At 67.2% G+C, this 98,173-nt stretch carries 101 protein-coding genes and 4 tRNA genes (1 of these 105 cut by a window edge); 21 read left to right on the top strand and 84 right to left on the bottom strand.

Annotation, left to right across the window (positions count from 1 at the left end):
* The 3 genes in view from ML342_RS08865 to ML342_RS08875 are tightly spaced (at most 14 nt apart) and all read left to right on the top strand, a layout consistent with a single transcriptional unit that may run on beyond the window.
* Positions 1–1,284, top strand: the 3' portion of a protein-coding gene (locus ML342_RS08865) for an ExeA family protein (protein ID WP_240126694.1). It extends 321 nt beyond the left edge of the window; only the last 1,284 of its 1,605 coding nucleotides appear in the window; its start codon lies beyond the left edge, outside the window; it ends in the stop codon at positions 1,282–1,284.
* Between the two features lie 4 nt (positions 1,285–1,288).
* A complete protein-coding gene (locus tag ML342_RS08870; protein ID WP_240126695.1) occupies positions 1,289–1,927 on the top strand; it encodes a general secretion pathway protein GspB in 639 nt (212 codons plus the stop codon).
* A gap of 14 nt (positions 1,928–1,941) precedes the next feature.
* Entirely contained in the window at positions 1,942–2,160 is a 219-nt protein-coding gene (locus ML342_RS08875; protein ID WP_240126897.1) for an RNA-binding S4 domain-containing protein, read from the top strand.
* A gap of 5 nt (positions 2,161–2,165) precedes the next feature.
* Here the strand turns inward: ML342_RS08875 and ML342_RS08880 are convergent, their stop codons facing one another.
* Both ML342_RS08880 and hutU read right to left on the bottom strand, forming a co-directional pair.
* A complete protein-coding gene (locus tag ML342_RS08880) occupies positions 2,166–3,272 on the bottom strand; it encodes a COG3904 family protein (RefSeq protein WP_240126696.1) in 1,107 nt (368 codons plus the stop codon).
* Positions 3,273–3,509: 237 nt separating this feature from the next.
* Positions 3,510–5,180 (bottom strand): urocanate hydratase, encoded by a 1,671-nt coding sequence (hutU, locus tag ML342_RS08885; protein ID WP_240126697.1) that lies wholly within the window; start codon positions 5,178–5,180, stop codon positions 3,510–3,512.
* A gap of 82 nt (positions 5,181–5,262) precedes the next feature.
* Here hutU and ML342_RS08890 point away from each other — a divergent pair, with 82 nt between their 5' ends.
* Entirely contained in the window at positions 5,263–6,519 is a 1,257-nt protein-coding gene (locus ML342_RS08890) for an alkaline phosphatase family protein (RefSeq protein ID WP_240126698.1), read from the top strand.
* Between the two features lie 3 nt (positions 6,520–6,522).
* On the opposite strand, the gene hutG is transcribed toward ML342_RS08890, so the two are convergent.
* Positions 6,523–7,497 carry a formimidoylglutamase gene (gene hutG / locus ML342_RS08895; RefSeq protein ID WP_240126699.1) on the bottom strand — a complete coding sequence of 325 codons (975 nt, stop codon included), beginning with the start codon at positions 7,495–7,497 and terminating at the stop codon, positions 6,523–6,525.
* A gap of 90 nt (positions 7,498–7,587) precedes the next feature.
* Here hutG and hutI point away from each other — a divergent pair, with 90 nt between their 5' ends.
* Both hutI and ML342_RS08905 read left to right on the top strand, forming a co-directional pair.
* A complete protein-coding gene (hutI, locus tag ML342_RS08900; protein WP_240126700.1) occupies positions 7,588–8,802 on the top strand; it encodes an imidazolonepropionase in 1,215 nt (404 codons plus the stop codon).
* A gap of 15 nt (positions 8,803–8,817) precedes the next feature.
* Positions 8,818–10,011, top strand: a complete 1,194-nt coding sequence (locus tag ML342_RS08905; protein ID WP_240126701.1) for a dipeptidase — start codon at positions 8,818–8,820, stop codon at positions 10,009–10,011.
* A gap of 76 nt (positions 10,012–10,087) precedes the next feature.
* On the opposite strand, the gene ML342_RS08910 is transcribed toward ML342_RS08905, so the two are convergent.
* Both ML342_RS08910 and ML342_RS08915 read right to left on the bottom strand, forming a co-directional pair.
* Positions 10,088–10,258 (bottom strand): 30S ribosomal protein THX, encoded by a 171-nt coding sequence (locus ML342_RS08910; protein WP_240126702.1) that lies wholly within the window; start codon positions 10,256–10,258, stop codon positions 10,088–10,090.
* A gap of 61 nt (positions 10,259–10,319) precedes the next feature.
* On the bottom strand, positions 10,320–10,736 hold the full coding sequence (locus tag ML342_RS08915) for a MerC domain-containing protein (protein ID WP_240126703.1): 417 nt from the start codon (positions 10,734–10,736) through the stop codon (positions 10,320–10,322).
* Between the two features lie 85 nt (positions 10,737–10,821).
* Between ML342_RS08915 and ML342_RS08920 the strand changes: the two genes are divergently transcribed.
* Positions 10,822–12,846 carry a TonB-dependent receptor gene (locus ML342_RS08920; RefSeq protein WP_240126704.1) on the top strand — a complete coding sequence of 675 codons (2,025 nt, stop codon included), beginning with the start codon at positions 10,822–10,824 and terminating at the stop codon, positions 12,844–12,846.
* Positions 12,847–12,902: 56 nt separating this feature from the next.
* On the opposite strand, the gene ML342_RS08925 is transcribed toward ML342_RS08920, so the two are convergent.
* Positions 12,903–13,415, bottom strand: coding sequence for a transcriptional repressor (locus tag ML342_RS08925; protein WP_240126705.1), 513 nt, complete (start codon positions 13,413–13,415; stop codon positions 12,903–12,905).
* Between the two features lie 10 nt (positions 13,416–13,425).
* Positions 13,426–14,832 carry a glutamate--tRNA ligase gene (gene gltX, locus ML342_RS08930; protein WP_240126706.1) on the bottom strand — a complete coding sequence of 469 codons (1,407 nt, stop codon included), beginning with the start codon at positions 14,830–14,832 and terminating at the stop codon, positions 13,426–13,428.
* A gap of 82 nt (positions 14,833–14,914) precedes the next feature.
* Between gltX and ML342_RS08935 the strand changes: the two genes are divergently transcribed.
* Positions 14,915–15,646, top strand: coding sequence for a UDP-2,3-diacylglucosamine diphosphatase (locus ML342_RS08935; protein WP_240126707.1), 732 nt, complete (start codon positions 14,915–14,917; stop codon positions 15,644–15,646).
* Between the two features lie 12 nt (positions 15,647–15,658).
* Here the strand turns inward: ML342_RS08935 and ML342_RS08940 are convergent, their stop codons facing one another.
* The 7 genes from ML342_RS08940 to ML342_RS08970 all read right to left on the bottom strand — a co-directional run bounded on the left by ML342_RS08940 (position 15,659) and on the right by ML342_RS08970 (position 25,657).
* Positions 15,659–16,462 carry a ferritin-like domain-containing protein gene (locus ML342_RS08940; RefSeq protein ID WP_240126708.1) on the bottom strand — a complete coding sequence of 268 codons (804 nt, stop codon included), beginning with the start codon at positions 16,460–16,462 and terminating at the stop codon, positions 15,659–15,661.
* Between the two features lie 124 nt (positions 16,463–16,586).
* On the bottom strand, positions 16,587–18,056 hold the full coding sequence (gene purF, locus ML342_RS08945; protein ID WP_240126709.1) for an amidophosphoribosyltransferase: 1,470 nt from the start codon (positions 18,054–18,056) through the stop codon (positions 16,587–16,589).
* Positions 18,057–18,101: 45 nt separating this feature from the next.
* Positions 18,102–19,139, bottom strand: coding sequence for an SPOR domain-containing protein (locus tag ML342_RS08950; protein WP_240126710.1), 1,038 nt, complete (start codon positions 19,137–19,139; stop codon positions 18,102–18,104).
* A 65-nt stretch (positions 19,140–19,204) separates the two neighbouring features.
* The gene (gene folC, locus ML342_RS08955; RefSeq protein WP_240126711.1) at positions 19,205–20,473 is read right to left on the bottom strand and encodes a bifunctional tetrahydrofolate synthase/dihydrofolate synthase; all 1,269 of its coding nucleotides are present in this window, start codon (positions 20,471–20,473) and stop codon (positions 19,205–19,207) included.
* 39 nt (positions 20,474–20,512) lie between these two features.
* Positions 20,513–21,163 (bottom strand): histidine phosphatase family protein, encoded by a 651-nt coding sequence (locus tag ML342_RS08960; RefSeq protein WP_240126712.1) that lies wholly within the window; start codon positions 21,161–21,163, stop codon positions 20,513–20,515.
* Between the two features lie 126 nt (positions 21,164–21,289).
* Positions 21,290–23,383: a S46 family peptidase gene (locus tag ML342_RS08965; protein WP_240126898.1), complete on the bottom strand. Its 2,094-nt coding sequence runs from the start codon at positions 23,381–23,383 to the stop codon at positions 21,290–21,292.
* 123 nt (positions 23,384–23,506) lie between these two features.
* A complete protein-coding gene (locus ML342_RS08970; RefSeq protein ID WP_240126713.1) occupies positions 23,507–25,657 on the bottom strand; it encodes a S46 family peptidase in 2,151 nt (716 codons plus the stop codon).
* Positions 25,658–25,806: 149 nt separating this feature from the next.
* On the opposite strand from ML342_RS08970, the gene tdh reads away from it, so the two are divergent.
* The gene (tdh, locus tag ML342_RS08975; RefSeq protein ID WP_240126899.1) at positions 25,807–26,829 is read left to right on the top strand and encodes an L-threonine 3-dehydrogenase; all 1,023 of its coding nucleotides are present in this window, start codon (positions 25,807–25,809) and stop codon (positions 26,827–26,829) included.
* A 143-nt stretch (positions 26,830–26,972) separates the two neighbouring features.
* Entirely contained in the window at positions 26,973–28,166 is a 1,194-nt protein-coding gene (kbl, locus tag ML342_RS08980) for a glycine C-acetyltransferase (RefSeq protein ID WP_240126714.1), read from the top strand.
* A gap of 3 nt (positions 28,167–28,169) precedes the next feature.
* On the opposite strand, the gene ML342_RS08985 is transcribed toward kbl, so the two are convergent.
* From ML342_RS08985 to ML342_RS08995, 3 genes are all read right to left on the bottom strand, one after another.
* On the bottom strand, positions 28,170–28,988 hold the full coding sequence (locus ML342_RS08985) for a pseudouridine synthase (protein WP_439655191.1): 819 nt from the start codon (positions 28,986–28,988) through the stop codon (positions 28,170–28,172).
* Positions 28,901–29,389, bottom strand: a complete 489-nt coding sequence (locus ML342_RS08990; RefSeq protein WP_240126716.1) for a hypothetical protein — start codon at positions 29,387–29,389, stop codon at positions 28,901–28,903. The genes ML342_RS08985 and ML342_RS08990 overlap by 88 nt, the downstream gene beginning before the upstream one ends.
* A gap of 171 nt (positions 29,390–29,560) precedes the next feature.
* Positions 29,561–30,643, bottom strand: a complete 1,083-nt coding sequence (locus ML342_RS08995) for an OmpA family protein (protein ID WP_240126717.1) — start codon at positions 30,641–30,643, stop codon at positions 29,561–29,563.
* Between the two features lie 197 nt (positions 30,644–30,840).
* Between ML342_RS08995 and ML342_RS09000 the strand changes: the two genes are divergently transcribed.
* Together ML342_RS09000 and ML342_RS09005 are read left to right on the top strand one after the other, a co-directional pair.
* A complete protein-coding gene (locus ML342_RS09000) occupies positions 30,841–32,859 on the top strand; it encodes an NADPH-dependent 2,4-dienoyl-CoA reductase (RefSeq protein ID WP_240126718.1) in 2,019 nt (672 codons plus the stop codon).
* Between the two features lie 296 nt (positions 32,860–33,155).
* Positions 33,156–33,614: a cell wall hydrolase gene (locus ML342_RS09005; RefSeq protein WP_240126719.1), complete on the top strand. Its 459-nt coding sequence runs from the start codon at positions 33,156–33,158 to the stop codon at positions 33,612–33,614.
* 178 nt (positions 33,615–33,792) lie between these two features.
* Here the strand turns inward: ML342_RS09005 and ML342_RS09010 are convergent, their stop codons facing one another.
* The 5 genes from ML342_RS09010 to ML342_RS09030 form a co-directional block, all read right to left on the bottom strand.
* A complete protein-coding gene (locus tag ML342_RS09010; RefSeq protein WP_240126720.1) occupies positions 33,793–34,227 on the bottom strand; it encodes a potassium channel family protein in 435 nt (144 codons plus the stop codon).
* A gap of 47 nt (positions 34,228–34,274) precedes the next feature.
* Positions 34,275–35,426: a bifunctional 2-methylcitrate synthase/citrate synthase gene (gene prpC / locus ML342_RS09015; RefSeq protein ID WP_240126721.1), complete on the bottom strand. Its 1,152-nt coding sequence runs from the start codon at positions 35,424–35,426 to the stop codon at positions 34,275–34,277.
* Positions 35,427–35,460: 34 nt separating this feature from the next.
* Positions 35,461–36,342, bottom strand: coding sequence for a methylisocitrate lyase (prpB, locus tag ML342_RS09020; protein ID WP_240126722.1), 882 nt, complete (start codon positions 36,340–36,342; stop codon positions 35,461–35,463).
* A 124-nt stretch (positions 36,343–36,466) separates the two neighbouring features.
* On the bottom strand, positions 36,467–37,450 hold the full coding sequence (locus ML342_RS09025) for a malate dehydrogenase (protein WP_240126723.1): 984 nt from the start codon (positions 37,448–37,450) through the stop codon (positions 36,467–36,469).
* A gap of 45 nt (positions 37,451–37,495) precedes the next feature.
* Positions 37,496–38,674 carry a pyridoxal phosphate-dependent aminotransferase gene (locus ML342_RS09030; RefSeq protein ID WP_240126724.1) on the bottom strand — a complete coding sequence of 393 codons (1,179 nt, stop codon included), beginning with the start codon at positions 38,672–38,674 and terminating at the stop codon, positions 37,496–37,498.
* A gap of 157 nt (positions 38,675–38,831) precedes the next feature.
* On the opposite strand from ML342_RS09030, the gene ML342_RS09035 reads away from it, so the two are divergent.
* The 3 genes from ML342_RS09035 to ML342_RS09045 all read left to right on the top strand — a co-directional run bounded on the left by ML342_RS09035 (position 38,832) and on the right by ML342_RS09045 (position 41,346).
* Entirely contained in the window at positions 38,832–39,593 is a 762-nt protein-coding gene (locus ML342_RS09035; RefSeq protein WP_240126725.1) for a hypothetical protein, read from the top strand.
* Positions 39,594–39,781: 188 nt separating this feature from the next.
* Entirely contained in the window at positions 39,782–40,771 is a 990-nt protein-coding gene (locus ML342_RS09040) for a M48 family metalloprotease (protein WP_240126726.1), read from the top strand.
* The gene (locus ML342_RS09045) at positions 40,768–41,346 is read left to right on the top strand and encodes a hypothetical protein (protein ID WP_240126727.1); all 579 of its coding nucleotides are present in this window, start codon (positions 40,768–40,770) and stop codon (positions 41,344–41,346) included. The genes ML342_RS09040 and ML342_RS09045 overlap by 4 nt, the downstream gene beginning before the upstream one ends.
* 18 nt (positions 41,347–41,364) lie before the next feature.
* On the opposite strand, the gene ML342_RS09050 is transcribed toward ML342_RS09045, so the two are convergent.
* Positions 41,365–41,859 carry a peptidylprolyl isomerase gene (locus tag ML342_RS09050; protein WP_240126728.1) on the bottom strand — a complete coding sequence of 165 codons (495 nt, stop codon included), beginning with the start codon at positions 41,857–41,859 and terminating at the stop codon, positions 41,365–41,367.
* Positions 41,860–41,979: 120 nt separating this feature from the next.
* Between ML342_RS09050 and typA the strand changes: the two genes are divergently transcribed.
* From typA to ML342_RS09065, 3 genes are all read left to right on the top strand, one after another.
* The gene (gene typA, locus ML342_RS09055; protein ID WP_240126729.1) at positions 41,980–43,827 is read left to right on the top strand and encodes a translational GTPase TypA; all 1,848 of its coding nucleotides are present in this window, start codon (positions 41,980–41,982) and stop codon (positions 43,825–43,827) included.
* 63 nt (positions 43,828–43,890) lie between these two features.
* Positions 43,891–44,364: a DUF2127 domain-containing protein gene (locus tag ML342_RS09060; RefSeq protein ID WP_240126730.1), complete on the top strand. Its 474-nt coding sequence runs from the start codon at positions 43,891–43,893 to the stop codon at positions 44,362–44,364.
* 70 nt (positions 44,365–44,434) lie between these two features.
* The gene (locus tag ML342_RS09065) at positions 44,435–46,060 is read left to right on the top strand and encodes an amidase (protein WP_240126731.1); all 1,626 of its coding nucleotides are present in this window, start codon (positions 44,435–44,437) and stop codon (positions 46,058–46,060) included.
* A 46-nt stretch (positions 46,061–46,106) separates the two neighbouring features.
* On the opposite strand, the gene ML342_RS09070 is transcribed toward ML342_RS09065, so the two are convergent.
* The 54 genes from ML342_RS09070 to ML342_RS09335 all read right to left on the bottom strand — a co-directional run bounded on the left by ML342_RS09070 (position 46,107) and on the right by ML342_RS09335 (position 88,861).
* Complete coding sequence (locus tag ML342_RS09070; protein ID WP_240126732.1) at positions 46,107–47,498, bottom strand: class II 3-deoxy-7-phosphoheptulonate synthase; 1,392 nt, start codon at positions 47,496–47,498, stop codon at positions 46,107–46,109.
* 63 nt (positions 47,499–47,561) lie between these two features.
* On the bottom strand, positions 47,562–48,080 hold the full coding sequence (locus ML342_RS09075; RefSeq protein WP_240126733.1) for a disulfide bond formation protein B: 519 nt from the start codon (positions 48,078–48,080) through the stop codon (positions 47,562–47,564).
* 116 nt (positions 48,081–48,196) lie between these two features.
* Positions 48,197–48,571 (bottom strand): 50S ribosomal protein L17, encoded by a 375-nt coding sequence (gene rplQ / locus ML342_RS09080; RefSeq protein WP_240126734.1) that lies wholly within the window; start codon positions 48,569–48,571, stop codon positions 48,197–48,199.
* A 233-nt stretch (positions 48,572–48,804) separates the two neighbouring features.
* The gene (locus tag ML342_RS09085; RefSeq protein ID WP_240126735.1) at positions 48,805–49,803 is read right to left on the bottom strand and encodes a DNA-directed RNA polymerase subunit alpha; all 999 of its coding nucleotides are present in this window, start codon (positions 49,801–49,803) and stop codon (positions 48,805–48,807) included.
* Between the two features lie 51 nt (positions 49,804–49,854).
* Positions 49,855–50,484: a 30S ribosomal protein S4 gene (gene rpsD, locus ML342_RS09090; protein WP_240126736.1), complete on the bottom strand. Its 630-nt coding sequence runs from the start codon at positions 50,482–50,484 to the stop codon at positions 49,855–49,857.
* A gap of 19 nt (positions 50,485–50,503) precedes the next feature.
* Positions 50,504–50,899: a 30S ribosomal protein S11 gene (gene rpsK / locus ML342_RS09095; protein ID WP_240126737.1), complete on the bottom strand. Its 396-nt coding sequence runs from the start codon at positions 50,897–50,899 to the stop codon at positions 50,504–50,506.
* Positions 50,900–50,911: 12 nt separating this feature from the next.
* On the bottom strand, positions 50,912–51,268 hold the full coding sequence (gene rpsM, locus ML342_RS09100; RefSeq protein ID WP_240126738.1) for a 30S ribosomal protein S13: 357 nt from the start codon (positions 51,266–51,268) through the stop codon (positions 50,912–50,914).
* Between the two features lie 341 nt (positions 51,269–51,609).
* Positions 51,610–52,959 carry a preprotein translocase subunit SecY gene (gene secY / locus ML342_RS09105; RefSeq protein WP_240126739.1) on the bottom strand — a complete coding sequence of 450 codons (1,350 nt, stop codon included), beginning with the start codon at positions 52,957–52,959 and terminating at the stop codon, positions 51,610–51,612.
* 7 nt (positions 52,960–52,966) lie between these two features.
* Positions 52,967–53,404 carry a 50S ribosomal protein L15 gene (rplO, locus tag ML342_RS09110; RefSeq protein ID WP_240126740.1) on the bottom strand — a complete coding sequence of 146 codons (438 nt, stop codon included), beginning with the start codon at positions 53,402–53,404 and terminating at the stop codon, positions 52,967–52,969.
* 4 nt (positions 53,405–53,408) lie between these two features.
* Positions 53,409–53,597, bottom strand: coding sequence for a 50S ribosomal protein L30 (gene rpmD / locus ML342_RS09115; RefSeq protein WP_240126741.1), 189 nt, complete (start codon positions 53,595–53,597; stop codon positions 53,409–53,411).
* Complete coding sequence (rpsE, locus tag ML342_RS09120; protein WP_240126742.1) at positions 53,590–54,129, bottom strand: 30S ribosomal protein S5; 540 nt, start codon at positions 54,127–54,129, stop codon at positions 53,590–53,592. The genes rpmD and rpsE overlap by 8 nt, the downstream gene beginning before the upstream one ends.
* A 151-nt stretch (positions 54,130–54,280) precedes the next feature.
* Positions 54,281–54,634, bottom strand: coding sequence for a 50S ribosomal protein L18 (gene rplR, locus ML342_RS09125; protein ID WP_240126743.1), 354 nt, complete (start codon positions 54,632–54,634; stop codon positions 54,281–54,283).
* A gap of 42 nt (positions 54,635–54,676) precedes the next feature.
* Entirely contained in the window at positions 54,677–55,204 is a 528-nt protein-coding gene (rplF, locus tag ML342_RS09130; RefSeq protein WP_240126744.1) for a 50S ribosomal protein L6, read from the bottom strand.
* Positions 55,205–55,217: 13 nt separating this feature from the next.
* Positions 55,218–55,613, bottom strand: coding sequence for a 30S ribosomal protein S8 (gene rpsH, locus ML342_RS09135; protein WP_240126745.1), 396 nt, complete (start codon positions 55,611–55,613; stop codon positions 55,218–55,220).
* A gap of 199 nt (positions 55,614–55,812) precedes the next feature.
* On the bottom strand, positions 55,813–56,118 hold the full coding sequence (rpsN, locus tag ML342_RS09140; protein ID WP_240126746.1) for a 30S ribosomal protein S14: 306 nt from the start codon (positions 56,116–56,118) through the stop codon (positions 55,813–55,815).
* A gap of 9 nt (positions 56,119–56,127) precedes the next feature.
* On the bottom strand, positions 56,128–56,670 hold the full coding sequence (gene rplE, locus ML342_RS09145) for a 50S ribosomal protein L5 (RefSeq protein ID WP_240126747.1): 543 nt from the start codon (positions 56,668–56,670) through the stop codon (positions 56,128–56,130).
* A gap of 1 nt (position 56,671) precedes the next feature.
* The gene (rplX, locus tag ML342_RS09150) at positions 56,672–56,986 is read right to left on the bottom strand and encodes a 50S ribosomal protein L24 (protein WP_240126748.1); all 315 of its coding nucleotides are present in this window, start codon (positions 56,984–56,986) and stop codon (positions 56,672–56,674) included.
* 17 nt (positions 56,987–57,003) lie between these two features.
* A complete protein-coding gene (rplN, locus tag ML342_RS09155) occupies positions 57,004–57,372 on the bottom strand; it encodes a 50S ribosomal protein L14 (protein ID WP_240126749.1) in 369 nt (122 codons plus the stop codon).
* 16 nt (positions 57,373–57,388) lie between these two features.
* Complete coding sequence (rpsQ, locus tag ML342_RS09160) at positions 57,389–57,652, bottom strand: 30S ribosomal protein S17 (protein ID WP_240126750.1); 264 nt, start codon at positions 57,650–57,652, stop codon at positions 57,389–57,391.
* A 12-nt stretch (positions 57,653–57,664) separates the two neighbouring features.
* On the bottom strand, positions 57,665–57,856 hold the full coding sequence (gene rpmC / locus ML342_RS09165) for a 50S ribosomal protein L29 (protein WP_240126751.1): 192 nt from the start codon (positions 57,854–57,856) through the stop codon (positions 57,665–57,667).
* Entirely contained in the window at positions 57,856–58,269 is a 414-nt protein-coding gene (gene rplP / locus ML342_RS09170; protein ID WP_240126752.1) for a 50S ribosomal protein L16, read from the bottom strand. The genes rpmC and rplP overlap by 1 nt, the downstream gene beginning before the upstream one ends.
* Positions 58,270–58,272: 3 nt before the next feature.
* On the bottom strand, positions 58,273–59,031 hold the full coding sequence (gene rpsC, locus ML342_RS09175; protein ID WP_240126753.1) for a 30S ribosomal protein S3: 759 nt from the start codon (positions 59,029–59,031) through the stop codon (positions 58,273–58,275).
* 2 nt (positions 59,032–59,033) lie between these two features.
* A complete protein-coding gene (rplV, locus tag ML342_RS09180) occupies positions 59,034–59,369 on the bottom strand; it encodes a 50S ribosomal protein L22 (protein WP_240126754.1) in 336 nt (111 codons plus the stop codon).
* A gap of 10 nt (positions 59,370–59,379) precedes the next feature.
* Positions 59,380–59,646 (bottom strand): 30S ribosomal protein S19, encoded by a 267-nt coding sequence (rpsS, locus tag ML342_RS09185; protein WP_240126755.1) that lies wholly within the window; start codon positions 59,644–59,646, stop codon positions 59,380–59,382.
* A gap of 6 nt (positions 59,647–59,652) precedes the next feature.
* A complete protein-coding gene (rplB, locus tag ML342_RS09190) occupies positions 59,653–60,480 on the bottom strand; it encodes a 50S ribosomal protein L2 (RefSeq protein WP_240126756.1) in 828 nt (275 codons plus the stop codon).
* A gap of 11 nt (positions 60,481–60,491) precedes the next feature.
* A complete protein-coding gene (rplW, locus tag ML342_RS09195; protein WP_240126757.1) occupies positions 60,492–60,788 on the bottom strand; it encodes a 50S ribosomal protein L23 in 297 nt (98 codons plus the stop codon).
* Positions 60,785–61,387 carry a 50S ribosomal protein L4 gene (gene rplD / locus ML342_RS09200; protein WP_240126758.1) on the bottom strand — a complete coding sequence of 201 codons (603 nt, stop codon included), beginning with the start codon at positions 61,385–61,387 and terminating at the stop codon, positions 60,785–60,787. Before rplD ends, rplW begins: the two co-directional genes overlap by 4 nt.
* Before the next feature lie 2 nt (positions 61,388–61,389).
* On the bottom strand, positions 61,390–62,046 hold the full coding sequence (gene rplC, locus ML342_RS09205) for a 50S ribosomal protein L3 (protein ID WP_240126759.1): 657 nt from the start codon (positions 62,044–62,046) through the stop codon (positions 61,390–61,392).
* Between the two features lie 11 nt (positions 62,047–62,057).
* Positions 62,058–62,369: a 30S ribosomal protein S10 gene (rpsJ, locus tag ML342_RS09210; protein ID WP_240126760.1), complete on the bottom strand. Its 312-nt coding sequence runs from the start codon at positions 62,367–62,369 to the stop codon at positions 62,058–62,060.
* Positions 62,370–62,824: 455 nt separating this feature from the next.
* On the bottom strand, positions 62,825–64,015 hold the full coding sequence (tuf, locus tag ML342_RS09215; RefSeq protein WP_240126761.1) for an elongation factor Tu: 1,191 nt from the start codon (positions 64,013–64,015) through the stop codon (positions 62,825–62,827).
* Positions 64,016–64,096: 81 nt separating this feature from the next.
* Positions 64,097–66,220, bottom strand: a complete 2,124-nt coding sequence (gene fusA, locus ML342_RS09220) for an elongation factor G (RefSeq protein ID WP_240126762.1) — start codon at positions 66,218–66,220, stop codon at positions 64,097–64,099.
* Positions 66,221–66,356: 136 nt separating this feature from the next.
* Positions 66,357–66,824, bottom strand: a complete 468-nt coding sequence (rpsG, locus tag ML342_RS09225; RefSeq protein ID WP_240126900.1) for a 30S ribosomal protein S7 — start codon at positions 66,822–66,824, stop codon at positions 66,357–66,359.
* 89 nt (positions 66,825–66,913) lie between these two features.
* Positions 66,914–67,288 (bottom strand): 30S ribosomal protein S12, encoded by a 375-nt coding sequence (rpsL, locus tag ML342_RS09230; protein WP_240126763.1) that lies wholly within the window; start codon positions 67,286–67,288, stop codon positions 66,914–66,916.
* Between the two features lie 328 nt (positions 67,289–67,616).
* The gene (gene rpoC, locus ML342_RS09235; protein WP_240126764.1) at positions 67,617–71,831 is read right to left on the bottom strand and encodes a DNA-directed RNA polymerase subunit beta'; all 4,215 of its coding nucleotides are present in this window, start codon (positions 71,829–71,831) and stop codon (positions 67,617–67,619) included.
* Positions 71,832–71,901: 70 nt separating this feature from the next.
* Positions 71,902–76,062 carry a DNA-directed RNA polymerase subunit beta gene (gene rpoB, locus ML342_RS09240; RefSeq protein WP_240126765.1) on the bottom strand — a complete coding sequence of 1,387 codons (4,161 nt, stop codon included), beginning with the start codon at positions 76,060–76,062 and terminating at the stop codon, positions 71,902–71,904.
* A 235-nt stretch (positions 76,063–76,297) separates the two neighbouring features.
* Positions 76,298–76,669 (bottom strand): 50S ribosomal protein L7/L12, encoded by a 372-nt coding sequence (gene rplL / locus ML342_RS09245; protein WP_240126766.1) that lies wholly within the window; start codon positions 76,667–76,669, stop codon positions 76,298–76,300.
* A 60-nt stretch (positions 76,670–76,729) separates the two neighbouring features.
* On the bottom strand, positions 76,730–77,266 hold the full coding sequence (gene rplJ, locus ML342_RS09250) for a 50S ribosomal protein L10 (RefSeq protein WP_240126767.1): 537 nt from the start codon (positions 77,264–77,266) through the stop codon (positions 76,730–76,732).
* Between the two features lie 355 nt (positions 77,267–77,621).
* Positions 77,622–78,320 carry a 50S ribosomal protein L1 gene (gene rplA / locus ML342_RS09255; RefSeq protein ID WP_240126768.1) on the bottom strand — a complete coding sequence of 233 codons (699 nt, stop codon included), beginning with the start codon at positions 78,318–78,320 and terminating at the stop codon, positions 77,622–77,624.
* Positions 78,321–78,324: 4 nt separating this feature from the next.
* On the bottom strand, positions 78,325–78,753 hold the full coding sequence (rplK, locus tag ML342_RS09260; protein WP_240126769.1) for a 50S ribosomal protein L11: 429 nt from the start codon (positions 78,751–78,753) through the stop codon (positions 78,325–78,327).
* Between the two features lie 219 nt (positions 78,754–78,972).
* Positions 78,973–79,548 (bottom strand): transcription termination/antitermination protein NusG, encoded by a 576-nt coding sequence (gene nusG, locus ML342_RS09265; RefSeq protein ID WP_240126770.1) that lies wholly within the window; start codon positions 79,546–79,548, stop codon positions 78,973–78,975.
* 11 nt (positions 79,549–79,559) lie between these two features.
* Positions 79,560–79,940 (bottom strand): preprotein translocase subunit SecE, encoded by a 381-nt coding sequence (secE, locus tag ML342_RS09270; RefSeq protein ID WP_240126771.1) that lies wholly within the window; start codon positions 79,938–79,940, stop codon positions 79,560–79,562.
* Between the two features lie 34 nt (positions 79,941–79,974).
* Positions 79,975–80,050, bottom strand: a tRNA-Trp gene (locus tag ML342_RS09275).
* Positions 80,051–80,149: 99 nt separating this feature from the next.
* Positions 80,150–81,340, bottom strand: a complete 1,191-nt coding sequence (gene tuf, locus ML342_RS09280) for an elongation factor Tu (RefSeq protein WP_240126761.1) — start codon at positions 81,338–81,340, stop codon at positions 80,150–80,152.
* A gap of 51 nt (positions 81,341–81,391) precedes the next feature.
* A tRNA-Thr gene (locus ML342_RS09285) sits at positions 81,392–81,467 on the bottom strand.
* Between the two features lie 27 nt (positions 81,468–81,494).
* A tRNA-Gly gene (locus tag ML342_RS09290) sits at positions 81,495–81,568 on the bottom strand.
* A 56-nt stretch (positions 81,569–81,624) separates the two neighbouring features.
* Positions 81,625–81,710, bottom strand: a tRNA-Tyr gene (locus tag ML342_RS09295).
* 131 nt (positions 81,711–81,841) lie between these two features.
* Entirely contained in the window at positions 81,842–82,342 is a 501-nt protein-coding gene (locus ML342_RS09300) for a dihydrofolate reductase (RefSeq protein ID WP_240126772.1), read from the bottom strand.
* 22 nt (positions 82,343–82,364) lie between these two features.
* Positions 82,365–83,159 (bottom strand): thymidylate synthase, encoded by a 795-nt coding sequence (locus ML342_RS09305; protein WP_240126773.1) that lies wholly within the window; start codon positions 83,157–83,159, stop codon positions 82,365–82,367.
* Complete coding sequence (lgt, locus tag ML342_RS09310) at positions 83,156–84,055, bottom strand: prolipoprotein diacylglyceryl transferase (RefSeq protein ID WP_240126774.1); 900 nt, start codon at positions 84,053–84,055, stop codon at positions 83,156–83,158. The genes ML342_RS09305 and lgt overlap by 4 nt, the downstream gene beginning before the upstream one ends.
* Positions 84,056–84,089: 34 nt before the next feature.
* The gene (locus ML342_RS09315; RefSeq protein ID WP_240126775.1) at positions 84,090–84,839 is read right to left on the bottom strand and encodes a TerC family protein; all 750 of its coding nucleotides are present in this window, start codon (positions 84,837–84,839) and stop codon (positions 84,090–84,092) included.
* A gap of 34 nt (positions 84,840–84,873) precedes the next feature.
* The gene (locus ML342_RS09320) at positions 84,874–85,254 is read right to left on the bottom strand and encodes a diacylglycerol kinase (RefSeq protein ID WP_240126776.1); all 381 of its coding nucleotides are present in this window, start codon (positions 85,252–85,254) and stop codon (positions 84,874–84,876) included.
* Between the two features lie 117 nt (positions 85,255–85,371).
* The gene (locus ML342_RS09325; protein ID WP_240126777.1) at positions 85,372–86,607 is read right to left on the bottom strand and encodes an ABC transporter permease; all 1,236 of its coding nucleotides are present in this window, start codon (positions 86,605–86,607) and stop codon (positions 85,372–85,374) included.
* Positions 86,604–87,314, bottom strand: a complete 711-nt coding sequence (locus ML342_RS09330) for an ABC transporter ATP-binding protein (RefSeq protein ID WP_240126778.1) — start codon at positions 87,312–87,314, stop codon at positions 86,604–86,606. Before ML342_RS09330 ends, ML342_RS09325 begins: the two co-directional genes overlap by 4 nt.
* On the bottom strand, positions 87,311–88,861 hold the full coding sequence (locus ML342_RS09335) for an efflux RND transporter periplasmic adaptor subunit (protein WP_240126779.1): 1,551 nt from the start codon (positions 88,859–88,861) through the stop codon (positions 87,311–87,313). Before ML342_RS09335 ends, ML342_RS09330 begins: the two co-directional genes overlap by 4 nt.
* Positions 88,862–89,035: 174 nt before the next feature.
* Between ML342_RS09335 and ML342_RS09340 the strand changes: the two genes are divergently transcribed.
* Positions 89,036–89,377, top strand: a complete 342-nt coding sequence (locus ML342_RS09340) for a DMT family protein (RefSeq protein WP_240126780.1) — start codon at positions 89,036–89,038, stop codon at positions 89,375–89,377.
* Positions 89,378–89,402: 25 nt separating this feature from the next.
* On the opposite strand, the gene ML342_RS09345 is transcribed toward ML342_RS09340, so the two are convergent.
* The 4 genes from ML342_RS09345 to nudE are packed head-to-tail and all read right to left on the bottom strand — an operon-like array spanning position 89,403 to position 91,876.
* The gene (locus ML342_RS09345; RefSeq protein ID WP_240126781.1) at positions 89,403–89,708 is read right to left on the bottom strand and encodes an Mpo1-like protein; all 306 of its coding nucleotides are present in this window, start codon (positions 89,706–89,708) and stop codon (positions 89,403–89,405) included.
* Positions 89,705–90,547, bottom strand: coding sequence for a nucleoside triphosphate pyrophosphohydrolase (gene mazG / locus ML342_RS09350; RefSeq protein WP_240126782.1), 843 nt, complete (start codon positions 90,545–90,547; stop codon positions 89,705–89,707). The genes ML342_RS09345 and mazG overlap by 4 nt, the downstream gene beginning before the upstream one ends.
* Positions 90,544–91,329 (bottom strand): 3'(2'),5'-bisphosphate nucleotidase CysQ, encoded by a 786-nt coding sequence (gene cysQ, locus ML342_RS09355; RefSeq protein ID WP_240126783.1) that lies wholly within the window; start codon positions 91,327–91,329, stop codon positions 90,544–90,546. Before cysQ ends, mazG begins: the two co-directional genes overlap by 4 nt.
* Positions 91,322–91,876, bottom strand: coding sequence for an ADP compounds hydrolase NudE (gene nudE / locus ML342_RS09360; protein WP_240126784.1), 555 nt, complete (start codon positions 91,874–91,876; stop codon positions 91,322–91,324). The genes cysQ and nudE overlap by 8 nt, the downstream gene beginning before the upstream one ends.
* Positions 91,877–91,905: 29 nt before the next feature.
* On the opposite strand from nudE, the gene ML342_RS09365 reads away from it, so the two are divergent.
* Together ML342_RS09365 and ML342_RS09370 are read left to right on the top strand one after the other, a co-directional pair.
* The gene (locus tag ML342_RS09365) at positions 91,906–93,315 is read left to right on the top strand and encodes an adenosylmethionine--8-amino-7-oxononanoate transaminase (RefSeq protein WP_240126785.1); all 1,410 of its coding nucleotides are present in this window, start codon (positions 91,906–91,908) and stop codon (positions 93,313–93,315) included.
* The gene (locus ML342_RS09370; RefSeq protein WP_240126786.1) at positions 93,306–94,037 is read left to right on the top strand and encodes a 16S rRNA (uracil(1498)-N(3))-methyltransferase; all 732 of its coding nucleotides are present in this window, start codon (positions 93,306–93,308) and stop codon (positions 94,035–94,037) included. Before ML342_RS09365 ends, ML342_RS09370 begins: the two co-directional genes overlap by 10 nt.
* A gap of 44 nt (positions 94,038–94,081) precedes the next feature.
* On the opposite strand, the gene ML342_RS09375 is transcribed toward ML342_RS09370, so the two are convergent.
* The 3 genes from ML342_RS09375 to ML342_RS09385 all read right to left on the bottom strand — a co-directional run.
* Positions 94,082–94,558, bottom strand: coding sequence for a chemotaxis protein CheW (locus ML342_RS09375; protein ID WP_240126787.1), 477 nt, complete (start codon positions 94,556–94,558; stop codon positions 94,082–94,084).
* Between the two features lie 8 nt (positions 94,559–94,566).
* Positions 94,567–95,541: a chemotaxis protein CheB gene (locus ML342_RS09380; RefSeq protein ID WP_240126788.1), complete on the bottom strand. Its 975-nt coding sequence runs from the start codon at positions 95,539–95,541 to the stop codon at positions 94,567–94,569.
* Positions 95,538–98,173: response regulator (locus ML342_RS09385; RefSeq protein WP_240126789.1), on the bottom strand; the 2,636-nt coding region annotated here is incomplete at its 5' end. The genes ML342_RS09380 and ML342_RS09385, both read right to left, overlap by 4 nt.

Below are 98,173 nucleotides of genomic sequence, written 5' to 3' on the forward strand. Positions count from 1 at the left end.
AAGGCTCTGGTGGATGCGCTCAATGCCTATCTGCTGGACGCCTACGCCCAGGGCCTGCGGGTAGTGGTGCTGATCGACGAGGCGCAGAACCTGCCGCCGGACACCCTGGAGCAGGTGCGGCTGCTGACCAACCTGGAAACCGACACCCAGAAGCTGCTGCAGATCGTGCTGCTGGGCCAGCCCGAGCTGCGCACCCTGCTGGCGCGCCCGGAGCTGCGCCAGCTGGCGCAGCGGATCACCGCGCGCTACCACCTGCTGCCGCTGGATTTGGCCGAAACCGAGGCCTATCTGCGCCACCGCTGGCGGGTGGCCGGTGGCACCCGCTTCCCGTTCGATGCCGGCGCGGTGCGCCGCCTGCATGCGCGCGCCGGCGGCGTGCCGCGGCTGTTGAACGTGATCGCCGAGCGCACGCTGCTGGCCGGCTATGCGCGCGATGCGCTCACGCTCGACCGCCGGCTGGTGGACGCCGCCGCCGACGAAGTGCTGCCACCGCCGATGCGCCCGCCGCGCCGGCGTGCCGGCGCGGCCGTCGCCGCCGTGGCGGTGATCGCGCTGGCCGCGCTGCTGCTGGGGCTGGCCTGGCGCCGCCCGGCGACGCGTCCTGCCGCGACTCCCGCGCCGGCTGCCGCGACCACCACCGCCAAGCCCGCCGAAGCGTCCATCCCGCGGCTGGATGCCGGTGCGCTGGCGACACACCTGCGCCGCGCCGACCCCAATCCCGCGCCGGCCTGGCAGGCGCTGCTGCAACTATGGGGACTGCCGGCGCAGGCGATCACCGTCGATCCCGACGGCCCGTGCACGCCTGTCGCGACGGCGCCCGACCTGCACTGCGTGCAGGGCCGCGCGCGGCTGGACACCCTGATGGCGGTGGATCGCCCGCTGCTGCTGCGCCTGCGCGACGGTGCCGCCGGCGCCTGGGCGGTGCTGCTGGGCGCGGATGCCCGCACCGTACGACTGCGCCTGGGCGCGCGCGTGTTCGACCTCGACCGCAGCCTGCTGCAGGCGCACTGGGACGGTGCGTACGCCGGGCTGTGGCGCGGCCCGGCCATGCTCGAAATCCCGCCCCGCCCGGGCACTCGGAGCGGCGCGGTAGACTGGCTGTGGCTGCGCCTGCTGCCGGAGGCCGCGCGCCCTGGCGCCGCCTACGACGCCCGCCTGCGCGCCGCCGTGCGCGATTTCCAAAGCGCGCACGGCCTGCCAGAGGACGGCGTGGCCGGCAGCCTGACCCTGATGGCCCTGGCCAACGGTCTGCCCGGCCCGCGCCTGCAGCGGGCGCTGGAGTGATGCGATGTCGCTGATCCTGGAAGCCCTGCGCAAATCCGAAGCCGAGCGCCGCCGCGACCGCGCGCCCGACCTGCGGCTGGAGTTGCCGCCGACGCCGCCCTCACGCACGCGCGCCGCCCGTCCGTGGCCATGGCTGGGCGCGATCGCGCTGGCCGTGCTGGCGCTGGCGCTCTGGCTGGCGCTGCGCGGGCGTGCGCCGGTGGTCGCCAGCGCGTCGCCGGCCAGCGCCCCGGTCGCCCGCCCCGCAGCCGAAACACCGCGTCTCGCCACGCCGCTGCCGCAGGTGGTGGCGCGCCCCGCGCCCATCCGCATCGTCGCTGCTACAGCCGCACCGCCAGCCGCGCCGATCGCGGCCGCCTCGCGCCCGTCGCCACCACCGCCGGCCGCTGTCGTCCCGCCGCCTCCCACGCCCGCGCCCACGCCCGCGCCGGATGCCATCCCCGATATCGCCAGCACCGGCCTGCCGCCGGTGAGGCTGAGCATGCACATGTGGGACGCCGACCCCGCCCGCCGCTTCGTCATCCTCGACGGTGTGCGCATGGGCGAAGGCGACCGCAGCGGCAGCCTCGCCGTGGTGGCGATCGACCGTAAGGGCGTGGTGATCGAACGCGATGGCATCCGCGCCCGCATCCCCCTGCCGTGACCGCCATGTCCACCATGCCCACCATCGACTTCACCCTCGACCGCGACTTCATCGAACTCAACCAGCTGCTCAAGCTGGCCGGCCTGTGCGACTCCGGCGGCGCCGGCAAGCAGCTGGTGGCCAGCGGCGTGGTGCAGGTGGACGGCGCGCTGGAACTGCGCAAGACCGCCAAGATCCGCGCCGGCCAGCGGGTGCGGGTGGGCGCCGTGGAGATCCGGGTGAAGGCAGGTTGACGCGCTTACCGCGCGTGCGCGGCAGCCGCCTGATCGCCCGCCTGCTCCGTCGCCGCGGCGGACGTATCCGGCACCGCCTGCGGCGGCGGCGCGACGGGAGGAATCGCCAGCACCGCCCCGTCGAGCTCGGACATCGGGCTATCCAGCGGACATTTGGCATCGGGAAAGCCGTAGTGCTGGCGCAAGGCCAACCCGCAGGCGTTGATCTCGGCCACGTCCTGGTGCGCGGCGTCGGCCGGCTGCAGGCACTGCTGCTCGAAGGCACGGCGGAAGGCATCGCGGCGGCGCAGGAACGCCGTGCCGCAGGTCTGCGCCAGGCGGATGCGGTCGAGATCGTCCTCCACCGCATTCGCCCCAGACAAGCCGAAGGACTCCAGCTCCTGATCGGTCAGGATGCGCAGCTTGCGGTTGGGCACCGTGGTCATCAGGTCGTACACCTCGATCGAAGCGCCATTGCGTTCGAGGTAGTTGCGCAGTTCGTCGCTGATCCGGCGCAGCGCCTCGCCCAGCTCGCGGCGTGAGCGCGCCGGCGACTGCAGCGCGATCATGCGGTGGATGCCCACCGGCCCGACGATCACGCGCATGTCGCCAGCCGCCAGGATCAGCACGCAGGCGCTGTAGCAAACCGAATCGCCGCGCACCCAGATCGTCCAGTCGTTCTCGCCGATGGCATCGCCGGCGCGCATCGCCGCCTCGACGCTGCCGCCGCCGGAGTCGATGTCGAGGATACGCTTGCCGATCCCGAGATCGGAGGCGATCTTGCCGGTGCGCTCCGCCAGCGCGGCGAAACTGGGCGTGATCTTGCCCTTGTAGCGCAGCCGGAGCAGGCCGGTTGCGCGGCAATCCAGCATGACCTTGCGGAGATCGAGATAGGCCAGCGACAGCACCGGACGACCATCGCCATGATGGTAATCAGGGCTGCAGTCGATCCACGCATCCCCGGCTTCCAGCCGCACCTCCGGCGACCAGTCGATCTCGGCCTGCGGCTTGCGCTGCACGCGCGGGGCCGGCGGCGAAGCCGGTGCGACGGCGGGCGGCGCCGGCGGGGGCGAGGAACGCTCGCAGGCACCCAGCAGCAGGACAAGCAGCAGACACACCAGGCGCAATCGCATCGACCGCAAGCTCTCGAAATCAGTACGGTCGCCCAGTCTAGAGACATGCCAGGGAAACTGCGCGCCGGCGCAAATCACCATAACGCTCACCATCGCAGATAAAGGGCACACGCACGCGCGTCCCGATCCGCTTCCACCCTGCGCTGCATGACTATCGATGACAACGTGCCAAACCGGCTGGCGCCGATGCACGCTGACATCGTCTCGCCGTGAGCGCGCGCCTGGCGAACGGGTCCGTCAGTCGTTCAGCATCGGCAGCTTGAGGCCCTGCTCGCGCGCGCACTGCCGCGCGATTTCATAGCCCGCGTCGGCATGCCGCATCACGCCGGTGCCGGGGTCGTTCCACAGCACGCGGGCGATGCGCCGGTCGGCGGCCTCGCTGCCGTCGCAGACGATCACCACGCCGGCATGCTGCGAGTAGCCCATGCCGACACCACCACCGTGGTGCAGCGACACCCAGGTCGCGCCACCGGCGACGTTGAGCATGGCATTCAGCAGCGGCCAGTCACTCACCGCATCGCTGCCGTCGCGCATGGCTTCGGTTTCGCGGTTCGGCGAGGCCACGCTGCCGGAATCCAGATGGTCGCGGCCGATCACGATCGGCGCCTTCAGCTCGCCGTTGCGCACCATCTCGTTGAAGGCCAGGCCCAGCTTGTGGCGCAGGCCCAGGCCCACCCAGCAGATGCGCGCCGGCAGGCCCTGGAAGCTGATCCGCTCGCGCGCCATGTCCAGCCAGCGGTGCAGGTGCGGATCGTCGGGGATCAGTTCCTTCACCTTGGCATCGGTCTTGTAGATGTCCTCCGGGTCACCGCTGAGCGCCACCCAGCGGAACGGGCCGATGCCGCGGCAGAACAGCGGGCGCACGTAGGCCGGCACGAAGCCGGGGAAATCGAAGGCGTTCGTGCAGCCTTCGTCGAACGCCATCTGGCGGATGTTGTTGCCATAGTCGAACACCGGCACGCCCATACGCTGGAATGCCAGCATGGCCTCGACATGCACGCGCATCGAGCGTTTGGCCGCATCGCGCACCTTGTCGGGGTTGGTCTGCTGCTCCGCCAGCCACTGCTCCACGCTCCAGCCGATCGGCAGATAGCCGTGCACCGGGTCGTGCGCGCTGGTCTGGTCGGTCACCGCATCCGGGCGCACGCCGCGGCGCACCAGCTCCGGCAGGATCTCCGCCGCGTTACCCAGCAGCGCGATGGACTTCGCTTCGCCCGCCTGCGTGTACTTCTCGATGCGGGCCAGGGCGTCGTCGAGGTCGGTGGCCTGCTCGTCCACGTAGCGGGTGCGCAGGCGGAAGTCGATGCTCGACTGCCGGCATTCGATGGTCAGGCTGCACGCGCCGGCCAGCGAGGCCGCCAGCGGCTGCGCGCCGCCCATGCCGCCGAGCCCCGCGGTGAGGATCCAACGCCCTTTCAGCGAGCCGCCGTAGTGCTGGCGGCCCATCTCCACGAAGGTCTCGTAGGTGCCCTGCACGATGCCCTGCGAGCCGATGTAGATCCAAGACCCGGCCGTCATCTGGCCGTACATCATCAGCCCCTTCCTGTCGAGCTCGTTGAAGTGCTCCCAGGTCGCCCAGTGCGGCACCAGGTTGGAGTTGGCGATCAAGACCCGCGGCGCGTCGGCGTGGGTGGGGAACACGCCCACCGGCTTGCCGGACTGCACCAGCAGGGTCTCGTCGTCGCCGAGGGTCTTCAGCGTCTCCAGGATCTTGTCGAAGCACTCCCAGTCGCGCGCGGCGCGGCCGATGCCGCCGTACACCACCAGGTCCTCCGGGCGCTCGGCCACGTCCGGGTCGAGATTGTTCTGCAACATCCGGAACGGCGCCTCGGTCAGCCACGAACGGCAGGTCAGCGTGCTGCCGCGTGGGGCGCGGATGCGGCGGGAGGGGTCGTGGCGGTGGGACATCGTCGATCTCCTGCAGAGAATGCCGCGATTATCGCATCGCGCCCGCCACCGGCCGGTCATGGCCGCCGGCTATCATCGGCGCATGCGCCCCTTCCTCCCCCCCCTGCTCGTCGCCGCGCTGCTGGCCGTGGCTGGCTGCGCCACCTCTCCCGCCCCCCGCGCGCCCACCGCCGCGCAGGCGCCCGCGCCGGCCATCGCGCCGGTGTTGCTGGTGTCGATCGACGGCCTGCATCCGGACGACCTGCCGCGCCTGCCCACCCTGCGCCAGTTGGCCGACACCGGCGTGCGCGCGCAGTGGATGAATCCCTCGTTCCCGTCACTGACCTTTCCCAACCACTACACCCTAGTGACCGGCCTGCGCCCGGACCACCACGGCATCGTCCACAACTCCATGCGCGATCCGCAGCTCGGGCGCTTTTCGCTGAACGACCGCCAGGCCGTGGGCGATGGCCGCTGGTGGGACGGCGGCGAGCCGATCTGGGTCACCGCGCACAAGGCCGGGCTGCGCACCGCCACCATGTTCTGGCCGGGCAGCGAAGCCGCGATCCGCGGCGTGCGCCCGGACGAATGGCATGCCTTCGACGCCAAGATGACGCCGACCGCGCGGGTGGACCGGGTGCTCGGCTGGTTCGACCTTCCGCCGGCGCAGCGGCCGGCGCTGATGACGCTGTATTTCGACCAGGTGGACCACGCCGAGCACGACGGCGGCCCCGACAGCCCGCCGGTGCGGGCGGCGCTGGCCGAGGTGGACGCGGCACTGGCGCGCCTGGTGGACGGCCTGCGCCGGCGCGGGATGCTGGACGCCACCAACATCGTGGTGGTCTCCGACCACGGCATGGCGCGGGTGCCGAACGGCCAGGTGGTGGCGGTGGACGCGATGGTGCCGGCGGACATCGCCGAGGTGGAGACCGCCGGCCAGGTGGTGGGCGTGCGCCCGCTGCCGGGCCACGAGGCCGAGGCCGAGGCGCGCCTGCTGGGCCGGCACCCGCACTACAGCTGCTGGCGCAAGGACGCCCTGCCGGAGCGCTGGCACTACGGCACGCACCCGCGCATCCCGCCGATCGTATGCCTGATGGACGAGGGCTGGGACGCGCTGTATCCCGGCTGGCAGGCCAAGCGCCGCCCCGGCGACCGCGGCTCGCACGGCTTCGACCCGGCGCTGCCGTCGATGCGCGCCACCTTCGTGGCGCACGGCCCGGCGTTCCGCGCCGGCACCGTGCTGCCGGCGTTCGACAACGTGGACGTGTATCCGCTGCTGGCGCACCTGCTGCGCCTGCCGCCGGCGGCAAACGACGGCGACCTGGCGCCGCTGCGTCCGGCGCTGCGCGAGGCGCCCTGAAGTTCAGCCGCCGCGCGCGCGCCAGGCCGCGTGGGTGACGCGGTGGATCAGGCGTGCGGCCACCCGCGCGGTGGCATCGTCGCGATCCAGGCGCGGGCACAGCTCGGCCACGTCCAGCAGGCGCAGCTTGCCGCTGGCCGCGATCACATCCAGCAGCGGCTCGGCCACCTCCAGCGATACTCCGCGCGCGGCCGGCGCGCTCACGCCCGGCGCCACCGCCTGCGGCAGCGCGTCGATGTCGAGGGTGAGATAGACCGCATCCACGCCGGCCAGCTTCGCCTGCAGTTCGGTCAACCGCTGCGGCAACGCCAGCAGGCCGAGTTCGTCGTCGCGCACATAGTGCACGCCCAGCGCGTCGGCGGTCTCGAACAGCGCGCGCGTGTTGGACGCCGCACTGATGCCGTATACCCAGTACTCGAGCGGCAGGCCATTGGCGCGCGCGTGTTCGATCGCCTGCAGGAACGGCGTGCCGGAACTGGCCTGCGCCTGCCGACGCAGGTCGAAATGGGCATCGAGGTTGACGATCGCCACCCGCGGCCGGCGCGTGCCCAGGAACTGCGCCAGGCCCAGGTAGCTGGCATAGGCGATCTCATGGCCGCCGCCGAGGCCGACCGGCAGATGGCCGGCCTCCAGCAGCCCGGCCAGCGCCTGCGCGTAGCGCGCCTGTGCCGCTTCCAGATCGCCGTCGGTGCAGGCGATGGTGCCGGCGTCGTACAGCGGCGCCTCGTCCAGCACCGGCAGGTTGGACAGCATCCGGCGCAGTGCAGCCGGCCCCTCCGCCGCCCCCACGCGGCCGTGGTTGCGGCGCACGCCCTCGTCGCAGGCGAACCCGAGCAGCGCCACGCCCGGCGCAGCGTCCACAGGCAGCGCACGCACCCACTGGTGCCAGCGCCGGGTGGAGGCGTCTTCGGGCAGATCGACCCGGCCGCCCCAGCCTTCCAGAGACACAGGATGCGCCGCGCTGACGGCGTCTTGCATGGCACTCCTCCGAGGCAAGCAAAGCCGTCATTCTAGGCCTGCCTTTGCCATAATCGGACGCACGCAACACGCGCCCAACGGAACCGACTGATGCCCGCCCAGCGCTGGGACCTGCTCCTGACCCACACCACCCTCGCGACCCTGGACGGCGATGCGCCATACGGTCTGATCGAAGATGGTGCGCTGGCAGTGGCCGATGGCCGCATCGCCTGGGTCGGGCCACGGCATGCGTTGCCGCCCGGCGATGCCCTGCGCGTCGAGAATCTGCAAGGCCGCCTGCTGACACCCGGCCTGATCGACTGCCATACCCATCTGGTCTTTGCCGGCCACCGCGCACACGAGTTCGACCTGCGCCTCAATGGCGCCAGCTATGCGGACATCGCCCGCGCCGGCGGCGGCATCCTGTCGAGCGTGCGCGCGGTGCGCGCCGCGAGCGAGGAAGCCCTGCTGGAGCAGTCGCTGCCACGCGCCTGCGCGCTGCTGCGGGACGGGGCAACCACGCTCGAGATCAAGTCCGGCTATGGCCTGGAGTTCGACAGCGAGCGCAAGCTGCTGCGCGTGGCGCGCCGGATCGGCGAGCGGCTGGGCATCACCGTGCGCACCACCTTCCTGGGCGCGCACGCGCTGCCGCCGGAGTTCGCCGGCGATCCCGATGGCTACATCGACGCCGTGATCACCTGGCTGCCGCGCCTGCACGCGGAAGGGCTGGTGGATGCGGTGGACGCCTTCTGCGAGGGCATCGGCTTCACCCCGGCGCAGACCCGGCGCGTGTTCGAAGCCGCGCGCGCGCTGGGGTTGCCGGTGAAGCTGCACGCCGACCAGCTCAGCGACCTTGGCGGCGCCGCGCTGGCCGCCAGCTTCCAGGCGCTCTCCGCGGACCATCTGGAGTACACCAACGCCGACGGCGTGCGCGCGATGGCGGCCCACGGCACGGTGGCCATCCTGCTGCCCGGGGCCTTCCATGTGCTGCGCGAGACCAAGCTGCCGCCCATCGCACTGCTGCGCGAACACGGCGTGGCGATGGCGGTGGCCACCGACTGCAACCCCGGCACCTCGCCGCTGCTGTCGCTGCGCCAGGCCATGCAGCTGGCCTGCACCCACTTCCGGCTCACGCCCGAGGAAGCGCTGCGCGGCGCCACCGTGCACGCCGCGCGCGCGCTCGGGCTCTCCGACCGCGGCCAGCTGCGCGCCGGGCTGCGCGCCGATTTCGTGCTGTGGAACATCTCCCACCCCGCCGAGCTGTGCTACTGGCTCGGCGGCCAGTTAGCCGAGCGCGTGTACGTCGCCGGCCGCCCGCTGTCCTGACCCAAGGAGCCCACCATGCGCCTGCCCCTGCTCGCCGCCTGCCTATCGCTCACCTTCACCTGCCACGCGCAGGCGCCGCAGGCCGCGCAACGCCTGGCGCAGCAGGCCGTGATCGTGGATACCCACATCGATGCGCCCACCCGCCTGCTGGAGCACTGGGCCGACCTCGACCGCGAGCAGCCCGACCGCGAGTTCGATTACGTCAAGGCCCGGCGCGGCGGGCTCGACGTGGCGTTCATGTCGATCTACACCTCGCCCGCGCAGGACGCCGACGGCAGCGCCTGGCAGGTGGCCAACGAGATGATCGACGCAGTGCAGGCACTGGTGCAGCGGCATCCCGACAAGTTCGCGCTGCTCACTTCGCCGCGCGACGTGGCGCGCCTGCGCGCGGGCGGGCGGGTGCTGCTGCCGCTGGGCATGGAGAACGGCGCGCCGCTCGGGGACGATCCCAGCAACGTCCAGTTCTTCTTCGACCGCGGCGTGCGCTACATCACCCTGGCGCACAGCGCGGCCAACCGCATCGCGGACTCTTCCTATGCGCAGGAGAAGCGCTGGAACGGGCTGAGCCCGTTCGGCCGCCAGGTGGTGGCGGAGATGAACCGCCTCGGCATGATGGTGGATGTCTCGCATCTGGGCGACGCCTCGGCGCTGGAGGCGATCCGGCTGAGCAAGGTGCCGGTGATCGCCAGCCATTCCGCGTTCCGCCACTTCACTCCCGGCTTCGAACGCAACATCAGCGACGAAATCGCCAAGGCGATAGCGGCGCGCGGCGGCGTGGTGCAGATCCCGTTCGGCACCGGCTTCATCAGCCCCGAGGCCGCACAGGACATGCAGGCCTTCTTCCGCGCGCGCCAGGCGTTCAACCAGCACAATGCCGAGCTGATCGCGCAGGGCAAGCCGCCGCTGGACCGCGCCGCGTTCGACCGCGACTGGGCGCCCAAGCACCCGCCGCGTACCAGCACGCTGGCGCAGGTGCTGGACCAGATCGATTACGGGGTGAAGCTGATCGGCATCGACCACGTCGGCATCGGCTCGGACTTCGACGGCGTGGACGGCGAGCTGGCCGAAGGCCTGGCATCGGTGGCCGACTATCCGAACCTGGTGGCCGGGCTGCAGGCGCGCGGGTACACCGATGCCGACATCCGCAAGCTGCTCGGCGGCAACCTGCTGCGGGTATGGGGCGAAATCGAGGCCGGCGCCCGCCGCTGAGCCGCATCCTGCTTCGCCCAGACGCACGAAACCCCGCTTGGGCGGGGTTTCGTCGCGATCTGCGGCAGGCGTCGGATCAGGCCGCCGACTTCTTCACCGCTTTCTTGACCACGGCCTTACCAGCGGTCTTCTTCACCACCGGGGCGGCGGCAGTGCCGGCCGACTTGATGATCTTCTTCGGCCGCGCATTGCCGTAGCTGGCATTGAAGCGCTTGCCCTTGGCGGTCTTGCGGTCGCCCTTGCCCATCGTGCTGCTCCTGGATCGAATATCGTGATTATGGTTCGCGCCGCGCGCGAGGGGCGCAAGTTTAGCACGCGCCGCGCGCGCATGCCCGGCAATCGGCCTGCGCGTGGTTCAGCCGTAGATTGGCCCAGTGCGCCAGCCCGACCAAGGTTCCGCCCGTCGTCATCACCAGCGCATGCGGCCAGGTCGAGGCATGCAGCGGCGGATACAGCACCGCCCACCACAGCAGCGCCAGCCCCGGCGCCAGCAGCGCCAGCGCACGCAGGGCACGGTGGCGGCGGTAGCTCCAGCCCAGGACCAACAGCGCGAACAGGCTGGCGAAGGCCACGAACCCTTGCTCGAAACCGTCGCCCGCCAGCACCGCCACGCCCAGCGACGGCAGCAGGGCGATCGCCAGCGGCAGCAGCGCGCAGTGGATCGCGCACAGCAGCGACCCGGCGGCGCCGAGGCGGTCCAGCCATTGCAGGCGTTGCGGCGACATGACTTCCGGCAGATATCGGCTGTTTCGATTGATACAGTATAACATATCAATCACATCCCCCACTTCCTCCTGCCATCCACCCCTCATGCCCCGCCAGACCCTGCTCGCTATCGCCCTGCTCGCCGCCCTGCCGCTGCACGCCCAGCAGGCATCACAGACCATCCCACCCGGCAGCGACACCCGCCATCAGAACGACGCCAAGGACAAGCACGTGAAGGACCTGGCCGGTGTGGTGGTGACCGCCAGCGCGCTGCAGGACACCGCGGACACCCTGAGCAAGCCGACCGAGGTGCTCGCGGGCGCGCGCCTGGACGAGAACCGCGCCGCCACCCTGGGCGAAACCGTGTCCAGCGTGCCCGGCGTGCAGAGCTCCAACTTCGGGCCCGGGGTCGGCCGCCCGATCATCCGCGGCCTGGACGGCCCGCGCGTGGCCATCCTGTCCGGCGGGCTGTCCAGCCAGGACGTGTCCACCGTCAGCCAGGACCACGCGCCGGCGATCGAGCCGTTCCTGGCCGACCAGATCGAGGTGCTGAAAGGCCCGTCCACCCTGCTGTACGGCAGCGGCGCGATCGGCGGCGCGGTGAACGTGGTCGATGGCCGCATCCCGAATGGCCCGGTCGACAACGGCTTCAGCGGCCGCGCCGAGACCCGCTTCTTCGGCGGCGACCAGGGCGGCAACACCACGATGGCGCGCATCGACGGCGGCAACGACCGCGTCGCCCTGCACGCCGACGCGGTGTACCGCCACGCCCCCGACTACACCACCCCCGATGGCCGCCAGTACAACTCGTTCATCGACACCCGCAGCGGCGCGCTGGGCGGCTCGCTGCTGGGCGATTGGGGCTACGTGGGCCTGTCCGCCTCGCGCTTCAACGACGAATACGGCAACCCGGGCGAACCCGGCAACCCCGTCCTCGGCGAGCGCGGGGTGTACCTGAAGATGCACCAGGACCGCTACGAGGCCAAGGGCGCGCTGAACGACCTGTGGGGCGCGGGCAACGGCCTGCGCTTCTCGCTGGCGCACACCGGCTACGAGCACACCGAGTTCGAGGGCGACACCCCCGGCACCCGCTTCCGCAAGAACGCCAACGAGGGCCGGGTCGAGGCCACTTTCGGCAGCCGCGGCGGCTGGCAGGGCGCGCTCGGCACCCAGCTGTCGGCCAGCACCTTCCTCGCGATCGGCGAAGAGGCCTTCGTGCCGCAGACCAGCACCCGCGCCTGGGGCGTATTCGGCGTCGCCCGCCGCAGCTGGGACGGCTTCCAGCTCGACCTCGGCGCGCGCGTGGACAACGTCAAGTCCAGCCCGGTGGACGCCGCGAGCCGCGATTTCCGCCCGCTCAGCCTGTCGCTGGCCGGCGGCTGGAAGCTGTCGGACGCATGGAAACTGACCCTCAACCTCGATCGCGCCGAGCGCGCGCCGGTGGAGGAAGAGCTGTTCTCCGACGGCCCGCACATCGCCACCCTCGCCTACGAGATCGGCAACGTCGGCCTGCGCAAGGAAGCCGCCAACCAGCTGGAGCTGGGCCTGCAGTACCAAGCCGACTGGGTGGAGGCCAAGGTGTCGGCCTACTACAACCGCTTCGACAACTTCATCTACCTGGCCGACACCGGCAATACCTGGTACTGGGCGGAAGGCGACCAGGACCTGCCGGTGCGCCAGTGGACGCAGGCGAATGCGCGCTTCCGCGGGCTGGAGGGCGAGGCCAGCTTCCACCTCGCCCGCAACGACAGCGGTGACTGGGACCTGCGGGTGTTCGGCGACAGCGTGCGCGCCACCCTCGCCAACGGCGGCGGCAACCTGCCGCGGATCGCGCCGGCCCGGCTCGGCGCGCAGCTGCGCTGGCAGCACGCAGGCTGGCGCGTCGCGCTGGGCGCCACCCGCACCAGCCGCCAGAGCGACGTGGCCGCCAACGAAACGCCCACCGCCGGCCACACCCTGGTGGACGCGCACCTGTCCCGCCATTTCGACAGCGGCAACCTCAGCTGGGAGCTGTTCGCGGACGGCAGCAACCTGACCAACCAGGTGGCACGCGTGCATACCTCGTTCCTCAAGGACCAGGTGATGCTGCCCGGCCGCAGCGTCGGCTTCGGCGTGCGCGTGTTCTTCTGAGGACCCAGCGCCACCCGCCGGCCGCGGCGGGTGCGGGGTTTCCTCGCGGGGGCGGCTCAACCCTCCGCGGCGGCGCGTTCTTCCGCCTTCGCGCAGCGCGCGCACAGTCCGTGCACTTCCAGCGTCTGCGCCTGCGGCGCGAAGCCCAGCGCGCGCGCGGCCGCGTCGAGTTGGGCGACGATGCTGGCGTCCTCCAGCTCAGTCGCGGAATGGCAGCGGTCGCAGATCAAAAACGGCACCGAATGCTGGGCCGCGTTCGGATGGTGGCAGGCGACGAACGCGTTGATCGACTCCAGCTTGTGAATGAAGCCGTTAGCAAGCAGGAAATCCAGCGCGCGATACACCGTGGGCGGCGCCACGCTGCCGCCTTCCTCCAGCGCGCGGAAGCGGTCCAGCAGGTCGTAGGCCTTGACCGGCTGTCCGGCCTCCGCGATCAGGCCGAGCACGCGCGCGCGCGGCGCGGTGAGGCGCAGCCCGCGTTCGCCACACGCGCGCTCGACCGCGGCCACGAACCCGCGCGCGTCGTGCACGTGGTGGCGGGGGTCGGTGCAGGCGTGCGGCTTGGCCATGGCGGGTTTCTCACGCACCGGCGGGAATCTTGGCGAGGGCCGCGTCGATCCGCGCCAGCGCCTCGTCACGCCCGCACAGATACACCGTCCAGCCGATGTCCGGACTGACCTGGGTGCCGGTGATGGCCACCCGCAGCGGCTGCGCGATCTTGCCCATGCCGATGCCCTGCGCCTCGGCGACCCTCTTGAGAGCCGCCGTGATCTCCTCCGGGGTCCAGTCCGTCAACGCGGCCAGGCGCGCGCGCGCGTCCATCAGCGGTGCGCGCGCCGCGGGCACCAGATGCTTGGCCACCGCGGCTGCGTCATAGACGGTGAGCGGCTGGAACCACACCGCGGACTTCTCCGCCATCTCCTTCAGGGTCTGCACGCGCTCGCGCAGGGCCAGCACAAGCTCCGCCGGCTTCGGACCGCGGGCGAGGTCATAGCCGGCCTGCTGCAGGTGCCACACCAGATGCCGGGCGACGGCCTCGGGATCGTCCGACTTCAGGTATTGCTGGTTGAGCCAGCCGAGCTTGGCCGGATCCATGCGTGACGCCTTGGCGTTGACATCGGCCAGATCGAACAGGGCCTGCATTTCGGCGATCGTGAACACTTCCTGGTCGCCATGCGACCAGCCCAGCCGCACCAGGTAGTTCAGCAGCGCGTGTGGCAGATAGCCCATGTCGCGGTACTGCATCACGTCGGCCGCGCCGGTGCGCTTGGACAGCTTGGCGCCGTGCTCGTCGAGGATCATCGGCAGATGCGCGAACACCGGTACCGGCGCGCCCAGCGCGCGGTAGATATTGATCTGGCGCGGGGTGTTGTTGACGTGGTCGTCGCCGCGCACCACGTGGGTGATGGCCATGTCGATGTCGTCCACCACCACCGCGAAGTTGTAGGTCGGGTATCCGTCGCTGCGGAAGATGACCAGATCATCCAGTTCGCTGTTGGCGATCTCGATCCGGCCCTTGACCGCATCGTCCCAGGCGACCGTCCCGTGCAGCGGATTCTTGAAGCGGATCACCCGGTTGGGATCGTCCCGCCAGGGCAGATTGGCCTCGCGCGCGGCACCGTTGTAGCGCGGCTTGCCGCCCGCGGCCATCGCCGCCTCGCGCATGGCCTCGAGTTCTTCCTTGGTCTCGTAGGCGTAGTAGGCGTGGCCGGCGGCGATGAGCTGCTCGGCCACCTCGCGATAGCGGTCGAGGCGCTGGGTTTGGTAGATGGGCCCCTCGTCGTAATCCAGCCCGAGCCAGTCCATCGCCTCCAGAATCGCGTCGATCGCCGCCTGCGTGCTGCGCTCGCGGTCGGTGTCCTCGATCCGCAGCACGAACTGCCCGCCATGCCGGCGCGCATACAGCCAGCAATACAGCGCGGTGCGCGCGCCGCCGATGTGCAGGTAGCCAGTGGGGGACGGGGCAAAGCGGGTGCGGACGGTCATGGAGTGCCACGGGGCGATCGACAAGCGGATGATTTTACCGCGCGGCCCGCGGCGGTTCCGGGCGCGGGTCTACAATCGCGCGATGACCACACTGTTCGTCTCCGATCTCCACCTCGATCCTGCGCGTCCTCAGATCACTGCGCTGTTCGGCGCGTTCCTCGACGGCGAGGCGCGCGGCGCCGACGCGCTCTACATCCTCGGCGACCTGTTCGAGGCCTGGGTGGGCGACGACGATCCATCCGAAGCCGGCGCCTTCGTGGCCGCGCGCCTGCACGCGCTGGTGGCATCGGGCGTGCCGGTCTACTTCATCCGCGGCAACCGCGATTTCCTGCTGGGCGATGTCTATGCCGCGCGCTGCGGCATGACCCTGCTGGACGACCCGACCGTGGTGGACCTGTACGGCACGCCCACGCTGCTGCTGCACGGGGACCTGCTATGCACGGATGACACGGCCTACCAGCAGTTCCGCGCGCAGACCCGCGACCCGCAGTGGCAAGCGCAGTTCCTCGCGCAGCCGCTGGCAGCGCGGCTGGCGTTCGCGGCGCAGGCGCGCGCGGCCAGCCAGGCGCGCTACGGCGAGCTGCTGGCCCAGGGCGCGGCCGAGACCATCGGCGACGTGGCGCCGGCCACGGTGCAGGCCTTCTTCGAGCGCCACGGCGTGCGCCGCATGGTCCACGGCCACACCCATCGCCCGGCGATCCACGATGCAGGCCACGGCCGCACCCGCATCGTGCTGGGCGACTGGTATGAGCAGGGCTCGGTGCTGCGGGTGACGCCCGACGGCTGCGCGCTGGCGGCCCTCACCCCGGCCTGACGGCGGCCGCGGTCAGTCCGCTTCGGCCAGCAGGCGCTCCAGCTCTTCGGGGTCGAATCCCGCCTGCAGCCGCGCCTCGGTATTGAAGGGCTTGTGCAGCACGCCGCTGGCGTATTCGCGCAGCAGCTCGCGGAAGCGCGCGCGCGGCTCCACCCCGGCGCGTTCGCAATGCCAGCGGTACCAGCGGCTGCCGGCCGCCACATGCGCCACTTCCTCGCGCAGGATGATCTCCAGGATGTCGGCGGTGACGTCGTCGCCCAACGCGCGCAGCTTCACGATCATCCCCGGGGTGACGTCAAGACCGCGCGCCTCCAGCACGCGCGGCACCAGCGCCATGCGCGCCAGGCCATCGTGCGCGGTCTTCTCGGCCATCTCCCACAGGCCGTTGTGGGCATCGAAGTCGCCGTAGTCGTGGCCGAAATCGCGCAGGCGGGCGCGCAGCATGGTGAAGTGACGCGCTTCATCGCGCGCCACCGCCACCCAGTCCGCATAGAACGCGCGCGGCATCCCGCGGAAGCGGTACACCGCATCCCAGGCGAGGTCCATCGCGTTGAACTCGATGTGCGCCACCGCGTGAATGAACGCAGCGCGCCCCTCCCGGCTCCCGAAGCCGCGCCGCGGCAGGTCGCGCGGATGCACCAGGCGCGGGCGCGCGGGACGGCCCGGCATCCGGATCGGCTCCGGTGGCGGCGCATCGTCATCCACCACCAGTTCACCGCGCGCGAATGCCTCCGCCATCGCCAGCGTCAGCGCGGGCTTTGCGTCCGGCGTGGCGGCGTCGAGGCAGGCGCGGGCGGCGGTGAAGAGGGTGGTCACGTGGCTTGAAGGGTTATCGCAGAGGGAGTGGCTGGATGCGTTTCGATTCGCTCCCCGATACTCGCTCGGTTGAAGCGCATCCGGCCACTCTCCGCCAGACACTGCCGCAAGGCGACGAAACGCATCATCCGGCACGCCGCTTCTTCTTCGCCTCGTCCGAGCGCAGCTGCTTGAGCCGCTCGAAATAGCCAGGCTCGACGCCGGTGACGTACTCGCCATTGAAACAGGAGCTGTCGAACTTGCGGCCGGGGAACTTGGGGCCGGCGACTGCCGCCTCGAGATCGGCCAGGTCCTGATAGATCAGCCAGTCGCACCCCAGCAGCTGCTCGATCTCCTGCTCGCTGCGGCCGTGCGCCACCAGCTCTTCGGCCAGCGGCATATCGATGCCGTAGATGTTCGGATAGCGCACCGGCGGCGCCGCCGACGCCAGGTACACCTTGCGTGCGCCGGCATCGCGCGCCATCTGCACGATCTGGCGGCTGGTGGTACCGCGCACGATGGAATCGTCCACCAGCAGCACCACCCGGTTGCGGAACTCCAGCGGGATCGGGTTGAGCTTGCGCTTCACCGACTTCGCGCGTTCGCCCTGCCCCGGCATGATGAAGGTGCGCCCGACGTAGCGGTTCTTGATGAAGCCCTCGCGGTACTTCACGCCCAGCACGTTGGCAAGCTCCAGCGCGGAGTCGCGGCTGGTGTCGGGGATCGGGATCACCACGTCGATGTCGTGGTCGGGGCGCTCGCGCAGGATCTTCTCGCCCAGGGTCACGCCCATGCGCATACGCGCCTTGTGCACCGAGATGTTCTCGATCATCGAATCCGGACGCGCGAAGTACACGTACTCGAAGATGCACGGCGCATGCGGCATCTCCGGCGCGCACGCTTGCGTATGCAGGGTGCCATCGGCGGTGATGACGATACCCTCGCCCGGCGCCACGTCGCGCACGCGTTCGAAGCCCAGCACGTCCAGCGCCACCGACTCGGAGGCGACGATGTACTCATCGCCACTCGCGCTGCCACGCCGCCCCAGCACCAGCGGCCGGATGCCGTGCGGATCGCGGAAGGCGACCAGCCCCAGCCCGAGCACGGTGCAGACCACCGCGTAGCCGCCGCGCGCGCGCCGGTTCACGCCCGCGATGGCGGCGAACACGGCCTCCGGGGTGAGCGCATTCTGGACATCCAACTCGTGCGCGAACACGTTGAGCAGCACTTCCGAATCGGATTCGGTGTTGACATTGCGGCGGTCCTGCTCGAACACCTCGCGCCGCAGCGATTCGGTATTGATCAGGTTGCCGTTGTGCGCCAGCGCGATGCCATAGGGCGAGTTGACATAGAAGGGCTGGGCCTCGTCGCTGCCCTCGCTGCCGGCGGTGGGATAACGGCAGTGGCCGATCCCGATCCGCCCGCGCAGCAGCGCCATCGCATGGTCATCGAACACGTCGCGCACCAGGCCGTTGCCTTTGTGCACGCGCAGCTTGCCGCCCTCGGCGGTGGCGATGCCGGCCGCATCCTGGCCGCGATGCTGGAGGACGGTCAGGCCGTCATACAACAGGCCGGCCACTTCGCTGTGGCCGACGATACCGACGATACCGCACATACGGGATTTCCTAGGGCTGCCGTGGATTGGAAGCGCCGAATCGAATCAAGGATGCGGACGCACCATGCCGTCCTTGCCCGCGGCCTTCAGCCTGGCCTTGAGCGCCTCGGCCTCGGCGCGGGTGAGCACCGGGCCCACCCGCACCCGGGTGAGGGTGCCGTTCGGGCCGGGCACGGTGTCGGTGAAGGCATTGAACCCGGCCTTGCGCAGGGCATCGCGCTGGGCCAGCGCGTCGGGGGCCGAGGCGAATGCGCCGATCTGGACCACGAAGCCGGTATTTGCCGGATTGGCCGGCGCGCTCGCCGGCGGCTCGGTCTTCGGCGTCGGCGCGGGGGCGCTCGCCGGCTTCTCCGCCACCTTCGGCGCGGGCTTGTCGGCCGGCTTGTCGATCACCTTCGCGACCGGCTTGGACGACTCGGCGGGGGCCGGCTTGTCGGCCGACTTCGGGGCTGGCGGCGCGGCCGGCGCTTGCGGCTGCGCAGGGGCGGCGGGTGCGGCCGCGGCAGCAGTGGCGGCTGGCGCATCCGTAGCGGCATTCAGCGTCACCACGCGGGTTTCGACATCGGTACGCACCTGGCTGGCGCGCAGGCGCGCGGATTCGGCGCTGGCGCGGTCGGCGAACGGACCGATGCGCACCCGCTGCGCCTGCCTCCCGCCCAGATTCACCGGCTCGCGGTAGCCGGGCAGTCCGGCCGCGCGCAGGGCGGCGATGACCTTGTCTGCATCCGCCTCGCTGGCGTAATTGCCGAAGCTGACCGCGTAATCACCGGCGGCCACCGCCGCCAGCGGCGTCGCCGCCGGGGCAGCGGCCGGCGCATTGTCGGCGGCCGGCTCGCCCGGCGTGGCCGCAAGCGTCTCCGGCATCCCGGATGCCCCGCCCGCGGGCGCCTGTCCAGGCGCCACCAGCGGCAGGTCCTGGATCACCGTGCCGCTCTCCGGCTTCGGCTCCGCCGGCACTTTCATCGACACCCCGGTGACGCCGCTATCGGGCGCCGGCCCCTTGACCAGCATCGGCAGGAAGATGACCGCCAGCGCGACCAGTACGGCCGCGCCAACCAGGCGCTGTTTCAGCGAAGCATCCATCGGCATTCCGCGGGGCCAGGCACGGTGGGAGCGCGATTATACCGCCGGCCTGCGCCCGCCATCGCTCAAACTTCGCCTTCCAGGAGGCGCAGCGCTTCCGCCGCGGCATGGAACGAGCCGAACACCAGCACCCGACCATCCGGCGCGGCCTGCGCCAGCGCCGCGCGCAGCGCGGCGGCCACCTCGGCATGGACAGCGGGATCCGCCACCACTCCACGCAGGCGCTGCTGCAGCGCCTCGCCGGTGATTCCACGCGCGCCCGCGGCCTGGGTCCCGGCCAGATGCCAGCCTTCGACCGCCGGCGCGAGCGCTGCCGCCACCCCGGCTGCGTCCTTGTCGCCCAGCGCGGCGTACACCGCCAGGGTGCGCCGCGCCGGCTGCGCGCGCAGCCAGCCGGCCAGCGCGCGCGCCGCCTGCGGGTTGTGGCCGACGTCCACCAGCACCTCCACGCCATCGCGCGCGAAACGCTGCAGCCGGCCCGCCACCGCCGCCTCGGCCACGCCACGCGCGATCGCGGCTTCCTCCAGCGGCAGGTCCAACGCGCGCAGCGCGGCGATCGCGCACGCGGCGTTGCGCAACTGCACCGGCGCGCCCTGCGCCTGCATCGGCAGCGGCAGCACGAGCTCGTAGCCGACCTCGCGCCAGCGCCAGTGCGCCGCGTCCACCGGCTCGGCGAAAAAATCATTGGCGATCCGCCAGGCCGGCGCGCCGATCGCATAGGCATGCCGCAGCACGCTGGACGGCGGATCATCGTCGCCCAGCACCAGCGGCCTGAACGGGCGCGCGATGCCGGCCTTCTCGAAGCCGATGGCCTCGGTATCCGGCCCCAACCAGTCCTGGTGGTCGAGGTCCACCGTGGTGATCACCGCGGCATCGGCATCCACCAGATTGACCGCATCCAGCCGCCCGCCGAGGCCCACCTCCAGCACTGCCAGGTCCAGACCGGCGCGCTGGAACAGCCACAGCGCGCACAAAGTGGCGTATTCGAAATAGGTCAGCGGCGTCTCCCCGCGCGCCGCCTCCACCGCCGCGAAGCCTTCGATGAGCGCGGCATCCTCGGCCTCGCACCCATCGATCCGGATGCGCTCGTTGAAGCGCAGCAGGTGCGGCGAGGTGTAGGCGCCGACCTTCCAGCCATGCGCGCGTGCAATCGCTTCGAGGAAGGCGACCGTCGAGCCCTTGCCATTGGTGCCGCCGACGGTGATGGTGTGCCGCGCAGGCTGGCCGAGCCCCAGCCGCGCGGCCACCGCGCGCACGCGCTCCAGGCCCATGGCGATCGATTTGGGGTGCTGGCGCTCGATGAAGGCCAGCCAGTCGGCAAGCGTGCGAGGCATCACGGGATCGCAGGATTGCAATAACCGGGAGGGCGCAGCTTACAGCGCGCGATGCTTGGCTTCGCCGAACAGCGCGGTGTGGTGGGTGGCGTCGTTCAGGCGCACCACCTCGAGCGCGTCCACCTGCGGCCCTTGCAGCAGATTCAGCGTGGCCGGGGCCTGCCGGAAGCCCCACAGCCTGGCCAGCGGAATGCCGAGGATGCGCGCCAGCAGCACCCGGTTGACCGCGTCGTGGGCGACCACCAGCAGCACGTCATCCTCCGCCAATCCCGCGCAGGCGCGCGCCAGCGCGGGCCAGGCGCGATCCAGCACCTGCTGCAGCGACTCGCCGCCGGGGCCCGGCATCTGCACGCGGTCGGGCGTCTGCCGCCAGGCGGCCAGGCGCTCGGGGTCGCGCGCGGCGATCTCGGAGGTCAGCAGGCCCTCCCAGCTGCCGTGGCCGATCTCCAGCAGCCCGTCGTCGAACAGCAGCATCCCGGCACGCGCCTCGCCCAATGCCAGCCGCGCGGTCTCCGCTGCGCGCGCCAGCGGCGAGGCCACCGCGCGCGCGATCGGCACATCACGCAGGCGCCGGCCGAGCGCCTGCGCCTGCGCGACCCCCACCTCGGAGAGCGGAATGTCGGTGCGGCCCTGGTAGCGGCCTTCGGCGTTCCACGGAGTTTCGCCGTGGCGGGCAAGCAGGATCTTCATGCGTGGGGAGAGAGAGGGCGCGATGGCGGCGCGACAGCCTAACAGGTCGCCTGGCCATGGGAAGGTCCTTCGCAACGCAAACGCCGGCACGCGGCCGGCGTTTCCGGGGCGCGGACGCGGCGGCGCTTACGGCTTGGGCGCCACGCCCAGTTCCTGCAGCAGCTGCGGCGATGGCATCACCTCCTGCATGATCCAGCGCATGTAGCGCTGGTCCACCGAGATCATGCGGGTGATCACCGGGTCGAACACCCAGTTGCTGGCTACCGACTCCAGGGTGCCGTCGAACGCCAACCCGACCAGCCGACCATGCGCGTCCAGCACCGGCGAGCCGGAGTTGCCGCCGGTGATGTCGAGATCGGCCAGAAAGTTGACCGGCACGGTGCCCAGCGCCGCATCCGCCAGCCCACCGTAGCGCTTGGCCGCCACCGCCTCCAGCAGTGCCTTGGGGTTGTCGAACGGCTCGACGCCGGTCTCCTTCGCCGCCACTTCCTCCAGCTTGGTGAACGGGGTGTACACCTTGCCGTCCAACCCGGTGTAGCCCTTCACGTGGCCGAAGGTGATGCGCAGGGTGGAGTTGGCATCCGGATACACGGCCTGGCCCAGGCTGCGCTTGTAATCCACCACCGCCTGCAGATACTGCGGCCGCGCCTGCAGCGCGGTGCCGTAGCGCACCTTGGCCTGCCGCTCCATCGCCAGCAGGGTGGGCATCACCGCCACCGCGTACTGGATGGCCGGGTCATCGCTGGCCTCGAACGCGGCCCTGTCGGCCTTGAACCACTTCAGACGCTCGTCGAGGCTGCCCAGCTTGCTGCCGTCCAGGCGTGCCAGCGCGCGCTCGGCGGCGGCCTGGTCGCTGCCGCCCAGCCAGGCGTCCACCGCCGCCACCCGCTGCTCGGCCGGCAGCGCCACGTAGCGACCCAGCCAGTACTGCCGCAGCTGGCGGTCCATGGCCGGGACGTAGCGGCGCTCCATCTGCTTCAGACCGCCTTCGATCACCGGCAGGTCGCGATCCTGATAGCCGCTCTCGCGCTCGGCGTCCGGCTTCTGGCGCTCGATCGCCAGACGATAGAGGTTCACCGCCACTCCGACCACTCCGGTGCGGTTGAAGCTGCCGAGCACCAGATCGCGCTCCTGCGTGCGCTTGCCGTCCTCGACCAGCTTCACCAGCGTGGCATGCGCCTCCAGCGCCGGCTTGCCGGCGGCGCCACGCTTACGCAACCAGGCCAGCACATCGGCCTCCTGGCGCTGCTTGATCGCCAGCACGCCGTTGCGCTTGAAGCCTTCCAGCTGGCCTTCGAAGTTCTTGCTGGTGTTGTTCCAGCCGGCCAGCGCACTGGCGTACTTCACCGCGATGTCGGGATTGTCCTTGGCGGCGGCCTCGACCAACGCGATCTGGTCGTTGTAGGCCTTGACGATCGCCGGATACGTCCAGCGCTGGGTATTTTCGAACTCCGCCGCCAGGGCATAGCGATCGGTACGGCCCGGGTAGCCGGCCACCATCACGAAGTCGCCTTCGCGCAGCGGCACGTCGGCGATCTTCAGCCAGTGCTTCGGGCGGTAGGGCACGTTGTCCTTGCTGAACGCGGCCGGCTTGCCGTCCTTGCCGACGTAGGCGCGGTAGAACGCGAAATCGCCGGTGTGGCGCGGCCACATCCAGTTGTCGATGTCGCCGCCGAACTTGCCGACGCTGGACGGCGGCGCGTACACCAGGCGCACGTCCCGGATTTCCAGGTTCTTGAACAGGCGGTAGGTCGTGCCTCCCATGAAGCTATAGACCCGGCAGCGGTAGCCCGGCTCGGCCTCGCAGTCGGCGGTGGCCTTCTTCTCGAACGCCTCCAGCGCATCCGCGCGCGCCACCGGGTCATTGCCCGCGGCCGCCATCGCGGCCTTGGCCTGCGCGGTGACGTCGGTGATCGCCTCCAGCACGTAGATGCGCGCGTTCGGGCCGGCGGACAGCTCATCCGTCGCGGTCGGCGCGTTGAAGCCGTCCTTGATCAGGTTCTTCTCCGGGGTGGAGTTGAGCTGGATCGCGCCATAGGCGCAGTGGTGGTTGGTGGCCACCAGCCCGTTCGGGGACACGAAACTGCCGGTGCAGCCGCCGAGCGAGACCACCGCGCCCATCGGATCCCCGGTGAGGTCGGCCAGCTGTTTCGGGTCCAGCTTCAGCCCGGCCTGCTTCAGCGGGCCGGCGATCTCCGGCAGCTGCTGCGGCACCCACATGCCTTCATCGGCGCTCGCCGTGCCCACTCCCGCCACTGCCAGCGCCAGCGCGGCGGCCATCATCGTCTTGCGCATGTCATCTCCTCTATGCAGTCGGTTCTTGGCTTGAAACATCGGGAAAGCTCATTCCGCCGGCAGCTGCATCTCGCGCAGCAGGCGCGGCGCCGGATATACCTTGGCCAGGATCCAGCGCAGGTAGCGCATGTCCACGTGGATCGCGCGCTTGTAGCGCGGGTCGAACATCCAGCTGGCGCTGACCGCCTCCCAGTTGCTGTCGAAGTTCAGCCCGATCAGGCGGCCCTGCGCGTCCAGCACCGGCGAGCCGGAGTTGCCGCCGGTGGTGTCGAGATTGGTCATGAAATCGACCGTCTGCGTCTTCAGCTGCGGATCCATGGTGCTGCCGAAATCGCCCTTGGCGATCGCCTCACGCAGCGGCATGGGCGCATCGAACGGGGCCTTGCCGGTGTGCTTTTCGAGAATGCCCGCCACCGTGGTCAGCGGGCGGTAGTCGATGCCGTCGCGCGGCGACAGCGGGCTGACCTTGCCGTAGCTCACGCGCAGGGTGGAGTTGGCGTCCGGGTACACCGCGCGGCCTTGCGTCTTGCGATAGGCGATCAGGGCGCGCATATAGGCCGGGCGCAGCCGCAGCAGCTCCCCGGCGCGCTGCTTGGCCGCGTCTTCGAGCCGCAGCAGCGCCGGCTGCAACGTGGCGGCGGCGCGCAGCAGGCTGTCATCGGAGGCGGCAAGCTGCGCGGCATCCTGGCGCATCGCCCCCAGCCGCACGCTTTCGTCGCCCAGCCGGGTGCCCGCGTACAGGGCGTCCAGCCGCTGCGCGGCCTCGGTCGCATTGGCGCCAAATACCGCATCGAACTCCGGCACCCGCTGCGCGGCGGGCAGCGCGAAATAGCGCTCGAGCGCGTAGCGCAGGGTGGCCTTCTCCACCTCGGGATCGAAGCGCTTTTGCAGCTGCTTCAATCCGCCTTCGATCAACGCCTCGTCGCGCTGCTGGTAGCCGGACTCGCGCTGGGCGTCCGGCTTGCTGCGCTCATACGCCAGCCGCTGCAGTTGCACTGCCGCGCCCAGCAGCCCTGGGCGCAGGAACGGCAGGATGAAATCGCGCGCGCGGGTGGCGTCCTGCGCATCCAGCTGCGCCTGCAACGCGCGGATCTCCGCCTGCATCGGCTTGCTGCCTGGCTGCCGCGCCAGCCAGGCCAGCATCGCGTCCTCGTCGGCACGGCGCACGCGCACGGCGTCGCTGCGGCGCAGGCCATCCAGCTCGCCCTGCGCGCGCTTGAGGTTGTTCTTCAGCGAGGCCACGGTGGAGGCGTAGCGCACACGCTTCGCTTCGCTGCCGGCGGTAGCCGCATCGATGGTGCGGATCAGGCCGTCCAGCATCTCCACCCGCGTGGGCAGCAGCCAGTCCACCTGGGTGGCGAACTCGGAGGCGGTGCGCAGGCGGAAGGTGACGCCGGGGTAGCCGGCCACCATCGCGAAATCCCCCGCCTTCACCGGCGCGGTGGACACCGGCAGCACCGCAGGCGGCACGTACGGCACGTTGTCGGGCGAATACGCAGCCGGCTTGCCATCCTTGCCCACGTAGGCGCGGTAGAACGCGAAATCGCCGCTGTGGCGCGGCCACATGAAGTTGTCGATCTCGTCGCCGTAGTTGCCGATCGCCTCCGGCGGCGCGTACACCAGCCGGATATCTTTCAGCTCCAGCTGCTTGATCAGGTAGAACTCGCTGCCGTAGTACATGTCGGCCACGCTGCAGCGGTACCCGGCGTCCCGTTCGCATTCGGCCACCGCGGCCTTCTTCGCGGCTTCCACCGCGTCGAAGTAGGCGCGCCCGGTCTTGCCACGGGCGTGGGCCAGGATGCGGTCGGTGATCGGGGTGAAGCCGACCGTCACCCACGCGCGCGCGGCCGGCCCAGCGGAGACCTCGTCGGCCAGGGTGGCGGCGTTGAATCCATCCTGGATCAGGTTCCGCTCGGGCGTGGAATTGAGCTGGATCGCGCCCATCGCGCAGTGGTGATTGGTGACGATCAGCCCCTGCGGGGAGACGAAGCTGGCGGTGCAGCCGCCCAGCGAGATCACCGCCGCCAGCGGATCGGCGGTGACATCGGCCAGCCGCGCCGGGTCGCCCTGGAAGCCGGCCGCCTTCAGCTGCGCCGCCAGCTGCGGCAGCTGCGAAGGCATCCACATGCCTTCATCGGCATGGACAGCCCCGCCCGCGAGGGCCAGGGCCAGGGCGGCGGTCAGGCAACGCATGCGCATAGGCGACTCTCCAAGTAGGGCAAACCGGTATTAGACCATCCCCCGCCCGCCGGCGCCCCGTGCCCATGGTCAGGCCCGGGCGACACGAGGAACGACGCTAAAATGGCCGCTTCCTTCCATGGGTCATGCACATGTCGCACGCCACCACCATGCGCGCGCTGGTCAAGCGCGAAGCCGCCAAAGGCATCTGGATGGAACAGGTGCCGATCCCGACGCCAGGGCCGAACGAGGTGCTGATCAAGTTGGAGAAGACCGCGATCTGCGGCACCGACCTGCACATCTATCTGTGGGACGAGTGGAGCCAGCGCACGATCCAGCCGGGGCTGACCATCGGGCACGAGTTCGTCGGCCGCATCGCCGCCCTCGGCCCCGGCGTGAGCGGCTACAGCGTCGGCCAGCGTGTCTCGGCCGAAGGCCACATCGTCTGCGGCCACTGCCGCAACTGCCGCGCCGGCCGCCAGCATCTGTGCCCGAACACGGTCGGCATCGGCGTGAACCGCAACGGCGCGTTCGCCGAATACATGGTGATGCCCGCCAGCAATCTGTGGCCGATCCCGGATCAGATCCCGTCCGAGCTGGCGGCGTTCTTCGACCCCTACGGCAACGCCGCGCACTGCGCACTGGAGTTCGACGTGGTCGGCGAAGACGTGCTGATCACCGGCGCCGGACCGATCGGCATCATCGCCGCAGGCATTTGCAAATGGATCGGCGCGCGCAACGTGGTCGTCACCGACGTCAACGACTACCGCCTGAAGCTAGCCGCCGACATGGGCGCCACCCGGGTGGTGAACGTGGCCAACACCTCACTCAAGGACGTGATGCAAGAGTTGCACATGGAAGGCTTCGACGTGGGGCTGGAGATGAGCGGCAACCCGCGTGCCTTCAACGACATGCTCGACTGCATGTACCACGGCGGCAAGATCGCCCTGCTCGGCATCCTGCCCAAGGGCGCCGGGGTGGACTGGGACAAGATCATCTTCAAGGGCCTGACCGTGCAGGGCATCTACGGCCGCAAGATGTACGAGACCTGGTACAAGATGACCCAACTGGTGCTCTCCGGCTTTCCGCTGGGCAAGGTGCTGACCCACCAGCTGCCGATCGAGGAGTTCCAGAAGGGCTTCGACCTGATGGAAAGCGGCAAGGCCGGCAAGGTCGTGCTGAGCTGGAACTGACGAGACGGGTCGTGCACTGGGCGGCCGGGGCTGCCTGTGCACGACCATCGGCGGCATGGATGCCGCCGATGAGCCTATATGGACGTATTCACGGCGTGTCGGGCACAGGCAGTCCCGGCCGCCCAATCCGCACGGAACCCCCCATGTCCCTGACCCAACGCTACGCCGATACCCTCGAGGAAATCCGCGCCGCCGGCCTGTTCAAGTCCGAGCGCATCATCACCAGCCCGCAGTCGGCCGAGATCCGGCTTGCCGACGGGCGCACGGTGCTGAACTTCTGCGCCAACAACTATCTTGGTCTCGCCGACCACCCGGACATCATCGCGGAAGCCAAGCGGGCGCTGGACACCCACGGCTTCGGCATGGCCAGCGTGCGCTTCATCTGCGGCACCCAGGACCTACACAAGCAGCTGGAGCAAACCATCGCCGACTTCTTCGGCACCGAGGACACCATCCTCTACGCCGCCTGCTTCGACGCCAATGGCGGCCTGTTCGAACCGCTGCTGGACGAGCACGACGCCATCATCAGCGATGCGCTCAACCACGCCTCGATCATCGACGGCGTGCGCCTGTGCAAGGCCCGCCGCTACCGCTACGCCAACTGCGATATGGCCGACCTCGAGAAGCAGCTGCAACAGGCCAAGGCCGACGGCGCGCGCACGATCATGATCACCACCGACGGCGTATTCTCGATGGACGGCTTCATCGCGCCGCTGGACGAGATCACCGCGCTGGCCGCGAAGTACGGCGCGCTGGTGCACATCGACGAATGCCACGCCACCGGCTTTCTGGGCGCGACCGGCCGCGGCAGCGCGGAAGTCAAGGGCGTGCTGGACAAGATCGACATCTTCACCGGCACCCTCGGCAAGGCCATGGGCGGCGCGCTGGGCGGCTTCACCACCGCGAAGAAGGAAGTGATCGAACTGCTGCGCCAGCGCTCGCGCCCCTACCTGTTCTCCAACTCGCTGCCGCCGCACGTGGTGGCGGCCGGCATCAAGGCCTTCCAGATGCTGGATGCCGCCGGCGAGCTGCGCGAGCGCCTGCGCGAGAACACCGCCTACTTCCGCGAGCGCATGACCGCCGCCGGCTTCGACCTCAAGCCGGGCGTGCACCCGATTTGCCCGGTGATGCTGTACGACGCGCCGCTGGCGCAGCGCTTCGCAGCGCGCCTGCTGGAGGAAGGCATCTACGCGATCGGCTTCTTCTATCCGGTAGTGCCGAAAGGCCAGGCGCGCATCCGCACCCAGATCTCCGCGGCGCACACGCGCGAGCATCTCGACCGCGCGATCGCTGCCTTCACCCGCATCGGCCGCGAGCTGGGCGTGCTCAAGGCCTGAAGCTCAGCCGCCGCCGAGCGCGGCGACTTCCTCCGCGCTCAGCTCACGCCAGTGGCCTTTCGGTAATCCACCGAGGGCCAGCGGCCCGATCGCCACCCGCACCAGCCGCCGCACGCCGATGTCGAATGCCGCCAGCAGGCGCCGGATCTGGCGGTTGCGGCCTTCGTCGAGCACGATCTCGAGCCACGCATTCTTTTCTCCGGCGCGAAGCACGACCACCGACACCGCACGCAACCACTCGCCGTCCACAGCGACCCCGGCACGCAGCGCGACGAGCGTGGGATCGTCGGGGATCCGATCCACCTGCACGTGGTAGGTCTTGTCCGGCCCGGTCGCCGGATCGGTGATGCGCGCGGCCCAGGCCGGATCGTTGCTGAACAGCAGCAGGCCCTCGCTGGCCTTGTCGAGCCGGCCGACCGGAGCGATCCAGCCCAGCCCGGCGCCGTCGAAGCAGCGATAGACCGTATCGCGTCCACGCTCGTCACGCGCGGTCGTCACCAGGCCGCGGGGCTTGTTGAGCATCAGGTAGCGCGGCATCGCCGCATGGGTGGCGACACCATCGATCTCGATCCTTGCGGCGATCAGATCGGCCGGATGTTCTGGATCGCGCACCACGCGGCCATCGAGCCGGACCCGCCCTGCGCGCACCAACCGTTCCGCTTCGCTGCGCGAGCACAACCCGCGCTTGGACAGCACGCGCGCCAGGCCGTAGCGCAGCCCGCGCACGGGGCGGCTCACTTCTCCGGCGCGCCCGCGGCAGGCGCAGCGTCCGCGCCCGGTTCCTTCCTGCCGACCACGCGCACGCCGCGCGCCTTCATCCAGGCATCGAACTCATCGGCAGTCATGCGCTTGCCGTTCTGGGTCATGTTGAAGCGCCAAGGGGTGTTGTCGAACGCGGTCTTGGGTTTGTAGGCGGCCGGATCGAGCTCCCCCTGCGCCATCACCGACGCGGCCTTGCGCAACATCGCGCGGCAGCCATCGATGCGGATGCGCGCCAGCACGTTATCCACCGACAGCGCCTCATCGAGCGACTGCACCAACACGCCGCTGGCGCTTCCCAACCGGGTCAATGCCGGCATGAACTCTGCCGCCACCGGCACCAGGACACCCGCGCGAACGGGCGTCGGCACGGCCAGTTCCATCTGGCAGGCATCGCCCGCGGCATGCGCCATCACCGGCAAAAACAGCAGCGGCAGAACTTGGACGGCACGAATCGACGGCATGGCGGCAACTCCCGGAAAACCGCGCACAGTGTAGGCCGCAGGCCGTCACACGGGCAATGTACTGCCGGTCCGCGTACTGCAGGCCCGCATCCGCAATAACGCCGCATCGTCCGCCGTAAAAAACGAAGCCCGGCCATGGCCGGGCTTCGCATGAGCGGTGGATGGCCGAAATTACTGGCTGTTCAGCTCGGTGCGGCGGTTGATCTCGCTCTTGCAGGTCGGCAGCTTGTGAGTGCCCTTGTCCTCGAGCGGACGGCTGAACCCATAGCCGTTCGGACCGGCCAGGCGGCTGGCGTCGATTCCGTTGCTGGTCAGGAAGTCATAGACCACCTTGGCGCGGCGCTCGGACAGCTTCTGGTTGTAGCCTTCCTTACCGCACTGGTCGGTGTGGCCAGCCACTTCCACCTTCAGCTCCGGATAGCGCTTCAGGATCTCGACTGCCTCGTTCAGGATCGCCACGGCATCCGGACGCAGAGTGTCCTTGTCGAAGTCGAAGTTGACGCCCTTCAGGTCGATCGAGACCGGCACCGGGCAACCATCCGGACCGATGGTCTGGCCAGCCTGCGAGTTCGGGCACTTGTCATTGCAGTTGTTGACGCCATCGCCGTCGTCGTCCATGTCGGCGCAGGACTTCACCGGCTCCGGCGCCGGCGCCACCGGGGCCACCGGCTCCGGACCCAGGGCGTAGGTCATGCCGATCGACAGCAAAGCGTCGGTAAACACGTTCTGCTGGTTGCCGATACGCGCCTGCTGATCGTCGAAATCGACGCGGGTGCCAACTTCAGTACGCAGGTTCATGCGGCCGAAGTCATACTGCAGGCCAGCACCGAAGTTGAGCGCAAGATTGGTCGCCTTGTGACGGCCGGGGCTGGGCAGCGGCGCCGCGTTGTATTCCTCTTCGTGGCGCTGCACGCCGATACCAGCGCGCAGATACGGCCACATCTTGGCGCCCGCATCGCGGAAGTGATAGCGCGCATCCAGCGAGACGCCGTACTGGCTCCAGTGGTAATTCGGATTGATGTTCTTATCCGGATTCTGATAGTTCAGCTCGGCGTCCAGCGAAACGCGGGGGGTCAGAAATTTACCGAAGCCCAAGGCGCCAAACAGCGAGTCCTGAGTGCCGCGATCCTTGTCCTGGAAGTTCACGCCGGTCGAGCCCGACACATACCAGCGGTCATCGAACTCCTGAGCCGACGCGGCCTGCGCCAGACTCAAACCACCCAGCAGGGCAGCGCAGAGGAGTTTCTTGTTCATTGCTTCAGCTCCTTGATTCAGTGAAGAAACTTGTGACGCGAAGGTCTTGGGTTGGTGCAGTGGTGCTGGCGGGGTCCGTACGCCAACACCGGGCGGACGGCCGCATGAAGCGGGTTAACACTAGCATAACTTCGACTGTTTGCAAAAAACCTTCGGATAGGGTGCCCATCGTCCATACGCAGAGGTATGCTTTGCCGATGACGCCTACCTACCCGCATCTGCTCTCGCCACTCGATCTTGGCTTCACCACCCTGCGCAACCGGGTGCTGATGGGCTCCATGCATACGGGCCTGGAAGATCGCGCCGCCGATTTCCCGAAACTCGCGGCCTATTTCGCCGAACGCGCGGCCGGCGGGGTCGGGCTGATGGTTACCGGCGGCTTCTCGCCCAACCTGCGCGGCTGGCTCAAACCGCTTGCCGGGCGCATGAGCCTGCCCTGGCATGTGCGCCGACACCGCCAGGTCACCGCAGCAGCGCACGCGCACGGCGCCAAGATCTGCCTGCAGCTGCTGCACGCCGGCCGCTACGCCTACCACCCGCTGTCGGTGGCACCGAGCGCGCTGAAAGCGCCGATCAACCCGTTCACCCCGAGCGCGCTGAGCGCGCGCGGGATCGAGCGCACTCTGCGTGATTTCGCCACCGCCGCCCGGCTGGCGCGCGAGGCCGGCTATGACGGCGTGGAGATCATGGGCTCAGAAGGCTACCTGCTCAACGAGTTCACCGTACCGCGCACCAATCACCGCAATGATGCCTGGGGTGGGGACGTGCATCGGCGCATGCGCTTTGCGGTCGAGACCGTGGAGCGCGTGCGCGAGGCCTGTGGGCCCGACTTCATCCTGATCTACCGCCTCTCGCTGCTGGATTTGGTCGAGGATGGCAACGCCTGGGATGCCATCGTCGCGCAGGCGCGCGCCGTGGAAGCTGCCGGCGCGACCCTCATCAACAGCGGCATCGGCTGGCACGAGGCGCGGATCCCGACCATCGCCACCTCCGTGCCGCGCGCGGCGTTCGCCGGCATCACCGCGCGCCTGAAACCGCACGTCACGCTGCCAGTGGTGGCCAGCAATCGCATCAACATGCCGGACGTGGCCGAGCGCGTACTGGCCTCCGGGCAGGCGGACCTGGTGTCGATGGCACGCCCGCTGCTGGCTGACCCGCAGTGGGTAGAGAAGGCCAGGACCGGCCGCGCGCATGCCATCAATACCTGCATCGCCTGCAACCAGGCTTGTCTGGATCATGTGTTCGAGAACAAGCGCGCCAGCTGCCTGGTGAACCCGCGCGCCTGCGCCGAGACTGAGCTCAACTACACACCCGCGCGCGTACGCAAATCGGTGGCCATCGTCGGCGCCGGGCCTGCCGGCCTAGCCTGCGCATGCGTTGCGGCCGAGCGCGGACATCGGGTCGTGCTGTTCGATGCCGCCGCGGAGATCGGCGGGCAGTTCAACCTGGCCAAGCGGATTCCGGGCAAGGAAGAGTTCCACGAAACCCTGCGCTACTTCCGCCATCGCATCCAGGAGTGCGGGGTGGAGCTGCGCCTTGCCACGCATGTGCAGCCTCAGGACCTGGCCGGATTCGACGAAATCGTCATCGCTACCGGCGTCACCCCACGCGCGGTCGCGATTCCAGGCGCCGACCACCCCAAGGCGGTCGGCTATCTGGACGTGCTGGAAGGTCGAGTGACGGTGGGCACCTCGGCCGCGATCATCGGCGCCGGCGGAATCGGGTTCGACGTGGCCGAGTTCCTGGTCGAGGCCGGGCACTCGCCCAGCCTCGACCTGGCGCGCTGGATGCAGGAATGGGGCGTAGACCCGAATGTCGCCACGCCCGGCGGCCTGACCCGTCCGCAACCGGCCGCGCCCGCACGGCGGCTGTGGCTACTGCAGCGATCCCCAGGCAAGCCCGGCGCGCGGCTGGGCAAGACCACCGGCTGGATCCACCGCGCCACGCTCAAGGCCAAGGGGGTCACCATGCTGGGCGGCGTGGAGTATCTGGGGATCGACGATGCCGGCTTGCGAATCCGCGTGGATGGCGCCGAGCAAACGCTGGCGGTGGATCACGTGGTGATCTGCGCCGGGCAGGAACCGCGTCGCGAGCTGTTCGACGCGCTGCAGGCGCAAGGGCGTCGTGCGCACCTGATCGGCGGAGCCAAGCTGGCGGCCGAACTGGACGCCAAGCGTGCGATCGCCGAAGGCAGCCGGCTTGCCGCCGAGCTCTGAAGAGCGCATCACGCATCCAGTGAACTGAACGAAGTCAAGACGGACGGGAAGTCCATTCAGCCAACGTTTTGGAACAACCGCCTACCTTGCGCCGACTTTTGGCCTGAACGGACGCTTCCCTGCGTCTCGATCAGGTGAACCGGCACGCCGCCCGCCGCTCCTCACAGAGGCGGGCCGCGCGCCCGGGCAAAGGCCGCCGCAGAGCAGCCGCCCTCCCCAGTACGCCATGACGCAGACGCGCGGCATCCGCTTCACCGATGCCACGCCTCGCGCCGCAACGGAGCAAGGAGTACGACATGAAACTGGCGTGGATCCTCTGGCTGGCGCACGTATTGCCCCAGCCCGCCGCAGATTCGCTCTGCCTGTCCACCACCGTCTACCTGGAAGCGCGCGACCAGTCCGCGCTGGGCCAGCAGGCCGTCGCCGAGGTCGCCCTGCGCCGCCGCGACAGCGGCCTGTGGGGCAACAGCCTGTGCCAGGTGGTGACCGCGCGCAAGCAGTTCGCGCCCACACTGCTGTCACCGCAGACCCGGCTGTCCAACATCCGGGCCTGGACCGAGGCGGTCAGCGTGGCGCTGGATTCCGAGCGCAACTGGGCCCTGCCGCGCGACCAGCGCAAACTGGTGGTACCGGGCGCCAGCCACTTCGCGGCACATGCCATCGCCTCTCCGGTCTGGAGCAATGCAACGGCAGTGGCCACGATCGGCGACCACACCTTCTACAAGGTGCTACCCCTGAAACCTCGCCGCAGCTGAGCCGGCGGCGCGCCTTGATTAGGGAAGGTCTGAACCACGCCCTCCAGGCGTTGTCGGCCCACGCCGAGTCCAGTACCGGCCCGGACTTGGCTCACACGCATCGCTCACTTGCGTGATTGATGCGTGGCCGGCCCGCCGTGGCCGGGGGCCCTCTGAGTTGATCAGAGGTTACCTAGACTCACTCAGCACCGCCGCGGTCCTGCCACAGGCGCGCCATTTCCAGATAGGTGAAGCTGGCCGACCAGGCAATCAGCATCAGTCCGGCGATCGCCTCCGTCCCGGCCACGACCCGCAGCGGGCCGTCCGGCGAAACGTCGCCGAAGCTGACCGTACTGTAGGTCATGGCCGACAAGTAAATCCCGTCGAACAGGGAAATGTCGTCCACGCCGCGCGCCAGGCCGATTCCGGGCAGTTGGTCCAGGCCCCAGTACGCGGCCCCGTAGCAGACGATTTCCAGGACGTGCAGTCCCAGCAGGGCAAAGATGATCACCAGCATCGCCGAGCGGTGGCGCGGGTGGCGGCGGCCGCCGTAGCGGTGCGCCAGACCTTCCAGGCCGCGGTAGTGGATCAGCACCACCGCCCCGGTGACCAACAGCGTCGCCAGGGCGGCCAACGCATATCCGCCCAGGCCTTGCATTGGCGCCGCCGCGATCACCGCGCTCAGCGCTGGTCGATCGGCACGAAGGCGCGGTCCTCTGGCCCGATGTAGTTGGCCGAGGGCCGAATGATCTTGCCGTCGATGCGCTGCTCGATCACATGCGCGCTCCAGCCGCTGGTACGCGCGATCACGAACAAGGGCGTGAACATCGCGGTCGGCACGCCCATCATGTGGTAGCTGACCGCGCTGAACCAGTCGAGATTGGGGAACATCTTCTTGATGTCCCACATCACCGATTCCAATCGCTCGGCGATGGCGTACATCTTCATGTTGCCCTGCTCGGCCGAAAGCCGGCGCGCGACTTCCTTGATCACCTTGTTGCGCGGATCGGACACGGTATAGACCGGATGCCCGAAGCCGATGATGACCTCCTTGTTTTCGACCCGGCGGCGAATGTCGGCCTCGGCCTCGTCGGGAGTTTCGTAGCGCTTCTGCACCTCGAACGCGACCTCGTTGGCGCCGCCATGCTTGGGCCCGCGCAACGCACCGATCGCGCCGGCGATGCAGGAATACATGTCGCTGCCGGTGCCGGCGATCACGCGCGCGGTGAAGGTGCTGGCATTGAACTCGTGTTCGGCATACAAAATCAGGCTGGTATGCATCGCGCGCACCCAGGAGGCCGGCGGCGGCGTGCCGTGCAGCAGGTGCAGGAAGTGCCCGCCGATGGAATCGTCATCGGTCTCGACGTCGATCACGCGCCCGTTGTGGCTGTAGTGATACCAATACAGCAGCATCGAACCGAGCGAGGCCATCAGCTTATCGGCAATGTCGCGTGCGCCGGGGTGGTTGTGGTCGTCCTTCTCCGGCTGCACGCAGCCGAGCGCCGATACGCCTGTGCGCATCACGTCCATGGGGTGCGCCGACGGCGGCAGCTCTTCCAGCACGGCCTTGACCGCGGCCGGAATACCGCGCAGCGCTTTCAGCTTGGCCTTGTATGCGGCAAGTTCGACGCGGTTCGGCAAGGTGCCATGCACCAGCAGGTGCGCGATTTCCTCGAACTCGCACACATCGGCCATGTCCAGGATGTCGTAGCCGCGGTAGTGCAGATCATTGCCACTGCGACCGACGGTGCACAGCGCCGTGTTGCCAGCGACGGTGCCCGACAGGGCGACGGACTTCTTCGGCTTGAAACCGGCAGCGGTGCTCTCGCTCATCGTGATGCTCCTGTGAAATCGAAAAACCGGGGATTTACTTCTTCGCCGCGAACAGCGCATCCAGCCGCTGCTCGAAGGCGTGATAGCCGATGCGCTCGTAGAGCTCTTCACGGGTCTGCATGGCGTCGATCACATTGCGCTGATGACCGTCACGGCGAATCGCCTCATACACCCGTTCGGCCGCCTTGTTGGCGGCGCGGAAGGCAGACAGCGGGAACAGCTGGATTGCAACGCCAACGCTGGCGAGTTCCTCCCGCGTGAACAGCGGGGTCTTGCCGAACTCGGTGATGTTGGCGAGCACCGGCACCTTCACCGCATCGACGAACCGGCGGTAGGTCGGAAGGTCATAGGCCGCCTCCGCGAAAATGCCATCGGCGCCCGCCTCCACGCAGGCGATGGCGCGCTCGATCGCCGCCTCCACGCCCTCCACCGCGATCGCATCGGTGCGCGCGATCAGGAAAAACGCGGGGTCGGTCTTGGCATCGGCCGCCGCCTTGACGCGATCGACCATTTCCTGGAGCGGGACGATCTCCTTGCCGGGCCGATGCCCACAGCGCTTGGCCCCGACCTGGTCCTCGATATGGCACGCCGCAGCGCCGGCCTTGATCAGGCTCTTGATGGTGCGCGCGATGTTGAAGGCGCTGGGGCCGAAGCCGGTGTCGATATCCACCAGCAGCGGCAGGTCGCAGACGTCGGTGATCCGGCGGGTATCCACCAGCACGTCTTCCAGCGTGTTGATGCCAAGGTCGGGCAAGCCGAGCGACCCTGCGGCCACTCCACCGCCAGACAGGTAGATGGCGCGATACCCGGCGCGCTGGGCCAGAAGCGCGTGATTGGCATTGATGGCGCCGATCACCTGCAGCGGCGATTCGGCGGCGAGTGCGGCGCGAAAGCGCGCCCCGGCTGTTTGCGACATGCGCCTCTCCTTGCAGAAAGCGTGATTTTACCGCGCCTGACCCGGAAGCCTGGAAACAACCTCGCAGCATGCAAACGCCGGGCAGGGCCCGGCGCTCGCAGCCACGTCATGATGGCTTTCTGGTTCAGAGCAGATGGGCAACGCCCGCGCGCTCCTCTTCCAGCTCGGCCAGGGTCTTGTCCATGCGCTCACGGCTGAAATCGTCGATCGGCAGATCGCGCACGCGGCTGTACTCGCCATCCGCGCAGGTGACCGGCACGCCGTAGATGATGCCCTCCGGGATGCCATAGCTGCCGTCCGAGGGCACGCCCATGGTGACCCACTTGCCGTTGGTGCCCAGCGCCCAGTCACGCATGTGGTCGATCGCGGCATTCGCCGCCGAGGCGGCGGAGGACAGCCCGCGCGCCTCGATGATGGCGGCGCCGCGCTTGCCGACGGTCGGAATGAACACATTCGCGTTCCAGTCGGGGTCGTTGATCTTGTCCTTGAGCGATACACCGCCGGCGGTGGCGAAGCGATAGTCCGGATACATGGTCGGGCTGTGATTGCCCCACACCACGAGCTTTTCGATGTCGGCCACCGGCACGTTCGCCTTGGCCGCGAGCTGGCTGAGCGCGCGGTTGTGGTCCAGGCGCAGCATCGCGGTGAAGTTCTTCGCCGGCAGGTCGGGCGCGGACTTCATGGCGATGTAGGCATTGGTATTGGCCGGGTTGCCCACCACCAGCACCTTGACGTTGCGACTGGCCACCGCATTCAGCGCTTTGCCCTGCTCGATGAAGATCCTGGCGTTTTCCAGCAGCAGGTCCTTGCGCTCCATGCCCGGCCCGCGCGGACGCGCACCGACCAGCAGGGCGTAATCGGCGTCCTTGAATGCAACCATCGGGTCGGAGGTGCCCACCATCCCCGCCAGCAGCGGGAAGGCGCAGTCTTCCAGCTCCATCATCACGCCCTTGAGCGCGGCCTGTGCTTTCTCCAGCGGCAGCTCCAGCATCTGCAGGATGACCGGCTGGTCCTTGCCCAGCATCTCACCCGAGGCGATGCGAAACAGCAGGGCATAACCGATCTGACCTGCGGCGCCAGTGACGGCAACTCGAACGGGGGCTTTCATGGACATCTCCGTGGTGCAGTGAAAGTGGAAAGGGTGAACGCCGACTCATTGCAGCTCGGCGAAGAACTCCTGGATGCGCGCAAGACCCGGCGCCAGCTGCGGCGTCGGGCAGGTATAGCTGATGCGCATGGCGTTTGGCTCGCCGAACGCCGAGCCCGGCACGCAGGCCACACCCTTGGCATCGAGCAGCGCGTTGCAGAAATCGACGTCGTTTTCGATCTTCACCCCGGCATGCGACTTGCCGAACGCGCAGCGGATATCCGGGAACACGTAGAACGCGCCCTGCGGCCGCGGGCAAACCACGCCCGGGATCGCCGCCAACGCCGCCATCACCTGGTCGCGCTTGGCCTGGAACTCCGCGCACTTGGCCGCCGGCACGTCCTGTGGGCCGGTCAGCGCGGCGATCGCGGCTGCGGTGGTGATCTCCGGCAGGTTGGTGATGTGGTTGGAGTTGAGCGTGGTGACGGCCTTGGCCACCGCTTCCGGGCCGGCCATGAAGCCCACTCGCCAGCCGGGCATGCCGTAGGTCTTGGACAGCGAGTCGATGAAGATCGTGCGCTCGCGCAGCTCCGGGCGGACCTGCATGAAGTTCACGTACTCCAGTCCGTCGAACAGCATCCGGTTGTAGATGTCGTCGGTGATGATCCAGGTGTCGGGATACTTCACCAGCACGTCGGCCAGCGCCGTGATCTCGGCGCGGGTGTACACCATGCCGGTCGGGTTGGACGGGTTGTTGAACAGGAACACCTTGGGCTTGGCCGCCAGCGCCGCCTCCAGCTGCGCCGGGGTGACCTTGTAATCCTGCGACGCCGGACACTCCAGCAGCTGCACCTGCGCGTTCACGATCTCCGCGATGTCCATGTAGCTGGTCCAGTACGGGGTCGGGAACACGATGGTGTCGCCCTCGTCCAGCAGCGCCTCGGCCAGGTTGTAGATGACGTGCTTGGCGCCGATGCCGGTGCTGCAGTTGGCGCGCGTGTAGCCGGTCAGTCCCAGCGCGTCCATGTGCGCGATGAACGCATCCAGCAGCGCGTCGCTACCGCGGTTGCTGCCGTACTGCCCGCTGTCCTTGGCCAGTGCCTCGCGCGCAGCGGCATACACGTGCTCGCCGGGGAGGAAGTTGGGGACGCCGATCGAGAAGCTGATGATGTCGCGGCCTTCGGCCTTCAGGCGCTTGGCCTTCTCGGCGACCTGCATGATGACACTGGGCTTGGCGCGGCTCATGCGCCGGGCGAATCGAGGCATCGTGGGGAACCTCACGGACGTTGAATAGGGGCGGCTGGACGTGGAGACGAGCCGCCATTAGCCTGCAAAATCGTAGCACAGGGGGCCCACCGAGCCGGCAGCCCGTCCATGGGTTCAGCCTTGCGAGGAATTGCGTATGTCGCGCCTGATACGCCACTACCTGTCCATCCTGCTGATCTGCGTCTGCCTGCTGGCAGGCACCGCGCCGGCCCAGGCGCAACAGCATCCGGCCGTGGCCACCGACGCCCAAGGGCGACCGATCCGGATCCACGGGAGCATCGCGATCATCGAACCCGATATCGAGCTCAGCCTGATCACCGCCGGCGGCCTGCAGGAGCCGCGCAAGGAGTGGTCCGATACGGCGCGCCGCCTCTACCCGCAGGCCGCCCATGCCCACCTGATCCAGGCCGGCGCTGTCCTGGCGCCGGATTTCTCCCTCCCCGATACCCTGGATCCCACCTCACATCTTGCGCAGCTGCTGCGGCTGCATGCCGCCGTGGCGCGCAGCATTGCGCTGTATTCCGCGCCCGGCAGCGTGCTGGCCACCAAGAAGGATCCGGCAACCGGCCGCCCGCGCATGGACTGGACCCTCGGTCCCGGCGTCAGTGAACTGCAGCAGGCCACCGGTGCCGACTATGCCCTGTTCACCTATGTGCGCGACTCTTACACGAGCGGCGGCCGGGCTGCGCTGCGCACGCTGGCCTTGCTGGCCGGCATCGCCATGGGCAGCCCGATCGACATCGGCGGCGGCATGCAAATCGGCGTGGCCACCCTGGTGGATCTGCACACCGGGCGGGTGGTCTGGTTCAACCTGATCGCCAAGGGCAGCGGCGACCTGCGCAACGACGCCGGCGCGCGCGCCACGGTCGCGGCCCTGCTGCGGGACCTGCCGCTATGAGCCGGCGACTGCAGCGCCGCTGGCTCCCCTGGTGGATGGCGATGGCCCTGGCATGGCCCATCGCCGGCGTGGCGTCGGGCGCTTCCATCACTCCGCTCCGCCCCGGCGAGACGCCGGCACCCGGAAGCCTGGAAGCCGAACTGTGGTACGGCGTGGAACGCTCCGAACGGGAGCTTCGGAACGCACCCGTGGTCGTCCGCGACCCGGCGCTGAACCGCTATGTCCGCGACGTGGCGTGCCGGGTCGTTGGCGAGTATTGCCGCGATCTGCGCGTGTATATCGTGGATGCGCCCTATTTCAACGCGTCCATGGCGCCGAACGGCGCGCTGGTGGTGTTCACCGGCGCGCTCTTGCGCATGCAGGACGAAAGCGAGCTGGCGCTGGTGCTGGGACACGAGTTCGCCCATTACCGGCAACGCCACAGCCTGCAGCTGTGGACACGCGCGCGGAAAACCTCCGCGTTTTCGTCCACCTTCACGGTCATGACCGGCTTCGGGCTGGCCGGCGACGCCGTCCAACTGCTGAGCGCCGCCAGCCTGTCCGGGTTCTCGCGCGACATGGAACGCGAGGCCGATCGGCTGGGCTTTGCCCGCATGGCCGCGCTGCACTACGACCCGCAAGCGGGGGTTCGGGTATGGACGCGCATGCTGCGCGAGGAGCAGGCCGACCACCATCGCCGCGGCAGTCCCGTGTTCGCCAGCCATCCGCGCACCGCCGAGCGTCTGCAGGACATCACCGCCGCCGCTGCGGCCACACCGGTCGCCGACCCGATCCGCCATCAGGCCGAATACCGCGATGCTGTGCGCCCGTTTCTCTCGGCCTGGCTGGACGCCGAGCTCTCCAAGCGCACCTATGACGCCTCGATCCAAGTGATCAGCGATCGCCGCGCTGGCGCGCGTGAGGACGAAGCCGGCGTCCTCGCCTATGCGCTGGGCGAAGCCTTTCGGCGCCGCAACCAACCCGGCGATGCGGCCACTGCAGCCACCCTCTTTGCCGAAGCCATTACCCATGCCGGAGCGCCGGCCGCCGCTTGGCGCGCGCACGGCTATGCGCTGCGCGCGCAGGGGCAGCCACGGGCCGCCGCTGCCGCGCTGCGCGAATACCTGGCGCGCGCCCCCGAGGCCGACGACCGCGCCTTCATCGAACAAGACATCCACGCTCTGGAAACCACGCCGTGAATCGCGCCCGCCCGCTGCTCGTATCTCTGCTCGTGCTCCTGCTGGCTGCCTGCAGCGGCGGTCAGCGCCTGCAACGGGCCGGGGATACCACCGCCCTCGATCTGCAACTGACCAGCGCCCTGGACTGGACCCGCATCCGTCAGCCGCGCTCCGAACTTTGGACCATCGACGGCCCGGATCTCAATCTGCTGCGCATCTACAGCCGGATCCGCCCCGGCGAACATGTTTTTCAGCGGGCGCGGCGGCGCGCATCGCAACCGGACGGGCCGTGGTTCCGGCCCGACATGCGCGCGGACGAACTGCGCGATCTGGTGCTGGACGGCCTGCGCGAAGAGGGCGCAGCACAGATCGACTCCGACCGCCTACGGCCGCACCGGTTCGGCGACGTCCCCGGGCTGCGCTTCGATTTCGCCATGAGCAGCCCGGCAGGATTGCGCTACCGCGGGACCGCCGCTGCCGCCGTGCGCGCCGGCCAGCTCACCGTCGTGCTCTGGTACGCGCCGGCCGAGTACTACTACGGCCGCGACATCGACGCCGTGAACCGGATGCTGGACGGCCTGCGCTTCACGCCTTGAGCACCCGGCATCGCGCACTCATGGCGACAGGATCTTGTTCCACTCGGCCACGCGCTCGGCCTTGGCGGCCAGCGCCGCCTCGGCATCGCCCTCGATCGTCACCGACTGGATGACATCGCCCTGACGCACCGCATCCACCACGTCCATTCCGGACACCACCTTGCCGAATACGGTGTGCCTGCCGTCCAGCCATGGGCATGCGACGTGGGTGATGAAGAACTGGCTGCCGTTGGTGTTGGGGCCGGCGTTGGCCATCGACAGCACTCCACGCTCATGGCGCAGGCCATTGCCGGTCTCGTCCTCGAAGCGATAGCCGGGACCGCCGCGGCCGCTGCCTTCCGGGCAGCCGCCCTGGATCATGAAATCGGCGATCACGCGGTGGAAGTTCAGCCCGTCGTAGAAACCATGCCTGGCCAGATTGACGAAGTTGGCCACGGTCAGCGGCGCCTCGGCAGCGGCCAGCTCCACGCGGATCGTGCCGCGGTCGGTATTGAAATTGGCGATCAGGCTCATTGCTGTTCATCTCCGGGGCCCGGACGGGCGCATGAACCCGATATAATAGCCGGCTTCCCTACTCCCACCGCGCGCGCCGCCAGCCGATCGACCGCCGGTGCGGCCTCCACGAGTCCCTCCATGTCCGTCGAACGCCTCCGCAATATCGCCATCGTCGCCCACGTCGACCATGGCAAGACCACCCTCGTCGATCAGCTGCTGAAGCAGTCCGGCACCCTGAGCGAGCGCGCGGTCGTCCCGGAGCGGGTGATGGACAGCAACGACCTGGAGAAGGAGCGCGGCATCACCATCCTTTCCAAGAACACCGCGATCCGCTGGACCAACCCCAAAACCGGCGAGCAATGGCGCATCAACATCGTCGATACCCCCGGCCACGCCGACTTCGGCGGCGAGGTCGAGCGCGTGCTGTCGATGGTGGACTCGGTGCTAATCCTGGTGGACGCGATGGACGGGCCGATGCCGCAGACCCGCTTCGTCACCCAGAAAGCCTTCGCGATGGGCTTCAAGCCGATCGTGGTCATCAACAAGGTGGACCGCCCAGGCGCCCGCCCGAGCTGGGTGCTGGACCAGACCTTCGACCTGTTCGATCGCCTCGGCGCGACCGCCGAGCAGCTCGATTTCCCGGTGGTCTATGCCAGCGGCCTGCAGGGCTACGCCGGGCTCGACGAGAGCGTGCGGGAGGGCGACATGACGGCGCTGTTCGAGGCGATCTGCACGCACGTGCCGGCGCCCCCGGTGGACCCGGACGGCCCGTTCCAGATGCGCGTCACCTCGCTGGATTACAACAGTTACGTCGGGGTGATCGGCATCGGCCGCATCCAGCGCGGAAAGCTCCGGCCGAACCAGGCGGTGACGGTGATCGCCGCCGACGGCAGCCGCCGCAGCGCCAAGGTGCTGCAGGTGCTGGGCTTCATGGGACTGGAACGGGTGGAAGTCAGCGAGGCGCAGGCCGGCGACATCATCGCCTTCAGCGGCATCGAGGGCATCGGCATCTCCGACACCCTGTGCGATCCGGCCGCGGTCGAACAGCTGCCGGTGCTGGCGGTGGACGAACCCACCATCAGCATGACCTTTCAGGTCAACGACTCGCCATTCGCCGGCCACAAGGAGCGCAGCGGCGGCAAGTTCCTGACCAGCCGCCAGCTGCGTGATCGGTTGCTGCGCGAGACTCAGCACAACGTCGCGCTGAAAGTCGAAGACACCGCCGATGCCGACAAGTTCAAGGTCAGCGGGCGCGGCGAGCTGCACCTGTCGATCCTGATCGAAACCATGCGCCGCGAAGGCTACGAGCTGGCGGTGTCGCGCCCGGAAGTCATCATCAAGGAAATCGATGGCGAGCTGCGCGAACCGTACGAGTCGCTGGTAGTGGATCTGGAAGAGCAGTATCAGGGAGGCGTGATGGCCCGCCTCGGCGAACGCAAGGCGCAGCTGCGCAACATGGAGCCGGACGGCAAAGGCCGCGTGCGCCTGGATTACATCATCCCGGCGCGCGGGCTGATCGGCTTCCAGACCGAGTTTCGCACGCTGACTGCTGGCACCGGCCTGCTGTTCCACGTGTTCGACCACTACGGCCCGAAGGCCGAGGGCCGCATCGGCCAGCGCCAGAACGGGGTGTTGATCTCAAACGACACCGGCACGTCCACCGCATATGCGCAGTTCGCGCTGCAGGAACGCGGGCGCCTGCTGATCGCGCCCGGTGAAGAAATCTACGAAGGCCAGATCATCGGCATTCACAGCAAGGACAACGACCTCACCGTCAACGCGCTGCGCGCCAAGCAGCTCACCAACTTCCGCGCCGCCGGCAAAGACGACAACCTGCTGCTGACGCCGCCGCTCAAAATGTCGCTGGAGCAGGCGCTGGAGTTCATCGACGACGACGAGCTGGTGGAAGTCACGCCCAGGCAGATCCGCCTGCGCAAGAAGCTGCGCAGCGAGACCGACCGCAAGCGCGCCAGCCGCGCGGGCTGATCTTCCGCGCCGCACGTCGCGTCCGTCTCTGCGACAATCGCGCCACGCGCCAGAGAGGACGGCATGAGCCATAGCTCGCACTACAACCCGGATCCGCACGCGCATCCGGGCCTGCACGCGATCGCCGTGTTCGAGGCGTTCAAAGGCCTGCTGGCGCTGGCCTCGGCCAGCGGCCTGGCCTTGCTGGGGCCGGAGCCGATCCGCCGTTTCATCCTCGAGCTCACCTGGCGGCTGCACCTGCACCCCGAGCGCGGCCCGATCGCGCATTTTCTGGATGCGATCAGCCGCAGTACCGTGCACCTGACCGCGCTGATCCTGCTCGGCTATGCCGCGGTCCGCTTCGTCGAGGCCTGGGGGCTGTGGAAGGTGCGCGCCTGGGCCTCGTGGCTGGGCGTGGTATCGGCGGCGCTGTACCTGCCGCTGGACGTCGGCGCGATCTTCCGCCACCCGGGCTGGCTGTCGGTGGCGGTCCTGGTCATCAACCTGGTCGTGGTGTACGCACTCACGCGCGACCTGCTGCGCCGGCGCCGGCACTGACCGCCCGCGCTTGCCCGCGGGCGCTGCCTGCGCAATGCTCCGGAAGTTGCCCACGCACCGGAGCCCGCCCATGCGCCACCTGCCCCTCGCCGCCGCGCTGACACTCGCCCTGGCCGCCTGCCAGCCGGCCTCGCCCCCGCCGGCCGCGACCGCGGCCACGAGCGCGAAACCCGCACAAACGGCCGCACCCACGTTCGCCTTCGAAGAGGCCAGCATCGCCGACCTGCAGGCGAAGATGTCCGCCGGCACCCTGACCAGCCATGCGCTGGCGCAGGCCTATCTCGACCGCATCGCCGCGATCGACCGCGCCGGCCCCGCGATCAACGCGGTGATCGAGCTGAACCCGGATGCCCTCAAGGAGGCCGATGCGCTGGATGCCGAGCGCAAGGCCGGCAAGATCCGCGGCCCGCTGCACGGCATCCCGGTGCTGCTGAAGGACAACATCGACGCTACCCCGATGGCCAACTCCGCCGGCTCGCTGGCGCTGGCCGACAACCGCCCCAAGACCGATGCTTTCCTGGTGGCGAAGCTGCGGGCGGCCGGCGCGGTGATCCTGGGCAAGACCAACCTGTCGGAATGGGCGAACTTCCGTTCCACCCGCTCCACCTCCGGCTGGAGCGGGCGCGGCGGACAGACCAAGAACCCCTACGCGCTCGACCGCAATCCCTGCGGCTCCAGCGCCGGCACCGGCAGCGCGATCGCCGCCAATCTCGCCGCGGCCGGCATCGGCACCGAGACCGACGGCAGCATCATCTGCCCCTCGGCGGTGGCCGGGCTGGTCGGGATCAAGCCGACCGTCGGCCTGGTCAGCCGCAGCGGGATCATCCCGATCTCGGTCTCGCAGGACACCGCTGGCCCGATGGCGCGCAGCGTGGCCGATGCCGCCGCGCTGCTGACCGCGATCGCCGCGCCCGACCCCGCCGATCCGGCGGCCGCCGAACGCAAGGACCCGACCCCGATCGACTACAGCGCGCACCTGAAGGCCGACGCGCTCAAGGGCGCGCGGATCGGCGTGGTGCGCAAGCTGACCGGCTACCAGCCGGATACCGACGCCGCGTTCGCGGCGGCGGTCGCCGCGCTCAAGGCCGCCGGCGCGACCGTGGTGGATGCCGAGATCCCCACCTTGGGCCAATGGGACAACGACGAGCTGCAGATGATGCTGTACGAGTTCAAGGACGGCTTGAACCGCTATCTAGCCAGCGCCAACACACCGCATAAATCGCTGGCGGCACTGATCGAGTACAACAAGGCGCACGCCGCACAGGAAATGCCCTACTTTGGCCAAGAGCTGTTCGAGCAGGCGCAGGCCAAGGGGCCGCTGACCGAGCCGGCCTACCTGGCCGCGCGCGACAAGGTGCGCCGCCTGGCGGGGCCGGAAGGGATCGATGCCGCACTGCGCAAGCAGCACCTGGATGCGCTGATCGCTCCGGCGATGTCCCCGGCCTGGCTCACCGATCCGATCAATGGCGACCATTTCATCGGCGCCGGCTACGGCGCCGCCGCGGCCGCGCGCTATCCCAGCCTGACCGTGCCGATGGGCGAGGTGCACGGGCTGCCGGTCGGCATCGTGTTCATGGGCAGCGCGTGGAGCGAGCCGCGCCTGATCGAGCTGGGCTATGCCTTCGAGCAGGTCACCCGCGCGCGCAAGCCGCCGCGCCTGCTGCCGACGGTGCCATTGCCGCCTGCCGCGAAGTAAGTAGGCCGGAAATGGCCTGACGCGCCGCCGTATGCGACGGCGCGCCTCAGGCCGCGATCGCGCCGCGCTTACGCACGATCAGCATCGCGATCTCCAGCGCCTGCTCGTAGTTCAGACGCGGATCGACCGTGGTGCGGTAGGCGCGCTGCAGGTCGATTTCGGTCAGCTCGCGGGCACCGCCGAGGCATTCGGTGACGTTCTCGCCGGTCAGTTCCAGATGCACCCCACCCAGGCGCGTGCCTGCGGCCGCATGCAGGTCGAACGCCTGCTCGATCTCGCTGCGGATGTTCTCGAAGCGCCGGGTCTTGTAGCCGTTGCGGGTGGATTCGGTGTTGCCGTGCATCGGATCGCAGATCCACAGCACCCGCCGCCCCTCACGCCGCACCGCCTCCAGCAGCGGCGGCAGCTTCTCGGCGATCTGCTGGGCGCCCATGCGGTGGATGAGCCCCAACCGGCCCGGCTCGTTGCCGGGATTGAGCGCATCGATCAGCGGCAGCAGCTGCTCCGGCGTCACCGACGGCCCGATCTTCACCGCCACCGGGTTGCGAATGCCGCGGAAATATTCGACGTGCGCGCCCTCCAGCGCGGCCGTGCGCATCCCGATCCACGGGAAATGGGTGCTGAGGTTGAACCAGCCCTCGGCACGCGGCACCTGCCGGGTCTGCGCTTCTTCATAGGGCAGCAGCAAGGCCTCGTGCGAGGTGTAGAAATCGACCCGGTTCAGGCTCTGCATCTGGCGCCCGGCCAGGGTTTCCATGAAGCGCACGGCGTCGCCGATGCTCTCCACCATCTTCTGATACTCGGCCGCATGCGGCGATTGCCCGACCCAGCCCAGACCCCAATATTCGGGGTGGTGCAGGTCGGCGAAACCACCGTCGATCAGCGCCCGCACGAAGTTCATGGTCATTGCCGAACGCGCGTGCGCCTTGATCATCCGCCGCGGATCGGGAATGCGCGCCTGTGCGGAAAACTCAGGGCCGTTGATGATGTCCCCGCGATAGCTGGGCAAGGCAACGCCGTCGCGGGTTTCCATGTCGGCCGAACGCGGCTTGGCGTACTGGCCTCCGAACCTGCCCACCCGCACCACCGGCACCTTGAGCCCGTGCACCAGCACCAGGCTCATCTGCAGCAGCACTTTCAGCCGGTTGGTGATGACCTCGGCGTTGCACTCGGAGAAACTTTCGGCGCAATCGCCGCCCTGCAGCAGGAACCGGCGGCCGTCCTGGGCCTCGGCCAGCTGCTGCTTGAGCGCGAGGATCTCGCGCGAAGTGACCAGCGGCGGCAAGGCGCGGAGCTCTTCCTGGGCCGCCGCCAGCTCCGCCGCATCCGGGTACACCGGCATCTGCAAGGCCGGCTTGGCGCGCCAGCTGGCCGGCGTCCACCCGTGCGCGGCGGTCGGCGCGGGGACGGCGGGAGCTTGAACGGGCGCGATGGACATGCTGCAACCAGAACGTGGACTGTTGCGCCGCATCATCCCGCGCACGCAACCGTCCTGCAACCGTCATCCCGACAACCGATCGTTCCAAGGCCGGCGGAATCCCGCATATAGCGCCAGCAACCCCAGCCCGAGGAACCACAGAAAGGCCCACATCGGCATCGACAGCCCCAGGAACTGCCAATCGATGCTGGCGCAATCCCCGGTGGCCTGCAGTACCTTGCGCGCCGCGCCCAGCCAGGAATACTGCTCGACCATGAAGTTCAGCCCCGGCCCACAACTGGGCAACTCGGGCGGATGCAGCTGCACCCAGCTGTGGCGACCGGCATAGGCCATCCCGGCCAGCGCCGCGGCCAGCGCCAGCAGCGACCACGCCTTGCGCGCGCGCGGCCGAGACGGGGCGTGCAGCGCGCCGAGCAGGAACACTAGGCCGAGCGCTGCGAAGCAGAGCCGCTGGAAGATACAAAACGGGCACGGCTGAATGCCGAGCCTGAACTGCACATAGAAGGCGTAGCCCAGCAGCGCGGCGCAGCAGGCGAACCCAAACAGGAACTGCGCACGGAACGACCAGCGAAACGGATTCATGCCGCCCTCTTCCTCTTTTCGCGGATTATGGTGTTCGCGGATTATGGTGAAGCTGCTGAAAACGAAAAACCCCGGGCAGCGCCGGGGCTTTCGTCGAGACATTGCGCAAGCGCCGCTCACTCGGCCGATGCCTGCGGGCGGTCCACCAGCTCCACATAGGCCATCGGCGCGTTGTCGCCGGCGCGGAAGCCGCACTTGAGGATGCGCAGGTAGCCGCCCGGGCGCTGCGCATAGCGCGGGCCAAGCACGGTGAACAGGGTGCCCACCGCTTCCTTGTCGCGCAGGCGGGCAAACGCCAGACGGCGGTTGGCCACACCATCGGTCTTGGCCAAGGTGATCAACGGCTCGGCGACGCGGCGCAACTCCTTGGCCTTGGGCAGGGTGGTACGGATGATTTCATGCTTGAACAGCGATGCCGCCATGTTCGAGAGCATCGCCTGGCGATGGGCGCTGGTGCGATTGAACTTGCGGCCGGCTTTCTGGTGGCGCATGGCTTGGATTCCTGAAAGATTGGAAAGAGTGAAACTTTGAACTTCGCTGTCGCCATCCAGGCGTTGAAACTGCGGACTGCGGTTGGCCCTTGCCGGTCATTCCTTGGACCGGATACCGCGGGCTTGGCCCGTCGGTGGAAGAGGAGCCGGCCGACGCCGCCGGGGTGACTATCCGGCGGCGTCCTGCAGTGGCTCCTGCCTGCGCGCAAGGCGCGCAAGCGGATGGCGCGGACTCAGCCGAGCATGCCGTGGGTCGCGGCACCGGCCGGCGGCCAGTTCTCCAGCTTCATGCCCAGCGACAGGCCGCGCTGGGCCAGCACTTCCTTGATCTCGGTGAGCGACTTCTTGCCGAGGTTCGGGGTCTTGAGCAGCTCTACCTCGGTCTTCTGGATCAAATCGCCGATGTAGTAGATGCTCTCCGCCTTCAGGCAGTTGGCCGAACGCACGGTCAACTCGAGGTCGTCGATGGGACGCAGCAGCAGCGGATCGACGCCGGCGCTGGCCTGCGGCTTGGCGCCACGCTCGCGACGGGTGAAGTCGCCGAACACCGACAGCTGATCGGTCAGGATGTCAGCGGCGGTGCGGACCGCCTCCTCGGCGTCGATCGTGCCGTTGGTCTCGATATCCAGCACCAGCTTGTCGAGGTCGGTGCGCTGCTCGACACGCGCCGCTTCCACCGCATAGGCCACGCGCCGGATGGGCGAGAACGAGGCATCCAGCACCAGACGACCGATCGCGCGCGCCTCGTCATCGGGACGCCGGCGGGCAGAGGCCGGCTGGTAGCCGAAGCCGCGGCTGACGGTCAGCCGCATGCTCAGCCCGATGTCCTTGGTCAAGGTGGCGATCACGTGGTCGGGGTTGAGCACTTCCACGTTGTGGTTGGTCTTGATGTCGCCCGCGGTGACGACGCCCGGACCCTGCTTCTTCAGCTCCAGGGTATCGGTGTCGCCGCTGTGCATACGGATGGCAACGTCCTTGAGATTGAGCAGGACTTCGAGCACGTCCTCCTGCATCCCTTCGACCGTGGTGTATTCATGCAGCACGCCGTCGATTTCGACCTCGGTGATGGCGAAGCCCGGGATCGACGAGAGCAGCACGCGGCGCAGCGCGTTGCCAATGGTATGGCCGTAGCCGCGCTCCAGCGGCTCGATCACGACCCTGGCGCGGGTGTCGGTGATGCGCTCGATCTGCGGCGCGCGCGGACGCAGCACTTGGGTGGCGGTAACCGTCATTCGGGGGTCTCCTGCAGGCCTGCGCCCGGAGCGCAGGCCGGTGGCAATGGCTTACTTCGAGTACAGCTCGACGATCAGCGCTTCGTTGATGTCGCTGGGCAGATCGGCGCGATCCGGCACCGCCTTGAACACGCCGGTGAACTTGGCGGTGTCCACCTCTACCCACGACGGCAACAGATTCATCTGCTCGGCGAGGGTGAGGGACTCCTTCACGCGCAGCTGCTTCTGGGCCTTCTCCGAAAGCGCAATGGCATCACCCGCCTTGACGGTGTAGGACGGCAGGTTGACCACCTTGCCATTCACGGTGACACCGCGATGGCTGACCAGCTGGCGCGCAGCCGGACGGGTGACGGCAAAGCCCATGCGATAAACGACGTTGTCCAGGCGGGTCTCCAGCAGCTGCAGGAGATTCTCGCCGGTGTTGCCCTTCTTGTTCGCAGCCTTCTTGTAGTAGTTGCGGAACTGACGCTCCAGCAGGCCATAGATGCGCTTGACCTTCTGCTTCTCGCGCAGCTGGGTGGCATAGTCGGACAGCTTGCCCTTGCGCGCGTTGGCGCCGTGCTGGCCAGGCTTCTGCTCCAGCTTGCACTTGGAGTCGAGCGCACGGGCAGGCGACTTCAACGACAGATCGGCGCCTTCGCGGCGCGCCAGCTTACAGGTGGGACCGATATAACGAGCCATGTTTTTGTGCTCCCGCGCGTCAGACGCGACGCTTCTTCGGCGGACGGCACCCGTTGTGCGGGATCGGCGTCACGTCGATGATGTTGAGGATCTTGTAGCCGATGTTGTTCAGCGAACGCACGGCCGATTCGCGGCCCGGACCCGGACCCTTGATACGCACTTCGAGCGACTTCACGCCATAGTCCAATGCCGCCTTGCCCGCCTTCTCGGCGGCCACCTGCGCGGCGAACGGCGTGGACTTACGCGAGCCGCGGAAGCCCGCGCCGCCGGAAGTCGCCCAGCTCAGCGCATTGCCCTGGCGGTCGGTAATGGTGACGATGGTGTTGTTGAACGAAGCGTGGATGTGGGCGACGCCGTCGGTGACGACACGCTTGATCTTCTTCTTGATCTTGTTGGCAGCAGCCGGCTTGGCCATGATCTGGGTTCCTTACTTCTTGATGGCCTTGCGCGGGCCCTTGCGGGTGCGCGCATTGGTACGGGTACGCTGACCGCGCAGCGGCAGGCCGCGGCGATGGCGCAGGCCGCGGTAGCAGCCCAGGTCCATCAGGCGCTTGATGGCCATGCCGACTTCGCGCCGCAGATCACCCTCGACCGTGTACTTGCCGACCTCGGCGCGCAGGCGCTCGACTTCCGGCTCGGTCAGGTCGCGGATCTTGGTCGACGGATTCACGCCGGCCGCCTGGCAGACCAGCTTGGAACGGGTACGGCCAATGCCGTAGATGCTTTGCAGCCCGACCCAGACGTGCTTCTGGGCAGGCAGGTTGACACCTGCAATACGCGCCATGAGGCGATCTCCGATATACGTAATGACGCCGAATCACCGGATCCGACGTGGAAAACATTGGATTATAGCAGGATCCCGATCCTTCAAGAAGCCAGTCCACCTTGCGGCGTCCTGACCCGGCATGGGGAGTGTGCCCATGCTCCGGCGACGGCTCCGGGCTGGCAGTACGGCGGCCCGAAGGCCGCCGCCTGCCCGCGCGCTACTCTGGCGCGCGGATCGGCCCAGGAACCACCCCCGCCCGGGATCGCTGCGGGGGTCGCCCATGTGCCGGATCGCGCATTCGTCGATCCGGCGGTTGTTGCGTCCCGCCCGATGGCGGGGGAAGGTCCGCGGCGTGCGCCTCAGCGCGCCCCGCGGCCCTTCAGGTTGGCCTTCTTCAGCAGGCTCTCGTACTGATGGGACATCAGGTGCGCCTGGACTTGCGCTATGAAATCCATCACCACGACGACCACGATCAGCAGCGAGGTCCCGCCGAAGTAAAACGAAGTGCCGAGCTTGGTGCGCATGACTTCCGGCAGCAGGCACACCAGCACCAGATACAGGGCACCGGCACCGGTGAGCCGGGTCAACACGCCATCGATATATTCCGCGGTCGCCCGTCCGGGGCGGATGCCCGGGATCAGCGCGCCCGATTTCTTCAGGTTTTCCGCGGTTTCCTGCGAGTTGAACACCAGCGCGGTGTAGAAGAACGCAAACCCGATGATCAGCGCCGCCAGCAGGATCATGTGCAGCGGTTCGCCCGGCGACAGCATCTGGCTGACTTTCTGCAACCACACGGTGGCCGGGCTGCCGGACTGCCCGAACCAGGTCGAGGCGGTCGCCGGGAACATGATGATCGAGGAGGCGAAAATGGGCGGGATCACGCCTGCCATGTTGAGCTTCAGCGGCAGGAACGAGCTCTGGTTCTGGTAGCCGCCGCGGCCACCCTGGCGGCGCGCATAGTTCACGGTGATGCGGCGCTGGCCACTCTCCATGAACACCACGAACCAGGTCACCGCGATCACGATCACCAGGATCACGAATACGGTGATCCACTGCATTTCGCCGGCATTGGCCTGCTGCAGGGTGTGCAGCACCGCGCCGGGCAAGCCAGCGACGATACCGGCGAAGATGATCAGCGAGATGCCGTTGCCGATACCGCGTTCGGTCACCTGCTCGCCCAGCCACATCAGAAACACGGTGCCAGCCGTCAGCGAGACCACCGCGGTCAGCACGAAGCCAGGACCGGGGTTGTACACGACCGGAATCCCGCTACCTGCGCCCTGATGCTGGAGCGCAATCGCAATGCCCGCGGCCTGAAAGATGGCCAGGAACACCGAGCCGATGCGCGAGTACTGGGTGATCTTGCGGCGCCCGGACTCCCCTTCTTTCTGTAGCGCCTTCAGGCTCGGCAGGATCTGCACCATCAGCTGCATGACGATGGATGCCGAGATGTAGGGCATCACGTTCAGGGCGAACAGACTGAAACGCGAGAGCGCGCCGCCGGAGAACATGTTGAACATGTCCACGACGGTGCCCTTCTGCGCGTTCATCAGCTGCAGCATGGCCTCGGGGTTGACGCCCGGCACCGGGATGTAGCACCCGATGCGATAGACGATCAGCGCGCCCACCACGAACAACAGGCGCGAGCGAAGCTCGGCGAACTTGCCCGCACCCATCAGCCCCGACAGCGCATCCGCGGTCCGCGACATGCGTCAGTCACTCCACCAGCTTGCCGCCGGCGGCTTCGATCGCGGCCTTGGCGCCAGCCGTCGCGGCGATGCCCTTGACGACGAATGCCTTGGTCAGCGCGCCCTTGGCGACGATCTTGGCGCGCTTGGCGGTGCTGGACACCAGCCCGGCCGCCTTCAGCGCCGCGAAATCGACCTCGCCGGCCGGCAGCGAGTCCAGCTTGTACAGCAGAACCTCGGCGGTGTCCTTGGCGAGCGGCGAGCGGAAGCCGATCTTCGGCAGACGGCGCTGCATCGGCATCTGGCCACCTTCGAATCCCGGCTTGATCTTGCCCTTGCCGGCGCGCGCGTACGAACCCTTGTGCCCGCGACCGCAGGTCTTGCCAAGGCCGGAACCAATGCCACGGCCGACGCGGACGCGCTCCTTGCGGGCGCCGTCGGCGGGCTTGAGCGTATTGAGCTTCATGCGATTACTCCTCCACCCGCACCAGGTAGTGCAGCTGATTGATCAGGCCACGTACCTGCGGGCTGTCCTTCAACTCGCGGACGCTGTTGAGCTTGTTGAGACCAAGCGCCCGCACCGACAGGCGGTGGCGCGACTGGGTGCCGCGCAGGCCCTTGACCAGACGCACCTTGATGGTCTTGCCTTCGTTAGTCATGGATCAGGTCCTCCACCTTCTTGCCGCGCTTGGCCGCGATCCTGGCCGGGGACTGCATCGCCTGCAGACCCTTGACCGTCGCCCGTACCAGGTTGATCGGGTTACGCGATCCGACGGCCTTGGCCAGCACGTCCCTCACCCCGACCGCTTCCAGCACGGCGCGCATCGCACCACCGGCAATCACGCCGGTACCCTTGGAAGCAGGCTGCATGAACACACGAGCGGCGCCGTGACCGGCCTTCACCGCGTGGAACAGCGTACCGTCGTTGAGATCCACGGTGATCATGTTCTTGCGGGCATATTCCATCGACTTCTGGATGGCGACCGGCACCTCACGCGCCTTGCCATAGCCAAAACCGACCCGACCCGCACCGTCGCCCACCACCGTCAACGCAGTGAAGGTGAACTGACGACCACCCTTGACGGTCTTGCTGACGCGGTTGACCGCGACCAGCTTTTCGATCATGCCGTCATCGATTTTTTCCTCGCGGGGACCGCGCTCGCGGCCGCGGGATTCGCGCTGCTCTGCCATTGGAATGTCTCGATTATTGAAAGAATTTTGCGGCATCGCCGCTTATCGTTGTGATTCACTACGGGTGGATCGCAAGCTCCGCCATCGGAGCCCATCACCCGGCGCCGCTTGCGGCGGCAAACGGGCGGCTGCGGCCAGCCGCCCAAATCCGTCAGAACTGCAGACCACCCTCGCGAGCCGCATCGGCCAAAGCCTTGATGCGACCGTGATAGCGGTAGCCGGAACGATCGAACGCCACTTTTTCGATGCCAGCCGCCTTGGCACGCTCGGCAATCACGCGACCGACCTTGGCTGCCGCCTCGATGTTCTTGCCACTCTTCAGGCCCTCCTTGACCTCGGCCTGCACGGTCGAGGCCGAGGCCAGCACCTTGGAGCCATCGGCGGTGAACACCTGGGCATACAGGTGCTGCCCGGTCCGCAGGACCGACAGGCGCGGAACACCGAGTTCGCGAATACGCGCGCGGGTGGACTTGGCGCGACGCAGGCGGGCGATTTTCTTTTCCATTGTCTTGATCTCCGAAAGCTGAAGGCGCGTGATCCGGGTGGATTACGCCTTCTTGGCTTCCTTGCGGATGATGGTTTCGTCGGAATACTTCACGCCCTTGCCCTTATAGGGCTCCGGCGGACGATAACCACGAATCTTGGCGGCCACCTCACCGACCAGCTGCTTATCGGCACCGGCGACCACGATTTCGGTCTGCGACGGGGTGGTGATGGTGATGCCCGCCGGCGGAGTGAACAGAATCGGGTGGGAGTAGCCCAGCGACAGGCTCAGATCCTTGCCCTGCATGGCCGCGCGATAGCCCACGCCAACCAGCTCGAGCTTGCGCTCGAAGCCAGTGCTGACGCCGCGCACCATGTTGGCGACGATCGCACGCAGGGTACCGGTCAACGGCACCAGCGAAGGATCATTGGCAGACAGCCGCGCATGGCCATCTTCCACCTTGACTTCGATTCCGACCGGCTTGGCGACATTCAAGGTACCCTTCGGCCCCTTGACGGTGATCGATTCCGGCTGAACGTTGATTTCGACGCCCTTGGTCAGGGCAACCGGCTTCTTGGCAACTCGGGACATGTGTGCGCCTCCCTTAGGCCACGATGCACAGGACCTCGCCGCCGACGCCCTGCTGGCGCGCCTGCGAATCGGTCATGATGCCCTTGGAGGTGGAAATGATGGCAATGCCGAGACCACCCAGCACCTTCGGCAACGCATCCTTGCCGCGGTACTGGCGCAGGCCCGAGCGCGACACGCGCTGCAGCGTCTCGATCACCGGCTTGCCCTCGAAATACTTCAGCGCGATCTCGAGTTCGGCCTTGGCGCCGACTTGGGTCACGCGCGCATCGGCAATGTAGCCCTCTTCTTTGAGGACGTTTGCGATCGCAACCTTGATCTTGGAGGACGGCATCTTTACCGTCGGCTTGCCGACCGCCGCCGCATTCTTGATGCGGACCAGCATGTCGGCGATGGGATCAGTCATGCTCATGTGGTTTCACCTGATGAGTAGCACCGATATCCGCTTTCGCGAAATCTGTTTGGATTGTGGAGGCCGATCGCAACCGGTCACGGCGCCGATGGTGGCCCAAGACCCCACACGCGGCGGAGCTTTGGCCCATGCATGCTTGCTTGCGGCTACGCCGCAAGCAAGCATCTAAGTTTAGCAGGTTTCCCGCCTATGCGGAGGGTTACCAGCTAGCCTTGCGCAGCCCCGGAACGTCGCCACGCATGGTGGCCTCGCGCAGCTTGTTGCGGCCCAGGCCGAACTTGCTGTAGACGGCGCGCGGACGACCGCTCAGGACACAGCGGGTGGTCTGTCGGCATGGCGAGGAATCGCGCGGCAACTTCTGCAGCTTGATGGAAGCCGCCATCTTCTCCTCGTAAGACGCCTCCTGGCTGGAGAGAATCTTCTTCAGCGCCTCGCGCTTGGCGGCATGCTGCTTGGCCAGCTTGGCGCGCTTGGCCTCGCGGTTGATCATGGAAGTCTTGGCCATGACGTGTCCTTAATTGCGGAACGGGAAGCGGAAGGCCTCGAGCAGGGCCTTGGCCTCGGCATCGGTCTTCGCAGTCGTGGTGATCGCGATGTCCATGCCGCGCATCGCATCGACGGAGTCGAAATCGATCTCCGGGAAGATGATCTGCTCCTTCACGCCCATGTTGTAGTTGCCGCGACCATCGAACGAACGGCCGGAGACACCACGGAAATCGCGCACCCGCGGCAACGCGATGTTGATCAGGCGATCGAGGAACTCGTACATGTGCGCGCGGCGCAGGGTCACCTTGCAGCCGATCGGCCAGCCGTCACGGATCTTGAACGAGGCAACCGAAATGCGGGATTTGGTCACCACCGGCTTCTGGCCGGCGATCTTGGCCATGTCGGCCACCGCATTCTCCAGCACTTTCTTGTTGGTGGCAGCCTCGCCCACGCCCATGTTGAGCGTGATCTTGACGAGCTTGGGGACTTCCATCGGATTGGTGTAGCCGAACTGCTTCATCAGCTTCGGCACCACTTCGTCCTTGTAAAACTTCTCGAGTCGGGTGGTCATGTCAGATGGCCTCGCCGCTGGAGCGGAACACGCGGATACGCTTTCCATTCTCCAGCACCTTGGTGGCAACGCGCTCGCCCTTGCCCGTCGCCGGGTTGTAGAGCATCACGTTGGAAATGTGGATCGACGCCTCGCGCTCGACCACGCCGCCGGGCTGCCCGGTCTGCGGGTTGGGCTTGGTATGGCGCTTGACCAGGTTCAGATTGGCGACATACACGCGATCACCTACCACGCGCAGGACTTCGCCAGTCTGGCCCTTGATCTTCTTGTTGCCGGTGATGACGATCACCTGATCGCCCTTGCGGATACGGTTCATGTTCTTGCTTCCTCCGCTCAGAGCACTTCAGGCGCCAGCGAGACGATCTTCATGAACTTCTCGGTACGAAGTTCGCGAGTCACGGGCCCAAAGATGCGGGTACCGATCGGCTCATGCTTGTTGTTCAGCAGCACCGCCGCATTGCCGTCGAAGCGGATCAGCGAACCGTCGGGACGACGCACGCCCTTGCGGGTGCGCACCACCACGGCGTTGTACACGTCACCCTTCTTCACCTTGCCGCGCGGGATGGCTTCCTTCACCGACACCTTGATGATGTCACCGATGCCGGCATAGCGACGCTTGGAGCCGCCCAGCACCTTGATGCACATCAGTTCCTTGGCACCCGAGTTGTCGGCAACGTCGAGAAAGCTCTGCATCTGGATCATGGCTTGTCTCTCCTGCTTACTCGGAGGCGCGGGTGATGATCTCCACCACGCGCCAGTTCTTGGTCTTGGACAGCGGTGCACATTCGGCCACGCGCACGAAATCACCTTCGTTGCACGCATTGTCGGCATCATGTGCATGCAGCTTGGTCGAACGGCGGATGTACTTGCCGTACAGCGCATGCTTGACCTGGCGCTCGACGAGCACCGTCACGGTCTTGTCCATCTTGTTGCTGATCACACGCCCTTCGACCGTGTGCAGCTTCTTGGTTTGTTCGGTCATGGCGGCCGTTCCTTACTTCATCTGGCCAAGCAGCGTGTTGACGCGAGCGATCTCGCGGCGCACGCGGCGGGGCTCATGGATCTTGGACGGAGGCAGCTGGCCGGTGGCCTTCTGCATGCGCAGCGCAAAACGCTCCTTGTGCAGCTCAGCCAGGTGGGCCTTCAGTTCGTCCGCCGACTTTTGACGCAGTTGCTTGAGTTCCATCAGCGCACCGTCCGGGTCACGAATTGAGTGGTGACCGAGAGCTTGGCCGCGGCCAGGCGGAACGCTTCGCGCGCCACCTCTTCGCTCACGCCCTCGATTTCATAGATCATGCGACCGGGCTGCACCAGCGCCACCCAGTACTCCACATTGCCCTTACCGGCGCCCATGCGGACCTCGATCGGCTTCTTGGTGATCGGCTTGTCAGGAAACACCCGAATCCACATCTTGCCGCCGCGCTTGACGTAGCGGCTGATGGAACGGCGGGCGGCCTCGATCTGACGCGCCGTGAGCTGCCCGTGGGAAGTTGCGCGCAGGCCATACTCACCGAAGCTGACGGCGTTTCCGCTCCAGCTCAGGCCCTCGTTACGGCCCTTGTGGACCTTGCGGTATTTGGTTCGCTTGGGTTGCAGCATGGTTTATTCCCTCGCTTCGCCGCGCTCGGCGCGGTCGCCACGGTCGCGACGCGGGCCACGTGGACGCTCGCGATCACCGCGATCGCTACGCGGCGCCGGGCCGTCGTCCTGCTTTTCCTGACCAATCTGGCTGAAATCGAAGATCTCGCCCTTGTAGATCCACACCTTGACGCCAATCACGCCATAAGTGGTCTTCGCCTCGGCAAAGCCGTAGTCGATGTCGGCGCGCAAGGTGTGCAGCGGCACGCGACCTTCGCGGTACCACTCCGAGCGCGCGATCTCGGCGCCGTTCAAGCGGCCGGCCACATTGACCTTGATGCCCAACGCGCCCAGACGCATGGCATTGCCGACCGCACGCTTCATCGCGCGACGGAACATGATGCGACGCTCCAGCTGCTGCGCGATGGACTCAGCCACCAGCTGCGCATCGAGCTCAGGCTTACGCACCTCGGTGACATTGATGTGCGCCGGCACGCCGAGCACGTCGGAGACTTCCTTGCGCAGCTTCTCGATATCCTCGCCACGCTTGCCGATCACCAAGCCCGGTCGAGCCGTATGGATGGTGACACGCGCATTATTGGCCGGACGCTCGATCAGGATCTTGCTGATCCCCGCCTGCGCCAGCTTCTTGCGCAGCATGTCGCGGACCTTGAGGTCGCCCGCGAGAAACTCTGCAAACTGCTTCTTGCCGGCGTACCACTTGGAGTTCCAGTCCTTGGCGATGCCCAGGCGGATGCCGATCGGATTGACTTTGTGACCCATGATTAGTTGCCCTCGCCCACGACCACGGTGATGTGGCTGGTGCGCTTGGTGATGCGCGTGCCACGGCCCTTTGCACGCGCCATGAAGCGCTTCAACGCGGGACCTTCATCGACCATGATGGCCTTGATCTTCAGTGCGTCCGCATCTGCACCTGCATTGTTCTCGGCGTTGGAGGCGGCGGAAAACACGACCTTGTAGATCATGCCTGCCGCCTTCTTGTCGGAGAACTTCAGCAGGTCGAGCGCGCGCGCCACGGGCAGACCACGCACCTGATCCGCGACCAGACGGGCCTTCTGCGGGGAGATGCGCGCGGTGCGCAGGATTGCCTTCGCTTCCATCGTCATCTCCTTACTTCGACTTCTTATCGCCGCCATGACCCTTGAACGTGCGGGTCACGGCGAACTCACCAAGCTTGTGGCCGACCATGTTTTCATTGATCAGCACCGGGACATGGTTTTTGCCGTTGTGCACGGCGATGGTCAACCCGATCATTTCCGGCAGGATCGTCGAGCGACGCGACCAGGTCTTGATCGGCTTCTTGTTGCTGCCCGCAGCTTCCACCTTTTTCAGCAGGTGATGGTCGATGAACGGGCCTTTTTTGAGTGAACGTGCCATTGCCGATTAACTCCTGCGGTCGCGCACGATGAACTGCTGGGTGCGCTTGTTCTTGCGGGTCTTGTAGCCCTTGGTCGGCACGCCCCACGGCGTGACCGGATGCGGGTTGCCCTGACCGGCCTTACCCTCACCACCACCATGCGGGTGATCGACCGGGTTCATGGCCGCGCCGCGAACGGTCGGGCGCACGCCGCGCCAGCGCTTGGCACCCGCCTTGCCCAGCTTCTCCAGGCCATGCTCGTCGTTACCTACCTCACCAATGGTGGCGCGGCATTCGGCCGGCACCTTGCGCATCTCGCCGGAGCGCAGACGCAGAGTGGCATACACACCCTCGCGCGCCACCAGCTGCACGCCAGCACCAGCCGCGCGGGCGAGCTGGGCACCCTTGCCCGGCTTCATCTCCACGCAGTGCACGGTGGAGCCGACCGGGATGTTGCGCAGCGGAAGCGCATTGCCAGGCTTGATCGGCACATCGCGGCCGGACATCACCTGGTCGCCCGCCTTCAACCCCTTCGGCGCGATGATGTAGCGACGCTCACCGTCGGCATAGCACAGCAGCGCGATGTGCGCAGTCCGATTGGGATCGTACTCGATGCGCTCGACGCGCGCCGGAATACCTTCCTTGTCGCGCTTGAAGTCGATGATGCGGTAGTGGTGCTTGTGACCACCGCCGATATGGCGGGTGGTGATGCGACCATGGTGGTTGCGTCCACCGGTCTTGGTCTGCTTTTCCACCAGCGCGGCGTATGGCGCCCCCTTATGCAGATCGGGCGTCACCACGCGAACCGCGCTGCGGCGGCCGGCAGAGGTGGGCTTGAATGTCATCAGTGCCATGGACTTGCTCCTCAGGCCGAGACGGTCATGACGTCGATCGCCTGACCTTCGGCCAGGGTGACATATGCCTTGCGCCAGTCGCCGCGGCGCCCCTGGCGGAACTTGAAGGACTTGGACTTACCCTTCACGTTCACCACGTTCACTGCCTCGACCTTGACGTCGAAAATCTTCTCGACCGCAGCCTTCACGTCGGCCTTGGTCGCGGTCTTGGCGACCTCGAAGACGTATTGATTGGAGACCTCCTGCAGGCGCGCGGTCTTTTCGGACACGCGCGGCGCACGGATCACTTCGTACAGATTGGCGCTCATGCCAGCCACTCCTCGATCTTCTTCACCGCATCGGTGGTGACCACCACGGTGTCGGCACTCACCAGCGTGACCGGATCCAGCCCCTGCACGTCGCGCACCTGCACGTACGGCAGGTTGCGAGCGGAGAGGTAGAGATTGTCGCTCGCATCCTCAGTCACGATCAGCGGACGCTGGCCAACCTTCAGCTCGGCCAACTTGGCGACCAAGCCCTTGGTCTTCGGCGCATCCACATCGAAGGCCTCCACTACCGTGATGCGGCCCTGACGATTGAGCTCGGACAGAATCGTCGCGATCGCCGCACGGTACATCTTGCGGTTCACTTTCTGCGCGAAGCTGCGCGGCTTGGCCGCAAAGGTGACGCCGCCGCCAACGAAGATCGGCGCGGTCAGGGCGCCATGACGGGCGCCGCCGCCCTTCTGCCGCTTCGACTTCTTGGTGGTGCCGTTGACTTCCGAACGGGTCTTCTGCGCCTTGGTGCCGGCGCGCGCCGCGTTGCGGTAAGCGACGACGACCTGATGCACCAGATCTTCATTGAAGGCCCGACCGAACACGGCGTCGGACACGGCGAGCGTGCTGCCGCCATTGATATTCAGTTCCATGATCAGACTCCCTTACTGGTCGGGCGCACGATCACATCGCCACCCGGCGCGCCGGGGACTGCGCCACGCACGGCGATCAAACCGCGCTCGGCGTCCACCTTGACGACCTGGAGGTTTTGAGTGGTCTGGGTGACATGCCCCATGTGACCCGCCATCTTCTTGCCCGGGAACACGCGGCCCGGGGTCTGGCGCTGACCAATCGAACCCGGCGCACGATGAGACAGCGAGTTACCGTGACTCGCATCACCCATGGTGAAGTTCCAGCGCTTGACAGTCCCCTGGAAGCCCTTGCCCTTGGTGACGCCCTGGACATCGACCCGCTGACCGACCTGGAAGATATCGGCCTTGATCTCACCCCCCACCTGGAAGTTGCCGATTTGATCGGGTTCCACGCGCAGCTCCCACAGGCCGCGCCCCGCCTCGACCTTGGCCTTGGCCAAGTGCCCCGCTTCCGGCTTGGTGAGCAGACTGGCGCGCTTGACGCCAACGGTCACCTGGACGGCGCTATAGCCATCGGTTTCAACGGTCTTGATCTGGGTGATGCGATTCGGCGTAGCCTCGATCAACGTCACCGGCACGGACTTGCCATCCTCGGTGAACATGCGGCTCATGCCAGCCTTACGGCCGACGATGCCGAGCGAATACTTCTTCGCGCTCATCCGTGGCCTCCTCAGGTCAACTTGATCTGAACGTCGACGCCAGCCGCCAGCTCGAGCTTCATCAGCGCGTCCACGGTCTTGTCATTGGGGTCGACGATGTCGAGCACGCGCTTGTGCGTGCGGGTTTCGTACTGGTCGCGCGCATCCTTGTCGGTATGCGGCGACACCAGCACGGTGTAGCGCTCGATCTTGGTCGGCAGCGGGATCGGACCGCGCACCTGCGCGCCAGTCCGCTTGGCCGTCTCGACGATCTCGCTGGCCGAACGGTCGATCAAACGATGATCGAATGCCTTCAGCCGGATGCGAATCTTTTGGTCCGCCATGGGAGGAATGCCTCGTATCTAAAGAGCGACAGGCGTGACGGCATTGCATGCGCCACACCCCGTGAATACCGCTGATGATGCCTGCGTCCTGCACGGACCCACTGGGCCCCAAATATCCGCCAGGCTTTCAATGAACGCGCCGAAAGGCCCCGCCGATATGCCCCGGACAACTTCCGGGACGGACGAGGCTTTGCCACGCGACATCTCCCTGTCTGGCGAACACGAAGCGCATCCTGCGCCTCATTTCGCTCCCTCGGCGACTCACACCGCGCGAGGGTCTTGCATTCTAACGGAAGGAGTCAGGGCTACGCAAGCCCTGACCCCGTCTTTTTGTCAAACCCGTTTGTCAAGCCCGCGTCGACCGGAAGCCACTGAAAGCCCAGTTTCCGGCCAAGCACCACGCGGATGACGCGCGGGCCGCTGCGCGCCGAAGCGCGCACGGCCGCTTCTTTGCATTACTTGATGATCTTGGACACCACGCCGGCGCCGACGGTGCGACCGCCCTCACGGATCGCAAAGCGCAGACCTTCGTCCATCGCCACCGGGTTGATCAGCGTCACCTTCAGCTTCACATTGTCGCCCGGCATCACCATCTCCACACCCTCCGGCAGCTCCACCGCTCCCGTAATGTCCGTCGTGCGGAAATAGAACTGCGGACGATACCCCTTGAAGAACGGCGTGTGGCGACCACCCTCGTCCTTCGACAGCACGTACACCTCCGCCTCGAACTCCGTGTGCGGCGTGATCGTGCCAGGCTTCGCCAGCACCTGCCCGCGCTCCACCTCGTCACGCTTGGTGCCGCGCAGCAGCAGACCCGCGTTGTCGCCCGCCTGCCCCTGATCCAGCAGCTTGCGGAACATCTCAACGCCCGTCACCGTCGTCTTCTGGGTCGGACGAATGCCCACGATCTCGACTTCGTCACCCACCTTGATCGTGCCGCGCTCGATTCGACCCGTCACCACCGTGCCGCGACCCGAAATCGAGAACACATCCTCCACCGGCATCAGGAACGGCTTGTCGATCGCACGCTCCGGCAGCGGAATCCAGCTGTCCAGCGCCTCCACCAGCTTGATGATCGACGGCACGCCGATCTCCGACTGATCCCCCTCCAGCGCCTTCAGCGCCGAACCCTTGATGATCGGCGTCTCATCGCCCGGGAAGTCGTACTTGGAGAGCAGGTCGCGCACCTCCATCTCCACCAGCTCCAGCAGCTCAGGATCGTCCACCATGTCCGCCTTGTTCAGGTAGACCACGATGTACGGCACGCCCACCTGCCGCGCCAGCAAAATGTGCTCACGCGTCTGCGGCATCGGACCGTCCGCCGCCGAGCACACCAAAATCGCACCGTCCATCTGCGCCGCACCCGTGATCATGTTCTTCACGTAGTCGGCATGCCCAGGGCAGTCCACGTGCGCATAGTGACGCGTCGGGCTCTCGTACTCCACGTGCGCCGTCGAAATCGTAATGCCGCGCGCCTTCTCCTCCGGCGCCGCGTCAATCTGATCGTACGCCTTGAACTCACCGCCGAAACGCTCCGCGCCAATCTTCGTCAGCGCCGCCGTCAGCGTCGTCTTGCCGTGATCCACGTGGCCAATCGTCCCCACGTTCACGTGGGGCTTGGTGCGCTCGAACTTACCCTTTGCCATGGTCTTGAACTCCGCAATCAGAGGTTGGAAATCGGAATACCAGCTCGCGGAACGCTGAGCGTCCCGCAGCCAGTAGGATACTTACGCCTTCTTGATGACCGCCTCGGCGATATTGCTGGGCGCCTCTTCGTAATGATCGAACTCCATCGTGAAGGTGGCGCGCCCCTGCGTCATCGAACGCAGCGCGGTGGCATAGCCGAACATTTCGCCCAGCGGAATCATCGCCTTGATGATCTTGCCCGACGGGCTGTCGTCCTGACCCTGCAACACACCGCGACGACGGCTGACGTCGCCCATCACGTCGCCCAGGTAGTCCTCGGGGCTGACGATCTCGACCTTCATGATCGGCTCCAGCAGGACCGGATCGGCCTTGCGGAAGCCCTCCTTGAAGGCCATCGACGCGGCGAGCTTGAACGCCATTTCCGACGAGTCGACGTCATGGTAGGAGCCGAACACCAGCTTGACCTTGACGCCCACCACCGGATAGCCAGCCAGCGGACCGCTGGTGATGGTCTCACGGAGTCCCTTTTCGACCGCCGGGATGAACTCCTTCGGAATCACGCCACCAGTGATCTCATTGATGAACAGGAAATCATCCTTGACCTCCGGATTGGCGCGGTCTTCGTCAGTCATCGGCGACAGCTCGATCACCACATGGCCGTACTGACCCTTACCGCCCGACTGCTTGGCGTGCTTGTAATCGCTCTTGACGCCCGCCTTGCGAATCGTTTCGCGATAGGCGACCTGTGGCTTGCCGACATTGGCCTCGACGCCAAACTCACGCCGCATGCGATCGATGATGATGTCCAGGTGCAGCTCGCCCATGCCGGCGATGATGGTCTGGCCAGACTCTTCGTCGGTACGCACACGGAAGCTGGGATCTTCCTGCGCCAGACGGCTCAGCGCGTTGCCCATCTTCTCTTGGTCGGACTTGGTCTTGGGCTCCACCGCCATCGAGATCACCGGTTCAGGGAAGCTCATGCGCTCGAGCACGATCGGCGCGTCGATGGCGCACAGCGTATCGCCGGTGGTGACGTCCTTCAGACCCACCGCCGCTGCGATATCGCCCGCCAGCACTTCCTTGATCTCATCACGCTGGTTGGAGTGCATCTGCAGGAGGCGGCCGATGCGCTCCTTCTTGCCCTTGACCGAGTTCAGGACCTGATCGCCCGCGCTCAGGGTGCCGGAATAGACGCGGAAGAAGGTCAACGACCCGACATACGGATCGGTCATGATCTTGAACGCCAGCGCCGAGAACGGGGCCTTGTCGCTCGCCTCACGGGTCAGCTGCTTGGTTTCGTCATCGACGTCGACCCCCTTGACCGGCGGAATGTCCACCGGCGACGGCAGCAGATTGACCACGCCATCCAGCATGGCCTGCACGCCCTTGTTCTTGAACGCGCTGCCGCAGAACATCGGCACGATCTCGGTCTTCAGGGTGCGCTCGCGCAGACCGGCGATGATCTCGGCTTCGGACAGATCGCCCTCCTCGAGATACTTGTTCATGAGCTCCTCGGAGGCCTCGGCCGCCGACTCCACCATGAACGCACGCTCCTGCTGGGCCTTTTCCTTCAGCTCCTCAGGGATTTCCCGGTATTCGAAGTTCAGACCCTGCGAAGCGGCGTCCCAATGGATCGCCTTCATCTTCAGCAGATCGATCACGCCTTCGAAGTTGTCTTCGGCGCCGATCGGCACCTGCATCGGCACCGGCACAGCTCCCAGACGCGTCTTCAACTGATCACGCACCTTGTAGAAGTTCGCGCCCGTGCGATCCATCTTGTTGACGAACGCGATGCGCGGCACATGGTACTTGTTTGCCTGACGCCACACGGTCTCGGACTGGGGCTGCACGCCACCGACGGCACACAGCACGAACACGGCGCCGTCGAGCACGCGCAGACTGCGCTCCACCTCGATGGTGAAGTCCACGTGCCCAGGAGTATCGATGATGTTGAAGCGGTGCTCCGGGAACGACTTGTCCATGCCGCGCCAGAACGCAGTGGTCGCCGCGGAGGTAATGGTGATGCCGCGCTCCTGCTCCTGCTCCATCCAGTCCATGGTGGCCGCGCCATCATGCACTTCGCCGATCTTGTGGCTTTTGCCGGTATAGAAGAGGATGCGCTCGGTCGTGGTGGTCTTGCCGGCATCGATGTGCGCCATGATGCCGAAGTTGCGGTAACGCTCGATGGGAGTGGTGCGGGCCACAGGAGCCTCTCAATGATTTCGGATTTCGGAATGACCGGAGGCCGCCTTGCGGCGGCTTCCGGGGATGCGCGAACCTTGCGGATCGCAACCGGGAGCCAGCGACACAGGGGCGGCCAGCTTCACGGAGCGCCGGCGATTACCAGCGGTAGTGCGCAAATGCCTTGTTGGCATCCGCCATGCGGTGGGTTTCCTCGCGCTTCTTGATCGCGCCGCCGCGATTCTCGGAAGCATCGATCAATTCACCCGCCAGCTTGCGAGGCATGCTGTTTTCGCCACGCTTGCGCGCCGACTCGATCACCCAGCGCATCGCCAGCGCCATGCGACGCGAAGCCCGCACTTCCACCGGCACCTGGTAGGTCGCGCCACCGACACGGCGGGACTTGACCTCGACCGTGGGCGCGACATTCCCAAGCGCCTTCTCGACCAGTTCGAGAGGGTTCGGGTTCTTCTCACCGATCACCTCCATCGCGCCATACACGATCTTTTCGGCGACCGACTTCTTGCCGCTCTTCATCACCATATTGATGAAGCGGGCAATGGTTTCACTTCCGTGCTTCGGATCCGGCAGCACCGAACGCTGCGGAGTATTGCCTTTACGGGACATGTTGCTTCTCTCGTAGAGCGGGCCAGAGCCCACCGTTATGCTGCGTGGTTGGATCCGTCACCAGCGAATACCGCCAGGACGGCCGCCTATCAGGACTTCGGACGCTTGGCGCCGTACTTCGAGCGCCCCTGCTTGCGCTTGGTGACGCCAGCAGCATCCAACGCGCCACGCACGGTGTGATAACGCACGCCCGGCAGATCCTTGACGCGCCCACCGCGAATCAGGACCACGCTGTGCTCCTGCAGGTTGTGACCTTCGCCACCAATGTAGGAAATCACCTCATAGCCATTGGTCAGGCGCACCTTGGCCACCTTACGCAGCGCCGAGTTCGGCTTCTTCGGGGTGGTGGTGTACACGCGGGTGCAAACGCCACGCCGTTGCGGGCAGTTCGCCAATGCCGGCGAGGCGCTCTTGTATTTTTCCGGACTGCGCGGCTTGCGCACGAGCTGGTTGATCGTTGCCATTTCAGGGCTCTATAGACGGGCGCAAGGCCCAGATGGAGACAAACGCAGCCGGATGCTTGCGCACACCGGCCAGCCAAAACAAAAACACGGCCAGCGCAAGACCTTGCGGCCAAACGCAGCCATGTCGAAAAACCGCGCCTGCCACATCTGCAGCAGATCGCGATTCATCTGCGATCCCGTCCTTCCTGGACCCAACACGAGGCGCGTCCTGCGACCTCTTTTGGTGATCTGGATGGCAGTTCGCCATCAAAAGCATTGGGATTATAGGCGTGCAACCTGCGGCTGACAAGCCCCGCCCGGTAGCGACCGGGCGGGGCTGCGCCGCGAATCACTCCGCAGCCGTTTCGGCGGCCGGCTCGGCGACCGCAGCGGCATCCGCGGATTCACCTGCCAGCGTGGCCATCTCGGCCTCGGTCAGACCCGACGCCTCCTTGCGCCGCTGCCGGTGGTAGGCCAACCCGGTACCCGCCGGGATCAGGCGACCGACGATCACGTTCTCCTTGAGGCCGCGCAGGGTGTCGCGGGTGCCGCGCACCGCGGCTTCTGTGAGAACGCGCGTGGTTTCCTGGAAGGAGGCGGAGGAGATGAACGACTCGGTCGCCAGCGAAGCCTTGGTGATACCCAGCAGCACCGGCTGATACTTGCACGGAATCTCGCCACGGCGCGTGAGGCGCTCGTTCTCCTCGATCGCACGCTGACGCTCGACCTGCTCGCCAGCCAGGAACCGGCTGTCGCCCGGATCCGTGATTTCGACCTTGCGCAGCATCTGGCGAATGATCACTTCGATGTGCTTGTCGTTGATCTTCACACCCTGCAGGCGATAGACGTCCTGAATCTCCTTGACCAGGTAAGCAGCCAGCTCCTCGACACCCTTCAGACGCAGGATGTCCTGCGGGCTCGGCTCGCCGTCCACCACGGTCTCGCCCTTTTCCACGTGCTCGCCTTCGAACACGATGATCTGGCGGTACTTGGGGATCAGCTCTTCGTGCTCGGTACCATCGGCGCTCTTGATGACCAGGCGCTGCTTGCCCTTGGTCTCCTTGCCGAAGCTGACCACGCCGGAGATCTCGGCGAGGATCGCCGGATCCTTGGGCTTACGCGCCTCGAACAGGTCGGCCACGCGCGGCAGGCCGCCGGTGATGTCGCGGGTCTTGGAGGCTTCCTGCGGAATCTTGGCGACCACATCGCCCACGCCGACCGGCGCTCCATCCTGCAAGTTGATCACCGAGCGCGGCGGCAGCATGTACTGCGCCGGCAGATCGGTACCCGGAATGGTCAGGTCCTTGCCGTCCTTGTCGACGATCCTGACCAGCGGACGCAGATCCTTGCCCTGATTGCCGCGGCGCTTGGGATCGGTGATCTCGCGCGACGCCAGACCGGTCAGGTCATCGGTCTTCTCGATGACGGTGACGCCGTCCACGAAATCGACGAAGCGGACGAAGCCGGCCACTTCCGACACGATCGGGTGGTTGTGCGGATCCCAGTTGGCAACCGTCTGCCCGGCCTTGACCTCGCCGCCGTCCTGCACGTGCAGCGTGGCGCCATACGGCAGCTTGTAGCGCTCGCGCTCGCGCCCGTGGTTGTCCAGCACCGACAGCTCACCAGAACGCGAGACGGCCACCAGATGACCTTCCGCGTGCTTGACGAACTTGAGGTTGTTGAACTTGATCGTCCCGGTGGTCTTGACGGTGATGTTGTCGATCGCTGCCGCACGCGACGCCGCGCCACCGATGTGGAACGTGCGCATGGTCAGCTGCGTGCCCGGCTCACCGATCGACTGCGCGGCGACCACACCGACCGCTTCACCATGGTTGACCAGGTGACCGCGGGCCAGGTCGCGGCCGTAGCAGTGCGCGCACACGCCGAAAGCGGCTTCGCAGGTGATGGTGCTGCGCACCTTGATCGCCTGTACGCCGGCGTCTTCCAGCTTCTGCGCCCACTGCTCGTCGATCAGGGTGTTGCGGGTGATGAACGGATCCTCATCATTGCCCGGCAGGAACACGTCCTCGGCCACGATCCGACCCAGCACCCGATCCTTCAACGGCTCGACCACGTCGCCGCCTTCCACGATCGGCGTCATGGTCAGGCCGGCCGTCGTCCCGCAATCGGATTCGGTGATCACCACGTCCTGCGCCACATCGACCAGGCGGCGGGTCAGATAGCCGGAGTTCGCGGTCTTGAGCGCGGTATCCGCCAGACCCTTACGGGCGCCGTGGGTCGAGATGAAGTATTGCTGGACGTTCAGGCCCTCGCGGAAGTTCGAGGTGATCGGGGTCTCGATGATCGAGCCGTCCGGCTTGGCCATCAGGCCGCGCATGCCGGCCAGCTGACGGATCTGCGCCTGCGAACCACGTGCGCCCGAGTCGGCCATGATGTAGATCGAGTTCATCGACTTCTGCTCGACGAGCTCGCCCTTGGCGTTGACCACCTTCTCGATGCCGATGGTGTCCATCATCGCCTTGGCGACGCGCTCATTGGTACGCGACCAGATGTCCACGACCTTGTTGTAGCGCTCGCCGGCGGTGACCAGACCCGACTGGTACTGCTGTTGAATCTCCATCACCTCGGCCTCGGCCTCGGCCAGGATCGCCTTCTTCTCTGCCGGGATGGTCATGTCGTCGATGCCGATCGACACGCCGGCGCGGGTAGCGAAAGCAAATCCGGTGTACATCAGCTTGTCTGCGAACACCACCGTGTCCTTCAGCCCCAGCTTGCGATAGCAGCTGTTGATCAGGCGGCTGATGTTCTTTTTGGTCAACTCGGTATTGACCAGGGCGAACGGCAGACCTTCCGGCAGGATCTCGCACAGCAGCGCGCGCCCGACCGTGGTATCCACGATCGAGGTCTTCTTGCTGCGGCTACCATCGTCGGCGATCACGGTTTCGGTGATGCGCACCTTGCACTTGGCGTGCAGTTCCACCACGCGGTTATCGTAGGCGCGCTTCACCTCGGCGACATTGGCAAACACCATGCCCTCGCCCAGCTTGTTTTCCAGCGCGCGGGTCATGTAGTACAGGCCCAGCACCACGTCCTGCGACGGCACGATGATCGGCTCGCCGTTGGCAGGCGAGAGGATGTTGTTGGAGGACATCATCAGCGCTCGCGCTTCCAGCTGGGCTTCCAGCGAGAGCGGAACGTGCACGGCCATCTGGTCGCCGTCGAAGTCCGCATTGAACGCGGTGCACACCAGCGGGTGCAGCTGGATCGCCTTGCCCTCGATCAGCACCGGCTCGAACGCCTGGATGCCGAGGCGGTGCAGGGTCGGGGCGCGGTTCAGCAGCACCGGATGCTCGCGGATGACCTCCTCGAGGATATCCCACACCTCGGCGCCTTCCCGCTCGACCATCTTCTTTGCCGCCTTGATGGTCGGCGCAAGACCGCGTGCCTGCAGCTTGGAAAAGATGAACGGCTTGAACAGCTCCAGCGCCATCTTCTTCGGCAGGCCGCACTGATGCAGCTTCAGGTACGGGCCGACCACGATCACCGAGCGGCCGGAATAGTCGACGCGCTTACCGAGCAGATTCTGGCGGAAGCGCCCCTGCTTGCCCTTGATCATGTCGGCCAGCGACTTCAGCGGGCGCTTGTTGGTGCCGGTGATGGCGCGACCGCGACGGCCGTTGTCCATCAGCGCGTCCACCGCCTCCTGCAGCATGCGCTTCTCATTGCGCACGATGATGTCGGGCGCATTGAGCTCGAGCAGCCGGCGCAGGCGGTTGTTGCGGTTGATGACGCGGCGATAGAGGTCATTGAGGTCGGAGGTCGCGAAACGGCCACCGTCCAACGGCACCAGCGGACGCAGATCCGGCGGCAACACCGGCAGCACGGTCAGCACCATCCATTCGGGACGGTTGCCGGACTCGATGAAGGCCTCGATCAGCTTGATCCGCTTGGTCAGGCGCTTGAGCTTGGTCTCGCTGTTGGTGGAGGCGATCTCCTCCTTCAGCTGCACCAGCTCACTCTGCAGGTCGATCGTCCGCAGCAGCTCATAGATCGCTTCTGCGCCCATCGAGGCATCGAAGTCATCGCCATGCTCCTGGCGCGCCTTCATGTATTCCTCTTCACTCAGCAGCATGCCGCGCTCGAGCGGGGTCAGGCCCGGCTCGGTCACCACATAGGCTTCGAAGTAGAGGATGCGCTCGATGTCGCGCAGGGTCATGTCCAGCATCAACCCGATGCGCGACGGCAGCGACTTCAGGAACCAGATGTGCGCGACCGGCGAGGCCAGCTCGATATGGCCCATGCGCTCGCGGCGCACCTTGGCCAGAGTGACTTCGGTGCCGCACTTCTCGCACACCACGCCGCGATGCTTCATGCGCTTGTACTTGCCGCACAGGCATTCGTAGTCCTTGATCGGGCCGAAAATGGCGGCGCAGAACAGACCGTCGCGCTCCGGCTTGAAGGTGCGGTAGTTGATGGTCTCAGGCTTCTTCACCTCGCCATACGACCACGAGCGGATCAGATCCGGGCTGGCCAGCGCGATCTTGATCGCGTCGAAGTCGAGCGTCTGGCGCTGCTGGTTGAAGAGATTGAGCAGGTCTTTCATTGGGATTCTCCGGGTCGGGGGCAATGGGTCCAGCGGGATGGCGCGGCAAACCGCCGCGCCGTCGCGAAACTCAGTGCTCCTCGAGTTCCATGTTGATGGCCAGACTGCGGATTTCCTTCACCAACACGTTGAAGGATTCCGGCATGCCAGCCACCATCTCGTGCTTGCCATCGACGATGTTCTTGTACATCTGGTTGCGGCCCTGCACGTCGTCGGACTTGACCGTCAGCATTTCCTGCAGGGTGTAGGCCGCGCCGTAGGCTTCCAGCGCCCACACTTCCATTTCGCCGAAGCGCTGGCCGCCGAACTGCGCCTTGCCGCCCAGCGGCTGCTGGGTGACCAGCGAGTACGGGCCGGTCGAACGCGCGTGCATCTTGTCGTCGACCAGATGGTTCAGCTTCAGCATGTGCATGTAGCCGACCGTGGTCTTGCGGTCGAACGGCTCACCGGTGCGACCATCGTACAGCTGCACCTGACCGGATTCCGGCAGATCCGCCAGCTTGAGCATCGCCTTGATCTCGGCCTCGTTGGCGCCGTCGAACACCGGGCTGGCCATTGGCACGCCGTCGGTGAGGTTCTTCGCCATCGCCAGCAGCTCCTCGTCGCTGAACTGCGACAGATCCACACGCTCGACGTGGGTATCGCGGTCATGGTTGTAGATCTGGTCGAGGAACTTGCGCAGATCGGCGACCTTGGCCTGCGCCTCCAGCATGCGCTGGATCTTCTGGCCCAGCCCCTTCGCCGCCAGACCCAGATGCACTTCCAGCACCTGGCCGATGTTCATTCGGCTCGGCACGCCCAGCGGATTCAGCACGATGTCCACGGTCTGACCGTCGGCCATGTACGGCATGTCCTCGACCGGAACGATCTTGGACACCACGCCCTTGTTGCCGTGGCGGCCGGCCATCTTGTCACCCGGCTGGATGCGACGCTTCACCGCCAGGAATACCTTGACCATCTTGAGCACGCCTGGAGCGAGATCATCGCCCTGCATGATCTTGGCGCGCTTGTCGGCGAAGCGCTTCTCGAACTCCTTCTGATGCGATTCGAGCTGCTTGGCGGCACGCTCGATAGCATCGGCCGCATCGTCATCCTTCATGCGCAGCTGCAACCAGTCGGACTTCTTCAGCCCGTCCAGCACCAGAGACGTCACGGTATCGCCCTTCTTCACGCCGGGGCCACCGATGGCGACCTTGCCCAGCAGCTGTTCGCGCAGGCGTGCGTAGATGGCATTCTCGAGAATGCGGTACTGATCGTCGAAGTCCTTCTTGACGCGGCGGATCTCGTTTTCCTCGATCTGGCGCGCACGCTTGTCCTTCTCGATGCCGTCGCGGGTGAACACCTGCACGTCGATCACCACGCCGTCCATGCCCGGAGGCACGCGCAGCGAGCTGTCCTTCACGTCCGACGCCTTCTCGCCGAAGATCGCGCGCAGCAGCTTCTCCTCAGGGGTCAGCTGGCTCTCGCCCTTCGGGGTCACCTTACCGACCAGGATGTCGCCCGCCCGCACCTCGGCGCCGATGTAGACCACGCCGGATTCATCCAGACGCGACAGCGCCTGCTCGGACACGTTGGGAATGTCCGCGGTGATCTCTTCCGGCCCCAGCTTGGTGTCGCGTGCCTGGACGGTCAGCTCTTCGATATGAATCGTGGTGTAGCGATCCTCCTCGACCACGCGCTCGGAGAGCAGGATCGAGTCCTCGAAGTTGTAGCCGTTCCACGGCATGAACGCGACCAGCATGTTCTGGCCCAGGGCCAGCTCGCCGATGTCGGTGGACGGACCGTCAGCCAGCACGTCACCACGCTCGACCCGATCGCCCACGTTCACCAACGGGCGCTGGTTGATGCAGGTGTTCTGATTGGAGCGGGTGTACTTGACCAGGGTGTAGATATCGACGCCGGCATCGTGCTCACCCGCAATCTCGGGTTCGTTGACCTTGACCACGATCCGCGCCGCATCGACCTGCTCGACCACGCCGCCGCGCCGGGCAATCACGGTGACGCCGGAGTCACGCGCCACCGCACGCTCGATGCCGGTACCAACCAGCGGCTTCTGCGCGCGCAGGGTCGGAACCGCCTGACGCTGCATGTTCGCGCCCATCAGCGCACGGTTGGCGTCGTCGTGCTCCAGGAACGGCACCAGCGCCGCCGCCACCGACACGGTCTGCATCGGCGAGACGTCCATGTAGTGGATCTCGCTCGGCGGCTTGAGCAGGTTCTCACCCTGGAAGCGGCAGGCCACGAACTGCGCCGTGATGTTGCCCTGCTCATCGCGCGGCGCATTGGCCTGCGCGATCACGTACTCGTTTTCTTCGATCGCCGATAGATATTCGACCTCGTCGGTGACCCGACCATTCACCACCTTACGGTACGGCGTCTCCAGGAAGCCGTACTTGTTGGTGCGGGCGAACACCGCCAGCGAGTTGATCAGACCGATGTTCGGACCTTCCGGAGTCTCGATGGTGCACACGCGGCCATAGTGGGTCGGGTGCACGTCGCGCACTTCGAAGCCGGCACGCTCGCGGGTCAGGCCGCCCGGGCCCAGCGCGGAGACGCGGCGCTTGTGGGTGACCTCCGACAGCGGGTTGTTCTGATCCATGAACTGCGACAGCTGCGAGGAGCCGAAGAACTCCTTCATCGCCGCCGCCACCGGCTTGGCGTTGATCAGCTCCTGCGGGGTCAGCCCCTCGGACTCGGCCATCGACAGGCGCTCCTTGACCGCGCGCTCCACGCGAACCAGGCCGACGCGGAAGGTGTTCTCGGCCATCTCGCCCACGCTGCGCACGCGGCGGTTGCCGAGGTGGTCGATGTCGTCCACCACCCCACGGCCATTGCGGATCTCGCACAGCACGCGGATCACGTCGAGGATGTCGGAGCTGTCGCCGCACATCTCACGCATGCGCACCGACTCTTCGTCCTTGCGATCCGCAAAGTAGCGCGCGTCGTACAGCACCGGCGCGCCGGTGACTTCCTTGCGCCCCAGACGGCGATTGAACTTCATCCGGCCCACGGCCGACAGGTCGTAGCGCTCGAAGGTGAAGAACAGGTTGTGGAACAGGTTCTGCGCGGCCTCCTTGGTCGGCGGCTCGCCCGGACGCATCATGCGGTAGATCTCGACCAGCGCATCCAGCTGGGTCTTGGTACCGTCGATGCGCAGCGTGTTGGACAGGTACGGACCGCGGTCGAGGTCGTTCACCCACAGCGTGCCGACGCTGGCGATGCCAGCCTTACGCAGCTTCTCCAACGTCTCCAGGCTGATTTCGTCATTCGCATTCGCCAGCAGCTCGCCGGTCTTGGGATCGACCACGTCGTGCGCCAGGATGCGACCGACGATGTAATCGTCCGGAACCGCGAGCGCAGACACGCCCGCCGCCTCCAGCTGCTTGATATGGCGCGCGGTGATGCGCTTGCCGGCCTCGACGATCACTTTGTCGCCGTCGGCCAGGTCGAAATCGAGGGTCTCGCCACGCAGGCGCTCGGGAATCAGCTCCAGCTGCACGCCTTCCGCTTGGATGTGGAAGGTATTGATGTCATGGAACTCGCGCAGCATCTCCTCGTTGGTATAGCCCAGCGCGCGCAGCAGCACGCTCACCGGCAGCTTGCGACGACGGTCGATGCGGGTGTACAGCGCGTCTTTCGGATCGAACTCGAAATCCAGCCAGGACCCGCGATAGGGAATGACGCGCGCGGAGAACAGCAGCTTGCCCGAGCTATGGGTCTTGCCGCGGTCGTGATCGAAGAACACGCCCGGCGAGCGGTGCAGCTGGGAGACGATGACGCGCTCGGTGCCATTGACGATGAAGGTGCCGTTGTCGGTCATGAGCGGAATCTCGCCCATGTAGACCTCTTGCTCCTTCACGTACTTGATCGCCTTGGTGGACGACTCGCGGTCATAGATGACCAGGCGCACCGTGACGCGCAGCGGAGCGCCATAGGACAGGCCACGGGTGCGGCACTCGCGCTCATCGAACGGCGGCTCGCCCAGCTTGTAGCCGACATATTCGAGCGCCGCGTTGCCGCTGTAGCTAACGATCGGGAACACCGATTTCAGCGCCGCGTGCAGCCCCTTGTCTTCACGCTTGGCGGGATCGACATCGGCTTGCAGGAACTCCCGATAGGAGTCCACCTGGATGGCCAGCAAATACGGCACTTCCAGGATCGAGCGATGCTTGCCGAAGTCCTTGCGGATGCGCTTCTTTTCGGTGAAGGAATACTTCTTGGCGGTGGTCATGTCGCGTGCGCCTCGTCATGTTCGGCCACATTTCTCTGCGGCCGGCGGGGAAATACAGGAACTGACAGTGGGAAGTTGCTGGTATTGCCGGCACCAGCACGCCCTCTCCCGCTACTTCCGACTGCCAACTCGTTGGTTCTGGAACATCATCGTCCACAACGGCCAAAGGCCGGGGACTTCCGTCCCCAGCCTTTGCTGGTCGCCAGCAGGTGCAGCCCGGCGACGCAATGAAGGATTACTTGATTTCGACGGTCGCGCCGACGGCCTCGAGATCCTTCTTCATCTTCTCGGCGTCTTCCTTCGACACGCCTTCCTTCACGACGCCACCGGCCTCGGTGAGGTCCTTGGCTTCCTTCAGGCCCAGGCCAGTGATGGCGCGGACGGCCTTGATCACTTCGACCTTCTTGTCGCCAGCGGACTTCAGGATGACGTTGAACTCGGTCTGCTCTTCGACAGCGGCCGCGGCCGGGCCAGCGGCGGCGACAGCCATCACCGGAGCGGCGGCGGAAACGCCGAACTTCTCTTCGATGGCCTTCACCAGCTCCATCACTTCCATCAGCGACTTGGCGGCGATGGCTTCGACGATCTGCTCGTTGGTCAGGGACATTGCGATTACCTCTGGATATGTTTCGTTTGAATGGGGAACGTCGTCAGGACCGGACGTACATCACGCCGGCTCGGCCTGCGCCGCGGCCTCTGCCGGGGCTGCCTCGCCGGCGCCCTGCTTGTCGGCCACCGCCTTGACCGCACGCGCAAACATCGCGGCCGGCTCGGCCAGCACGCGGGCCAGCATGGCCAGGGCCTGATCGCGGGTCGGCAGCGACGCCAGCACGTCGACATGGCTGGCCGGATACTGCTGGCCACCTACGACGACGACCTTGGGCTGCAGCTTGTCATTGGTCTTGGCGAACTCTTTGATCAGGCGCCCGGCGGCGCCGGGTTCTTCGAGCGAGAACGCGTACAGCAACGGACCCACCAGGGAGTCCTTCGCCACTTCGTACTCGGTACCGGTGACAGCGCGCGCAGCCAGCGTGTTCTTCACGACCTTCAGGAACACGCCCGTCTCGCGGGCCTTCTTACGCATCGCGGTCATTTGCTCGACCGTGGTGCCGGCATACTCGGCCGCGATCAGCGAGTGCGCCGTCGCGGCGACTTGCGCCACCTGTGCGACAACGTCCTGCTTCTGGGACAGATTGAGAGCCATAATCACTCCTCTATTGAACGCCGCCTGCGGCTCCTGCCGCTGGCGGTCCTAGGCAACGCCGATCCGTGGCATTGAGGATGCAGCGCATCCCGGTGGTGGCCATCCAGAGTTGTCTTGAATCAAAACATCCCAGAAGGGCATCACCATCTACGCAGGCTCCCCCCAACCGGGAGCGGATTAAGCGACTCCGCCTTCGGCAACGGCGAATCCATGCCGTGTGAGCATCCCTGCCCGTCGTTGCCGCGCGCAAACCGCACCTGCGGTCTTTGACGGCTTCCGCCGCAATGAACCGCAGCGGGGCCTTCAAACTTTCAAGGCGCCGCGCCGCCAGGGCGACGCGGGCCATAAAACGCGATTACTTCAGATTCAGCGAAGCCTGATCCACGGTGACACCCGGCCCCATGGTCGAGCTGAGCGAAATCTTCTGCAGATAGGTACCCTTCGAGGTCGCCGGCTTGGCCTTGATCAGGTCCTGCAGCAGCGCCTGCAAATTGCTCTTGAGCGCTTCATTCTCGAAGTTGGCCTTGCCGATCGTGCAATGGATGATGCCGGCCTTGTCGGTGCGGTAGCGCACCTGACCCGCCTTGGCATTCCTCACCGCCTCGGCCGGGTTGGGCGACACGGTGCCGACCTTCGGGTTCGGCATCAGGCCGCGCGGACCCAGCACCTGACCGAGCTTGCCGACCACGCGCATCGCATCCGGCGTGGCGATCACCACGTCGTAGTTCAGGTCCCCGGCCGTCATCTTCTCGGCCAGGTCATCCATACCGACCACGTCGGCACCCGCGGCCAGCGCCTCATCGGCCTTGGCGCCCGGCGGGCAGAACACCGCCACCCGCACGGACTTACCCGTACCCGCCGGCAGCACGGTGGAGCCGCGCACCTGCTGATCCGACTTCTTGGCATCCACGCCGAGCCGGATCGCCACATCGACCGCCTCGACGAACTTGGCGCGGCTGTGCTCCTTGACGATCTTCAGGGCTTCATCGATCGGATAGGCCTTGCCGGGAACGGTCGCAGCCTGGATCGCTTTCTGTCGCTTGGTCAGTGCCATCGTCTCAACCCTCCACCACCAGACCCATGGAACGGGCCGAGCCCGCGATCGTCCGCACCGCCGCCTCCAGATCAGCCGCGGTCAGATCGGGCTCCTTCGTCTTGGCGATTTCCTCGAGCTGCTTGCGGGTCACCTTGCCCACCTTCTCGGTGTTCGGGCGCTTGGAGCCAGACGTGATGCCAGCCGCCTTCTTCAGCAGAATCGAGGCCGGCGGAGTCTTGGTAACGAAGGTGAAGGTGCGGTCGGAATAGGCCGTGATCACCACCGGAATCGGCAGACCCGGCTCGAGCTTGGAGGTCGCGGCATTGAACGCCTTGCAGAACTCCATGATGTTCAGACCGCGCTGACCGAGCGCAGGACCGACCGGCGGACTGGGATTGGCCTGCCCGGCCTTGACCTGCAGCTTGATATAGCCGACAACTTTCTTTGCCATTTTCGTAAAGTCTCCGGGTGCAAACGCCTGCGCGCAGGCTCCCCATCGGGCCGGGAACATTCATCCATCCCACGCGCGCCCCGGCATCACGTGCGTAGAAAGTAGAAAACCTTCCTGCCGACATCGGCCACAGAAGGGCGGCCGCTGCTCAGCAAGAGACCTGCTCACCTCCTAAAGGGAGCTGGTGAGTATAGCAGCATCGCGGATGCAGCGTCCAGTTCAGATCTTTTCGACCTGCCCGAACTCCAGCTCGACCGGGGTGGAGCGACCGAAGATCAGGACCGCCACCCGCAGGCGGTTCTTTTCGTAGTTGATTTCCTCGACCACGCCGTTGAAGTCGTTGAACGGGCCATCCACCACCCGCACCATCTGACCTGGCTCGAACAGCACCTTCGGCTTTGGCTTCTCGACGCCATCCTGCACGCGCTGGAGGATGGCATCCGCCTCCTGGTCACTGATCGGCAACGGACGATCAGCAGTGCCTCCGATAAACCCCATGACCCTGGGCGTTTCCTTGACCAGGTGCCAGGACTCGTTGTCGATGCGCGGAATGCCATCCTCCACGTGGGTGGCAATCTGCACCAGGACGTAGCCCGGGAAGAACTTGCGCTCGGAACGCCGCTTCTGCCCAGCGCGCATCTCCACGACCTCCTCGGTCGGCACCAGCACCTCGCCGAAGCGGTCCTGCATGCCCATCCGCGCGATCCGGTCACGCAGCGCCTGGGCCACCGACTTCTCAAAGCCGGAATAGGCATGCACCACGTACCAGCGCTTCTGGACTTCGCTATTGCTCACGGCATTCTCCATCAGGAACCAAGCAGCGTCTTGACGGCGAGCTGGATGATCCAGTCGAAGGCCGCCAGGATCAGGCTAATGGCAACGACTGCAATCACCACGACCCACATCGTCCGGGTCGCCTCCTGGCGAGTCGGCCAGACCACCTTGCGCAGCTCGAAGCGGGACTCGGCCAGGAACTCGCGGACACGGCTGCCGGCACTGCTGAGCAAAAAGACCCATCCACCCAGCGCCAGCGCGATGGCCACGACCAACGCCCGGACCGCACCCGGCAGCGCATCATCGAACCAGTAATAGACAAAGACGCCCACCGCCACCAGCAGCGCAGCCAATACGTACTTGACGATGTCCGCGGAAGCTGCGGATTGATGAGGCAGCGAGTTGCTGGTCAAGGCGCGACTCTCTTTGAGTTGGGGTATTTCGAAATGGCACGCCAGGAGGGACTCGAACCCCCAACCTGCGGTTTTGGAGACCGCTGCTCTGCCAATTGAGCTACTGGCGTATGAACCGCACTATTCCCGAAAAAGGCAACGGCGGCTTGCGCCGCCTGCCTTTCACCCCGACCCGTTCCCGCAGGCGAGAACGGGGGAAACGCAGGGGCTTACTTGATGATCTTGGACACCACGCCGGCGCCGACGGTGCGACCGCCCTCACGGATCGCAAAGCGCAGACCTTCGTCCATCGCCACCGGGTTGATCAGCGTCACCTTCAGCTTCACATTGTCGCCCGGCATCACCATCTCCACACCCTCCGGCAGCTCCACCGCTCCCGTAATGTCCGTCGTGCGGAAATAGAACTGCGGACGATACCCCTTGAAGAACGGCGTGTGGCGACCACCCTCGTCCTTCGACAGCACGTACACCTCCGCCTCGAACTCCGTGTGCGGCGTGATCGTGCCAGGCTTCGCCAGCACCTGCCCGCGCTCCACCTCGTCACGCTTGGTGCCGCGCAGCAGCAGACCCGCGTTGTCGCCCGCCTGCCCCTGATCCAGCAGCTTGCGGAACATCTCAACGCCCGTCACCGTCGTCTTCTGGGTCGGACGAATGCCCACGATCTCGACTTCGTCACCCACCTTGATCGTGCCGCGCTCGATTCGACCCGTCACCACCGTGCCGCGACCCGAAATCGAGAACACATCCTCCACCGGCATCAGGAACGGCTTGTCGATCGCACGCTCCGGCAGCGGAATCCAGCTGTCCAGCGCCTCCACCAGCTTGATGATCGACGGCACGCCGATCTCCGACTGATCCCCCTCCAGCGCCTTCAGCGCCGAACCCTTGATGATCGGCGTCTCATCGCCCGGGAAGTCGTACTTGGAGAGCAGGTCGCGCACCTCCATCTCCACCAGCTCCAGCAGCTCAGGATCGTCCACCATGTCCGCCTTGTTCAGGTAGACCACGATGTACGGCACGCCCACCTGCCGCGCCAGCAAAATGTGCTCACGCGTCTGCGGCATCGGACCGTCCGCCGCCGAGCACACCAAAATCGCACCGTCCATCTGCGCCGCACCCGTGATCATGTTCTTCACGTAGTCGGCATGCCCAGGGCAGTCCACGTGCGCATAGTGACGCGTCGGGCTCTCGTACTCCACGTGCGCCGTCGAAATCGTAATGCCGCGCGCCTTCTCCTCCGGCGCCGCGTCAATCTGATCGTACGCCTTGAACTCACCGCCGAAACGCTCCGCGCCAATCTTCGTCAGCGCCGCCGTCAGCGTCGTCTTGCCGTGATCCACGTGGCCAATCGTCCCCACGTTCACGTGGGGCTTGGTGCGCTCGAACTTACCCTTTGCCATGACTGCGTCTCGTTGGGTTTGCCTGCCGCGACAGGCGTGAGGTTACAAATGTGGTGCTCACGAATGGAATCGAACCATCGACCTCCTCCTTACCAAGGAGGTGCTCTACCGACTGAGCTACGTGAGCAAGTTTTGCAGCAGGGCCGCACAATGGTGGAGCGGGAGACGGGAATCGAACCCGCGCTAGTAGCTTGGAAGGCTACAGTTCTACCATTGAACTACTCCCGCACGGGAGCCCTGCCTTGTTACATCATCACTGGCTGGTGAGACCGGTGATTTTAAGCTGGTGGAGGGAGGTGGATTCGAACCACCGAAGGCGTAAGCCAGCAGATTTACAGTCTGCCCCCGTTGGCCGCTTGGGTATCCCTCCAGACAACCTCTATGTGGAGCAACAAAGCCCCTCAAAGAGCTCGCTATTGTTGCCGCCATGTATCCCCATGTCAACACAATCGCCGAGATTTTTTTACGGCGCCCCAAGCCGCGACCGGCCGCGGATGCCACTCACACCGCCGCCAGCACATAGTCCACGAAGGAGAAGGCCAGCGGATGCTTGGCATCGACCGGATGCAGGACGCGCCTGACCTCCCGCCAGCGCCCGGGCGGAAGCGGCGGGAAGAACGCATCCGCGCCCTCCACCACCGTCTCCACATGGGTGAGATGCAGATGGGTGGCCTGTGGTAGCGCCAGCGCGTACACCTGCCCCCCGCCGATCACGCACAGTTCCCCGCCACCCTCGCTGACGACCAGGGCGAGCGCCTGCTCCAGCGAGGCCACCGCCTGCATGCCGGGGCAGGGCGCCTGCCCGCCGCGAGTGAGCACCAGGTTGCGCCGCCCCGGCAGCGGCCGCCCCAGCGACTCGGCAGTGTGTCGCCCCATCAGCACCGGCTTGCCCAGGGTGAGCGCCTTGAACCGCTTGAGATCGTCCGGCAAATGCCAGGGCAAGGCGTTGCCGCGGCCGATGGCCCGGTTGCGATCCAGCGCGGCGATCAGGGAGATGCGCATGGCGGGATCCGGCATCGTCGGCTCACACCGCCACCGGCGCCTTGATCGCTGGCCACGGGTCGTAGCCTTCGATCGCGATGTCCTCGTAACGAAAATCGAGGAGGTCGCGCACCTGCGGGTTGAGCTTCAACACCGGCAGCGGCCGCGGCGTGCGCGTCAGCTGCTCGCGCGCTTGATCGAAGTGGTTGGCATACAAATGCGCATCACCGAGGGTGTGCACGAAATCGCCCACCCCCAACCCGCATACCTGCGCCACCATGTGGGTCAGCAGCGCGTAGCTGGCGATGTTGAACGGCACGCCGAGGAAGATGTCGCCGCTGCGCTGGTAGAGTTGGCAACTCAGGCGGCCGTCCGCCACGTAGAACTGGAACAGGGTGTGACAAGGCTGCAGCGCCATCTTCGGCAGGTCGGCCACGTTCCAGGCGGAGACGATCAGGCGGCGCGATTCCGGGTTGCGCCGGATCTCCTCCAGCACCCAGCGGATTTGATCGAAGGTCCGCCCGTCGGCGCCCTCCCAGCTGCGCCACTGCTTGCCATAGATCGGCCCCAGCTCGCCGTCCGCATCCGCCCACTCGTCCCAGATCGAGACCCTGTTGGCCTTCAGGTAGGCGATGTTGGTGCTGCCCTGCAGGAACCACAGCAGTTCGTGGATGATCGAGCGCAGGTGCAACTTTTTGGTGGTGACCAGCGGGAAGCCTTCGCGCAAATCGAAGCGCATCTGCCAGCCGAACACGCTGCGGGTGCCGGTGCCGGTGCGGTCGCCCCTGTCGGTCCCGTGCTCCAGGACGTGCCGCAGCAGGTCGAGATATTGCCTCACCGCGCCCCCTCCGGATCGGTCGCAGCCGGCATCAGGGTCGGCGCCGTACGCGACTTCCACAGCCAGAACAGGCCAAGCAGGATCAGCGGCAGGCTGAGCAGCTGCCCCATGGTCAGCCAGCCGAACGCGAGATAGCCCAGCTGGGGGTCCGGCTCGCGTACGAACTCGACCAGAAACCGGAAGCAGCCGTACAGCAGCGCGAACAGGCCGGAAACCGCATAGCGCGGGCGCGGCCGGCGCGAATACCACACCAGCACGCAGAACATCACCAGGCCTTCCAGGGCGGCCTGATACAGCTGCGAGGGATGACGCGCGAACGCATCCAGCAGCCCGGCCTGGTACTGCGCGCGCAGGGTGGCCGCATCCATCGAGGCGAACGGCTCCGGCAGCGCGCGCGGGAAGATCACGCCCAGGCGCTCGAACATCGTGCCATCCGTGGGCTTGCCCCACAGCTCGCCGCCGATGAAGTTGCCGATGCGGCCGAACCCGAGCCCGGCCGGCACCAGCGGCGCGATGAAATCGACCGTATCGAAATAGTGCATGCGGTATCGGTGCGACCACCAGGCGATCGCCGCGAGCACGCCGAGCAGGCCGCCGTGGAAACTCATGCCACCTTCCCAGACCCGAAACAGCAGCAACGGATCGTGCAGGAACGCCGGCAGGTCATAGAACAGCATGTAGCCGACCCGGCCGCCGACCACCACGCCGAGCATGGCGTAGAACATCAGGTCGGAGAAACCGTTGTCGTCCACCCCCGGCAGGCGCCCGGCGCGCACCCGGCGGCGCCCCAAGTGCCAGGCCACGGCAAAGCCCAGCAGGTACATCAGCCCGTACCAGTGAACCTTCAGCGGTCCGAGCGAGAGGGCGATGGGATCGATTTGATGCAGGTATGGCATGTGGGGCCTGGGTAATGGATCGTGGGGCGACGCGCTACCACTCGCCCGCACCCGGAATGCGGTGGGAAGCGGCGCGGCGCCGCATCAGCAGGTTCAGCCACTCCACCAGCGCCGAGAAGCCCATGGCGAAGTAAACGTAGGCCCGCGGCACATACACGTCCAGACCATCCAGGATCAGCACGGCGCCGACCAGCAGAATGAAGGCCAGCGCCAGCATCTTGATCGTGGGGTTGGCATCGATGAAGCGCCCGAGCGGGTTGGCGGCCAGCAGCATGATGGCTACCGCCACCAGGATGGCCACCACCATGATCGGGATATGCCGCGCCATTCCTACCGCGGTGATCACCGAGTCCAGCGAAAACACGATATCGATCACCGCGATCTGCGCGATCACCAGCGCAAACACCGCCGAGGCCTTGGTGGTACGCGGGTCCTCGTCCTCTCCGCCGGTGATCAGGTCACGGATCTCCAGCACGCCCTTCACCAGCAGGAAGACGCCTCCCAGGATCAGCACCAGGTCGCGGATCGAGATGCCCTGCCCGAACAGCTGGAACAGGTCTTGCGACATCCGCGCCAGGAAAGCCAATGTCACCAGCAGCAGGATGCGGGTGACACAGGCCACCGCGATGCCGAGCCTACGTGCCTGGGATTTGCGCGCTTCCGGCAGCCGGCTGACGGCGATCGAAATGAACACCAGGTTATCGATGCCCAGCACGATCTCCAGCGCGCTCAGGGTCACCAATGTCAGCCAGGCATCCGGTGAAATCAAAAAGCTCAGATCCATTCCATTCCTCGATTACTCCGCCGCGAACACGGCATCACAGCCAGCGCGGCAGCAGCAGGGTGCCCCAGACCAGCAGCACGTTCATCATCAGCACGAACACCGCAGCCGAGCCCATGTCCTTGGCGCGGCCGGCCAGCTCATGACGCTCCGGACCGAAGCGTTCGATCACCGCCTCCATCGAGGAGTTCATCAGCTCCATCGCCAGCACCAGCAGGCAGCTACCGACCAGCAGCACGCGCTCCACTGGCGTTTGCCCCAGCCACCAGCCGAGCGGGCCCAGCAGCAGGAACAGATAGACTTCCAGCCGGAACGAGGATTCGTGCAGCCAGGCTGCGCGCAGCCCCAGCAGGGACCAGCGGGCAGCACGCAGGACACCGGCCGGCCCGCGTGGGAAGTGCCCATACAGGTCAGCCATGCGTGCAATTCCTAAGCAGGCAAGCGCAGCGGGAAGCAGCCATCTAACCAGGCGCCAGACGAAGCGGAACGCCATTCTGCCATAAGCCCCCGAACCGCTCCGGCGCTCCGGGGCCGGCTACTGCGAGCGCAGCGCCTCGATCGGATCCAGCCGCGAGGCCTTGCTGGCGGGGTAGTAGCCGAAGAACAGCCCGGTGGCGATCGAGAACGCCGCCGCCAACGCCACCACCTGCGCATTCAACTGCACCGGCAGTTCGCTGAACTTGCCAACGATCAGCGCGCCAACGATCCCGATCGCAATCCCGATCACCCCGCCGATCAGCGAGATCAGCATCGCCTCGGCCAGGAACTGCGCACGGATGTCGCGCGGGCCCGCGCCCACCGCCAGCCGCAGGCCGATTTCGCGGATTCGCTCGGTCACCGACACCAGCATGATGTTCATGATGCCGATGCCGCCGATCACCAGGCAGATGCCGGCCACCGCGCCCAGCAGCTTGGACATCAGGTTGGTGGTCTGGGTGCGGGTCGCCACGATCTGGCTGATGTTGCGCACCACGAAGTCGTCGTCCGCGCCCGGCTGGATCTTGTGCCGCTGGCGCAGCAGCGCCTCGATCTCGGACTGCGCCACGTCGAGGTTGCGGGCATCGTCCACCCCGACCGAGATCTGCTGGACCGCACCCGGCGGCATGCCCTGCGACGTGGACAGGCGGCGGCGCGCGGTCTCCAGCGGCACCACCACGATGTCGTCCTGGTCCTGGCCGAAGCCGCCCTGGCCCTTGGGCTTGAGCACGCCGACCACGGTGAACGGCACCCGCCCGAGGCGGATGGTCTGGCCGATCCCGTCCTGGTCGCCGAACAGCTCGCGGCGCACCGTCTCGCCCAGGATCACCGGCTTGCTGGCGCCACCGTAGTCGTTCGGCTGAAAGCCGTCGCCGCTGGCGATCTCCCAGCCATTGATCGCAAACCAGTCGGGCTGCACGCCCTGCCACTGGGTGGAGGCGTTGTTCTCGGCGAACACCACCTGGGTGCCGCCGCGCAGTGAGCCGGCCACGTACTGTGCTTCCGGCACCTCGTTGCGGATCGCCTCCACATCGCCTTCGTTCAGGCTCCAGCGACTGCCCTGCGCCAGCCGCGCCCCGCCCGGGCCGATGCCGCCGGCCCCCGAGATGTCCAGCCGCTGCGAGCCGAGACCCGAGACCAGCTTGTCGATCTCGGCCTGGGTGCCTTGCCCGATCGACACCATCACGATCACCGCGGCGATGCCGATGATCACGCCCAGCGAGGTCAACGCGCTGCGCAGCCAGTTCCCGCGCAGGGCGAACAGCGCGGTACGCAAAATGTCCAACGGCCTCATGCGATCCTCCCGGCACGCCGCACGCCAAGCATGCCGTCATGGATTTCGTAGATGGCATCGGCATGCTCGGCCACATGCGCATCGTGAGTGATCAACACCACGGTGCGCCCATCGGCACGCAGGCGCTTGAACAGCGCCAGGATCTCCTCGCCGGTCTTGCTGTCCAGCGCGCCGGTAGGTTCGTCCGCCAGCAGCAGCGGCGGGTTGTTGATGAGCGCACGCGCGATCGCCACCCGCTGCTGCTGGCCGCCGGAGAGCTCGGTCGGCCTGTGTCCGGCGCGACTCGCCAGGCCGACCGCCTCGAGCATCGCCAGCGCGCGCTCGCGCCGCGCGTGCAGCGGCATGCGCACGTAGCTCAACGGCATCATCACGTTCTCCAGTGCGGTCATCCGCGGCAGCAGGTTGAACTGCTGGAACACGAAGCCGATCTTGTGCAGGCGCACCTGCGCCAGCGCCTCCGGATCGAGCGTGGAGACATCCTCGCCGTCGCACAGGTAAGTGCCGGAGGTCGGCGTATCCAGGCAGCCCAGCAGGTTCATCAGCGTGGTCTTGCCGGAGCCGGATGGACCCATGATCGCGACGAACTCGCCGCGGCGCACGGTTAGATCGGCGCCGCGCAGGGCCACTACCTCGGCTTCGGTGCCGGCCAGATAGACCTTGCTCAGCTGACGGGTCTCGATGACCGGCACGAGCGGGTTGGCGATCACGGCGCCCCCGCGGCGCGCTCGCCGCTGATGATCTTGTCGCCCTCGCGGATGTCGCCCATCACTTCGGTGGCGCTGCCGTCGCTCACGCCCAGGCGGATGTTCACCAGCTCCGGCTTACCGCTCTTGCTCAGCCGGTACACGCTGACGCGCTTGGCGCTCAGCTGCGCCTCCACCGCGGCATCCCACTGCGCGCGCTGAGCCTCGCTCAGGCTGGCGCGGAAGGCCGCGAACTGCTGATTGAGCCGCTCGCGCATGCGCGCGCGGATCTGCGCCTGCATGCTGGCATCCGGGCCTGCGCCGCCGGTAGGGCCAAACCGCATGCCGCCGCCGAACAGACGGTTGCCGCCCTGCTGCGGCGCCTGTGCCGCCTGCTGGCGGAACTGCGCCGCGCGCTCGGCCTGCCGTTTTTGCAGCTGCGCCAACGCGTCATCGAACACCGCCTGCTGCTGCGCGCTCAGGCCCAGCCCGGCGGCCGTGGCGCGCAGGCCCTCCAGCATGCTGCGGCCTCCCCCAACACCGCCCTGTCCCGGCCCCTGCGGCTGCAGGGCCGCAAGCGGCGAGCCGTCGCTGGGCTTGAAGCGCAGCGCGGCATTGGCCAGCTTGAGCACGCCGGACTTCTTGCTGACCTCGATCTCGGCATTCACCGTCAGCCCCGGCAGCAGGGTGCCGTCGCTGTTGTCCACGGTGACGATCACCGGATAGGTGACCACGTTGTTGGTCGTGGTGGCCGCCAGCCGCACCTGGTCGACGACGCCGTGGAAGCGGCGGTCGGGGAAGGCATCGGCGGTGAAGCTGACCGTCTGCCCGACCTTGACCTGGCCAATGTCGGATTCATCCACCGCCAGCTCGATCTTCATTTTCGACAGGTCTTCGGCGATGGTGAACAACTCCGGCGCCTGCAGGCTGGCGGCGACGGTCTGGCCCGGCTCGATCTTGCGGGTCAGCACCACCCCGTCCACCGGGGAGCGGATCACGGTGCGTTCCAGGTTGACCCGGGTAGTCTCGGTGGCTGCGGTCTGCTGGCGGATCGCAGCCTGGGCCGAGCGGACCTGCGCCTGCGCCTGCTCCATCGCGGCGCGCGCCTGGTCCACGTCACTCTGCGCGACCAGGCGCTGGCGGCCGAGATCTGCCTTGCGCTGGTAGTCCAGCGTCGCGTTGCGCAAGGTCGCCTGCGCTTGTGCCAGCTGGGCCCGGGCGCTGGCGATCTGGGCCTGGCCCTGGCGGATCTGCGCCTCGTAGGTGGACGGGTCGATCACCGCCAGCACCTGGCCTTTTTTCACCGGCGCGTTGTAATCCACCAGTACCTTGGTCACCAGGCCGGAGATCTGGCTGCCGACGGTGACGGTAGTGATCGCGCTCAGGGTGCCGGTGGAGGAAATCACCACCCGGATATCGCCGCGCTGCACGGTCTCGGTGCGGTAGCCACCTTCGGCCGCCTGCTCGCGCTTATGCCAGTAGTGCCAGCCTATGGCCAGAGCGGCAATGACGATGGCGGCGATGCCGGCGCGGCGCAGCGGGGAACGACGGGGACGGCGGGGCTGACTCATGTGAGATCTGCAGGCTAGAGGGTTACGACGAAACGCGTCATGAGGCGACCGGTTGACACGGATTTTGCCGATCGAGCTCGCCTTTCACCCCTGCCATTGGTCGCATCGAACCTGCCGGATGGGCAGGCATGGGCGCTATGCTGCACGCCCCACGACCCGACGATGCTCCACCGCATGCCCTACGCCCGCCTGTTGACCCCGCTGCTGCTGGTGTTCTCCAACCTGTTCATGACCTATGCCTGGTACGGCCACCTCAAGGACCGCACCACCGCCTTGCCCAAGGTCATCCTGGTGAGCTGGGGCATCGCGTTCTTCGAATACCTGCTGATGGTGCCCGCCAACCGGATCGGCAGCGCGGTGTACAGCGCGCCGCAGCTCAAGGGCATGCAGGAGGTCATCACCCTGCTGGTGTTCGCCGGGTTCTCCACCTGGTACCTGGGCCAGCCGCTGAAGTGGAACCACTGGGCCGGCTTCGCGCTGGTGGTATGCGCGGCCTGGCTGATCTTCATGGAGTGAGCCCGCCGCCCGCGGCGGCCGGTGCTCAGAACGGGATCCTGCCGGTCAGGATGTCCTTGTACATCACCCAGTCGCCCATGAACGAATACAGCGGGTGGCGGAACGTGGCCGGACGGTTCTTCTCGAAGAAGAAATGCCCGACCCAGGCGAAGGCGTAGCCGGCGACCAGCGCCGCCAGCAGCCACCGGGGATCGGCCTGTCGGATCGCCAGCAGCACGCAGCCGATGGCCAGGCTGCTGCCGACGAAGTGCAGGCGCCGGCAGGTGCGGTTGCGGTGCTCGCCCAGGTAGAACGGATAGAACTCACGGAAACTCGAAAACCGTTCGCTCATCGCTTGGCCTCCTCCTTCTCCGCCGTCTTCGCCAGCGCCCAGTAGCGATCCTGCTCCTCCAGCGGCTTGCCCGCCAGCCCGCCGTCGGCGGCGGCCAGCGCCTCCATCGCGCGGAAGCGGCGCTCGAACTTGGCATTCGCCCGGCGCAGCGCGGCGCCCACGTCCACCCGCGCATGCCGCGCGAGGTTGGCGCAGACGAACAGCACATCCCCGAGCTCCTCCTCCAGCCGGTCCTGCGCGGCCGCATCGGCGGGATCGGCGGCGAGCGCGTCGAACTCCGCGCGCACCTCCTCGATCTCCTCGTGCAGCTTGGCGATCACCGGCGCCGGGCCCGGCCAGTCGAAGCCGACCTTGGCCGCCTTCTGCTGCAGCTTCACCGCGCGCAGCCACTCCGGCAGGCCACGCGAAATGCCGGCCAGCGCGGAGGCATCGGCCTCGCCCTTGGCCGCACGCTCGGCGCGCTTGATGGCTTCCCAGCCCTGCAGCACCGCGCCCGCGTCGCCGGCCTGCGCGGTACCGAACACGTGCGGATGCCGACGCACCAGCTTGTCGCAGATCGCCGCCACCACGTCCGCGAATGAAAACGCGCCGGCTTCCTCGGCCATGCGCGCATGGAACACCACCTGCAGCAGCAGGTCGCCCAGCTCGTCTTTGAGATCGTCGAGGTCGCCGCGGTCGATGGCATCGACGACCTCGTAGGCTTCCTCGATGGTGTACGGGGCGATGCTGGCGAAGTCCTGCGCGAGGTCCCACGGACAGCCGCCGTCGGGGTCGCGCAGGCGCGCCATGATCGTCAGCAGGGCCTGAATGTCGCGGGGATCGTCGGCTGGCGGGTTCATGCGGGCAGGCGGGCAGGCAGGGCGGGATCGCCGACGGCGATGAAGTCGCCATTGATCAGAATGTCGCGCTGGTTGTAGCGCAGCGGGCGGCCGCGCGCGTCCAGCACCGCGCCGCCGGCGGCCTCCACGATGGCCTGGCCGGCGGCGGTGTCCCACTCGCTGGTCGGGCCGAAGCGCGGATACAGGTCGATCGCACCCTCCGCGATCCGGCAGAACTTCAGCGCCGAACCACAGCCGACCACCTCGCTGCCGGGCAATGCATCCAGCAGCGCCTGGGTGCGCGCGTCGCGGTGCGAACGGCTGGCGGCGATGCGCAGCGGCGCGGCGGCGGGAATGCGCGCGTGGATTGGGCAGTCGGCGGCGTCCTCGCGGCGAAACGCCCCGCGCCCGGGCGCGCCGTGCCACAACGCGCCGGTCACCGGCTGTTGGATCAGCCCGAACACCGCCACGCCGTCTTCGACGAGCGCGATGTTGATGCAGAACTCGCCGTTGCGCTTGACGAACTCGCGGGTGCCGTCCAGCGGATCGACCACCCACAGCCGGCGCCAGCGGCGGCGCTCGGCGATGTCGATCGCGCGCGACTCCTCCGACAGCACCGGAATGTTGGGGGTGAGCGCCTGCAGCCCCTCGACGATGCAGCGATGCGCGGCCAGGTCGGCGGCGGTCAGCGGCGAGCGGTCGTCCTTGTGCTGCACCGCGAACTCGCCCTCGTACACCGCCAGGATCGCGGCGGCCGCGCGCTGCGCGATGCCGATCACACCCTCGCGCAGCGCCTCATCCATGCGCCTGCTGCTCCAGCCATTCGCGCACCAGGAACAGCGCGGCGATGCTGCGTCCTTCCGAGAAATCCTCGCGCAGGATCAGCTGGCCCAGGTCGGCCAGCTTCCACGGCACCACCTCCAGCTCCTCCGGCTCGTCGCCGGGCAGCCGCTGCGGATACAGGTCGCGCGCCAGCACCAGGTGGGTCTGGTGGCTCATGTAAGTCGGCGCCAGGCTCAGCTTGCGCAGCACGCGCACGTCGTACGCGCCGTAGCCGGCCTCTTCCATCAGCTCGCGGTTGGCCGCCTGCTCGGGCGTTTCACCCGCGTCGATGCGCCCCTTCACCAGCCCCAACTCGTAGCGGTGCACGCCGGCCGCGTACTCGCGCACCAGCAGCACCGTGTCGGCATCCAGCAGCGGCACCACCACCACCGCGCCGTGGCCGCGGCCGTGCAGGCGCTCATACAGGCGACGCTCGCCGTTGGCGAACTCCAGGTCCAGACGCTCCATCCGATACGGGCCAGCCTCGTGCTCGGTGATGCCGTGGATGACGGGCAGCGGGCGGGTCATGCGGCCGCTCCGGCGGCGATAATGGCGGAATGAAAGACGTTCACGACCCCATGATAGCCGCGGCCGATGACTGGCGCGCGCGCGACCTGGCGGTGCTCTGGCACCCCTGCACCCAGATGCGCGAGCACCCGCAGGCCCTGCCGCTGTTCCCGGTGGCGCGCGGCGAGGGCGCCTGGCTGATGGGCATGGACGGCCGCCGCGTGCTGGACGGCGTGAGCAGCTGGTGGACCAACCTGCACGGGCACGCCGAGCCGCGCATCGCCGACGCCATTGCCAGGCAGGCGCATACGTTGGAGCAGGTCATCCTGGCCGGCTTCTCACACGCGCCTGCGGTGGAGCTGGCCGAGCGCCTGCTGGCAGTCGCCCCGCGCGAGGCCGGGCGCGCGCCGCTGGCGAAGGTGTTCTATGCCGACAACGGCTCGGCCGGGGTCGAGGTGGCGCTGAAGATGGCGTTCCACTGGTTCCACAACCGCGGCGAGCACCGGCGCACCCGCTTCATCGCGCTGACCGGCAGCTACCACGGCGAAACCCTGGGCGCGCTGGCAGTCGGCGACATCCCGCTGTACCGGCGTGTGTACGCCCCGCTGCTGCTGGAAGCCCTGTTCGCGCCCTCGCCCGACGCATTTGGCGCGCGCGACGCCGCCGCCGAGGCGCGCGCCCATGCCGCGGCGGATGCCCTGGCCGCGCTGCTGGAGGCGCACCCGGGCGAGGTCTGCGCGCTGATCCTGGAACCGCTGCTGCAGTGCGCGGGCGGGATGCGCATGCACCACCCCGCCTACCTGCGCCGCGTGCGCGACCTGTGCGATGCCCATGGCGTGCTGCTGATCGCCGACGAGATCGCCACCGGCTTCGGCCGCACCGGCACCCTGTTCGCCTGCGAACAGGCGCCGGGCGGCGGCATCCAGCCCGACCTGTTGTGCCTGTCCAAGGGCCTGACCGGCGGCTTTTTGCCGCTGTGCGCGGTGCTGGCCACGCAGGCGATCTACGACGGCTTCCTCGACGACTCGCGCGAGCGCGCCTTCCTGCACTCGCACAGCTACAGCGGCAATCCGCTGGCCTGCGCGGCGGCGCTGGCCTCGCTGGACATCCTCCAGCAGGACGACGTGCTGGCGCGCAACCTCGGCACCGCGGCGAAGATGGCCGAACGCGCCGCCCGCTTCACCGCGCATCCGGCGGTGGCCGAGGTGCGCCAGACCGGGATGGTGGTCGCCATCGAACTGCACCCGGAGCGCGGCAACGCCGAGGACGGCCACGCGGTCGAGATCGCCGGCCGCCGCGGCCTGCGCATGTACCGCGCGGCGCTGGAGGCCGGCGCCCTGCTGCGCCCGCTGGGCGACGTGCTGTACTGGATGCCGCCCTATTGCGTGGGCGATCGTGAGCTGGACGTGCTGGAAGCGGCCACCGCCGCCGCGCTCGAGGAGGCCGCGCGATGCGCCTGACCCGCTGCTACGTCGCGCAGGCGCTCGCAGCCCGCAGCGAGATCACCCTGCCCGAGGACGTCGCCGGCCACCTGGTGCGCGTGCTGCGCCTGCAGCCGGGCGACGCCTGCGTGCTGTTCAACGGGGATGGGCACGATTACGACGCCCGCCTGCTCACCGCGGGCAAGCGCGAGGCGCGCGCCGAAATCCTCGCGGCGCGGCCGGTGGCGAACGAATCGCCGCTGCGGATCACCCTGCTGCAGGGCATCGCCCGCGGCGAGAAGATGGACTTCATCCTGCAGAAAGCCACCGAGCTGGGCGTGGCCAGGATCGTGCCGGTGGACAGCGAGCGCAGCGAAGTGAAGCTGGACGCCGCGCGCGCCGAGAAGCGCCTGGCGCACTGGCGCGAGGTGGTGGCATCGGCCTGCGCGCAGAGCGGGCGCGCGGTGGTGCCGGAGGTACTGCCGCCGCAGCCGCTGGTCAGCGCCGCGACGCGGCGGGACGGCCAGGGCTTCCTGCTCGATCCGCAGGCCGAGGCCACGCTGGTCGCGCTGCGCGGGACGCCGCTGGCGGCCTGCACCCTGGCGATCGGGCCGGAAGGCGGCTGGTCGCCGCGCGACCGCGCGCAGCTCGACGCCGCGGGCTTCAGCGGCCTGCGTCTGGGACCACGGGTGCTGCGCACCGAAACCGCCGGGCTGGCGGCGATCGCGGCGCTGCAGACGCTGGCGGGGGATCTCGGCTGAAATCCGGCAGAAATCCCGATCGCAGCAGGATCCGGCGTAGGCGCTCAGGCCGCGGCCGCCAGCGCCTCGCGCAGGGTCTCCTCGAGCGCCTCCAGATCCGGCACCACTGCCTCGTCTTCATTCAGACGCACCCGCGCCAGAACACCGGGCGGCAGCGCTTCGCCTACCTCGTCAAGCCGCGCCAAGGCGGCCTCGGTCACCGTCACCAGGCGCGGGAAGCCTTGCGTCAGCAACGCGAAATAGGGGCGCCGGGAATCCCCTCCCAGCGCCTTCAGCACGACCACCTTGCTGCCAAGACCGCCCTGCTCTTCGGCCAAACCCGCAAACCGCGAGAACGACAGCAGCGGCAACTGCCAGCCGCGCCAGCGGATGCGCCCCAGCAACCAGGCCGGCGCGTTCTCCACCGGCTCCGGAGTGGCGAACGACAGCACCTCGGCGATGGTGGCGTTCGGCAGCAGCAGGCGCGCCTGCGCGACCTGGATCAGCACGCCGCGGATGATCGGTGCAAGTTCGGAGGACATGGGCTACCTCAGGCGGACCAGCGGTGCAAAAGTTCGCGGGACATTTCGGCGAGACTGCGCGACTCGCCGCCGCGCGTCACCAGCGTTCGGCTGGCAGAGGGATCGAAGCAGTTCTCGGGCGCCTGACCATACACCATCGCCCCTGTCAGACGCAGCGCCAGGCCAATGTCCACCGCCGACGGATCTGCTCCGCTCAGCAAAAGCAGCGCGCTATCGGCAGCTGGCAACCCAGAAAAATGCGGCTCGCCCCGACCGGCGACGAACGCCATTCCAGTCTCGGTGCGCGCCACATCCACCCCGTCCGGCATGATGTAAACGTGGCCTGCCTCCACCCGATCTCCCGGCTGGGCCAGCACCACCTGGAGCGAAGTGGCGCGCTGCATTTGCCGCAGCAGCTTGTCGTAATGCCCACCCTCGAGTTTCTGACGCAGCAGCACCGGGCGCGGGAATCCCGACGGCAGCGTGGACAGCAGCTGGCGGACCGCGTCTGGGCCGCCGATTCCGGCCACGATCGCGACCGCCCCGATGGGTGATGCAGGAGCATGTGCCGGCGCCTGCGGTACCTCGGGCAGCGCCGCCACCTGCAGCGCGAGCGCCTGCATTTCCTCCTCGAAGCCGACTCTAGAGCCGCGCTCTGGCGCGGCCGGCAGCACGTCGTCATGCCCCTCGAGCTTGGCGGCCAGATGCCGGGCCCAGCGCGCGGCCTCCCAGCCGTCGCGTTTGGCGGCCACCTCGGCATCGTCGAATATCACATCCAGCGCAGGATCCGCCAACAATGCGTCGTAGCGTTCCAGCACGCTCTCGGTGGCGGCATCCAGCACGACCACCAATGCATGCGGCGCGCGCGCCAGCACCGCCGCCTCATCCGCTTCGGTAGGATCCAGACTGGCCGCGAGTTCGGCACCCGCTGCCCGCACCGCCTGTTCGGTGCGCTCGCGCGCGGCGCCCGCACGCGCCAGCACCACCACACGCCGCCCGCTCATTGCAGCAGTCCATCACCCGCTGGCTCGAGCTTGAGCAGCTCGAACACATTGCGCATCAACTCCGGCTCCTGGTACGGCTTGCCAAGATAGCGCTGCACGCCGATGTCCATTGCCCGCTGGCGATGCTTCTCGCCGGTACGCGAGGTGATCATGATGATCGGGACGTTGCGCAGGCGCACATCGGCGCGCATCGCGCTCGCCAGCTCGTAGCCGTCCATGCGCGGCATTTCGATATCCAGCAGCATCAGGTCGGGCACCACCTCGGCCATGCGCTCGAGCGCATCCAGGCCATCCTTGGCGGTGGCGACCTCGAACCCGTGACGTTCCAACACGCGGCCAGTGACCTTGCGCATCGTCACCGAATCGTCCACCACCATCACCAGCGGCACGCGCCGCACTTCTGCCGGGGCGGCGGCCTCCGCGCGCCCAAGCTCGCTCTTGACCCGCGCGGCCTGACGACGAATCAGCGGCGCCACGTCGAGAATCACTACCACGCGGCCGTCGCCCATGATGGTGGCGCCGAAGATGCCCGGAATCGACTCCAGCTGAGGGCCTGCGTTCTTGACCACGATCTCGCGGCTGCCCAACACCTGATCGACCGCCACCGCCGCGCGCAGTTCGCCCGAGCCGACCAGCAGCAGCGGCATCTGCAGGTGCCCTTCGGCCTTGGCCGGCGCCGTGCCGACGAGCACGCCGAGATCGTGCAGGGCGTAGTTTTCGCCGCCGTAGCGATAGGTGACGTCGGCCTGCGCCAGCTCCTCCCGCGCGATGCGGCCGACGCCGCGCACGGCCGCGATCGGCACCGCGTACTCGGTGTCGCCGATCTTGACGAACACCGCCTGGGTCACCGCCAGCGTCTGCGGCAGGCGCAAGGTAAAGGTCGTGCCAGCGCCCGGCTGCGAGGCGATCTCGATCGTGCCGCCGAGTTGGCGCACTTCGCTGGCCACCACGTCCATGCCGACCCCGCGACCGGCCAGGCGGCTCACGGTCTCGGCCGTGGAGAAGCCCGGCTGCATGATCAACTGATCGAGCTCGGCTTCCGACAGCACGGCCTCCGGCGCGATCAGCCCGCGTTCGATCGCACGCGCGCGGATCGCGGCGCGATTGAGGCCCGCGCCATCGTCGCTGACTTGCAGCACCACTTCCGCGCCTTCACGCCGCACCGCGATGCGAATGCTGCCTTCCTCGGGCTTGCCGGCTGCGCGTCGCGCCTCGGGCAGCTCCAGTCCATGCGCGATGGCATTGCGCAGCATGTGCTCCAACGGCGCGGTCATGCGCTCGAGCACGTTGCGGTCCAGCTCGCCATGCGCGCCCTCGACCCGCAGCTGGGCCTGCTTGCCGGTCTCGGCAGCGGCCTGACGGATCACCCGGCGCAGGCGTGGCACCAGCGAGTCGAACGGCAGCATGCGGGTGCGCATGAGGCCTTCCTGCAGTTCCGAGCTGACCCGCGACTGCTGGGTCAACAGGGTTTCGTACTGGCGGGTCAGTTCCTCCATCGACCCGTGCAGGCTCTGCAGGTCGGCAGCCGATTCGGCCAGCGCGCGCGAGAGCTGCTGCAGGGTGCTGAAACGGTCGAGCTCCAGCGGATCGAACTCCTCGCGGCCATCATGCTCGCGCTGGAAGCGCGCGATGATCTGCGCCTCGGTTTCGGCATCCAGGCGCCGCAGCTGGTCGCGCAGTCGCGTATTGGTCTGCTCCATTTCCTGCGCGGTGGCGCGGAAGGCCGCCAGCTGCTGCTCCAGACGCGCGCGGTAGATCGCCACTTCGCCGGCGTAGTTGACCAGGCGATCGAGCAGATCGGCGCGAATGCGCACCTGCTCCTGCGGCGCGCGCACGCCGATTTCGTCGTCTTCGAACACCCCTTCGGGGCGGATCGGCGCCGACAGTGGCTTGAGTGCGGGCTTGGCCACCGGCGCTTCCGGCGCTTCCGGCGCTGCCGGCTCCGCCGCAGGCGCAGGCGCAGGCGCAGGAGATTCTGCAGCCGGCACTGCCGGTGCGCGGTTTTCGGCGCGCGCATTGAACTCCTCGATCAGCGCTTGCGGCATGCCGATCGCACGCCGCGCCGCGATGCGGGTGACCATGGTGTGCAGGCGATCGAAGCCGCGCTCCAGCAGCTTTACTCCGGCTTCGCCCAGTACCACCCGCTGGGCGGCAACCGCTTCCAGCAGGGTTTCCATGGCGTGGCCGAGCTCGCCGGCCGCCATCACGCCCGCCATGCGCGCGCCACCTTTGAGGGTATGCAGATCGCGCTGCAGCTCGACGATCAGCGCGTTCTCCTCCGGCGTCTCGCGCAGCTGGACGAGCAGACCGTCGGCATGGTCGAGCAGATCGCCGGCCTCCTCCACGAAAATGTCCACCAACTCGAGATCGAGCTCGCGGGTATCGAGCGCCTCGTCCGGATCTTCCGCCGCCGCGGCGGTGGCCTGCAGGGCTGCCAGCGCGGCCAACTCGCGCGCCTTGGCGGCTGCGACGCGCTCGGCCTCCAGCCGCTCCGCCTCGCGACGCTCCGCTTCGGCGCGGGCCGCCGCGATGCGCTCGGCCTCCAGACGCTCCGCTTCGGCGCGGGCCGCCGCGATGCGCTCGGCTTCCAGACGCTCGGCCTCCAGACGCTCGGCCTCCAGACGTTCGGCTT

The organism is Thermomonas alba (assembly GCF_022419205.1).
Lineage (GTDB): Bacteria > Pseudomonadota > Gammaproteobacteria > Xanthomonadales > Xanthomonadaceae > Thermomonas > Thermomonas alba.

Excerpts from the sequence above, each read along its gene's own strand:
- rpsJ (WP_240126760.1), bottom strand. The coding sequence starts at position 62,369 with ATGGCGGACCAAAAGATTCGCATCCGGCTGAAGGCATTCGATCATCGT.
- ML342_RS09065 (WP_240126731.1), top strand. The coding sequence starts at position 44,435 with ATGCGCCACCTGCCCCTCGCCGCCGCGCTGACACTCGCCCTGGCCGCC.
- ML342_RS08960 (WP_240126712.1), bottom strand. The coding sequence starts at position 21,163 with ATGAAGATCCTGCTTGCCCGCCACGGCGAAACTCCGTGGAACGCCGAA.
- ML342_RS09030 (WP_240126724.1), bottom strand. The coding sequence starts at position 38,674 with ATGAGCCGCGCCAAGCCCAGTGTCATCATGCAGGTCGCCGAGAAGGCC.
- rpmC (WP_240126751.1), bottom strand. The coding sequence starts at position 57,856 with ATGGAACTCAAGCAACTGCGTCAAAAGTCGGCGGACGAACTGAAGGCC.
- rplJ (WP_240126767.1), bottom strand. The coding sequence starts at position 77,266 with ATGGCTCTCAATCTGTCCCAGAAGCAGGACGTTGTCGCACAGGTGGCG.
- rpsD (WP_240126736.1), bottom strand. The coding sequence starts at position 50,484 with ATGGCTCGTTATATCGGTCCCACCTGTAAGCTGGCGCGCCGCGAAGGC.
- ML342_RS08950 (WP_240126710.1), bottom strand. The coding sequence starts at position 19,139 with ATGGATGCTTCGCTGAAACAGCGCCTGGTTGGCGCGGCCGTACTGGTC.
- ML342_RS09340 (WP_240126780.1), top strand. The coding sequence starts at position 89,036 with ATGCCCTACGCCCGCCTGTTGACCCCGCTGCTGCTGGTGTTCTCCAAC.
- ML342_RS09075 (WP_240126733.1), bottom strand. The coding sequence starts at position 48,080 with ATGAATCCGTTTCGCTGGTCGTTCCGTGCGCAGTTCCTGTTTGGGTTC.
- hutI (WP_240126700.1), top strand. The coding sequence starts at position 7,588 with ATGCCCGCCCAGCGCTGGGACCTGCTCCTGACCCACACCACCCTCGCG.
- ML342_RS08905 (WP_240126701.1), top strand. The coding sequence starts at position 8,818 with ATGCGCCTGCCCCTGCTCGCCGCCTGCCTATCGCTCACCTTCACCTGC.
- hutG (WP_240126699.1), bottom strand. The coding sequence starts at position 7,497 with ATGCAAGACGCCGTCAGCGCGGCGCATCCTGTGTCTCTGGAAGGCTGG.
- rplW (WP_240126757.1), bottom strand. The coding sequence starts at position 60,788 with ATGAGCGCCAATCTGTACGAAGTGATCCGTGCGCCGCGCGTGTCCGAA.
- prpB (WP_240126722.1), bottom strand. The coding sequence starts at position 36,342 with ATGTCGCAAACAGCCGGGGCGCGCTTTCGCGCCGCACTCGCCGCCGAA.
- rpoC (WP_240126764.1), bottom strand. The coding sequence starts at position 71,831 with ATGAAAGACCTGCTCAATCTCTTCAACCAGCAGCGCCAGACGCTCGAC.
- rplQ (WP_240126734.1), bottom strand. The coding sequence starts at position 48,571 with ATGCGCCACCAGAAAGCCGGCCGCAAGTTCAATCGCACCAGCGCCCAT.
- rpoB (WP_240126765.1), bottom strand. The coding sequence starts at position 76,062 with ATGACCACCGCCAAGAAGTATTCCTTCACCGAAAAGAAGCGCATCCGC.
- rplP (WP_240126752.1), bottom strand. The coding sequence starts at position 58,269 with ATGCTGCAACCCAAGCGAACCAAATACCGCAAGGTCCACAAGGGCCGT.
- ML342_RS09060 (WP_240126730.1), top strand. The coding sequence starts at position 43,891 with ATGAGCCATAGCTCGCACTACAACCCGGATCCGCACGCGCATCCGGGC.
- ML342_RS08990 (WP_240126716.1), bottom strand. The coding sequence starts at position 29,389 with ATGCCGTCGATTCGTGCCGTCCAAGTTCTGCCGCTGCTGTTTTTGCCG.
- rplV (WP_240126754.1), bottom strand. The coding sequence starts at position 59,369 with ATGGAAGCGAAGGCAATCCTGCGCACCGCGCGCATCTCCCCGCAGAAG.
- ML342_RS09325 (WP_240126777.1), bottom strand. The coding sequence starts at position 86,607 with ATGAGGCCGTTGGACATTTTGCGTACCGCGCTGTTCGCCCTGCGCGGG.
- rplO (WP_240126740.1), bottom strand. The coding sequence starts at position 53,404 with ATGAAGCTCAATACGCTCAAGCCCGCCGACGGCGCCCGCAAGGAGCGC.
- cysQ (WP_240126783.1), bottom strand. The coding sequence starts at position 91,329 with ATGGATGAGGCGCTGCGCGAGGGTGTGATCGGCATCGCGCAGCGCGCG.
- rpsS (WP_240126755.1), bottom strand. The coding sequence starts at position 59,646 with ATGGCACGTTCACTCAAAAAAGGCCCGTTCATCGACCATCACCTGCTG.
- typA (WP_240126729.1), top strand. The coding sequence starts at position 41,980 with ATGTCCGTCGAACGCCTCCGCAATATCGCCATCGTCGCCCACGTCGAC.
- ML342_RS09345 (WP_240126781.1), bottom strand. The coding sequence starts at position 89,708 with ATGAGCGAACGGTTTTCGAGTTTCCGTGAGTTCTATCCGTTCTACCTG.
- prpC (WP_240126721.1), bottom strand. The coding sequence starts at position 35,426 with ATGAGCGAGAGCACCGCTGCCGGTTTCAAGCCGAAGAAGTCCGTCGCC.
- ML342_RS08935 (WP_240126707.1), top strand. The coding sequence starts at position 14,915 with ATGACCACACTGTTCGTCTCCGATCTCCACCTCGATCCTGCGCGTCCT.
- rplX (WP_240126748.1), bottom strand. The coding sequence starts at position 56,986 with ATGAACCGTATCCGCAAGGGCGATCAGGTGATCGTCATCACCGGCAAC.
- ML342_RS08880 (WP_240126696.1), bottom strand. The coding sequence starts at position 3,272 with ATGCGATTGCGCCTGGTGTGTCTGCTGCTTGTCCTGCTGCTGGGTGCC.
- rplK (WP_240126769.1), bottom strand. The coding sequence starts at position 78,753 with ATGGCAAAGAAAGTTGTCGGCTATATCAAGCTGCAGGTCAAGGCCGGG.
- rpsG (WP_240126900.1), bottom strand. The coding sequence starts at position 66,824 with ATGTCCCGTAAAGGCAATACTCCGCAGCGTTCGGTGCTGCCGGATCCG.
- ML342_RS08920 (WP_240126704.1), top strand. The coding sequence starts at position 10,822 with ATGCCCCGCCAGACCCTGCTCGCTATCGCCCTGCTCGCCGCCCTGCCG.
- tuf (WP_240126761.1), bottom strand. The coding sequence starts at position 81,340 with ATGGCAAAGGGTAAGTTCGAGCGCACCAAGCCCCACGTGAACGTGGGG.
- rplF (WP_240126744.1), bottom strand. The coding sequence starts at position 55,204 with ATGTCCCGAGTTGCCAAGAAGCCGGTTGCCCTGACCAAGGGCGTCGAA.
- hutU (WP_240126697.1), bottom strand. The coding sequence starts at position 5,180 with ATGTCCCACCGCCACGACCCCTCCCGCCGCATCCGCGCCCCACGCGGC.
- ML342_RS09380 (WP_240126788.1), bottom strand. The coding sequence starts at position 95,541 with ATGAGCGGGCGGCGTGTGGTGGTGCTGGCGCGTGCGGGCGCCGCGCGC.
- secY (WP_240126739.1), bottom strand. The coding sequence starts at position 52,959 with ATGTCGCGGACCGCGGATGCGCTGTCGGGGCTGATGGGTGCGGGCAAG.
- ML342_RS09320 (WP_240126776.1), bottom strand. The coding sequence starts at position 85,254 with ATGGCTGACCTGTATGGGCACTTCCCACGCGGGCCGGCCGGTGTCCTG.
- nudE (WP_240126784.1), bottom strand. The coding sequence starts at position 91,876 with ATGACCCGCCCGCTGCCCGTCATCCACGGCATCACCGAGCACGAGGCT.
- gltX (WP_240126706.1), bottom strand. The coding sequence starts at position 14,832 with ATGACCGTCCGCACCCGCTTTGCCCCGTCCCCCACTGGCTACCTGCAC.
- ML342_RS09300 (WP_240126772.1), bottom strand. The coding sequence starts at position 82,342 with ATGCGCATCTCCCTGATCGCCGCGCTGGATCGCAACCGGGCCATCGGC.
- ML342_RS09365 (WP_240126785.1), top strand. The coding sequence starts at position 91,906 with ATGAAAGACGTTCACGACCCCATGATAGCCGCGGCCGATGACTGGCGC.
- rplE (WP_240126747.1), bottom strand. The coding sequence starts at position 56,670 with ATGACCACCCGACTCGAGAAGTTTTACAAGGACGAAGTGGTGCCGAAG.
- kbl (WP_240126714.1), top strand. The coding sequence starts at position 26,973 with ATGTCCCTGACCCAACGCTACGCCGATACCCTCGAGGAAATCCGCGCC.
- ML342_RS09315 (WP_240126775.1), bottom strand. The coding sequence starts at position 84,839 with ATGGATCTGAGCTTTTTGATTTCACCGGATGCCTGGCTGACATTGGTG.
- ML342_RS08995 (WP_240126717.1), bottom strand. The coding sequence starts at position 30,643 with ATGAACAAGAAACTCCTCTGCGCTGCCCTGCTGGGTGGTTTGAGTCTG.
- rplD (WP_240126758.1), bottom strand. The coding sequence starts at position 61,387 with ATGGAACTGAATATCAATGGCGGCAGCACGCTCGCCGTGTCCGACGCC.
- rpsN (WP_240126746.1), bottom strand. The coding sequence starts at position 56,118 with ATGGCCAAGACTTCCATGATCAACCGCGAGGCCAAGCGCGCCAAGCTG.
- ML342_RS08915 (WP_240126703.1), bottom strand. The coding sequence starts at position 10,736 with ATGTCGCCGCAACGCCTGCAATGGCTGGACCGCCTCGGCGCCGCCGGG.
- ML342_RS08875 (WP_240126897.1), top strand. The coding sequence starts at position 1,942 with ATGCCCACCATCGACTTCACCCTCGACCGCGACTTCATCGAACTCAAC.
- rplC (WP_240126759.1), bottom strand. The coding sequence starts at position 62,046 with ATGAGCGCGAAGAAGTATTCGCTCGGCATCGTCGGCCGTAAGGCTGGC.
- ML342_RS09085 (WP_240126735.1), bottom strand. The coding sequence starts at position 49,803 with ATGACGGTTACCGCCACCCAAGTGCTGCGTCCGCGCGCGCCGCAGATC.
- ML342_RS08910 (WP_240126702.1), bottom strand. The coding sequence starts at position 10,258 with ATGGGCAAGGGCGACCGCAAGACCGCCAAGGGCAAGCGCTTCAATGCC.
- ML342_RS08870 (WP_240126695.1), top strand. The coding sequence starts at position 1,289 with ATGTCGCTGATCCTGGAAGCCCTGCGCAAATCCGAAGCCGAGCGCCGC.
- ML342_RS08970 (WP_240126713.1), bottom strand. The coding sequence starts at position 25,657 with ATGCGCATGCGTTGCCTGACCGCCGCCCTGGCCCTGGCCCTCGCGGGC.
- tdh (WP_240126899.1), top strand. The coding sequence starts at position 25,807 with ATGCGCGCGCTGGTCAAGCGCGAAGCCGCCAAAGGCATCTGGATGGAA.
- purF (WP_240126709.1), bottom strand. The coding sequence starts at position 18,056 with ATGTGCGGTATCGTCGGTATCGTCGGCCACAGCGAAGTGGCCGGCCTG.
- folC (WP_240126711.1), bottom strand. The coding sequence starts at position 20,473 with ATGCCTCGCACGCTTGCCGACTGGCTGGCCTTCATCGAGCGCCAGCAC.
- ML342_RS09370 (WP_240126786.1), top strand. The coding sequence starts at position 93,306 with ATGCGCCTGACCCGCTGCTACGTCGCGCAGGCGCTCGCAGCCCGCAGC.
- mazG (WP_240126782.1), bottom strand. The coding sequence starts at position 90,547 with ATGAACCCGCCAGCCGACGATCCCCGCGACATTCAGGCCCTGCTGACG.
- rplL (WP_240126766.1), bottom strand. The coding sequence starts at position 76,669 with ATGTCCCTGACCAACGAGCAGATCGTCGAAGCCATCGCCGCCAAGTCG.
- rpmD (WP_240126741.1), bottom strand. The coding sequence starts at position 53,597 with ATGACTAACGAAGGCAAGACCATCAAGGTGCGTCTGGTCAAGGGCCTG.
- rplN (WP_240126749.1), bottom strand. The coding sequence starts at position 57,372 with ATGATCCAGATGCAGAGCTTTCTCGACGTTGCCGACAACTCGGGTGCC.
- rpsM (WP_240126738.1), bottom strand. The coding sequence starts at position 51,268 with ATGGCGCGTATTGCAGGTGTCAACCTGCCTGCCCAGAAGCACGTCTGG.
- rpsL (WP_240126763.1), bottom strand. The coding sequence starts at position 67,288 with ATGGCAACGATCAACCAGCTCGTGCGCAAGCCGCGCAGTCCGGAAAAA.
- tuf (WP_240126761.1), bottom strand. The coding sequence starts at position 64,015 with ATGGCAAAGGGTAAGTTCGAGCGCACCAAGCCCCACGTGAACGTGGGG.
- rpsC (WP_240126753.1), bottom strand. The coding sequence starts at position 59,031 with ATGGGTCACAAAGTCAATCCGATCGGCATCCGCCTGGGCATCGCCAAG.
- ML342_RS08890 (WP_240126698.1), top strand. The coding sequence starts at position 5,263 with ATGCGCCCCTTCCTCCCCCCCCTGCTCGTCGCCGCGCTGCTGGCCGTG.
- ML342_RS08965 (WP_240126898.1), bottom strand. The coding sequence starts at position 23,383 with ATGTGGGTGCCGCAGCAGCTGCCGGAGATCGCCGGCCCGCTGAAGCAG.
- ML342_RS09335 (WP_240126779.1), bottom strand. The coding sequence starts at position 88,861 with ATGAGTCAGCCCCGCCGTCCCCGTCGTTCCCCGCTGCGCCGCGCCGGC.
- ML342_RS09070 (WP_240126732.1), bottom strand. The coding sequence starts at position 47,498 with ATGTCCATCGCGCCCGTTCAAGCTCCCGCCGTCCCCGCGCCGACCGCC.
- ML342_RS09025 (WP_240126723.1), bottom strand. The coding sequence starts at position 37,450 with ATGAAAGCCCCCGTTCGAGTTGCCGTCACTGGCGCCGCAGGTCAGATC.
- rplB (WP_240126756.1), bottom strand. The coding sequence starts at position 60,480 with ATGGCACTGATGACATTCAAGCCCACCTCTGCCGGCCGCCGCAGCGCG.
- lgt (WP_240126774.1), bottom strand. The coding sequence starts at position 84,055 with ATGCCATACCTGCATCAAATCGATCCCATCGCCCTCTCGCTCGGACCG.
- rpsQ (WP_240126750.1), bottom strand. The coding sequence starts at position 57,652 with ATGACCGAACAAACCAAGAAGCTGCACACGGTCGAAGGGCGTGTGATC.
- ML342_RS09035 (WP_240126725.1), top strand. The coding sequence starts at position 38,832 with ATGTCGCGCCTGATACGCCACTACCTGTCCATCCTGCTGATCTGCGTC.
- ML342_RS09005 (WP_240126719.1), top strand. The coding sequence starts at position 33,156 with ATGAAACTGGCGTGGATCCTCTGGCTGGCGCACGTATTGCCCCAGCCC.
- ML342_RS08925 (WP_240126705.1), bottom strand. The coding sequence starts at position 13,415 with ATGGCCAAGCCGCACGCCTGCACCGACCCCCGCCACCACGTGCACGAC.
- rplA (WP_240126768.1), bottom strand. The coding sequence starts at position 78,320 with ATGGCACTGACCAAGCGACAGAAAGCGATCCAGGCTGCGACCGTTCCC.
- rpsE (WP_240126742.1), bottom strand. The coding sequence starts at position 54,129 with ATGGCAGAGCAGCGCGAATCCCGCGGCCGCGAGCGCGGTCCCCGCGAG.
- rpsK (WP_240126737.1), bottom strand. The coding sequence starts at position 50,899 with ATGGCCAAGCCGGCTGCTGCCAACAAGATCAAGAAGAAGATCAAGCGT.
- ML342_RS09375 (WP_240126787.1), bottom strand. The coding sequence starts at position 94,558 with ATGTCCTCCGAACTTGCACCGATCATCCGCGGCGTGCTGATCCAGGTC.
- rplR (WP_240126743.1), bottom strand. The coding sequence starts at position 54,634 with ATGGAAAAGAAAATCGCCCGCCTGCGTCGCGCCAAGTCCACCCGCGCG.
- ML342_RS09050 (WP_240126728.1), bottom strand. The coding sequence starts at position 41,859 with ATGAGCCTGATCGCCAATTTCAATACCGACCGCGGCACGATCCGCGTG.
- ML342_RS09000 (WP_240126718.1), top strand. The coding sequence starts at position 30,841 with ATGACGCCTACCTACCCGCATCTGCTCTCGCCACTCGATCTTGGCTTC.
- rpsH (WP_240126745.1), bottom strand. The coding sequence starts at position 55,613 with ATGAGCATGACTGATCCCATCGCCGACATGCTGGTCCGCATCAAGAAT.